We start from the raw sequence: 106,811 nt of genomic DNA, 5'->3' as shown, positions 1-106,811 counted from the left end.
ACTAATCCTTCCTCATATCTATCATAAGCTATTGATAAGTAGTTTGTATCCGTTGAGTTAATTATATTCTCTCGGAATGGACCTTCAATCTCACTAAAACAGTTCTCAATATGTTCATCATCACCTTCCTCAAGTTTAGCAAACGAGAACCCATCCATCGTTTCATCCGTCCAATCTTTATTAGAGGCTAGTAAGGGGGAATCAGGTTCACTTAGTTTCCCGACGATTTTGCAGCTGCCAGAAGCATACAATCTCATAAGCGACAGTATCACGTATTCTTCTTTCCTCAACTCAAATTTATCTTCAACAGTCACCTCTCGTGATATTTTTAATGTAGGTGGGTCCCTTGGTAAAATAGTTAATTCAGGGCTAACTCTGGTATCTAGCCTGATCTCGGTCGTCAGGTCTTCTTTTACTGGTTGGGCGATGACGGTGTCATCGCTCAGTTTAGTTTCTTCAAACTCAGCTCCGATACCTAATAACCAAATGGTTAATTTCCAATCCGTAGGAGAATTCCGCAATTCGTTAAATAATGCGGAAATTAGCTCTGTCTTTACCGTATCGGATAGATTTTCATCATCTCCATACGCCTCAATTGTTTCATCAATAGCGATATTCACGAAATTATTTATAAGGAATATGGGCTCTTCCAGTTGTTCCGGAATATCTGCTTCATAGATCTCTTTCTCCTCATCATCTGTGAATTCTTCAATTATTTTTCTATCACAGACTGATTTAACTATGGACTTATACTCGTCAGATTCATGAATAGAAGTGACTATCTCATCATAAACGCCTGCTTCAGTGTATTCTGTCCGCGTCTCTTCATTCCTTGATATTTCGACAGTATTAGAGTTTTTAGCATCAGAAAAAGAGTTTATTAGACCGTCATAGTCGAAGCTGATACATTCATCCACAAGATAAGTGACGTTTTCTTCGGGTAATTCTTCCAAATCCTCTGCAACTTCTATCTCAACTTTATCTATCAAATCATGCAAATCGTCAGTTAACTCCTCAATCATATATCTAATATATACATACAGGAAAAAATAACTTTGGGGATATCAACTAATACTCATATTCCGAGGCTGTCGTTGGTGGTGGCGACGGACTCGGCGGCGTCGGCACTGTCGGTGACCGCGCGAATCGCGTCGACGTTCTCGGGGACGACGTCGGACTCCTGGTGGATGGCCTGGAAGCAGTAGAAGTCGCTGCCCTCCGTCGTGACGGATTCGCCCCAGAGGCAGTTCTCCCAGAGGTCGCCCCGAGGGCGGCCGCGGTCGAGCGCCCACTCCTTGAGCTGGCCGGTGCCCTCGATGCCGAGGTGTTCGTCGACGACCGTGATGCGGGACTGCTCGCCGAGCAGCTCCCGAACTTCCTCGGCGTCGGGTTCGGCGGCGAGCGTGACGTTGATGGCGTGCACGTGCATCAGCGTCGTCGGCACCTTCAGCCCGAGCGTGTCGATGTCGAGGTCGGGGAAGATGGTGTTGACGTCGGGGCCGTGGTGGCTCGGAATCGAGATGGGGTCCGGGAGCGCGTCGTTGATGGGGCCGCGGTTCGGCTGGCTGGGGTCGCCGCCGCGGCGCACGAGCGTCGCGCGCACCTTCTCGACGCCGTAGGCTTCACGGAGCGGCGCGAGGAGCCGGGAGAGCCCGGTCGTGTTACAGGAGACGACGCGCACGTTGTCGGCGTCGATTGCCTCGTCGTAGTTCGAGCGCGCGTTGAACGAGACGTCCGCGACGTCGGCGTCCTCGCCGCCCTGGTAGATGGCGGGCGTGTCGTACTCCTCGTAGAGTGCGCGGTTCTGCGCGCCGATGCCGGAGGGCGTGGCGTCCACGACGACGTCGCTCTGTGCGACGAGGTCGTCGACGAGGCCGGCGGTCTCGATGCCGGCTTCTGCGAATTTGTGCGCGCGGTCCTCGATGGCGGCGTAGAGGTCGTAGCCGCGCTCGATTGCCTGTTCGGCTTCGTAGTTCGGGCTGGTCTTGGCGACGCCGACGACGTCCATGTCGGGCTGGTCGCGGACCGCGTCCGCGACGCGCTTCCCGATGGTGCCGTAGCCGTTGATGCCGACGCGAATCATACCCGGGAGTGTCACGCGACGGCGGTTAACCGTTTCGCAGCACCGATTTACCGGGACGCGAGTGAATCCCCGCGTGGGCGAAAGCAACAAGACCTAACGCGCCGCCGTGAGAACGACCCGGTATGACTGACCTGCGAGCGGCCGCCGAGACCGCCGTCGAACAGTGCCTCGGCCTCGAAGCCGACGAGTCCTGCGTCATCGTCACCGACGACAAGCGCCAGCCCATCGGCGAAGCGCTGTACGACGTCGCCAGCGAGATTACGGACGCGACGCTCCTCCGATATCCGCCGGGCGACCAGCACGGCGAGGAACCGCCCAGTCCCGTCGCCGCGGCGATGCTGGACGCGGACGTGTTCCTCGCGCCGACGACGAAGAGCCTGAGTCACACGCGCGCTCGTGGCGCCGCCAACGACGCCGGCGCTCGCGGTGCGACCCTCCCTGGCATCACGGAGGACGTGTTCACGACCGGCCTCGACGCCGACTACGAGACCATCCGCCAGCACTGCGAGGACGTGCTCGCGCAAGTGGAGGGTGCCGACGAACTCCGCGTCACCACGCCCGCAGGCACGGACATCACGTTCGAGCCGGGCGACCGCGAGTGGCGCGACGACACCGGCATCGTCCACGAGCCCGGCGACTTCTCGAACCTCCCCGCGGGCGAAGTGTTCGTCTCCCCCGAAAATGCGAACGGGACGTACGTCGTGGACGGGACGATGATGCCCCACGGGAAACTGGACGCGGACGAACAGCTCCGCTTCGAGGTCGAGGACGGCTTCGTCACGGAGATTTCCGACCGCGGCGTCCGCGAGCAGGTCGAGGCCGCCAGCGAGCAGGTCGGCCAGGACGCCTACAACCTCGCGGAACTCGGCATCGGCACGAACGTCGCCGTCACCGAACTCGTGGGGAGCGTCCTCCTCGACGAGAAAGCTGCGGGGACGGTCCACATCGCCATCGGCGACGACGCCGGCATCGGCGGCGACACCGACGCGCCACTGCACCTCGACGGCATCATCCGAGAACCCACGGTCTACGCGGACGGCGAGGAAGTCGAACTTCCGAGCCCGTAACTCCGGACTGACCAACCGGTAGCGGGCGGGATTGAAAGGGGCGGCGCGGTCGCGTTTACCTGTTCGCTCGCGACGGAAGCACCGCAGCGGAGCGAGGAGCGCGGCGAGCGAGCGAACGCGACCGCGCCGGGGCTTTCGAGGAAGCGTGGTGAAAGCCAGCGAAGAGGCGAGGTAGTCCTAGTTCCAAAACCCTAACTCCGCGGTCTTTTACGTACGGGGCCGCTATACGCCACCATGAGCGAAAACGTCGGGGAGCACGTCCCCTTCGAGTGTCCGTCGTGTTCGCCGGACCTCGAAACCGTCCACGAGGTACTCACCACTGGTGGCGGGAACGCGACCGTGAAGTGTACCGACTGCGGCCACGTCCACAAGGAACCCGTCGAGGAGGAGACTACCGTCAGCGTCGACGTCATCGTCTCCCAGGACGGCGAATCCTTCACGGGGACCGCGGAGTTCGACCCGGAGGAGACCATCTACGAGGGCGACGAGTTCGTCGTGGAGACCGAGGCAGTCATCGCGCAGGTGCGCGTGACGAGCATCGAAGCCGGGCCGGAAGACCGCACGACGCGCGCCGACGCCGCCGACATCGACACCGTGTGGACGCGCGAGGTCGGGAACGTCAGCGTCGATATCACCATCAACCCCAAGGAGGACAGCGAGGAGGGTAGCCGGAGCATCGAAGTCCACGTCCCCGGGGACTACGAATTCACGGTCGGCGAGACCGAGGAGTTCGGCGAGGAAGCGTTCACCATCACGGGCATCCACGTTCGCGAGAACGCGATTGACAGTTACAAATTCCCGAAGCTCGGCGACGAGGGCGACATGGTGTTCGCGAAGGACGTCAAGCGCGTCTACGGCGATGACGAGACCAGCGGCGCCTGGTCCCCCTGGTAACCCACTGGGTCTGAAGCCATGACCGAGGACGAACCCGACACCGACGAGGAGTTCGAGACTGGTGGTGAGTCCGAGAACGACTTTGAGAGCGAACGCGACGAACTCGCGGACGCGCTCGCCACGCGTCCGAACGTCACCGAGCGCGTCGCGGACGCGATTCGCGCGGTGCCACGCCACGAGTTCGTGCCCGTAGAGCACCGCGACGCCGCCTACGACGACCGCCCGCTCCCAATCGGGGAGGGCCAAACGGTCAGCGCGCCCCACGTGGTCGCGATCATCGCGAGCGAACTCGACCTTCGGGAGGGCGACCGCGTCCTCGAAATCGGGACGGGCTGTGGCTACCACGCTGCGGTCACCGCCGAACTCGTCGGCGCAGAGCACGTTTTCTCCGTCGAGTACCTTGAAGACCTCGCCGAGAAAGCGCGGGAGAACCTCGAGCGCGCGGGCTACGGCGGCGTGTCGGTCCGGCAGGGTGACGGGCACGACGGCTGGCCCGAGCACGCGCCCTACGACGCTGCGTACCTGACGTGTGCTGCGTCCGAGTTCCCGGACACCGTCGTCGAACAGGTACGGGATGGCGGTCGGCTGGTCGGCCCGATTGGCGACGTCAGCCAGCGCCTCGTCCGCGCCGAGAAGAACAAAGACGGGGGGCTCGTTGAGTCGGACGAAGGTCCCGTGCGGTTCGTGCGGATGCAGGGCGGCGAGTAGGGCGCTCCGACCGCTATTCTTGAGGAAATGTAGTTGTGGGCACCTCGAAAGCCCCGACGCGCTCGCTGCCTGCGGCTCACTGCGCGCTTCCCTCTCTCGCTACGCTCGTTCGGTGCAGTGCTTACGTCGCCTCGGCGAGCGACCGCGCCGCCCCTTTCAGTCCACCCGAACAGCAGTTGGGCGAGAAGCCGGCAACTGAATTTATCCCGGCGGGCGCCGAGACGCCGAGTATGGATTACCGCGAGCTGTTGCTATTGCGGGCGGCCCGGGAGACGGGCGTACTTGACGCGCTCGTCTCGAACGCGTACACAGTAGATGACGTCGCACGCGAGGCGGGCGTGACCGAGCGCGCTGCGCGCGTGACCGTGGACGCCCTCCTCGACATGGGCTTGCTGGAGGACGTCGAGGAGGGCGTGGAGCCGACGAATCGAATGCTAGGGTTCGTCACGAAGACCGACGTGCGCTCCATCGGGCGGCTGCCACACGAACTCGATACTGTGGAGGCGCTGGTCGACCTCCCGGAGACGATGCAGACTGGAGCGGTGCCGGAGCGACCGGGGAACTGGACGCGGAACCGCCTCGGCGCACGGGCCGCCGAAGACGATGCCAGCGTCCGCGCAGCCGTCACCGCGGCCGTGCGTGAGCATCCCGATGCGGACGACGTGCTCGTGGTCGCGGACGGCCCGGGCCAGCACGCGGTGGAGTTCGCGCGCCGTGGGTTCGACGCGACGCTACTCGACACGCAAGCGGTCGTGGACGCCGTCGACCCGCTGCTGGAGCGCGAGCGCGTGGACCTCGTCGCCGGCGACCCGCTAGAGGGCGTGGAGGGTGTGGACGGCGAGTTCGACATCGTCTTCCACGCGGGCGTGGCCCGTGAGTACGGCCCGGACGACAACCGCCGGCTGCTGTCCGCGGCCAGCGACGCCGCCGCGGAGAACGCGCTCGCGATTCACGTCGACACGTTCCGGAATGGGACGCCGGACGCCGCGGTTGCTGCGGAGTTGCTCGCGACGACCGAGCACGGCGGCTGCTACGAGGAGGGCGCGGTCGGCGAGTGGTTCGCGGACGCCGGGTTCGCGGACGTCCGCGCGGGCGACGTTCCCGGCACCGACTACCGGTTCGTCGCCGGCCGCAGGCGCGCCACTCAATAAGCTGGGCGGCAATTCTCGAGTATGGAGTTCGCGGCGTTCCGGGCGGAGATGGTCGACAGCCTCGAGCACGACACGAAGGCTGCCGTCCAGGCGAAATCGACCGCGCAAGCGATGCGCGAGGTGCCCCGCCACGAGTTCGTGGACGGCGGGCGGCGCGCGTACACCGACCAGTCGCTGGAGCATCAGGGCACGCGCGTGCTCGCACCCTCTACCGTGGGCCGACTCGTGGACGCACTCGCGCCTGAGGAGGGCGACGACGTGCTCGTTGTCGGTGCGGGCGTCGGGTACACGGCGGCCGTGCTCGCGGAAATCGTCGGTCCGGAGCGCGTTCACGCCGTCGATATCGACCGCCGCGTCGTCTACGATGCGCGCTCGAACCTCGCAGACGCCGGCTACAGTAACGTGCTCGTGGACTGCCGGGACGGCGCGCGCGGCCTCCCCGAGTATGCGCCGTTCGACCGCGTGCTCGTCGAGGCGGCAGCTGTCGACCCGCCCGCGGCGTTGCTCGACCAACTCGCTACCGAAGGCCGGCTCGTCTACCCGGAGGGGACGACGGACCAGCGACTCGTCTCGATAGAGGACCGGGAGACGGTCTCGGTCCACGGCCCCGTTGCGTTCGCGCCGCTGCTCGTCGACGGCGAGCAGACAAGCGCCATCGAGCGCAATCGAACCGTCCGCGAGGACCGCGAGCGCGCGGCCAAGGAAGCCCAATCCCGGAAGGGCTGGGAGCAGGATTGGATCGACTGGGACTAGTGGCGGACGACGAGTATCTCGGTGTTCTTCCGGCGGTCGGCGTAGTCCGACCCCGACGGCGGCTTCACGGAGATTTCGAGCGTGCCGTCGGCCTGGTTCGGGCCGAGCTATGGGTCGACGTCCAGCGTCGCGGTTCCGTCGTTACCCGTGGTTGCGGTCGCGACACCGTCGAGGTCCGCGGCCCCTGCTTTTATCACGACCGTTGCACCCGCGACCGGATTGCCGTCCGCGTCGACCGCGGTCACGTCGACGGACTGGTCGCCGGGCGTGACGACGTCGGGTTCGGGGCTGGCGTCGAGTTCGCTCACGGAGAGCGTGTCGACGCCCGAGACCATGCTGAGCATCACGCTGAGTGTCGCGACGCCGACGACGAACGCGATGACGAGCCGGACGGGCAGCCCCTCAATGGCGCGCTCGTCGCGCGCGAACTGGTCGAGCCGGAGCGGGTTGGAGTCGAACACGCCACGGGTTGGCCGCGCCTCCGCACTTGAACCCTCGCACGGGAGTTTATCCGGGAAGCCGCGGGCAACAGCAGCCATGGACGTGCTTGGACGCGATAGCGGGGAGGACGGCGATGGGGTGCACGGGCGCTTCGGTCGGTATCTCGCCGCGGACCAGAGCCTCGGTGCACGTGTCGACGTGGACTTCGCGGGGCCGTACGCCGGCATCGTCGTGGGCAAGCGCGGGAGTGGGAAGTCGTATACGCTGGGCGTGCTCGCCGAAGGATTGGCGGAAACAACTGGCGTCGCGCCCGTGGTCGTCGACCCGATGGGCGCGTTCGGCGGGCTCGCAGCGGCTGGCGTCCCCGTCGTCGAGCCGCGCGTCCAGGCGAGCGCGCTGCCTCCGCGAGCGTGGTGCGAGTTACTTGACCTCGACCCGGCGGGTTTCGCGGGGACGCTCGTCTGGCGGGCTGCGACGGAAGCGAAGACGCTGGACGCGATGCGGGCGTGGGTCGCGGACGCAGATGCTACGGCTGCTGCGCGGCGGGCGGCCGCAAACCACCTCGAGCTCGCCGACTCGTGGGGGTGTTTCGCGCCAGACGCGCCGACCCCGATGGACTTGCTCGCGGACGGTGCGGTGCTCGACGGGACGGGCTTGGAGACGACTGCGTTGCAGGCGGTCGTCGCGGCGGGGCGGTATCGGGCAGCGGTTGACCGAGCGGGGAACCTACCGTGGCTACTGATAGACGAATCGCACGCGTGCGCGAGCGGCGCGGCCGCAGCTGCTGTTGATACGTTGTATACGCGCGGCCGTGCACCCGGCGCGAGCGTCGTGCTCGCGACCCAGCGCCCGAGCGCGCTGCCGGAGACCGCGATTTCGCAGTCGGATTTGGTGGTCGTGCATCGACTCACGTCGCAGCGGGACGTTGACGCGTTGGCGGCGATGCGGCCGACGTACCTATCGGGAGGGGTCGGTGCGAAGTTGCCGTCGAGGACCGGGGACGCGCTGGTCGTCGACGACGCGACCGAGACGATGTGTGCGGTTCGCATTCGGGAGCGATGGACGGAACACGGGGGGTGGGAGTCGCGTGGCCGAGTGAAGAGAACGGCTAGCCGTGGAAACGTTTACGCGGGATAGAAGCCAATAACAGCGTATATCCGGGGAGGTGACGGTTGACGAAGATACAAAGTCCCGGCTCGAAGAACTCCGAGACGAGATTCGCGCCGGGACGAGGGGCCAGTCACGCAGCAGGAGATACCTCGGAGAGCTCATCGACGACGCCTACGAGGAGACAGATGAAACCGTCGACACGTTCCGAGAATCAACAGTGCCGCTCTCCAAGGCGGAAACGGAAGCGATGAGCCGTGGCCGGCTCTACCCCAACCTCGACACACTCGTCGACAAGGGCTCATCGATAAAGGCCAACTCGACCAGCGCATCAGCCACCACACGCTCACCAGCCGCGGCCGCCGCGAGTGGGAACAGCAGTACGTCGACCTGGAAGAGCAAGTAGAATAAACATCTCGGGTAAGCGATCAGGCTTCAGTCGCCCGGATTAACGGGTCCTTTGTACGCTGAGCTGACGTGCTCGCCGTCCTGCCACTGCCAGTAGTAGTAGCGGTTGTTGATCTCCTTGACCGTGATTGTTGCTTTTGCAGGGGCCTCATCCGGTCGGTTGTCAACTTTGAGTTCCACAGCTGTCTCCGCGGATCCTTTGTCTCGATACGTGGCGAAGTTCTCGGCGTTTCTGGCGACTTGCCGTAACTGTGCAGGCGAACACCCGTCGAGCGAATCAACGATCTCGCCGGGCAGTGCTGTCGGAGAGGTTGATGGCTCTGGCATGGAAAGTTCATTTTATCCAATAGAAACCAGCTTGCGGGGAGTTCTGTTAGTTAAGCTTCGTGTAAGTCCGTTCCGGGAGTTACCCATACGGCCGCAAAACACGATCGGGTTTGATTTCGACGTCAACGCGCCACAGATGCTTGCAACCACCCTCGGGTGTGCGATACTCCCAATCCGGGCAGGTACATGTCTTGGCGACGATATCAACCGCGTGAACATCCTCCTCTGTTCGCTCGACCTCACGCTCACCGCCGGCGAGCGCGTCAAACGCTACTACGGGTCGAAGATGGTCGACTTGATACGGCCGTCGTCAACATCACTCTCGACCTCAGCGAAGCCGCAACCGGCGGCACGGTCGTCATCGGTAACGAAGCAGACGCCGGCTACTAGACTAATGTCCCCTGCAACGACGGTAACGACGACGGCCAGATTAGCGTCCTCTTCAACAGCTACCAGGCCGGCAACGCTGACGCCGAAAACTACAGCGTCGTCACCGCCGCTGGTGACGAGGACTCCGCGTCCCTTATCGACGGGGCTGACAGCGAAACGAACATCTCGCAGCTGTTGGCCGCCGGCGACTACGAACTCGCCGCCAGCACCTCCAGCGTCACCGACACCAGCAGCTACAGTCTGGAGAACAACCGCAGCCTCGCTGACGGTGACGTCTATAACGCGACGTTCAACCTCAACGAGCAGCGTCTCCTCCAGAAGAGCGAGGACGTTCAGTCCGTCTCTGACGAGTGCGAGACGGTCACGCGTGAAGCGAGCTTCACCTACGATGGCGACTAGATCACTGTCGAAGCCGCATCCGGCCAGACCATCTCCGGTGAAACCTCAATCGCACCCGGCACCGAGCTGACGCTCCGCGTCCGCTCGTCCGGCGACACCCAGTCTCGCTTCACCACGGGCCCGACGGTGACCGTCCAGGCTGACGGCACCTTCGCCCACGACTTCGACTTCAGCGAGCGCAACGTGAACGACACGTTCACCGCACGACTCACCGGCGGCAGCTTCGGTGACACCGTCAGCGCTGACGGTGTTGTCGTCGAAGCCACCCAGACCGCAACGGCAACCGTCACCGCTACGGCCACCGAGACCGCTACGGCTACGGAACCGTCCGGCGAGTCCGGCGGCGGCATCCCCGGCTTCGGCATGGGTATCGCGCTCATCGCCGTCCTCGGTGCTGCCTTGCTGGCTCTCCGCCAGAACTAACGAATAACGACTGACCGCTCGTAAGCGGTCACACTACGCGGTACCCCCACACTTTCTTTCACGAACCAAACCTGACAGCGGCAGCGCTACCGAAGCCGCATCAAGTGAACCCGACCGACTACCAACACGCCTATACTCGGGACGCCCGTCCCGTCTGGTAATGGTATCCGCGTTGACCGACACGCTCGCGTGGGTCGTCATCGCGGCGTTCGGAACGAGCGCAATCCTCCAGACCAACCACCGCCAGTACAGCCGGTACGCGGCTGTCGCGGCGTGGACGCTGTTCGCGGCGTTCTGGGGGCTTCTCGTGCCGTACTACTTCTTCGAGCACTTGAGCCTCATTGAGGGCGTGCTGAGCGCGGTCGCTGTACCCGCGTGTCTGTACACCGCGTACCTCGTCGGGACGGGGAAGCGCCAACTGGTGACGCTGACGCGCTCGATTGCGATTATGGGGCTGTTGTTCCTGCCGTTCCAGACCATCGAGCCGGCTCGCCAGTTCGCTATCGAGGCGGTCGCCCAGCAGGCCGAGTGGCTGATGGCGCAGTTCGGCTACTACCCGCCGGTCGTGGAGGGCGACCACGGCTACCTGGCGAAGTTCGTGTTCACCGGCGAGTCCGTCACCGGCGAGTCCGGCCACCGGTACACGACGACCGTTCTGATGGCGTGTACGGGCATCGGGAGCATGTCCATCGTCGGCGGGCTCGCGCTCGCCGTGAAAGCCCCGATGAAGCGCCGCATGCAGGCGCTCGCTGTCGCGCTCCCCGTCATCTACGGGTTGAACGTGATTCGCGTGGTGTTCATCGCCGTCGCGCACGGCAAGCAGTGGTTCCGCGGCGGCATCTACGAGTCGCTCGTGTTCGTGCTGTTCCCGACGAACGACGGCAACATGGTGTCGTACCTGTTCGCCGACCGCGTGCTCGCGCAGTCCGCGTCCGTCGTCGCGCTCGTCGTCCTGACGTTCGCGCTGCTCCGCATCGTCCCGGAGCTCGGCGGCGTCGTCGAGGACGTCGCGTACATCGCGACCGGCAACGAGTACGAGATTACGCGGCGGTTCGCGGAGTAGCGCAGACTGACGGCTGCGCTACGGCTCGTCTCTCTACCTGTGACTACCGACTCGAAGAACCACGAGCATCAGCGATTGGCTACCCGATAACTGGGGTGGACTGAAAGGGGCGACGGGCTCGCGTCCAGTTTAGTCGTCTCGCGGACCACTATCTGTGAGCGCAGCGAACAGATATGTCCGCGAGCGACCGCGAGCCCGTCGGGGCTTTCGAGGACACGTATCTACCTTCGTCGAGACGCCAGGAAACGCAGAGCAATCACTATCGAACGTAACGTCGAAAGGAAAGCGCCCGGAGCGGGATTTGAACCCGCGTCACAACCGTGACAGGGTTGTATGATGGGCCACTACACCATCCGGGCTTGCTGCACTCATTCGTAGCCGGCTTGTATTCTTAAGACTTTCCAAACGGTGGGACGTGTGCGTCGTGGTGGCGCGGGCCTCGACCGGAATCGTAGTTGACAAGACCTAAGTGCGCTGCGGGTGAATTGGCCTGTAGTATCTCGTGAGAGGTAGTTCTCCCCCCATCCAGGCACACCCATGGTAGACGTAAGCCAACACGAACTCGTCCCCGAGCACACAGTTCTCGACGAAGACGAACTCGAGGACGTGCTCGTGGACTACGACATCGACCGGACGGACCTGCCGAAGATTAAACGGAAGGACCCTGCCCTGCCGGACGACGCGGAGGTCGGCGACGTCGTCAAAATCGTGCGGGACTCGCGGACCACGGACAAAGCCATCGTGTACCGACTGGTGATCGAATAAATGCAAATCGAAGACCGACGTGAACTGTCGAGGGCGTATTTCTCGAAAGAACGACTCGCGGAACACCACTTCAGGTCGTTCAACTCGTTCCTGAAGCGCGGCATGCAGGACGTCGTCACCGAGAAGGAGCGCATCGAGACGGACATCGGTGACAAAGAAGACGAGGAGCCGGTGTGGGTCGAACTCGGCGACGTCCGCATCACGACCCCGCGCGTGCGGGAGGCGGACGGCTCCGAGGAGCTGCTGTACCCACAGGAAGCGCGACTGCGCAACATCACGTACTCCGCGCCGGTGTTCATGGAGATGAGCATCGTTCGCGGCGGCGAAGAGGAAGAAGAGCGCGTGCTGGACACGACGGAGACGAAGGTCGGCCGGATGCCGATCATGGTCGGCTCCGACAAGTGCAACATCGCGGGCTTCTCTGAGGAGGAGCTCATCGAAATCGGTGAGGACCCCGCCGACCCCGGTGGCTACTTCATCGTGAACGGCAGCGAGCGCGTGCTGATGACCAGCGAGGACCTCGCGCCGAACAAGATCCTCGCGGAGTACGACTCCAAGTACGGCGACGAGATTCAGGTCGCGAAGACGTTCAGCCAGCGCCGCGGCTACCGCGCGCTGGTGCTCGTCGAGCGCAACCGCGAGGGGCTACTGGAAGTGTCGTTCCCCTCGGTCTCGGGCTCGATCAACTTCGTGACGCTGGTGCGGGCGCTCGGCCTCGAATCCGACGAGGAGATCGTCCACCGGGTCAGCGAGGACCCCGAGATTGTGAAGTTCATGCTGGAGAACCTGGAGGAGGCGGACGTCCAGACCCAGGAGGAGGCCATCGAGGAGCTCGGGCAGCGCGTCGCCTCCGGCCAGGGGAAGAACTACCAGCTGAAGCGCGCGAACTACGTCATCGACCGCTATCTCCTCCCGCACCTCCACGAGGAGGGCATCGAGGACGAGGAGACGCGCATCAACAAGTCCTACTACCTCTGTCGGATGGCTGAGGCGTGTTTCGAGCTCGCGCTCGACCGCCGCGAATCCGACGACAAGGACCACTACGCGAACAAGCGCCTCAAGGTCTCCGGCGACCTGATGAAGGACCTGTTCCGGACGGCGCTGAACAAGCTGGCACGCGACGTGAAGTACCAGCTCGAACGCGCGAACATGCGCAACCGCGAACTCACCGTGAACACGGTGGTTCGCTCCGACGTGCTGACCGAGCGCCTCGAACACCCAATCGCGACCGGGAACTGGGTAGGCGGGCGCTCCGGCGTCAGCCAGCTCGTGGACCGGACGGACTTCATGGGCGTGCTCAGCCACCTGCGCCGGCTGCGCAGCCCGCTGAGCCGCTCCCAGCCGCATTTCGAAGCGCGTGACCTGCACGCCACCCAGTGGGGGCGCATCTGTCCCTCCGAGACCCCCGAGGGGCCGAACTGTGGCCTGGTGAAGAACTTCGCGCAAGCGATGGAGCTCTCCCAGAACGTCGAAGACGAGCGCGAGTTGAAACGCGAACTCTCGTCGATGGGCGTCGAGGGCATCCCCGGAATCAGTACAGAAGCGACGACACCAGCGGACGACTAACATGAGCACGGAACGAGAAGCGAAAGTCTACGTCAACGGCAGTCTCGTCGGGACCCACGAGGACCCCGAGGAGCTGGCAGCACAGATCCGGGAGGCGCGCCGACGGGGAGAGGTCTCCGAGATGGTGAACGTCTCCGTGAAGGACCGCACGAACGAAGTCATCGTCAACGCGGACGCGGGCCGGGCCCGCCGCCCGCTGCTCGTCGTCGAGGACGGCGAGCCCCTCGTCACCGACGAGGAGATGGACGCCGTCGAGAACGGCGACATCGACTTCGAGGACCTCGTTCGCGCGGGGAAAGTGGAGTTCATCGACGCCGAGGAAGAGGAGGACGTCCTCGTCGGCGTCGACCAGGACGAACTCACGGACAACCACACCCACCTCGAAATCGACCCGCAGCTCATCTTCGGCATCGGCGCCGGGATGATTCCGTACCCCGAGCACAACGCGAGCCCACGAATTACGATGGGCGCGGGGATGATGAAACAGAGTCTGGGCCTGCCGGCGGCGAACTACCGCATCCGGCCGGACACCCGCCAGCACCTCCTGCACTACCCGCAGAAGGCGATGGTGAACACCCAGACCACCGAACAGATTGGCTACGACGACCGGCCGGCCGGCCAGAACTTCGTCGTCGCCGTCATGTCCTACGAGGGCTTCAACATCGAGGACGCTCTCGTCATGAACCAGGGCTCAGTGGACCGCGCGCTCTCGCGCTCGCACTTCTTCCGTACGTACGAAGGCGAGGAGCGCCGCTACCCCGGCGGCCAGGAGGACCGCTTCGAGATTCCCTCCGACGACGTGCGCGGCGGTCGCGGCGAGGACGCGTACACGCACCTCGACGACGACGGCCTCGTCAACCCCGAGACCCAGGTCGACGACTCTTCCGTCCTGTTGGGGAAGACGAGTCCGCCGCGGTTCCTCGAAGAACCCGAGGACATGGGCGGGCTCAGCCCGCAGAAGCGCCGCGAGACGAGCGTGACGATGCGCTCGGGCGAAGACGGCGTCGTGGACACAGTCACCCTCATGGAGGGCGAGGACGGCTCGAAGCTCGCGAAGGTCTCCGTACGGGACGAACGAATCCCCGAGCTCGGGGACAAATTCGCGTCCCGCCACGGTCAGAAGGGCGTCGTCGGCCACCTCGCACCCCACGAAGACATGCCGTTCACACAGGAGGGCGTCGTGCCCGACCTCGTGCTGAACCCGCACGCGCTGCCGTCCCGGATGACGGTCGGCCACGTGCTGGAGATGCTCGGCGGGAAAGCCGGCTCCCTCGACGGGCGCTCCGTCGACGGGACGGCGTTCACCGGCGAGGACGAGGACGAGCTACGCTCGACGCTGGAGGACCGCGGCTTCAAGTCCTCCGGCAAGGAAGTGCTGTACTCTGGCGTTTCGGGGGAGAAAATCGAGGCCGAGATTTTCGTCGGCACGATTTTCTACCACAAGCTCTACCACATGGTGTCGAACAAGCTCCACGCCCGCTCGAAGGGGCCGGTCCAGGTCCTCACGCGGCAGCCGACGGAGGGGCGCGCCCGCGAGGGTGGCCTCCGCGTCGGGGAGATGGAGCGCGACACCGTCATCGGCCACGGCGCCGCGATGGTGCTCAAAGAGCGCCTGCTTGACTCCTCGGACCGCGAGGAGATTCACGTCTGTGGCAACTGCGGCATGACGGCCGTGGAGAACTACGAGCAGCGCCGCGTCTACTGTCCGAACTGTGAGGAGGAAACGGACGTGCACAGCCTCGAGATGAGTTACGCGTTCAAACTCCTGCTCGACGAGATGAAAGCGCTCGGCATCGCGCCGCGACTCGAACTGGAGGACGCAGTATGAGCACAGGACAATCACCTATGGAGATCGGCGAAATCAGCTTCGGGCTGATGGACCCGGAGGAGTACCGCGACATGTCCGCGACGAAAGTCATCACCGCGGACACGTACGACGACGACGGCTTCCCCATCGACATGGGCCTGATGGACCCGCGCCTGGGCGTCATCGACCCCGGGCTGGAGTGCAAGACGTGCGGCCAGCGCTCCGGGAGCTGTAACGGCCACTTCGGCCACATCGAGCTCGCCGCGCCCGTCATCCACGTCGGGTTCGCGAAGCTCATCCGCCGGCTGCTACGCGGGACGTGCCGGGACTGCGCGCGCCTCCTGCTCACCGAGGAGGAGAAAGAGGAGTACCGCGAAGACCTCGACCGCACGCGCAGCCTCCACGAGGACGTCTCCGACGTCACGAAGGCCGCCATCCGGGAGGCCCGCAAGAAGGACCACTGCCCGCACTGCGGGGAAGTCCAGTACGACGTCAAACACGAGAAGCCGACGACGTACTACGAAGTCCAGCAGGTCCTCGCGAGCGACTACAGCGAGCGCATCGCCGCCGCGATGCAGCCCGACCCCGACGAGGACGACTCGGGTATCAGCCCGCAGGAGCTCGCCGAGCAGACGGACATCGAGATTAGCCGCATCAACGACATCCTCTCCGGGGAGTTCCGGCCGCGCCGCGAGGACCGCGAGGCCATCGAGGCCGCCATCGGCGCGGACCTCACCACCGAGGACATGAACAAGCTGATGCCCTCGGACATCCGCGACTGGTTCGAGGACATCCCCGGCGAGGACCTCGCCGTGCTCGGCATCGACCCCGAGAAGAGCCGGCCCGAGTGGATGATTCTGACCGTCCTCCCGGTGCCACCGGTGACCGCGCGGCCGTCGATTACGCTCGACAACGGCCAGCGCAGCGAGGACGACCTCACGCACAAACTCGTGGACATCATCCGCATCAACCAGCGGTTCATGGAGAACCGCGAGGCGGGTGCGCCCCAGCTCATCATCGAGGACCTCTGGGAGCTGCTGCAGTACCACGTCACGACGTTCATGGACAACGAGATTTCGGGAACGCCGCCCGCCCGCCACCGTTCGGGCCGCCCGCTGAAGACGCTCAGCCAGCGCCTGAAGGGTAAGGAGGGCCGGTTCCGTGGCTCGCTGTCCGGAAAGCGCGTGAACTTCTCCGCGCGGACCGTCATTTCGCCGGACCCGACGCTGTCGCTGAACGAGGTCGGTGTGCCCGACCGCGTGGCGACCGAGATGACCCAGACGATGGTCGTCAACGACCAGAACGTCGAACGCGCCCGCACGTACGTCCGCAACGGCCCGGAAGGCCACCCGGGCGCGAACTACGTCACGCGACCCGACGGCCGCCGCGTCCGCGTCACCGAGAAGGTCTGCGAGGAGCTCGCCGAGCGCGTCGAGCCCGGCTGGGAGGTCCAGCGCCACCTCATCGACGGCGACATCATCATCTTCAACCGACAGCCGTCGCTGCACCGGATGTCCATCATGGCCCACGAGGTCGTGGTGATGCCGTACAAGACGTTCCGCCTGAACACCGTCGTCTGTCCGCCGTACAACGCCGACTTCGACGGCGACGAGATGAACATGCACGCCCTCCAGAACGAGGAGGCGCGTGCCGAGGCGCGCGTGCTGATGCGCGTCCAGGAGCAGATTCTCTCGCCGCGCTTCGGTGAGAACATCATCGGCGCGATTCAGGACCACATCAGCGGGACGTACCTGCTCACGCACGACAACCCGCGGTTCAACGAGACGCAGGCCTCCGACCTGCTGCGCCAGACCAGCATCGACGAGCTCCCCGAGCCCGCCGGCACCGAGGGCGGCGAGCCCTACTGGGAGGGACGACAGATTTTCAGCGAACTGCTGCCCGACGACCTCAACCTCGACTTCACGGGGACCGTCGGCGAGCCGGTCGTCATCGAGAACGGCCAGCTCCTCGAGGGTACCATCGCCGAGAACGAAATCGGTGGGTTCGGCGGCGAAATCGTCGACACCATCGCGAAAGTCCACGGGAAGACCCGCGCGCGCATCTTCATCAACGAGGTCGCCTCGCTGGCGATGCGCTCGATTATGCACTTCGGGTTCTCCATCGGCATCGACGACGAGACTGTCTCCACGGAAGCCCGCGAACGCATCGACGAGGCCATCGGGTCGGCGTACGACCGCGTGCAGGAACTCATCGAGACCTACGAGAACGGCGACCTCGAATCCCTGCCCGGCCGCACCGTCGACGAGACCCTCGAGATGAAAATCATGCAGACGCTCGGGAAGGCCCGTGACTCCGCCGGCGACGTCGCCGCGGAGAACTTCGACGCGGACAACCCCGCCGTCGTCATGGCCGACTCCGGCGCGCGTGGGTCGATGCTGAACCTCACGCAGATGGCCGGCTGTGTCGGCCAGCAGGCAGTCCGTGGCGAGCGCATCAACCGCGGCTACGAGGACCGCACGCTCAGCCACTTCGAGCCGAACGACCTCTCCAGTGAAGCCCACGGCTTCGTGGAGAACTCCTACACGAGCGGCCTCACCCCGAAAGAGTTCTTCTTCCACGCGATGGGTGGCCGCGAGGGCCTGGTGGACACGGCAGTCCGGACGTCGAAGTCCGGCTACCTCCAGCGCCGCCTCATCAACGCACTCTCCGAGCTGGAGACCCAGTACGACGGGACGGTCCGCGACACCAGCGACACCATCGTCCAGTTCGAATTCGGCGAGGACGGCACGTCGCCCGTCGAGGTGTCCTCCAGCGAGGAGGTCGACGTCGACGTCGAACACATCGCCGACCGCATCATCGAATCCGAATTCGAGAGCACCGAGGAGAAAGAGGAGTTCCTCGGCGTCCAGGAGCCGCCGACGAACCTCTCCGAGCACGGCGCGTCCTGGGAGGTGGAATCCGATGACTGAAATCACACCCGCGATTCGCGACCACGTCGAAGCATCGGAACTCCCGCGACGCCTCAAGGAACGCGTCTACGACACCATCGAGGACCGCGAAGACGTCACCATCCCGGAAGCCAAAGACATCGCGACCGCAGTCGAGTCCCAGTACATCGACACGCGCGTCGACCCCCTCGAACCCGTGGGGACCGTCTCCGCGCAGTCCATCGGGGAGCCGGGGACGCAGATGACGATGAACACGTTCCACTACGCTGGCGTCGCGGAGATGGACGTGACGCAGGGCCTGCCGCGGCTCATCGAGCTCGTGGACGCCCGAAAGACCCCGGACACGCCCATCATGACGGTGTACCTCGAAGACGAGTACGCCGAGGAGCGCGAACGCGCCCACGAGGTCGTGTGGAGCATCGAGGCGACGAAGATTCTCGCGCTCGGTGACATCTCCACGAACGTCGCCGACATGGTCGTCCAGATCGACCTCAACGAGGACACGCTCCAGGAGCGGTGGCCGCTCAAGGACTCCACGAACGAAATCGCGGGCGAAATCGCCGAGACCATCGAAGGCAGCCTCGGCGTCCAGGTCACCCAGCAGGGGACCGTCCTGGAGTTCGGCCCGAGCGAGCCGTCGTACCGCGAACTCCTCCAGCTCGTCGAACAGCTCCGCGACATCGTGTTCAAGGGCATCGAGGACGTCTCCCGCGTCGTCATTCGCCGCGAGGAGACCGAGCGCGGCGAGGAGTTCGTCCTCTACACGGAGGGGTCGGCGTTCAAGAAGGCGCTCAGCATCGAGGGCGTCGACGCCTCCCGCACGTCGTGTAACAACATCCACGAGGTCCACAAGACCCTCGGCATCGAGGCCGCCCGCGAGGCCATCATCGAGGAGACGATGACCACGCTCGAAGAGCAGGGTCTCGACGACGTGAACATCCGCCACCTGATGCTGGTCGCGGACATCATGACCAACGACGGCACCATCCAGTCCATCGGCCGGCACGGCATCTCCGGGAACAAGGACTCCGTGCTCGCCCGCGCAGCGTTCGAGGTCACCGTCAGTCACCTCCTGGACGCCGCCATCTACGGCGAGGCCGACGACCTCGACGGCGTCATCGAGAACGTCATCGTCGGGAAGCCCGTCCAGCTCGGCACCGGCGACGTTGACCTCCGGATGGGCGCCAGCAAGTCCGACTGATGACAGTCAGGCTCTCCGACGAGGCGCGCCGCCTCATCGCCGCGTTCGAGGACGAGACCGACGCCGACGCCGTCGACTGCGTCGTCGACGACGAGGAGGACCGCGTCATCTTCGTCGTCGCCGCCGGCGAGATGGGGTCGGCCATCGGCCCCGGCGGCAGCCGTGTCGAAGAGCTCGAAGAGAAACTCGGCCGCGACGTGATGCTCGTCGAGGACGCACCGACGCCGGAGGGCTTCGTTGCGAACGCGCTCTCCCCGGCGGCCGTCTACAACGTCACCATCAGCGAGAACGACACCACGGTCGCGTACGCTGAAGTCGCCCACGAAGACAAGGGCGTCGCCATCGGTACCGGCGGGAAGAACATCGAAGCCGCCAAACAACTCGCGAAACGGCACTTCGACATCGACGACATCCAGCTCACCTGAGGCGCACTTTTTGCGCTGCGGGGGTCGCTACTGCTCGCTGATGCGCTTTACCCTGCTTCGATCAGTGTCAAGCATCTGGGAACCGAGCGGGACGGTAGGCTCAGTAGGGTCCCGGTTTGCGCTGTGGCCGCAAGGAGCGGGGGCGTCGAGGACTTGCGATAGGGGATTGGACGGCGCTTTTGCCGAGCGAGGCGGCGAAGCCGCCGAGTGCAGAGCGAACGGTCGAAGCGAAAGGCCGAGTTTAAGTGCCTCCGATGGGTAAACGACTGTATGTCGAACGGCAAGTACGCCGCTCGGAAACTGAAGAAGGACCGCCAGAAGCACCGGTGGTCCGACTCGGAGTACGCGCGGCGAGAACGGGGGCTCGGCAAAGAGTCCGACCCCCTCGAGGGTGCACCGCAGGGTCGCGGGATCGTCCTCGAGAAGGTAGGTATCGAAGCAAAACAGCCGAACTCCGCGATTCGGAAGTGCGTGCGAGTTCAGCTCATCAAGAACGGAAAGCAGGTCACCGCGTTCTGTCCCGGTGACGGCGCTATCTCGTTCATCGACGAGCACGACGAAGTCACCATCGCCGGTATCGGCGGTGCGAAGGGTCGTGCGATGGGCGACCTCTCGGGCGTGAATTACAAGGTCGAGAAGGTCAACGGCGTGAGCCTCATCGAACTGGTTCGCGGGAACGCTGAGAAGCCGGTGCGATAATCATGAGTGAGGAAGAAGCCCCCGAACCCGAGGCGCCCGCTGGCACCGACGAGGAAGACGTCAACGCGAAGCTCTTCGGCAAGTGGGACGTCACGGACATCCAGTACCGTGACCCGAGCACGCGCCGCTACCTGTCCGTGACACCCGTCGCACACACGATGGGTCGCCACGCGCAGAAGCAGTTCAAGAAGAGCGAGATCAGCATCGTCGAGCGGCTCGCGAACCGTCTGATGAAGACCGGCGCGAACGCGGGCAAGAAGCAGCAGTCGCTGGGCATCGTCCGCGACGCCTTCGACATCATCCACGAGCGCACCGAGGAGAACCCGATTCAGGTGCTCGTGCGTGCCGTCGAGAACTCCGCGCCCCGCGAGGAGACCGTCCGCCTGAAGTACGGTGGCATCTCCGTCCCGAAGGCCGTCGACGTCGCGCCCCAGCGCCGCGTCGACCAGGCGCTGAAATTCATCGCCGACGGCGCTCACTCGTCGTCGTTCAAGACGCCCGTCGACGCCGCCGAAGCGCTGGCGAACCAGCTCATCGGCGCCGCCGACTACGACGTGCAGACGTACGCGGTCGGGCAGAAAGAAGAGAAGGAACGCGTCGCGGCCGCGGCCCGCTAACGCGGTTCCACTCGGTTCGGTTCTGCGGTTCTTTCTTCAGTTTCGAGCGGCGGCGTTTCGCCGACGCGGATACGATACCTGAAAGCAGTTAACCCTGGATTCCGCAAGCACCGGGTATGCGATACAACCGCCGTTCGTTCCTCGCTTCCCTCGGCTTGACCGGTGTCGCCGGACTCGCCGGCTGTACGTCGCCGGACGAGCCCAGCGACACGACGACCTCCACCGAATCGCCGCCCGTCACGACCGTCGACGACCCCGCCTACGACCTCGGTGTGACCCACGACGTCGAGAACTGGGGCGAGTACGACCCTGACTGGTCGCATCCCGTGGACGCGCCGAACCTCGACGTGACGACCGAAACCGTCATCGAGGGCCTGAAGATTCCGTGGGACCTCTCCTTTGCGCCGAACGGCGACCTCTTCATCAGCGAGCGCGTGGGGCGGATATCGCGGTACGACTCCGACGAACTGGAGACCGTCGCGACCCCCAACGTAATCGACCACGCCGACGCAATCGCTCCGGGCGAAGAGGGTGGCTGGTGGGAGGCAGGCAGCGAGGGCGGACTGATGGGAATCGCAGCCCACCCGAACTATCCGGACGTCCCGCTCGTGTACGCCATCTACACTCGGGAAGACGAACCCGCCGTCTCCGGCGGCGACCCCTTCGTCAATCGCCTCTCGTACTTCGACGTCTCCGCGGACGACCCCAGCGAGGCCGAGACGGTCGTGATCGACGACATCCCCGGCAATGAAATCATCCACAACGGCGCACGCCTCGCCTTCGGCCCGGAGAACTACCTGTGGGTGACCACGGGCGACGCCGCTTCGGTCAACCCGGAGCTCGGGACCAACCAGCCGCTCCCCCAGGACCCCTCCTCACTCGCGGGGAAGGTGCTCCGGGTCGAGCCGGACGGCGGCGCGCCCGCGGGCAACCCCGACATCGACGGCGGCGACCCGCGGGTGTTTACGTACGGCCACCGGAACCCGCAGGGCATTACGTTCCTGCCGGACGCGACACCGGTGGAGAACGAACACGGGCCGTCCGCCCACGACGAGGTGAACGTGCTGGAAGCTGGGGGAAACTACGGGTGGGGGCCCGAGGGCGAGCGCGCGCGCACGGCGGAGACGTACCGCGGCACCGACTACGCGCGGCCGGTCGTGAACACCGACGATACGTGGGCGCCGCCGGGGTCGGTGTTCTACACGGCGGACGCGGTGCCGTCGTGGCAGAACCGCCTCGTCATCGGCGGGCTCGTCTCCCAGCGCATCAACCTCGTCACCATCTACCCGACGGACGGCGAGCCGGCGTCCGCGGCCAACGGCGGCCAGCGCTTCGATGCGGACTGGATGAACTCCGAGTACAGCGCGGTCCACCACACGGCGCTGGAGGACGAACTCGGGCGCATCCGGCACGTCGAGCAGGGACCCAACGGCACGCTGTACGCGGTGACGTCGAACCGTGACGGCCGCGCGCAGGGCGACCAGTTCCCGCGAGAGGGCGACGACCGCCTCGTCCGCATCACGCCGGCCTAATCAGTCTGCGGCAGGGCCGGTCGTGGTCTCCTGTGCGTCGACGTACGTGCGGATGGCGTCGACGAGGCCGCGGCGGCACTCGCTCTCGTCGGGGTCGTCGGCGAGTTCCGCGAAGCGCTCCCGAAACGCTTCGACGTCGATTTCGGGGGCGTCCTCGGCGGCGGCGTGCGCGAGGTCGTAGATGCGGTGGTCGTCGGGGACGGCGTCGTGGCGTTCGAGGAGGGCGAGCGCGAACGCGGCGTTGACGGCGGTCATCGAGGGGTCCGCACCCGCGGTGAGCCGCTGGCCGACCGACGGGCCGACAACCGGCTGGTCGGCGACGGCGGCCGCGAGCTCGGATTCGAGGAACGCAACGAGTTTGTCCGTCGGGCCGACCGAGAGCGTGATGTCGTCGGCGTAGATGTCCTTGACGTGGTTGGCAATCTGGTAGCAGTGCGTGAGCACGCGGCGCTCGACGCTGCGGCCAGTCAACGCCAAGAATAGGACTTCGTCCATCGAGAGGACGTGGCTCGGATGGTCGTGTTCGTGGCGGTGCATGTGGGCGAACTCGTGGAGGGCGAGTTCGCGGGCCATCGCGGAGGTGGCGGCCTGCTGGGAGATGTTGAGGACGTGGTGGTCGTCGTAGTGGCCGGCCCACGTTCGCTCGTCGGGGTTCTCGCGAACGTGCACCTCGACCGGCTGTTCGAGGTCGTGTTCGGTCTCGAAGACGTCGCGGGCCCCGAGAAACGGTGCGGCGGGGCCCCCACCCGTCACGCGCAACTGCATGGTATCTATTCACACGGCACTCGCGGCAAAGACTCTTTCGCCCGCGGTAGCCACCGCAGCCGCCGGGACGAACCAGACGAGTCGGCGGCTACACCTCGTGTTCCGCCGTGCCGTACTCCCGGCAAAACACTATCCTTTTGAACCCGCTAGCAGTATGAATCCCTAATGGGCCGACGCAAGAAGATTGTCGAGAAGTGCGAACGGCTGATGGACAATCCGGAGCAGATCCGGAACATCGCCATCGCCGCGCACGTCGACCACGGTAAAACCACGCTGACCGACAACCTGCTGGCCGGCGCCGGCATGATTTCCGAGGACACCGCCGGCGAGCAGCTCGCGATGGACACCGAGGAGGACGAACAGGAACGCGGCATCACCATCGACGCCGCGAACGTCTCCATGACCCACGAGTACGAGGGCGAAGACCACCTCATCAACCTCATCGACACGCCCGGCCACGTCGACTTCGGCGGCGACGTGACGCGGGCAATGCGCGCCGTCGACGGCGCGCTCGTCGTTGTGGACGCCGTCGAGGGCGCGATGCCCCAGACGGAGACGGTGCTCCGGCAGGCGCTCCGCGAGGGCGTCAAGCCGACGCTGTTCATCAACAAGGTCGACCGCCTCATCTCCGAGCTCCAGGAGGGGCCCGAGGAGATGCAGGAGCGACTCCTGAGCGTCATCCGCGAGGTCAACGAGCTCATCCGCGGGATGACCGAGGAGATGGACGACATCACCGAGGACTGGACGGTCTCCGTCGAAGGCGGCACCGTCGGCTTCGGTTCCGCGCTCTACAAGTGGGGCGTCTCGATGCCCTCGATGCAGCGCACGGGCATGGACTTCGGCGACATCATGGACCTCGAGCGCGCCGACAAGCGCCAGGAGCTCCACGAGCGCACGCCGCTGTCGGACGTCGTCCTCGACATGGTCTGTGAGCACTTCCCGGACCCCATCGACGCCCAGCCCCACCGCATCCCGCGCATCTGGCGGGGCGACCCCGAATCCGAAATCGCGGACACGATGCGGATGGTCAACGAGGACGGCGAAGTCGTCCTGATGGTCACCGACATCGGTATCGACCCGCACGCCGGCGAAATCGCCGCGGGTCGCGTCTTCTCTGGCACGCTGGAGAAGGGCCAGGAGCTGTACGTCTCCGGGACCGCGGGCAAGAACCGCATCCAGAGCGTCGGCATCTACATGGGTGGCGAGCGCGAGGAAGTGGACGAAGTTCCCGCAGGGAACATCGCCGCCGTCACCGGACTCAAGGACGCCATCGCGGGGTCGACGGTGTCCAGCATCGAGATGACGCCGTTCGAGTCCATCGAGCACATCTCGGAGCCGGTCATCACGAAGTCCGTCGAGGCGCAGAACATGGACGACCTGCCGAAGCTCATCGAGACGCTCCAGCAAGTCGCCAAGGAAGACCCGACCATCCAGATCGAGATTAACGAGGACACCGGCGAGCACCTCATCTCCGGGCAGGGTGAACTCCACCTCGAAGTCATCACCCAGCGCATCGAGCGCAACCAGGGCATCCCCGTCAACACTGGGGAGCCCATCGTCGTCTTCCGCGAGTCCCCGACCAGCGACTCCCGCGAGGTCGAGGGCGTCTCCCCGAACCGCCACAACAAGTTCTACATCACCATCGAGCAGCTCGACGACGACGTTCTCGAGCAGCTCCGCCTCGGCAACGTCACGATGGACATGCCCGAACAGGAGCGCCGCGAAGCGCTTCAGGACGCCGGCATGGACAAGGACACCTCGCAGAACGTCGAGAACATCATCGGGAAGAACGTCTTCATCGACGACACGAAGGGTATCCAGCACCTCAACGAGACGATGGAACTCGTCGTCGAGGGCCTCGAGGAAGCCCTCGGAGACGGTCCGCTCGCCGCCGAGCCCGTCGAAGGCGCACTCATCCGCCTCCACGACGCTCGCCTCCACGAGGACGCTATCCACCGTGGTCCCGCACAGGTCATCCCGGCCGTCCGCGACGCCGTCCACCGCGGCCTCATGGACGCCGAGATTCGCCTGCTCGAGCCGATTCAGGATGTCCGCATCGACGTTCCCTCCGAGCACATGGGCGCTGCGTCCGGCGAGATTCAGGGTCGCCGTGGCCGCGTCGACGACATGTACCAGGAAGGCGGCATGATGGTCGTCGAGGGCATCGCGCCCGTCGAGGAGATGATCGGCTTCTCCAGCGACATCCGCTCGGCCACCGAAGGCCGGGCGTCCTGGAACACCGAGAACGCCGGCTTCCGCGTCATGGCCGACAACCTCCAGCCCGAGATCATCAAGCAGATTCGAGAGCGCAAGGGCATGAAGACCGAACTGCCCGCGCAACTCGACTACTTCTAAAGTCGGACCTTTTTGCGGGGCGAGCGACGCTCGCCCCGCAAAAATCTACGCGAAAAAGCCGCAACCGGCTGCGGCATCTCGCGGTTCTCTCTGCGCACACCATCGACGACCAGCACTGCCGCCAACCATCGGTAGGATTTGTGCGGGCCGAAGGCTTATACACCGAACGTCCCCGAGTGAGAGTGTATGCACGCAGGCAGACGCGCCCGGCGTCGTATCGGCACGGAGCGACAGCACTCGCGCTCGCAGCCGACAACAACAGCCGGGGCGTCGCCAGCGGGGGGAGACGATGAGTGAGGCCGACGACCGCGCGCACACGCTCCGCCTGGAGCTCGTCGACGAGCCCGGCGAGCTGTTGCGCGCGCTCTCCCCCATCGCGGACAACGGCGGCAACCTCCTCTCGATATTCCACGAGCGCGGGTCGCTGACGCCGCGCGGCCACATCCCCGTGGAGGTCGACCTTGAGTGTTCGCCCGAGCGCTTCGAGCACATCGTCGACGCGCTCCGGGACGCCGGCGTCACCATCATCCAGGCGGACTCCGAGCGGTACGGCGAAGCGCTCAGCGTCCTGCTGGTCGGCGACCTCGTCGACACCGACCTCTCGGACACGCTCGCCGAACTCGAAGGGTGTGGGAGCGCGACGGTCGCAGACTTTTCGCTGACCACGGAGAAGGGGACGGAGGGCGTCTCCAGCGCTCGCGTCCGGCTGGCCATCGAGGCCGGGAGCACGGAGCGCGCGCTCGAACAGGTCCGGGACGTCGCCGCGCAGAAAGACCTCTCTGTCGTCGAGCCGCTCGTGGGGGAACTATGAAACTGGCAGTGATGGGCGCGGGCGACGTCGGCCGCGCAGTCGTCGACCTCGCCGACGAGTACGGCCACACGGTGTCGGCGTTCGCGGACTCGACGAGCGCCGTCGTCGACCCCGACGGTATCGACGTCGACGCAGCCCTCAAGCACAAAGACAGCGTCGGCAGAGTCGGCGAAGGCGACCCTGCGGACGCGCTCGGCGCCGAGTACGACGCGCTCGTGGAGGCGACGCCGACGACGCTCGGCGACGCCCACCCGGGCTTCGAGCACGTGCGGGCGGCGCTGGAGACCGACCGCCACGTCGTCCTCGCGAACAAGGGCCCGGTTGCCGAGCGCTACGACGACCTCCGCGCGCTGGAAGCGGACAGCGCGGGGTCGATTCGGTTCGAGGCGACCGTCGCGGGCGCAATCCCTGCGCTGTCGACCATCGACGGCATCGGCGCCGAGCGCGTGACGGCCGCCCGCGGCGTGCTCAACGGCACGGCGAACTTCATCCTGACGCGGATGGCGACCGACGGCCTCGACTACGAGCACGTGCTCGCGGAAGCCCAGGACCTCGGCGTCGCAGAAGCCGACCCGACCTTCGACGTGGAGGGGACCGACGCGGCGCTGAAGTGCGCGATTCTCGCGAACGTCATCCACGGCGGCGGCTACTCGCTGGCCGACGTCGACGTCGAGGGCATCACGGACGTCCCGCCGTCGGCGCTGGAGCTCGCTGCCGAGGACGGCCGGACAGTGCGACTCATCGGCGAAGTCACCGAGGACGGCGCCCGCGTGGGGCCGCGGCTCGTCCCCGAGAACCACACGCTCGCGGTGTCCGGGACGATGAACATCGTCCAGCTGGAGACCGAGCACGCCGGCCGCCTGAACCTCTCAGGGCGGGGCGCCGGCGGCCCCGAGACGGCGACCGCGGTGCTGGGCGACGTGAACCGACTGGAGTGAGCGCCGCGCCACGATTCGTGTGGCGTGTTCTCACAAACCCCGGGAAGGCGGCGGGGTCGTGCTGAGTGCGTACCGAAATGGTTTTAGTGCGAACTGACGAATGATTCCCACAGAGCGCGCCTTTCGCGCGATACTAGACAATGAGCGACGAACGACACCAGAACCTGGCCGTTATTGGCCACGTCGACCACGGCAAGAGCACGATGGTCGGGCGCCTCCTCTACGAAACGGGGAGCGTTCCCGAGCACGTCATCGAACAGCACAAAGAAGAAGCCGAGGAGAAGGGCAAGGGCGGCTTCGAGTTCGCCTACGTCATGGACAACCTCGCCGAAGAGCGTGAGCGCGGGGTCACCATCGACATCGCCCACCAGGAATTCAGCACCGACGAGTACGAATTCACTATCGTCGACTGTCCTGGCCACCGCGACTTCGTGAAGAACATGATTACGGGTGCGTCCCAGGCGGACAACGCCGTCCTCGTCGTCGCCGCTGACGACGGTGTCGCGCCCCAGACCCGCGAGCACGTGTTCCTCTCGCGGACGCTCGGCATCGACGAACTCATCGTCGCTGTCAACAAGATGGACATCGTCGACTACGACGAGTCCAAGTACAACCAGGTCGTCTCCGACGTCAAGGACCTGTTCGGTCAGGTCGGCTTCGCGACCGAGGACGCCTCGTTCATCGCGACGTCCGCCTTCGAGGGCGACAACGTCGCCGAGCACTCCGAGAACACTCCCTGGTACGACGGCCCGACCCTGCTGGAGGCCCTCAACGACCTCCCCGCGCCGTCCCCGCCGACGGACACCGACCTCCGTCTCCCCATCCAGGACGTCTACACCATCTCCGGCATCGGTACCGTCCCCGTCGGACGTATCGAAACCGGTGTGATGAACACGGGCGACAACGTCAGCTTCCAGCCGTCTGACGTCGGTGGCGAGGTCAAGACCATCGAAATGCACCACGAAGAGGTGCCCAAGGCCGAGCCCGGTGACAACGTCGGGTTCAACGTGCGCGGCATCGGCAAGGACGACATCCGTCGCGGTGACGTCTGTGGTCCGGCCGACGACCCGCCGAGCGTCGCCGAGACGTTCACGGCCCAGATCGTCGTGATGCAGCACCCGTCCGTGATCACGGCGGGTTACACGCCGGTCTTCCACGCGCACACCGCACAGGTCGCGTGTACCATCGAATCCATCGACAAGAAGATGGACCCCTCCTCGGGCGAGACCCAGGAGGAGAACCCGGACTTCATCCAGTCGGGCGACGCAGCGGTCGTCACCGTGCGCCCGCAAAAGCCCCTCAGCATCGAGCCGTCCTCCGAGATTCCGGAGCTCGGCTCGTTCGCCGTCCGCGACATGGGTCAGACCATCGCCGCCGGCAAAGTCCTGGACGTCAACGAAGCCTAATCCATGCAGCAGGCACGCGTTCGTCTCGCCGGCGTCAATCCCGACGACCTCGACAACATCTGCGACGACGTCAGGGAAATCGCGGACAAGACCGGCGTGAAGCTCAGTGGGCCGGTCCCGCTCCCGACGAAGACCCTCGAAGTCCCCTCGCGAAAGTCCCCCGACGGCGAAGGGACGGCCACGTGGGAGCACTGGGAGATGCGCGTCCACAAGCGTCTCATCGACATCGATGCGGACGAACGCGCGCTCCGCCAGCTGATGCGGATTCAGGTGCCCAACGAAGTCAGCATCGAGATCGTTCTCGAAGACTGACCGCGGGCTGTCACACGCGCCTTTCCTCTCCTTATTCAGCCGCGTAGCGCCGGCTCTACGAGGACCACGGCGTGCGTGAGTGATTCACGGCAGACCCACGAAACAGAAGTCTGAAATACGTCGGTCGACTTCGATTGGGTGCGGGCTCGTAGATCAGTGGTAGATCGCTTCCTTCGCAAGGAAGAGGCCCTGGGTTCAAATCCCAGCGAGTCCACTTCTCTGAACCTCGACCACCAAGCGACGTCTCTGTTGCTTCCCGTCGAAACCTAGCGAGCGCTCGTCGTCGGTCGTCGACCGTGGCCGCTCGGTACGACGTTTTGGCTAGTTGCCTGTTCCAAGTAGGGTCAGGTGACGGCGACGGTCAGATACGCGTCACCAGCCTCGGTTCGGAGTTCAGTAATCGAGACGTGTGAGGCGTTCAGCAGTCGCGTGAGGTCGTCGCTGACCGCCGTCTCCGAGTGAACCCGAACCGTGAGGTGGCCGTTCGCCTCGTCGACGAGCGTGGTCCCGGACGACGCCGCGGCGCACGCCCTGAAGTTGCTCACGCGGACTTCCTGCATCGACCGGTGACCGAGCACCACGTCAAGAAGTCCCATACGGCTGGGGTGGAGCGTCCAATTTTTAATTCTACACGTACCGGCGAGAATCAATACTTCACCGTGCTATCACCGAGCGACAGCAGAAGTCCTGGCCAGTTCCGAAACGAATGGCAGGCCGAGAGCGCACGGCAGCAGTCGTTCTCCGACGACTATCTGTTCGTTGCCCCCATCGCGAAACAGCGCCAGATGTCCGGGAACGCGGTGCCGCTGCTCGGGCGCGCCGTCGCCGAAGCTATCGCCAAGGAGATCCTCCCCGCGTAGCGGCCATTCTCCTGTGTTCCGGCTGCACGGCGTGCATACGAACGATACGTTAATGCGGGGAACGCAACAGGTTCGAGACGATGGCGCGCGTCCTGCCGGTACTCGCGGTGCTCGCGCTCGTCGTCGCGGCGGGCTGTCTGACGGCGGAGCCAGCAGCCGTCGGGCCGGACAGCCCGACGGAACCGACGGCAGACGCGCCGTTCACGGTTCCCGACCGCACGGTCGACCGGACGACGAACCCGTGGGGGCCGGGGCCGATTACGGTCGTCGTGGACGACCACACAGGCGCGACCCGCGACGTTTGGCCGGCAGTCCGGGAGACGCTGACGTTCTGGGAGAACGCGGTCTACCCGGGCAACCGCTATCGGCCGGAGTTCGAACTGGTCGAGGGGAACGAGTCGGCGGACGTCCGCGTAGCAATCGAGGCCGCAATCGAGCGGTGTAGCGTCCACGAGGACGACGTCGCGCTCGGGTGCGCGCCGGTCGTCCCGACGAACGCGACCGTGACCGACGAGGTGACCGTGCAGGTGCGCGCTGGGCACACGCCGGCGACGATGCGCACCATCCTGAAACACGAATTCGGCCACGTGCTCGGCTTCCGCCACGGCGAGGGACCGGGTGACGTGATGGCACCGAACCTCTCGTCGCGCGTGGACAGCGACGTCGCAGACGCGGCGGCGCGGACGTACTCGTGGGCGTCGGACACGCTACAGGTCGCCGTCGTCTCGGACACGACGACGACGGACGCGGCACGGGAACGAGTCCGGAAAGCCGTCGGGTACTACGACCGCGGCGCGGACAGCACCGTCGCGCTCCCACCGGAGTTCGAGGTCGTCGACGACCCCGAGACCGCGGACGTCGTCGTGGCGCTCGAGGAGTCCGTCGACTGTGACGTCCTCGGCGTCGACTCCTCGTGCGCACACTGGGACGGCCCGGACGTCGACGACGACGGGGTTCCCGAGTACTACACGGACGTCCGCGTCACCGTCGCGCCGGACAGCCACGACCGCGCCGGCTGGCACGCGGGCTACTGGCTGGGCAAGTCGCTGTGGACGAACGGCGTTCCAGGGCCGTTCCGGACGAACGAACACCCGCCAGCGAGCACCTGGTGAGCGAGAGAGAAGGAGTTACTCGTCGACTTCGTCGTCTTCCTCGATGACGCCGTCAATCGAAGATTGACGTGCAGTTGACTCGACGAGGCTACGCCTCGTCTTCCTCAACAACCTCGACGCCGCGGTTGTTCACCGCGTCGGGGTCGAGACCAATCTCCTCGAGGAAGTTACGGTACTCGCGTTCGGCGGACTCGCCGGCTTTCTGCTGGTCGCTGGCGTGATCGCACAGTTCCACGAGGTTCTCGGGGACGTCGTTCTGGTAGACGATCCAGTGATTGACGAGGTCGCTCATCCGGCGGATGGGGCTGGTGAAGTGGCCGTAGATTTCGAAGTTGAGCGCGTGGTGGCCGCCGAACGGATCGTTCATGTAGCGGGCGCGGGGCATCACCTTCATCACCGCCCACTGAATCTTCCCGAGTTGGCGCTCGGGCGCCTGCTCTAAAGTGGCGTTGACCGCCTTCCGTGGGTCGTCCCAGGAGTCGCCGGGGATGGAGACGCCGTCGAGTTCCTGAATCTCGCGGAGCGCGTCGTCCCACTCGTCGGGCGACGGCTGCGGGTGGACGCGGTAGACGGCTTCGACGCCGCGGTCCCACATGAGTTCGTGCGTGACCGCCTTGTTCGCCTTCAGCATGCACTCCTCGATGATGGTGTGCGCGCGGTCCCGGCGCGGGTTCAGGACGAGGCTGCCCTCCTCCTTGCGCTGTTCGTGCATCTGGTCGGCGAGTTCGAAGACGAGCGAGATTTCGTCGTGCAGCGGGGCGTCCTCGTCGTCAAGGCGTGCCTCCGTCTCCTTGTACGTCAGGCGCTCGTCGCTGTGGATGACGGACTTGTAAATCTCGATGTTGCGGTAGGAGAGGTCCTCCTTGTCGAGGTGCATCTCGACGGTGTGCGCGAGGCGGTCCTCGTTGGGGACCAGCGAGCAGACCGTCTCCGCGAGCACCGGCGGGAGCATGTGAATCGTGTAGCCGGGGAGGTAGATGGTGTTCCCGCGGTCCATCGCGGCGTCCCACATCTTCGAGCCGGGGTGGACGTAGTGAGTGACGTCGGCGATGTGCACCCAGACGACGTACTCCTCGTCGCGTTCGAGGACGCTGACCGCGTCGTCGAAGTCCTGAGCGTCCACGGGGTCAGTCGTCCACGTGGGCAGCGGACGCATGTCCGCGCGCTCGTCGACCTCGTCCTGAATCTCGGCCTGCACGTCCTCGATGCGCTCCTCCGCCTCCTCGATGACCTCGGGCTCGAAGCCGTCGTGGAGTTCGAACTTCTCCAGGAGGTCGTCGCGCTTGTTCTCAATTTGGCGGTCGAGCTCCGGGGAAATCTCCACGGGCCCCTGGTCCTCGATGGACCCTTGAGCCGCCTCTGCGTCGTTTGACATACTACAGTGTAGCCGGCACCCGCAGTTAGGCGTGTCGCCGTGGTCACTCCCGACCCGGCTGTTCCTCGCCGGCGGCGTCGAGGAATCGCGCGACGAACTCCGCATCGTCGACGCGCCCCGCGCCCGCGGCTTCGAGCGTGGCTTCGAGGCCGCGCCGGGGCTGCTTGGCGAGGTCGCGGAAACACGGCTTGCAGAGGTGTTCGAAGCGCTTGCCGTCGCGGTCCCAGCGGTCGCCGTGCTTGTCGTACTCGCGGGCGTCCTCGCGGGGCACGGACGCCCCGCAGGCGATGCAGGAGACGGAGTCGTCCCCGGAGCCCAGCATACGCGGTCGTTACCTGTGCGCGCACTTAGCGGTTTGGCCGCCGCGAGCCGTGACGGAGCGGCGGTTTTAAGCGTGGAGCCGCCCGAACCCACGGTATGGAAGTGTCCTCTCGTCACCACCTGCGGAGCGACGCCGTGCGCGAGATTGCCGACGCGCTCCGGGAGGGGCTGAGCGTCGAACTGGACGCGGACTCGTTCGAACTCGTGGAAATCGCCGACGAGGACTTCGACGTCGTGCTCGTCGACGGCGACCCGCTGGTGTGGTATCCGGAGGGCGAGCCGTTCGTCACCGTACAGGGCGCCAACGAGTTCGACCCGTCGACGGGCGTCGTCACGGTGGACTCGGGCGCCATCTCGTTCGTCAGCGACGGCGCCGACATCATGCGCCCCGGCATCACCGAGGCCGACGAGGGCATCGAAGCGGGCGACCTCGTCGTCGTCGAGGAGGAGAACCACGGGAAGGCGCTGGCGGTCGGCCGCGCGCTCACGAGCGGCGACGACATGGTCGGGGACTCCGGGAAGGTCGTGGAGAACCTCCACCACGTCGGCGACGAACTCTACGAATTCACGGTCTAGCTACGCGTCGCTCTCTTCCTCGGCGTCTGCGTCCTCGCTCTCTTCGTAGCGTTCGAGCGCGTCCTCGTAGCCCTGCTTGGCGAGCCGGTAGGTCTCCCGGAGGTCGACGATTGGGTCCTCGCTGGCGTCCACGCGAAGGTCGTCGTAGTACGGGCGCTCCTCCTCCCCGGTGTCGACTACCTTGACGGCCGCGCTCTGAATCGTGAGGTCTTCGCGCTTGTCGCCACCAGCTGCCTGCCCCGCACCGAGCGCGTCGACGAGGCGCTTGGCGAGCGGTTCGTCGCCGAACGAGACGTCCTCGTACTTCTCCGCAGTGCGCTCGACGACCGCTTCTCCAGTGAGGAGGTTGCCCGCGACGGTGTAGTTCTCGCCGCTCGTGTGGCCGTACCAGCCGTTGCACTCGTCGCCGGAGAACGTGAACGCGCCGTCCCGAGAGACGCCGTGTAGTTGGCGGCTCGGGCTGCCGTCGTCGGCGTTCAACAGCGCCTGCAGGGCGTCCTCAATGCCGAGGCCGTCCGCGAGATACTCGATACCCTTCGACCCGAGGCGCTCGTTCGTGACGCTCTGCGTGGCGACAGCGCCGTGCTCGTTGACGTGCGGGCACGGCACCCCGACCGCGGGCAGCCTGGTCGTGATGGCGATGCCGAAGCGGTACTGCTGGTCGCCGTCGTCGTCCTCGTAGGGTTCCCGAACACAGATGCTGAAGGTCACACCCAAAGAGTGCGGCCGCAGCGGCAAAACGGTACGCGAACCGGGCCGTCTGACGCAAGAACTATGCACGCGGCGACCCCCTCTTTCCGCCATGGGCTTCATGGACAAGATTCTCGGCGGGAGCGGGAGTTCCACCGAGGATTACGTGGAACTAGACGTCGATGACTTCGACACGAACGGCGGCGAAGCGAGCGTCACCGTCCACATCGCAGAAATCGACGGCCAAGAGGACGTCATCGCCATCAAGGACGCCGTCTACGACGGCGACGTGGTCATCGCGGACATCACGCGCCTCCGCACGGAGGACCGCACGGTCGAACACATCGTCGACGAACTCCGGCAGGTCGCCCAGGAGGTCGGCGGCGACATCGTCCAGAAGGGCGACGACCAGCTCATCGTCGTGCCGAACGGGCTCGCCATCAGCCGGACGAAACTCAACCGGCAGTAAGCGGGCGGCTACCGAGCGTCACATCGTCCGCGAGAAGAACGACAGTACTGTTCTCGAAATCCGGGTTACGAGACGTCGTCGGGAGTGTCGGCGTCGTCTTCGACGGAGCGCTTCATCGAGTCGCGGCGGGACTTGGCGTCACGGCCAGTCGCTTCGAGGAGGAAGTCGTTTTTCGCGTCGACGGCGTCCGCAGCGGCCTCGGCTTCGCCCTCGGCGATGACTTCCTCGGCGGGGCGCTCCTCGAAGTCGACCGCGAGCTTGTCCTTCTTCCCCGAGTACTCGACGGCGCCGGCGGTGATGCGCTCGAAGACCGGGTTGTCGGGGTCTTCGACGACGTAGAGGTCGCTGCCCTTGAACTCCTCCGTGTCCGTGATTTCGCCGAAGTAGTCCTCGATTTCCGACTTGAGGTCGGGCATCCGCTCTTCGAGGTACTCGCCACGTCGCATCTTGTACTCCTTCATGAACGCGAGAAGGACAGCGAGGGGTTTAACGGCTTCGTCACCGGTCTTCGGCCAGGTAGCCGCGCTGGCACTCCGGGCAGATGTCACCGGCGCGCAGGCTGGAGCCGGCGGCGTAGCGCTCGAAGCCACACTCCGGACAGTACAGCGCGAAGTCGAGTTCGTCGGCGGGCTCGTCGTTGTCCAGCGGGCCCGCGCTCGTGAACCCGGTGTCGGCTTCGACGACGCCCTCCTCGGCACCGAATTCGAACGTCGAGTCGTCGGTCTCGGTGGCACTCACTTCCGCGTCGACGTCGGCAGCCTCGGTCGCGTCGAAGCCCTCGTCCTCGCCGTCGGCGTCCGGCCACGCGCCGCGCTCGCGGTCGAGGTCCGTGGACTCCGGCTCCGGCTCCGGCTGGGACTGCGACTGCTCGACGTACTCGGTCTGCGTACCCGACGATTCGGGCTCGCTGGCCGGGCCCGCGTCCACGACTTCCGCGTCGTCCTCGACAGGCTCCGGCTCGGGTTCGGGGTCGGCCTCCGGTTCGGCCGGCTCCTCCCACTGGTCGCTCCCCGGCTCGTCGCCGCCGTCGTCGTCGAGGATGACCGCGTCGTCCTCCTCGGGCTCGCCCGCCAGCGCGTCGTCGGTCTCCATCCCGGCCTCGGCCTGTTCGATGGCGTCAGTCGCCGACGTGAACGCGCCGCTCGCGGAGCCACCCTCGTCGGCGGCCGTCGCGGGTTCGCTGCCCGGTTCCTCGGTCGTCGGCTGTTCGGGCTCCGGGGACGCGTCGGCGCGCTCGCGTCGCTCGGACTGGAGGGACCGAACTTCCGTGTTCTCCGCGGTGACCTTCTCCGAGCCACACCGCGCGCACTCCTTGAGCTCGCGTTCAGTCACGACCACTTCGTCGCCGCGCTCCTCGCGGTCCCGCTCGACGAACGCCTCGCCGTAGTCGTGTCCGAGCAGGGAGCACCTGAGACCCATTAGGACGGCAGTATCCGAGCCAGCGGCAAAAGACTACCGCTCGGGGATACTGCTAAGGCGCCGGCAGCCGTCGGTCGGCGTATGCACGTCAAACCCGAGTACCGCGACCGCCCGGAGACGGAAGTGGCGGTGCTCGACGCGCTCGTCGACCGGCCGAGCGAGGGGATGACGCTGTTCGAGTTGCGCTCGCACGTCGACGCGAGCATCGACGACCTAGAGGACGCGCTCGGCGCGCTGAAGGCCGACGACCTCATCGACGCCGAGGAGACCGACGGCCGGACGGTGTTCATCGCCGACGACCGCGTCTTCCCCGACGGCGACGAGCAGACCGAGCCGTCGATTCTCGACGAACTCCGGCGGCGCATCGGGCTGTAGCGGCGAGCACCGGAACCCGGTGGGTTTACCCGCGCGAGCGCCGACTCTTCGGGTAATGACAGTCGTCAGGGACCTCCACGAGGACCACGGCGCGTCGTTCCGCGAGGTGGCGGGTCGCGCGCTCCCCGAGGAGTACGGCCGCCCCGAGCGCACGCACCGCGCGGTGCGCAATATCGTCGGCGTCACCGAACACGCCTTCGACGTCGTCGTCGTCACGGGCGAGGACCGCCACGAATTCGTCGACGACACCGTCACCAACCACGTCCCCACCGAGGACGGCGAGGGGGCGTACGCGCTCCTGCTGGACCCGCAGGGCCGGATTCGCGTGGACTGCTACGCGTTCGCCACCGGCGACAGCCTGCTCGTGTTCTTCCCGGCCGGCGAGGGCGAGGCCATCGCCGAGGAGTGGAGCGAGCGGACGTTCGTCCAAGACGTCGATATCGAGCACGCGACCGACCACTTCGGCGTCTTCGGTGCGCACGGCCCGAAGGCCACGGAGAAGATAGCGAGCGTGCTCGGCGGCGCGAGCCCGCCCGAGGAGCCGCTGACGTTCGTGCGCGGCGCGATGGAGGAGGGCGTGACGGTCATCCGCGACGACGACCTCGCGGGCGAGGAGGGCTACCTCGTCGTCTGCGCGGCCGCCGACGCCGACCCCGTCTTCGAGACCCTGGTCATCCGTGGGCTGAACGCCACGCCGTTCGGCCGGCAGACGTGGGAGACGCTCACGCTGGAAGCCGGGACGCCGCTGTTCGAGACCGAACTCCAAAACCGAGTCCCGAACGTGCTCGGCCTCGACAACGCCGTCGACTACGAGAAGGGCTGTTTCGTCGGCCAAGAGGTCGTCTCGAAGGTGAAGAACCGCGGCCGACCGAGCACCCGACTGGTCGGGCTCGTCGCCGAGGACCTCCCCGAGGCGGGCGCGACAGTCGCTCAGGACGGCGACGACGTCGGCGAAGTCACGCGCGCCGTCGTCAGCCCACTGCGCGAGGAACCAATCGCGTTCGCCGAAGTGAACTACGACGTCGATAGCGGCAGCGTGACCGTCGCAACCGACGAGGGAGACGTCGCTGCCGAAATTACGGACCTGCCGTTCGTGGAATGCACGGGGCGCTCAGCGCGCATCCCTGTCTACGACGGCGAGTCAGCGGAGTAGCGCGCGCAACTGTTCTGCGGAGAAGAGGCTCGTCGGCTGGTCCATGTGGACGCCGATTTCGCCCTCGAACAGCCGCATTCCCGCGCGCTGAATCGGCTGGGGCGCGGAGTACCCCTTGCGGACGAGGTGGCCCAGTTGGATGTCGCGCCCCAGTTCGTCGCGCCACGCGTCCTCGTAGGCGGTGAGCGTCGTGGGGCGGTCGGGGTCGATTTCGCGCGCGGCGCAGTCCGCGGCCGTCATCCCGTAGAGGATGCCGCCGCCCGTGAACGGCTTCGTCTGCCCCGCGGCGTCCCCGAGCAGGAATCCGCGCGTGCTCGTGACGGTGTCCGGGGGGCCGATTGGGATGACGCCCGAGCAGCGGTGCTCGATTTCGACGCCGTAGTCCTCGACGAACGCGTCGAACAGCGCGGGGACGTCCTCGCCGGGCGCGGCCGCGAGCCCGTACTCGACGCCGCCCTCGCCGCGGGGGATGCGCCACGCGAAGAACTCCGGGACGGTGAGGTGGACGTCCACGAAGTTCTCGTGGTCGGGCTCGGGGTCGAAGGCGAGCGCGCCGTGCAGGAATTCGTCCGGTTCCGGGAGCCCCAGCGCGTCCCGAACGCGGGAGCGCGGGCCGTCGCTCCCTGCGACCATCTTCGCGGTCACGTCGAACGTCTCGTCGGGCCCGCGCACGGTGAGTTCTACGCGGTCGTTGAATTCGGAGACTTCCGTGACAGTGTGTTGCTCGCGGACGTCCGCGCCCGCATCGCGAGCGGCGTCGGCGAGCACCTTGTCCAACTGCACGCGGTCGACGGCGTTCGAGATGGCTTCGTCCTTGTAGAACGGGTACGCCTCGGAGTCCGCGCCGCCGAGGTGGAAGCGCGCGCCCCGAATCTCGTTCTGGAAGAGGTCCTCGCGGGCCGACTCCGGAACGTAGTCCCAGACGTCGAGGCTGACATGGCCCGAGCACGCCAGCGGCTTCCCGAGTTCGCCCTGCTCGAAGGCGACCACGTCGTAGCCGCGTTCGGCCGCGCGGCGCGCGAACCGCGCACCCGCGGGTCCGACGCCGACGACCGCGAAGTCGTACATGAGCGTCACGTACGGCGCGAGAGCGAAAAGAGGCTTCGCTTAGTAGCCGAGCGTCTCCTCGACGAGCACGACGGTCGTGCGGCCCTCGGTGCCTTCCTGCCGGTAGATGAGTTCCTTCGAAGGCGCGCTCTCGACGCCGTAGGCGTCCTGGGCGCGCTGGTTCTCGAATTCGTAGGCGTACTCGTGGAGGCGCTCGCGGGCGGCCTCGACGTCCTCGACGACCTTGTTGACGCCGGCGACGAGCAGGAGGTTCTTCGCGGCGAACGGGTACGCGCCGACGCGACTCCCGGAGAGGTCCGCGGCGACGAGCGCGCCCGTCTGGGCGACGCCGTTCACGCCGCCGAGGAAGTAGTCCGCAGTCTGGGCGTCGCGGCGCGCGGCGTCGCGCTCCTCGTCGTCGTCGATGCTCCAGATTTCCGAAGCGAGGTCCTCCCAGTCGTGGTCGCCCTCGTCGAGGTACTCCGTGAACCCGACTTCTTCGAGCGTCGTCGAGTGGCCGTTCATCACGGACGCGCCCGCGGGAATCTCGTCGACGAGCACGTCGAGGGCTGCCTCGGCGTCCTCGACGACTTCGACGTCGAAGCCGTGGGCTTCGAGATTCTCGACGGCTTCCGCGAGTTCGTCGGCTGTCGGGTGGCTGTCCCAGTCGTCGTCCACGTCGACGTCGTCGACGTAGTCTGCCTTCTGTTGGCTCACACTCGCGTACAATCGCTACCCGGAAAAGAGCCTGCGCCCACCGGCGAGTCGCGCCCAAACGAGTAACCCCGGCGTCACCGGGTTCGTGGCAGGTCACCATCGGCGTGTCACGAGCATCCGCGAGCGCCGTATGGCGCTCGCGGTTCACTCGCGGCGAAGCCGCGAGGCCGACGAGCGACCGCAGGGAGCGAGGAGTGCTTTTTCCGCAAGTTTTTGCAAGTGAGGCGCGCGCAGCGCGCCGAGCGCAGCAAAAAGTGCCTAGTCGTCGACCGCCGGCGCTGCCTGTTCTTCTTTCGCGGGCTTCTTACGGTCGCTGCGGGGGCCTTCGAGGTCGACGCCCGGGAGTTTGTCGCGGAGGTAGCGCCCGGTGTGGCTGTCGTCGTTGCGCGCGACGTCCTCCGGAGTGCCGGCGGCCACGAGGTCGCCGCCGTGTTCGCCGCCCTCCGGACCGAGGTCGACGACGTGGTCGGCGTTCTTCACGAGGTCGAGCTCGTGCTCAATGACGACGACGGTGTTGCCGCGGTCGGTGAGGCGCTGGAGCACCTCGACGAGTTTGCGCTCGTCGGCGCTGTGGAGGCCCGTCGTGGGCTCGTCCAGCAGGTAGAGGGTGTCGCCGGAGTCCTTCTTCCCGAGTTCCTCGGCGAGCTTGACGCGCTGGGCCTCCCCGCCCGACAGGGTGGTCGAGGGCTGGCCGAGTTTCATGTAGTCGAGGCCGACGTCCATCAGGAGTTTGAGGCGGCGGCCCAGGCGGCTGTCCGCCTCGAAGAAGTCGTAGGCCTCCTCGACGCTCATGTCGAGGACGTCCGCGATGGTCGCGTCCTTGAACGTGACGTCCAGCGTCTCGTCGTTGTAGCGCGCGCCACCGCACTCCTCGCAGGGGACGTGGACGTCCGAGAGGAAGTTCATCTCGATCTTCTGGGTGCCCTGCCCGCCGCAGGCCTCACAGCGGCCCCCTTTGACGTTGAACGAGAAGCGCCCCTTCTCGTAGCCGCGCTGCTTGGCGAGCTTCGTCTCGGCGAACTTCTCGCGGATGTAGTCGAAGATGCCCGTGTACGTCGCGGGGTTGGAGCGGGGCGTGCGGCCGATGGGCGACTGGTCGATGAGCCGCACCGTCTCGACGTTGTCGATTCCTTCGATGGCGTCGTGCTCGCCGGGGTCGACGCTGGTGTTGTCGTTCATCTCGCGGGCGAGGCCCTTGTAGAGGATGTCGTGCATCAGCGTCGATTTCCCGGAGCCCGAGACGCCAGTGATGGCGGTGAACGCGCCGATGGGGAGGTCGACGTCGAGGTCGCGGAGGTTGTGCTGGCGCGCGCCCTCGATGGTAAGCGTGTCCTCCCAGTCGCGGCGCTCGTCGGGGACGGGAATCTGCTTGCGGCCCGCGAGGTAATCCCCTGTGATGGAGTCCTCGGCGGCCATGAGGTCCTCGACGTCGCCGTTCGCGACGACGTCGCCGCCGTGGCGGCCCGGCCCGGGGCCCATGTCCACGACGTTGTCCGCGCGCCGCATCGTCTCCTCGTCGTGTTCGACGACGACGAGCGTGTTCCCGAGGTCGCGGAGTTCTTCGAGGGTGTTGAGGAGGCGGTCGTTGTCGCGCTGGTGGAGCCCAATCGAGGGCTCGTCGAGGACGTAGAGGACGCCCACGAGCCCCGAGCCAATCTGGGTGGCGAGGCGGATGCGCTGGCTCTCCCCGCCAGAGAGCGTGGAGGCCTCGCGGTCGAGCGTGAGGTACTCCAGCCCGACCTCGGTCATGAAGCCGAGGCGCGCGCGAATCTCCTTGAGAATCTCCTCGGCGATTTTCCGGTCGCGGTCGTCGAAGCGCGCCTCCATCCCCTCGAAGTGTTCGAGGGCGTCGCCGATGCTCATCCGGTTGACTTCCGTGATGGGGGTGCCGTCGACGAGCACCGCGCGGGATTCGGGCTTGAGGCGGGTGCCGTCACACGCTGGGCACGTCGTGACGGACATGTACTCCTCGATGTGGTCGCGGGTGCTCTCGGAGTCGGTCTCGACGTAGCGGCGCTCAAGATTCGGGATGACGCCCTCGAAGGGCTTCTCCTTGCGGCGGGTGCCGTTCTTCGTCTGCCGTTTGAAGACGACGTCCTCGGTGGTGCCGTAGAGGAACGCCTGCTGGACGTCCTCGTCGAGGTCCTCGAACGGCGTGTCGAGGCTGATGCCGAAGTGCTCGGCCACCGAGTCGAGGCGCGTCTGGTAGTACGAGCGGTTGTAGCTCCAGGCCTCGAAGACGTGCTTGACGGGCTTGCTCTCGTCGACGACGACGAGGTCCTCGCTGACCTCCTTCGTGTTCCCGATGCCCTCACACTCCGGGCACGCGCCGTGCGGGCTGTTGAAGGAGAACGAGCGCGTCTCGATTTCGCTGATGTCGATGCCGCAGTGCGTGCACGCGAGTTCCTCGCTGAACTCCACGACGAAGCGGTCCTCGTCGTCTTCGTCCGCGAGGTCTCCCGTGCTGCGCGCGGTGGCGCCACCGAGTTCGAGGTCCTCGTCGGCGTCGGGGACGATGACCTTCAGGACGCCGTCCGCTTCGTCGAGGGCGGTCTCGACGCTGTCGTTGATGCGTGAACGGGCGTCCTCGCTGACCGCGACGCGGTCGACGACGACGTCGACGGTGTGGTCGTAGTTCTCGTCGAGGTCGGGGCGGTCGTACGCGAGGTCGTAGCTCTCGCCGTCGACCTCCACGCGGGAGTAGCCCTCACTGACGAGGTCGTCGAAGCGGTCCTCGAACGCGCCCTTCTGGTCGCGGACGACGGGCGCTGCGATTTTCGCCTTCGTGCCCTCGGGGAGTTCGAGGATGCGGCGGACCATCTGCTGGGCGGATTGCTCGCCGACTTCGCGACCGCACTCCGGACAGTGCGGGACGCCGACGCGGGCGTACAGCAGGCGCAGGTAGTCGTGGAGTTCGGTGACGGTGCCGACCGTCGACCGGGGGTTGTTCGCGGCGTTCTTCTGGTCGATGCTGATGGCGGGCGAGAGGCCCTCGACGGACTCGACCTGTGGCTTGTCCATCTGCCCGAGGAAGTTCCGGGCGTACGCAGACAGGCTCTCGATGTAGCGGCGCTGGCCCTCCGCGTAGATAGTCTGGAAAGCCAGCGACGACTTCCCGGACCCGGAGAGGCCGGTCACCACGTTCAGCGCCTCGCGTGGAATCTGTACGTCGAGGTCGTCGAGGTTGTTCTCCTCGGCCCCTCGGACCTCGATGTAGTCATCGCTCATTAGGCGTCTATTACCGGACGAGCCAGTGAAGGTCTGTCGGTCCCGGTGACCGTGCGAACCCTTTTACTGGCGCGCGACGCACCCGAACGCATACCGATGCCCTCCACGTACGACATCTCCACGGTCGACCTCGACGACGACCGCTACGAAGTCCGCCAGTCCCTGATTCGGAACAAGTACGCCGTCCGCGACAGCGGCGGCAGTGTTGTCCTGCGCGGCAAGCAGAAGATGTTCAAGATGAAAGAGGAGTTCCCGTTCGTCACCGGCGACGGCGAGGACGCGTTCACGGTGAAGGCCGGCGGCATCATGGACGTCGCGGGCAACTACGCCATCACCGACGCCGGTACCGGCGAGGAAGTCGTCGTGCTCGACGAAGACTTCTCGCTGTTCGTGGAGAACTGGACGGTCCGGGACCCCGAGACGGGCGAGGCGCTGGCGACGATTCGCTCGAAGAGCAAACTCCTCTCGGCGCTCCGACACCTCGTCGGCCTCGCGAACCTGATACCGAATCGCTACGAGATATTCGACGCCGACGGCGACCACGTCGGAAACGTGCGCGGGAAGTTCTCGCTGCGCGACGCCTACACGGTCACCATCGACGACGCCAGCGACGTGCCCAAAGAGGCGGTCGTCGCCGCCGCCTGCATCCTCGACGCGCTCGAAAACGAGTGACTACGCGCCGTCGAACGCCTCGGTGAGGTCGTCGGCGACGTCCGCGACTGCCTCGTGCGCGCGGTCGAGGTCCGGCGAGGACAGCATCGTCGCGAACCCGTGAATCACGTCCTCGTACTCGACGTGGCGCGTCGGCACGCCGTCCGCGACGAGCTGGTCGGCGTACCGTCGGCCGCCGTCCCGGAGCGGGTCGAAGCCAGCCGTGAGCACGGTCGCGGGCGCGACTCCCGATAGGTCGCAGGCGTTCGTCGGGTCGCCGTAGGGGTTGCGCTCGTGAATCTCGGAGCCGTAGTAGCACTCCCGGAACCACCGGAGGTCGTCCTCGCTGAGCACCTTCCCGGCGTGCTCGCGGACGGATTCCTGGTCTTCCTCGATGCCGACGCCCGGGTACAGCAGGTACTGGTAGTCGATTTTGGGGCCGTCGCGCTCGGCGGCCATCAGCGCCGCGACGGCCGCAAGATTCCCGCCCGCAGAATCCCCGACGACTGCGAGGTCGCCCGTGCCGGCGAGCGCGTCGGGGTTGTCGGCTGCCCACGTGAGCGCGGCGTACGCGTCCTCGACGGCCGCCGGGAACGGGTGCTCGGGCGCGAGTCGGTAGTCGACGGACATCACGACGCAGTCGCTCTCGCGCGTGAGGTGCCGGCAGAACAGGTCGTGCGTCTCCAGACTCCCCATCACGAACCCGCCCCCGTGGTAGAAGACGACCGTCGGGAACGGACCGTCGCCCTCGGGACGGTAGAGCCGCACCGGGAGGTCGCCAGCGGGCCCGGGAATCGTGCGGTCGGCGATTCGACCCACTGCCGGGGGATTGCGGTTCTGCCACCAGCTCGTCGCGCGCATCAGCAGCCGCAGCCGCCGGACGCCCAGCGAGCGCAGCGACGTCAACCCGAGTCGCTCGCGGCGCTCCATCGCCACCCGCGCCTCCGGATGCATCTCGTCTTCGTCCATACGTGACAGTCGCGTGACGGCAGCAAAAAGGTCGGGCTGCCGGCAGCGCTCACTCCGCGACGTCGACGGCCTCCGCGTCCGCGAGGTCGCGCAAGCGCTCGGGCTCGATGGGCCAGACCGCGGTCGGCGTGCCGGCTGCCGCCCACACGCCGCCGTGGTCGAGGAGCGTGTCGTCCAGCAAGACGGGGACGTCGGTCGCGTGGCAGATGGGCGGCACGCCGCCGATGCTCCAGCCCGTCGCCTCCTTCACCTCGTCGGCTTCGGCCATCCGCGCGTCGCTGGCGTCCCGGTAGACCGCGACCTTCGAGAGGTCCACGCGGTTCGCGCCGCTGGTCACCACGACGACCGGCTCGTCGTCGGCCACCACGACGATGCTGGACGCGATTTGCGCGACGTCGCAGCCGACCGCGTCGGCCGCGTCCGCCGCCGTCTTCGTCCCCTCGTCGAATTCGTGGACGTCCACGTCGACGTCGTACTCCTCGCGCGCCCGCTCGACGAACTCCGCGGCTCGCTCGTGCATGTACCGGCGTGACTGAGTGCGGGAGCAAAGGCGTACCGTTCCGCGCAATCGACGGCCGGGGAGAGGTGGGTTCTTCCGTGCGAGCGCGGTAGTCGGCGTATGGCAACCGACTCCGTGCTCGCCCGCCTGCTCCCGGTCGTCGGGACGGCGTACCTCGTCTACCTCGCGACGCAGCCGCCGCCCGCGCGCTGGATCGGGCTCGGGTGTCTGGCCGTCGTCGTGCCGTTCCTCGCTGGCTGGGTGCTCGGGAACGTCTTCGGCGTCGGGCCGTGGAGCAGCGATGACGAGTAATCGAGTTCAGACGTCCTCGGGCAGCCACCCGCCGTCCACGTACCTTTTTACTTCGTCGGGTCGCCTCCGGCGACCACTCCTCGCAAAAATCTACGCTAAAAACACCTTCCTCCGCGGGGCTGCGCCCCGCTCCGGCAGCGAACCGCTCGCTTCGCTCGCGGATGCTCGTAGGCGCTGAACAGCGCTACACGTCCTCGGGCAACCACCCGCCATCGACTTCGATATTTTCGCCGGAGATATAGTCGGAGTCCTCGTCGCAGAAGAATCGGACCGCCTGCGCGATGTCGTCAGTCGAGGCCCAGCGGCCGCGCGGAGCCTCCTCGGGGAACTCGTCGGAGGTCTCGACGACGTACGGGGAGACGGCGTTGACCGTGATACCGTCGTCTTGGGTGTCCGCGGCGAGCATCCGCGTGAACATGAGCACGCCCTGTTTGGCGGCGAAGTACGGGAAGTTCTTCGGGGAGACCATGCCCTTCTCGGCGGAGGCGTAGCCGATGTTGACGATGCGACCCCACTGCTGGGCGCGCATGCCGTCGAGCGCGCGCTTCGAGCAGAGATACGTCCCCGTGAGGTTCGTGTGGAGGACGCGGTTCCACGTCTCGAAGTCGACGTCTTCCCAGTGCGCGGGCGCGAAGTCGCCGACGTTGTTCACGAGCACGTCCACGGTGCCAATTTCGGCTTCCGCGGCGTCGAAGATGGCGTCCACGCCCTCCGGGTTCGTCACGTCGCCCTGGACGGGTGCGGCGTCGGGCGCGCCGCGGTCGCGGGCGTCGGCGGCGGTCTCGCTGGCGGCGACGTCGCTGCTGTGGTAGTGGACGGCGACGCTGGCGCCGCAGTCGGCGAGCGACAGACAGAGCGCGCGACCGAGTCCCTTCGCGCCGCCGGTGACGAGCGCGGTGCGGTCGGTCAAGTCGGGAGCGAGCATGCGTCGTACTCCCGCGTGAGCCGGGATATTCTTATGGGGTTGCCGGGACAGGCGGGTGACATGGCTATCGAGAACCTGTTGTTGGCGGTCGGGCCGACGGACGACCAGCGTATCGAACCGCTGGCGCGCACCGCGACGGACATCGCCGGTCCGGCGGGTGCGACGGTGACGCTCGCGCACGTCTTCACGCGCGAGGAGTACGAGGACATCGCCGACAACCTCGGCTTCGACGAGGGCGACGAGGTGACCGCCGACGCCGTAGCGCGCCGCCACGCGACGATTCGCGACCTCGAAGACCACCTGAGCGACGCGGGCGTCGACTACGACGTGCGCGGGCACATCGGCGAGCACGGCGAGAGTATCGTCGCGCTCGCGGACGACGTGAACGCCGACATCGCGGTCGTCGGCGGCCGGAAGCGCTCGCCCGCCGGGAAGGCCGTCTTCGGCAGCACCGCCCAGACGGTGCTGCTGTCGGCGCCATGCCCCGTGACGTTCGTGCGTAGCGACCACTGAAATGGAGGCGACCGCCGAGGACGGCACGGGCGGGCTGCTCGTCGTGGAGTTGGAGGCTGGAGAGTCCCTGCTCGCGGCGTCGGGCGCGCTCGTGGACTACGTCGGGAAACTCCGCGTCGAGCGCGCTCGCGAGGGCGTGCTGCGGTCGGTAGCGAACGCCCGCGAGCGACAGCGCACGCCCGTTCGCGTGGTCGCCGACACGGCGACGACCGTGCGGTTCGCGCCGCCCCACCACGGCAGCCTCGTCGCCGCGGGCCTCGAAGCCGAGGGCGTGGCGGCGACCCGGGAGGCGTTCGTCGCAGCGACCGGCGACGTCCGCGTAGGTGCCGACCGCGTCGGCGACGCACCCGCTCGCGGCAGCGGCCTCTTCCTCACGACCGTCTCCGGCGGCGGGACGGCGTACCTCGCGGGCCGCGGGCGCGTCGACTGCGTGCAGGTGCCCGAGGGCGAGGAGCGCGTCGTCGCAGCCGCGAACGTCGTCGCGTTCGACACGGACGCCGCGGTCTCCGTGGAGCGCGTCGGCGCCGTCGAGGAAGCCGAGCCGGTCTGTCGGATTCGCGGGCCGGCGACCGTCTGGACGGCGACGCGGCCTGTGCCTGGTGCAACGAACTAACGCGGCTGCGAGTGAAAACTGTGCAGTTAAGTGCGATGCCCGGCCTAATCGAGGTAGATGCCGTACTACGTCGGCGTTGACCTCGGCGCGACGAACCTGCGCGCCGCCGTCGCGAACGACGACGCGACCGTCGTCGCCACTGACAAGCGTCCGACGCCCCGCGGGCCGACGGGGATTCACGTCACGGAAGCCGTGCTCGACGCTGTGCGCGCGGCCTGCGAGGACGCCAGCGTCGACCCTGCCGAGGTGCGCGCCGCTGGCATCGGCAGCATCGGCCCGCTGGACCTCGCGGAAGGCACCATCGACGGTCCCGCGAACCTCCCGGACTCCGTGGGGACGGTTCCCCTCGTCGGCCCGATTTCGAACCTCATCGACTCCGAGCGCGTCTACCTCCACAACGACACGGTCGCGGGCGTCATCGGCGAGCGCTTCCACGCCGACAGCAACCCCGACGACATGGCGTACGTCACCATCTCCTCGGGCATCGGCGCGGGCGTCGCCGTCGACGGCAACGTGCTGGAGGGCTGGGACGGCAACGCCGGCGAACTCGGCCACATGCTCGTCGACCCGCAGGGCAGACGGACGTGTGGCTGTGGACGCGACGGCCACTGGGAGGCGTACTGCTCGGGGAACAACATCCCCGAGTACGCACGCATGCTCGCCGAGGAGGACGGCGGCGTCGAGACCGCGCTCCCGCTGGGCGACCCCGAGTTCTCCGCGAAGCACGTCTTCGAGCACGCGGGCACCGACGAGTTCGCCCGCCACGTCGTCGACCAGGTCGGCTTCTGGAACGCGATGGGCATCACGAACCTCGTGCAGTCGTACGCCCCGCTGGTCGTCTACGTCGGCGGCGCCGTCGCGCTCAACAACCCCGACCTCGTCCTCGACCCCATCCGCGAGTACCTCGACGACGGCGTGTTCAACAACGTCCCCGAAGTTCGCCTCACCTCGCTCGGCGACGACGTCGTGCTCCACGGCGCCGTCGCCTCCGCCATCACTGGTGGTACGGGCGAGCGAACGCGATAACCCCCTCTCCGACTTCTCATCTCTCCGTCGCCTGACCGAGTAACCGCGCGATAGTAGCGAACTGACCAACCGACGGCCACGGGGTGGACTGAAAGGGGCGCCGTGGTCGCGTTCACTTGTTCGCTCGCGACGCAAGCACCGCAGGCCGAAGGCCGAGGAGCGCAGCGAGCGAGCGGACGCGACCGCGCCGGGGCTTTCGAGGAAGAAACAACACGAACGAGAGCCCCAAGAACGAGAGAACCTAGAAATCAAGCAGAGCGAATGCCCGCAGGACTTTTCCACGCAACCGCCGGAGGGGGCGTATGCGACGACGAGACGTCCTCCGCGCGACTGCCGCCACGGCCGCCCTCCCGCTCGCGAGCACGACCGTTTCAGCGACCGCACAGCAGTCGGCGTTCGAGCCGCTGGGCGTGCTCGACCTCGACGGAACCAAAGAGGTCGTGGTGGACGACGCCGGGGAGACGGCGTACGTGGCGACGACCGACGGCATCGCGACCGTGGACATCTCGGACCCCGCGAATCCCGAGCAGCTCGCTGGCGTAGCGCCGCTGTTGGACGACTACGAGAACGGGCCGATGCGGATGGTCTACGACGTGAAACTGGAGGGGGACACACTCATCGCGGTCGGGCCGGCGAACCCGACGCAGACCGAGACCGTGCAGGGCGTCGTCGTCTTCGACGTCAGCGACCCCGAAAATCCGGTACAGACCGGCTTCCACGAGACCGGGTTCCCGATTCACAACGCCTACCTGCAGGACGGCGTGGCGTACCTCACGGCGAACGACGGCGCGAAGAACCCCGCCGTCTTCGTCGACGTCTCCGGGGACACAATCGAGGAGGTCGGGCGGTGGTCGAACGTCGACTACGACGAGCGCTGGCAGGAGGTCTACGCGGGAATGCGGGCGTGCCACGACCTCTACGTGCACGGGGACACGCTGTACATCGCGTACTGGGACGCGGGCACGTGGCTAGTGGACGTCAGCGACCCCGCGAATCCCGAGTACATCAACCACTTCGGCCACTACAGCGTCGAGGACTTGCAGGACATTCCAGCGGGAGAGGGCGGCCGCGAGAGCCTCTCCGTTCCCGGGAACGCCCACTACGTCGCCGTGAACGAGGACGCGTCCGTGCTCGCGTCCGGCGCGGAGGCGTGGGACGTCGACACCGACGACTCGGACCCGGGACAGGGCGGCATTGACCTCTGGGACGTCAGCGACCCGCAGAACCCCGAGAAACTGTCGTTCGTCGCGCCGCCGCCGACGCCCGACGGCACCCGACAGGGGACGTGGACGACCAGCCACAACTTCGAGTTCCACGGCGACCGGCTGTACACGTCGTGGTATCAGGGCGGCGTGAAGATACACGACGTGAGCGACCCCGCGAACCCCGAGGAGTTGGCGTGGTGGCGACAGCCCGAGTGAGCACGGTTCTGGACCGCGCAGTACGCCACCGACGAGGCGTTCGTCGCGGGGAACATGGGCGGGCAGACGTACGACGCGGGCGTCTACACGTTCCCGAATCGCGCGGGCGAGCAGCCCGACCCGCCGACGCTCGAAACGACGACGGTGCCGACGAGCACCGCGACGGAGACGGTCACGGCGACCGAGACCGCGACGCCGACGGCGACCGACACCACGACGACCGACGAGTCCGGGGTCGGCGTACCCGGATTTGGCGCGTTCGCCGCGCTCGCGGGCGTCTCGGCGGCCGCACTCGCCGCGTGGCGGCGGGACGACGACGCCTGACACGCGAATTTCGAGAGTCGAGGGGACGACTGTACTTTTCCGCGATTCCAGTCGAAACGGACGGGTTCAACACGAACGTTGCCTAGTGTCTCAACCGAAAGTACATCACCCGTCGAGCCCGAAGACCCGATTATGAGCGAGACAGCGGGAGCGGGGAGTCTCCACGAGCGCGTCGAGACGTGGCTCACCGCGCAGATGCCCATCATCAGGAGCCACGGCGGCACCAGCGCCATCCGGAAGGCCGACCCGTCGGACGGCGAGGTCGTCGTCGAACTCGGCGGCGCGTGCTCGGGCTGTGGCATCAGCCCGCGGACCGCCCAGCGCATCAAGATGGACCTCGCCGCGGAGTTCGACGAGGTCGACGACGTGGTCGTCCGGTTCACGGACGGCGACGGCGGCGGCTGGGGCGGCGACCAGCCCGAGAGCTACATGGGCGTCGACCGCAACGAGGGCGGCCGCGGCGGCCGCGGCGAGGGCAGCCCGGACTCCGACTCCCACTTCTAATCAGTCGTCGTCGCTGACGGCGGCCCGGACGCGTTCGGCGACCGAGAGCGCTTTCTCCGAGAGGTCCTCGCTGACGAGTCCCGCGTCCACGCACTCCTGGAGCTCGTCCTCGTCGACGACTTCGACCGTGCCGTCGGCGTGTTTCACGACGTCGACGTGGAGGTCGACGTAGCGCACCGCGTCCGGGAACACCTCCACGGGCGTGGAGATGTTCAGGTACGTGCCCTTGACGTGGCCGTCCGTGCCCTTGTAGACGGTCGGATACCACCAGTTCCCCTCCGTGAATCGCGTAGTGGCGACGTCGCCGCGCTCGCGTTCGACGCCGAGCGCGTCGTAGGCCCCGCCGGGACTCATCTCGCGGCGGACGGTGACGCGGCCGGCATCGCGGTCGCGGTCCGTGACCTCGCCGCGCCCGATGGTGATGAGGCGGCCGTCGGGCTTGCCGTGCTCGATGGCGACGAGGTCGCCCTCGGTCGGCCCGAACTGGTCGGTGACGGCGCCGAACGGGAAGCCGTCGGTGCTCGCGCCGAGCGCCTCCGCGAAGTCGACGGCGCCGCTGGCGGCCTCGCTGCCGGCCTTGATGCGGTGGTGGCCGTCCATCGTCTCCGTGACGGCGCGGCGCGCGTCGTCGAGCGCGAACCGGGAGTCGCGACCGAACCACGCCCAGACGGTGCGCTCGGGCGCGGCGACCCGGTAGGGCGCGGTGTCGCTGGGCGCGGGCGCGTCCGAAATCGCCTCCTCCAGGCGGTTCGCCAGCGAGACGATGTCGTCGAGCGCGTCGCCGAGTGCATCCATGCTCGCGCCGTCCGCGGCGTAGTGCCACTGGACGCCCCACTGGTCGGGCACGTCGGGCGTGAGCAGTTCGGTGGTGCGCGCGAGTTCGTGGTTCCGCGAACCGTCCGGCGTCCCGGCGACGAGCGCGTCCACGCCGCGCTCGAGGCTCGCGAGCCCGCCGATGGCGCGCAGGTCCGTGCCGACGACCGGGCGGTCGTCGAGCCACCACGGGTTCGGGTCGTGGACCTGCACGCGGACGTGGTCGCCCTCTTCGACGTGCTGGTCGGCGGCGTCGAACGGCAGGTAGCCCTCGTGGTCGTCCGCGAGCACGACGACCGCACCACCGCGGACGGTGCGCTCGACGACGCCGTTGAAGATGGCGCCGCGGGCCGCACGGTCCGGCCAGACGAACGTGTCGATGCCGGTGTCCCCGACCACGTCCAGCACGTCCTCGGCGTGTTCGGGCCGGCCGGAGACACCGACCCCCTGTCTGTCGGGCGTCATCGAGACGTCGACGTCGTACTCGGCCGCTTCGAAGTCGGCGTCGAAGCGCTCGCGAATCGGCGGCGACGCGTCCACCACGTCAAAGCCGGCGTCCAGCAGGCGGCGGGTGAGCGCGGTGCTGTAGATGCCGCGGACGCGAACCCGAGTCATTCGAGTTGGCTCCGTTCACCGGCGAAGCGCACCCGGGCGTCGACGGTCGGCCCGAGCGTCAACTCCACCACCGTCGGCTCGCCGGCCGCTTCCTCCAGCACGCGCGCGCCCTCGACGTACGCGCCCCACGTCTCGAAGCGCACGAACCCGCGGATGTCCTCGCTGTGCGTGAACAGGTCGACGTAGTCGAAGTCGTGCTCGGGGTAGTCAGAGCGCGAGTGCGTGAGGTCCATGTCCGAGTAGACGACCGCGCGGCCCTCGAAGAATGACTCGACGCGGCGGGCGTCCGCCCGCGCCTGCTCGGCCACGCTGTCCTCGATTTCGGCGATGTCGTCCCGCGAGAGTCCGGCGTCCCGGAGCGCCGCCCGGGTCCGCTGGTCGAAGAGCATACCCGTCCTTCGACGCGCGGGGTTTTCAGCGTTGCCGCCCAGGAAAACGAATAGCGGAGAGAACGACGATCGACGTGCGTCTCGAAAGCCCTCGGGCGGCTCGCGCACGCTGCACGACATACCGCTCGCTACGCTCGCGATAGGGGTCGTGCAGCGAGCGAGTGAACGCGAGCCGCCCTCGCCCTTTCATCCACCAGGATGAGAGTATCGTCGGCGCTGTCGCTGCCGGCTGTCGAACTCGCAGTAGAAGTCAGTGCGGCGTCAGTCGTCGGCGGCGGCGGGCGTCGGTTCGGCGCTCGCGTTGGGTTCCTCGGCTTCGGCGTCGTCTCGTCGGTCCGATTCGGGTGCTGGGGGCGCGGAGTACAGCAGGCCGCGACTGGGACTGTATGCCATACTCCTGCGGGAGCCCGCAAGCACGCATAAGGCTGCCCCTTAAGGTACTTGTTAACATACAAGGGGCGAGACCTGGTTCCGCGAACACACTCAAGGGGGAGGCCGAGAAACGGGACGCCCATGTCGGCCGAACGAGACCCAGTCCAGCGCGCGAGTGAGGGCGACGAAGACCTCTACGACGTGGCGACCTGGGAGTCGCGGACGGCGCTCGACCGCTTCTCGTCGTGGCTGTACGGCGGCATCGTGACGAGCGCGCGAGCGGGCGTCGTCGCGCTCGCGGTGCTCATCGTCGTCGCGCAGTTCGCGGCGGCGCTCGGCCTGGTGTTCATCGACAGGCCGGTCGTCGCGCTCTACGTCCTGCTGTCGGTCGTGCCCGCGCTCGCGATGGCGGGGTTCGTCTGGAAGGCGGACGCGACCAAGCGGGAGCCAATCGAGTTGCTCGTGGTGACGTTCGCGTTCGGGTTCCTGTTCGCCGGGTTCGCCGCCATCCTGAACACCGTCTTCTCGGGGCTGTTCCTCGGGTCTGTCACGGCGGACGCGCCGCTGTGGATTGCCGTCCTGGCGCCCGCGCTGTACTACTTCCTCATCGTCGGTCCCGTCGAGGAGACCGTGAAGTGGCTCGCGATTCGGCTGTACGCGTTCCGCAGCGACCGCTTCGACGCGGTCGTCGACGGCGCGGTGTACGGCGCGGTCGCCGGCCTCGGGTTCGCTACTATCGAGAACGCCATCTACATCGGCCGCGAGGTGGTGATGGCCGCCAGCGCCACGGGCGGTACCGCGGCCATCGACGTCGGCCTCCAGACCGCCGCAGTGCGCACGCTCGCAGGCCCCGGCCACGTCATCTACTCGGCGTTCGCGGGCTACTACCTCGGGCTCGCGAAGTTCAACCCGGACGACGCCGGCCCCATCGTCGTGAAGGGGCTGGTCATCGCCGCGGTCATCCACGCGACGTACAACACGGTCGTGACGAACCTCGGCATCCTGACGGACACGCTCGGCGTCGCGCCCGGCCTCGCGTTCATCGGATTCGTCGTTCTCTACGACGGCGCGCTGTTCTACGTGCTCTACCGGAAGCTCGTCGCGTACCGCGCGGCCTACGAGCGCACGGGCGCCAGCATGTTCGAGAAATCTGAACCCGAGCACGAGAAGGAGGACGTCGAGTTCCTCATCAGCGACATCGAATCCGAAGACGACCGTCAGTAGGTGTCGAGGCGTTCGACGTACTTCGCGACGACGTCGACTTCGACGTTCACACGGTCGCCGGGCGCGCGCTCGGAGAGCGTCGTGAGTTCGTAGGTCGTTGGCACGACGGCGACCGAGAACGTTCCATTCTCGTCGTCCACATCGGCGACGGTGAGGCTGATACCGTCGAGCGTAATCGAGCCCTTCTGCGCGACGTACTGCTCGTGACCCTCGGGGAGCGCGAACGTGTACGTCCAGTCCTCGCCGACTTCCTCGACGGCGACGACTTCGGTGGTCGTGTCGACGTGGCCCTGCACGATGTGACCGTCGAGGCGGCCCTCGGCGGGGAGCGCGCGTTCGAGGTTGACCTCGTCGCCCTCGCGGACCGAGTCTAAGGTAGTCGCTTCGAGCGTCTCCGTGGCGGTGAACGCCGTAAACCAGTCCGAACCGAACTCTTCGACGGTGAGGCAGACGCCCCCGACGCTGATGCTGTCGCCGTGGCCGAAGCCGCTCAGGTCGTCGGTCGCGATGCGGATGCGGCGGCCGTCGGGCTCGTCGACGACGCGCTCGACGGTGCCCGTCTCCTCGATGATGCCGGTGAACACGCCAACAGATTCGTGATTCGTAACAAAAACGCTGTGGGTTTCGGCACGGGCGGACGGGCTTATGTGGCCCGAGCGCCCACAGACGAGCATGAGACTCCTCGACGCCATCTCGCTGGCCGTCGCGGTGGCGTTCGCCGCGCCAGCCGCGCTGTTCGGCGTCGAAACGCTGCTCGCGGGCGACTCGACGGGGTGGGTGTTCCTCGGCTTCGCCGCGGGCATCATCGCCTTCGAGCAGTACGTGACGATGCCGACGGACGTGCCGATTCTCGCCGCCCAGAAGGCCACGGACGCGGTCGTCGAAGAGCCCGACGAGGAGAATCAGTAGTCGGGTTTCGGGACGACCGAGCGCGGGAAGTCGCCGATTCGCTGGACGCCGTCTTCGGTGGCGACCGCGAGGTCCGCAACCCACACTGTCTTCTCGGCGTCCAATTCTGCACGCACCGCCAGCACCGCGCCCGGTTCGACGATGTCGTCGCCAACAGGGAGTTCGCGGCGTTCGAGGCCGACGCCGTGAACAGTTCCGGTGCCGGCGGTCGGGGGGAAGCCGTACGAGCCGAGTTCCGCCGTCACTTCGTCGGCAGCGGCGTCGACCGTCGTCTCACCGACGTCCACGATGTCGATGCCGGCGTCGACGGCGTACTCGCCGGCGAGCGTCGCGCGGCGCTCCCAGCCGCCGTCGCTGTCCGCGACGAAGGTACGCGCGAGCCAGCCGTAGTAGCCGTCGACTCGTGGACTGACGCGAATCGGGACTGGGTCGCTGGCGGCAATCGACCCCTCTGTATCGACGACGGTTTCGGGGTCCGCGCCGGCCTGCGCCATCGCGGCGTTCGCGGTGCGGCACACGCGCTCGGCGGTCACGTCGCCAGCGTCGTCTGCGAGCGGGTCGTCAGCGGCGTTCGCGAGGAGTGCGGCGGCAGCCGCCATCCCTTCCTCGGCAGCGGCCTGTGCGTCGCGGAGCGCGGCGAGTTCGCTGTCGGTCTTCCGCTCTCTCGCGCGCAAGTGGGCGTCCGTCGAGGAGACGTCGACGCCGGCGTTGTCGAGGTAGAGCGCGGCGTCGTGCGGGAGCGTCCGCGGCGCTAGCACCGCGTCGCCGACGAGGTCGGGGAGGCGCTCGGCGGGCGTCGCTGTGGGGTCGAGAATCCTCGCGTCGTCGTGGACGGAAACGTAGTCGGGGAGCGGGCGCTCGGGGACGACCGCGACGCGGCCAGCGTAGACGACGGCCGCGCGACACGGCAGAGCGGCACCGCTCAGGGCGCGAACGAGCGGGTCGCCGGCCGGGCCGACGAAAACGAAGGCGTCAGCGCTCGCGTCGGCGAGCGCGCTGTCGAGAGCCGCGGGCCGCATTCACGGGAGGTGAACGGGCGTGTCGGCTTCGAGGGCCTCGTCGAGAGAGCGCTCGGTCTGCTCGCCGTACAGCAACACGTCGATGGGGAGCGTCGGGGCGCCGTTGATGAGGTTCTGGAGGAGCACGAGGCGCTCGCGCGCACGGCTCATGCCGACGTAGAACACGCGGCGCTCGTTGTCCGTCAGAATCGGGACGGGGCTCGTCTTGGAGGTGAACTCCACGCCCTCCGGGATGTCCTCGGGGTCGGCGGTCGCGGCCATCTGCTCGACGACCTTCTCGGTGAGGTCCGTCGAGACGAAGACGTGGTCGGCCTCGCGGCCCTTCGCGGAGTGGATGGTGCCGACGCGCACGCGGTCGGGGTCCATGCCGCGATAGTCGCCCTGGAAGTACGCGTCGATGCTGCGGCGCTGGTAGCGCGTGACCTTCCGGAGCATGTCCGCGGCCGCGGACGGGCCGGGCACGAACGGCACGTAGTCGCGGATGAAGTCCGCGGTGAACGTGAGTTCGGTGAGGTCGGTGTCCTCGCCCTGCGCCTCGTCGATGGCCTCCCGGAGGTCGTTGCGCTCGCGGGTGCCGAACGCCGAGTCCTGGAGCATGTCCATCAGGCGGCGGGCCTGCAGGCCGTCGATGGGGTCGTCGTTCTCGAGGGCTTCCACGGCGGAGATGTACTGCTGGAGGCGGTCCGTCCAGAGGCGCTGGTCGGTCAGCGCCTTGAACGGGATGCCCTCGCCGATGAATTCGTCGACGAAGTCGAACAGCTGGTAGCGCGCACGGAACAGCACCATCACGGTCTCGTCGTCGGAGTCCTCGACGGTCCGGCGGACGTTCCGCACGAGGTCGAGCATCGACGGGCTCTCGACGGCCTCGACGCTGCCGCCCTCCTTGCGGGGTTCGAGGTCCTTCTCCTGGCGGGTCTCGATGTGGCTAATCTCCTGTTGGACGACCTTCAGCACTTCAGAGGGCAGTCGGTAGGAGTTCGGGAGCACGACGTCGTCGGTGACCTTCGTGTTCAGCAGGAGTTCGGGGTCGGCGCCCTGCCACGCGTAGACGACCTGGTCGTCGTCGCCCGCGATGAGCACGCGCTCCATGTGGGGCCGCCACTCCTCGTAGACGTCGTACTGGAGGCTGGTGATGTCCTGAAACTCGTCGATGACGAGGTAGTCGACGTCGGGGAGCAGCGAGCGCTGCTGGACGCGCTCGAGCATGTCCGCGAAGCCGACGAGCTCGTTCTCGCCCTTGTACGCGCGCCAAGCCCGAATCGCCTCGGGGATGTCGTAGCGCTCGTCGCTGGACGGCCACGTCGGCGTGTACTTGTTGCCGACCTGCGCGTTCTCGTCGATTTCCGGCGGCAGTCGCACTTCCTCGTCGTTCCAGCGGAACGGGACGTCGTACCAGTCGGCGACGTCGCGGCTGGTTCGCTGGAGCCACTGGGAGGTCGCGATGACCTTGTTCCCGAGCGTGGTCGAGCGCGCGGTGCGCCGCGACCCCGAGGAGTACTCGTCCTCGAAGGGGATGCCGTACTCCTCGCAGAACTCCTCTTTGTCGTCCTCGCCGACGACGTCGCCACGCGACAGCCCGAGCAGCTCGTAGGCTTTGGCGTGCATCGTGGCGACGTTCCCGCGCAGCGAGCGCGGGTTGACGTCGAGTCGCTCGGCGAGCCGTTCGCGGACCTCGGCCGCTGCGGCACGCGTGTACGAGACGACGAGAATGTCGCGTACGTCTACGTCGTCGTCCTCAAGAATTTCCTCGACGTGGTCGAGGAGCGCGGTCGTCTTCCCGCTCCCCGGACCACCGAACAGCCGCGTGACTTCCGGCTCCGAGTCCGTCATTAGACAACTAGAGGAACCGAAACGGTATAAACCGCTTGAAATTCTCCGCTACACAGACAGGACGGAGGGGCTACGTCCGGCGGGTAGACCTCGCCTCCCGTACTTCCGCGCCGTCGCGAATCTTGTCCTCGCAGTTGGGACACACGCGCGGGGCGCCCTGTTCGTTCGGCGTGAACACTCTCGCGTACGCGTCGGTCACGAACGACCCACAGTTCTGGCACTCCGGCATGACTTCACGCCAACCTTTCTCGGGGTTCGTCTTAGGTGTGCTGGCCGTCGAAGGAAGGAAGGCGCCCGACTACGCGGGCGACCAGCCACACACCGTACAGGTTCGCGCGTTGCCGTCGTGGAGCCCACCGCACTCCGGACACTGCTTCTTGTTATAGCTCTCCTCCCACGTCTGTGTCTCGTGGCCGCGGTCTTCGAGGAACTCGTCCAGAAGCGAGTCGTCGTCCGGAGTCGATGCGCTCGACATGATACGTGGTACGCTATGCCATACCACTACTTGAATCTATCGAGGTGACAGCCATGGACAACGTCAGGGCTTCACGAGCACCTTGATGGCCTCGCGCTCGTCCATCGCGCGGTAGCCCTCGTCCACGTCGTCGAGACCGACGGTCTCCGTGAAGATGGGCGACGGGTCCAGCGTCCCCTGCAGGACGTCGTCCATCAGTTCCTCCGCGTACGCACGGACCGGCGCGACGCCGCCGTTCAACGTGATGTTGTCGCTGAACATCGTGAACACGTCCAAGCCTTCCTCGGTGACGCCGTACGGGACGCCGACGTAGCCGACCGTCCCGCCCGGTCGCGCGATGGCGATGGCCGTGTCCATCGCGGACGCGGCGCCGACGCACTCCATGACGTGGTTCGCACCGCCGTGCGTGAGTTCGGTCGCGCGCTCGATTGCCTCGTCGCCTCGCGCCGCGATAGTGTCCGTCGCACCGAACTCCTCGGCGAGTTCGAGGCGCTCCTCGTGGTGCCCCATCGCGATGATGCGCTCGGCACCGAGGCGCTGGGCGGCGAGCACGCCACACAGCCCGACTGCCCCGTCCCCGATGACGACGGCGGTGTCGCCCTCGCCGACGCCCGCGCTGACCGCGGCGTGGTGGCCCGTCCCCATCACGTCCGTCAGCGGCAGCAGCGCTTCGAGCGTGTCCTCGTCGTCCGCGTAGCGGTCCGGCACCCGGACGAGCGTGCCGTCCGCGTACGGGCACTTCACGTACTCGCCCTGCCCGCCACCGTTCTCGCCGCTCCACGACTCCTCCTCCACACAGGACGTGTACAGGCCCTTCCGACAGAACTCGCACTCCCCACAACTAATCGCGAACGGCGCGAGCACGCGGTCGCCGGGCTCGACAGAGGTCACGTCGTCGCCGACCGCCTCGACGATGCCCATCGGCTCGTGGCCGACGCGCGACCCCTCCTCGCGGTCGCTCTCCCCGCGGTAGAACCAGAGGTCCGACCCGCAGACGGCAGTGTGCGTGACGCGGATGACGGCGTCGCTCGGCGACTCGACTTCGGGCTTCGGGACGTCCTCGACGGTAATCTCGCCGGGACCCTGATAGGTTGCTGCGCGCATGGCTACGACTGGGTGCGGAACGCGGAAAAAGCCACCCGGCCGGCGACGGCCTCGCCGACACCGGAACGCTACGTATCCTCCCACTCCTCGCGGAGCAAGCCGTACGTCAGCATGTCGTGGTAGTAGCCGCGGTAGAACGCCGCCTCCCGGCGCGTCCCCTCGTGGGTGAAGCCGAGCGATTCGAGGAGGCCGATGGAGGCGTCGTTGAACGCGCCGACGTGCGCGGTGACCCGTCGCATGTTCAAGTCCTCGAAGGCGTACTGCACGAGGCGACCGGCGGCCTCGCTGCCGTACCCGCGGCCGTGGTACTCCGGGCTGAGGTGGTACGCGAGTTCGACACTCCGCGCGCGGTCGGTCGCCGTCGGCCCGTACTCGGTGGTGGTCAGCGAGACGACGCCGACCGGCTCCTTGTCCACGCAGACGAGACACTTCACGTCCGTCTCCGAGGTGAGCGAGCGCTCGAAGTACGACTCCGCAGTGTCCTCGTTCGCCGGCAGCGGGTCGAGGGCTGGCCGCCACACCTGCGGGTGGTTCAGCCACTCCCGAATCGCGTCGAGGTCCTCGCGCTCGGGCGGCCGGAGCGTGACCGTGTCGCCGCGCAAGAATATCGGCCCGGGCATACGGCCATCACCCGGGACGCGAAGCATAAGCCTTCGGTGGCCGTGCGGCCGCGAGCCCCGCTACAGGTCGTAGAGGTCGGTGTACTTCTCGGTGACGTAGTCCACGAAGTGGTCGGCGCTGTACGCCTCGCCGGTGGCCTCCTCGACGAGTTCGGGCGTCGTGTACTTCGCGCCGTGCTGGTGGACGTGCTCTTCGAGCCAGTCGGCGATGACGTCGAAGTTCCCGTTGCGGACCTTCTCGTCGACGTCACCGACGTCGGCTTCGAGCGCGTCGTAAATCTGGGCGGCGAGCACGCTCCCCAGGGAGTACGTCGGGAAGTAGCCGAAGGAGCCGTGGCTCCAGTGGATGTCCTGCAGGCAGCCCTCCGCGTCGGTGTCGGGGCGGATGCCGAGGTACTCCTCGTACTTGTCGTTCCAGCGCTCGGGCACGTCCTCGACGTCGAGGTCGCCCTCGATGAGTTCGCGCTCGATTTCGAAGCGCACGATGATGTGCATGTGGTAGGTGAGTTCGTCCGCTTCGACCCGGATGAGGTTGTCCTCGTACACCTCGTTGGCGGCCTCGTACGCCTCCTCGGGGGTCGCGTCCTCGATTTGCGGGAAGCGCTCTTTCATCGCGGGCAGGAACTTCTCCCAGAAGACGCGGGAGCGCCCGACGTGGTTCTCCCAGAGGCGGCTCTGGGACTCGTGGACGGTGAGGTCACGGGACTCGCCGAGCGGGTTCCCGTACTGCTCGCGAGGCAGCCCGAGCGTGTAGCGCGCGTGCCCGAATTCGTGAATCGTGGACATCAGGGCGTCCACGGGGTCGTCCTCGCTGAAGCGCGTAGTGACGCGGGCGTCGAACTGATTTCCGGTGGAGAACGGGTGCGGCGCGGTGTCGAGGCGGCCGTGCTCGAAGTCGTAGCCGAGCGTGTCCAGCACGTCCCGGGCGAGTTCCTCCTGCGTGTCAACGTCGAACTCCCCCTCGAAGGGGTCGGCGAGTTCGACGTCGCTCTCGCGGACGTCCTCGATGAGCGGGACGAGCTCCTCGCGGAGGCGTTCGAGCACGCGCTCGGCGGTGTCGAGGTCGAGGTACGGCTCGTAGTCCGCGAACAGCACCTCGTAGGCGTCCTTGTCGGGGTCGATGTGCTCGGCGTACTCCTTCTTGAGTTCCACGAGGTCCTCGAGAATCGGCGCGAAGACGGAGAAGTCGTCCTCTTCTTTGGCTTCCTTCCACTTCGGGAGCGCCTCGGAGGTGGTCTCAGAGATTTCGGCGACGAGTTCGCTGGGCACGCGGTCGGCGCGCTCGTATTCGCGTCGAATCTCGCGGACGACGGCGGCCTGCTCGTCGTCGAGGTCCGCGTCCTCGAGTTCGTCCAGCCACTCCCCGACCTTGTCCTCGGTGAGGAGGTCGTGGGACAGCGAGGAGAGCGCGGACTTCTGCTTCGAGCGGGCGGGCGTGCCGCCCTCCGGCATCATCACTTCCTGGTCCCAGGAGAGCAGGCTGTTCGCGTCGTTGACGTTCGAAATCTGTTCGTAGTGGTCGAGGAGGTCCGCGTAGGCGTCGGGAGTCTCCTCGGAGGCCTGCGTCGACATACCCTAGGCGTACGCGGCGTGGCCTATCAGGATTGCCCTCCTGGAACTGCGTGGCCTCCCTCAGGTCGGCCACGCTCCTGCAACGTGCTCGTACGCCCGCCGACACCGCGCGAGCACGTCCAGCGAGACGCTCTCGTCGGCCGTGTGCGCCTCGCCCTGCTCGGCCGGCCCGCAGACCAGACAGGTCGTCCCCGCGGCCGCGAGCCAGCCCGCGTCCGTCGCGTGGGGCTTGGCGACGTGCTTGCCAGCGCCGTCCTGTACGTCCTGCACGACGTCGAGCACGCCGTCGGCGAACCTGGGGTCGTCGCAGGCCATCGGCGGGAGGTCCTGGTCGACCGTCCACGAGACGCCGTCGACGGCTTCGACCGCGCCGACGTCCGCACGCTCGCCCGGGACCGTGCGCTCGTCGACCGTGACCTCGCAGGACTCGGGAATCACGTTCCACGCCGTCCCACCCTCGATTTCCGTGACGGCGACACTCCCCGCGAGGTGCTGCCCGAGCACGTCGGCGTCGGGCGCGTCGAGATCGCGGAGCACGTCCACCGCGTCACAGGCACGGTAGACCGCGTTCTCTCCCGATTCGACCTCGCTGGCGTGCGCGGCCTCGCCGGCTGCCGTGACGGTGCTCGCGCGGCGGCCCTTGTGCGCGACGGCGACGTCGAGCACGCCGGCTTCGGAGTATCCCGTCGACCCCTCGCCGACGACGGCGTAGTCGGGTGCGAACCCCTCGTCGATGGCCTGCTGGACGCCCACCCCGCCCAACTCCTCGCCGACGAACGACGCGAACGCGAGCGGGCCGCCGGGCTCGGTGTCCCGGAACGCCAGCAGCATCGCCGCGACCGCGCCCTTCATGTCCGCGGTGCCGCGGCCGTAGAGGCGGCCGTCCTCCTCGTAGACGACGTAGTCGCCGTTTTCTGTCTGTGATTCGTCCGGCGGTACGACGTCGTGGTGGCCGACGAGCGCGAGGCTGTCGCCGTCGGCGTCCGGGTTGCGCCACGCGATGACGTTCCCGGCGTCGTCGCGCCCCACGTCGGCGTCGGTGTGCTCGCGGAGCCACGACGCGATGCCGTCGCCGGCGGCGGTCTCGTCGTCGTGGCTCGGAATCGAGACGAGGCGTTCGGTGAGGTCGCGGAGTTCGCCCATCACGCGGCCCGACGCGTTCGAGGGGTTAGTCGGCTTCGGCGGGCGCGAGATTCCCGAGAGTCACGGCCCGCACGGGGACGGCAGCGGGCCGAGGCAAGTACCCTTATCAGTACGCCGCGACTACGCCGAGGTAACATGAACATCGTGCCCGACACGAGCGTCGTCGTCGACGGCCGCATCTCTCAGCGGGTCGAGGACGGCGAGTACGAAGGCGACACCGTCTACATTCCGGAGGCGGTCGTCGGCGAGGTCGAAGCGCAGGCGAACAGCGGCCGACAGACCGGGTGGGACGCCCTGGAGGAGCTCCAGCGGCTCGTCGAACTCGCGGACGACGGCAAAATCAGCATCAAGTACGTCGGCGAGCGCGCCGGCGAGGAGGACATCCAGCGCGCGGCGGCGGGCGCCATCGACGCCATCATTCGGGACGTGGCGATGGAGCACGACGCGCGCCTGCTCACCAGCGACATCGTGCAGGCGGAGGTCGCGAAGGGGAAGGGCATCGACGTGGAGTACCTCGAACCGCTCGAGCGCGAACTCGGCGAACTCGGCCTGGAGCAGTACTTCGACGAGCTCACGATGAGCGTCCACCTCAAGGAGGGGATGGTGCCGATGGTCAAGCGCGGCGAGGTCGGCGAAATCGAGTACCAGTCCACCGGCGACGAGGAAATCGACCGCGAGACCATCGAGGAGTACGCCAACGAAGTCGTCACGACCGCGAAGCGCGCCGACGACGCGTTCGTCGAGCTCTCCGAGGAGGGGATGACCATCGCGCAGGTGCGGGACATGCGCATCGCCATCTCGCGGCCGCCGTTCTCGGAGGCCGTCGAAATCACCGCCGTGCGCCCCATCGTGAAGACGACGATGGAGGACTACGAGCACGCCGACGAACTCCGCGAGCGGCTGCTCGAACGGGACCGCGGCGTGCTCATCGCGGGCGCGCCGGGCGCCGGGAAGTCGACGTTCGCGCAGGCCGTCGCGGAGTTCCTCTCCGAGCACGACAACGTCGTGAAGACGATGGAGAAGCCCCGCGACCTGCAGGTCGGCAAGGAGGTCACCCAGTACACGGAGCTGGGCGGCGAGATGTCCAAGACCGCCGACTCGCTGCTGATGGTGCGGCCGGACTACACCATCTACGACGAGGTCCGGAAGACCGACGACTTCGAGGTGTTCGCGGACATGCGGCTGGCGGGCGTCGGCATGGTCGGCGTCGTGCACGCGACGCGACCCATCGACGCGCTCCAGCGGCTCGTCGGCCGCGTGGAATTGGGCATGATTCCGCAAATCGTGGACACCGTCGTCTACATCGAGGAGGGCGACGTGGAGACCGTCTACGACGTGACGACGGAGGTGAAGGTGCCCGAGGGCCTCATGGAGGAGGACCTCGCGCGCCCGGTCATCCAGGTCAAGGACTTCGCGACCGGGACGCCCGCCTACGAGATTTACACGTTCAACCGCCAGGTCGTCACGGTCCCCCTCGAGGAGACCGAGGAGACCCCCGAGTCCGGCGTGGACAAACTCGCGAAGCAGGAGGTCGAACGCGAGATTCAGTCCGCGACCCGCGGCCCCGTCGAAGTGGACATCCGCGGGCCGAACGAGGCCGTGGTGTACGTCTCCGAGGACGAAATCAGCCACGTCATCGGGAAGGGCGGCGGCCGCATCTCGGACATCGAGGACCGCCTTGGCATCAACATCGACGTGCGCACGCTCGGCGAGCGCACCACCGAGACCGCGGGCGGCGGGAGCAGCGAGCAGGAAGCCGGCCAAATTGTGACCCCGGAGGTCACGTCCCGGCACATCATCCTGCCGCTGTCCGGCGACCGCGCGGGCGAGACCGTCGAAGTGCAGGCCGACGGCGAGTACCTATTCACGGCGACGGTCGGCCGCGGCGGCGACATCCAGGTCTCGCGAGGGTCGGCCATCGCTGAGGAACTAGAGCGCGCCATCGACCGCGAGCGGACGATTACGGTCGTGCCGAACGAGTAAGGAGTTCAGGCGGCTTCGGCGTCGGCGGACGCGTCCTCGCTTTCCTTCTCGTGAGTCAACTGGTAGAGGCTCTGGCGAGCGTCGGCGAAGTAGATGTCCTCGTCGACGACGCCGCGGTCTTCGAGCCGTTCGAGCGCGTACCGGACGGTGCGCGCGGAGAGCATGGTTTCCTCGACGATTCGCTTCTGGGTGAGGGGGCCGTCGTACTCGAGCACCTTGTAGACGAGCTTGGCGCTCGGCGGGAGGTCCTCCAGCACACTGTCGTCTTCAGCCATCATTACGTTTCGAAACACTCCACGCGCTTAAAAGTGCGGGAGGCGCTCCCACGGACCACTGACGGCGGAACCGGCCGTGCTGCAAGCGAACACCTTTTGACCGCGGCTCCCGGACGTGTGGGTATGACAGAAACCGTGGACCCGACGGCTGCTCACCGGCGCAGCCTGAAGGTGACCACAATCGCCACCCTCGGCGGCGTCGCTGCGGCGTTCGCCTCGGAGGCGGTCGTCGCCGACGCGACCAGCCGCACGGGGCTGCTCGTGTTGCTCGCCGTGGTCGCCGTCGAACTCGGGCTGATGCGCGTCGCCGGCGTCGACGTCACCGACTTCTCGGCGAAAGACCACCTCTACGTCGGCTTCATGTCGTTCGCCCTCTGGTTCATCACGTGGGGCGTACTGCTCTCCGAAGGCATCACCTTCTAACGATGGCCGAGGACAGCATCGCGGTCGTGGACCTGGACAGGTGCCAGCCCGACCGTTGTAACTACGAGTGTTCGAACTACTGCCCGCCGAACCGGACGGGCAAGGAGTGCATCACCCTCCGCGGGGAGGAGGCCGAGGACGGCGACCCCGACCAGATTCGCATCTCCGAGGAAATCTGTCTCGGGGAGACCTGCGGCATCTGCGTCGAGAAGTGCCCCTTCGACGCCATCGAAATCATCAACCTCCCGCAGGAACTCGAAGACGAGCCAACCCACCGCTACGGCGAGAACGCGTTCTCGCTGTACGGTCTCCCTGTTCCGGAGTCCGGGAAGGTTACGGGCCTGCTCGGCCCGAACGGCATCGGGAAGTCCACCGCGGTGAAGATTCTCGCCGGCGAAATCACGCCGAACCTCGGCCGCCACGAGGACGAACCGTCGTGGGACGAGGTCGTCGACGAGTACCGCGGCACGGAACTCCAGGACTACCTCGAAGCCGTCCGCGCCGGCGACGTCGAAGTCGCGCGCAAACCCCAGTACGTCGACCAGATTCCCGACCAGTTCGACGGCACCACGCGGGAACTTCTCGAACGCACGGACGAGCGCGGCGTCCTCGACGACCTGGTCGACCGGCTCTCGATTCGCCCGGTCATCGACCAGTCCATCGAATCGCTCTCCGGTGGGGAGCTCCAGCGGGTCGCGCTGGCGGCGGCGCTCGCCCGCGACGCGGACTTCTACTTCGTGGACGAACTCACGCCGTACCTCGACATCGGCCAGCGCGTCACCGCGGCGCGCATCGTCCGCGAACTCGCCGAAGAAGAGGACAAGGCCGTGCTCGTCGTCGAACACGATCTCGCCGTGCTCGACCTGCTCGCGGATTCCATCCACGTCGCGTACGGTGAACCCTCCGTGTACGGTGTCGTCACGCCGCCGAAGAGCGTGCGCAACGGCATCAACGAGTACCTGAAAGGGTACCTCGACAACGAGAACATGCGCATCCGGCCGGAGGCCATCACGTTCGAGGAGCACGCACCCCGGGAGGCCTCCCGCGAAGAGACGCTGGTCTCCTACCCGGACCTCACGAAGTCCTACGGCGAGGGCGAATTCACGCTCACCGTGGACGGCGGCGACATCCACAGCAACGAAGTGCTTGGTGTCGTCGGCCCGAACGGCATCGGGAAGTCCACGTTCGCCCAGATTCTCGCGGGCGACCTCGACCCGACGACCGTCGACGGCGAAGAGGGCGCGGACCTCGACGTCGGGCTGGACATCGCGTACAAGCCCCAGTACGTCGAGGCCGACCAGCACATCCGCGTTGACGCGTTCCTCTCCTCGATTACCGACGACTTCGGGACGAGCTACTGGAACACCGAAATCGGCGACCCGCTCCAACTGGACCCGATTCTCGAGCAGAACCTCACGGACCTCTCCGGCGGGGAGCGCCAGCGCGTCGCTATCGCCGCGACGCTCTCGAAGGACGCCGACCTCTACCTGCTGGACGAGCCGAGCGCGCACCTCGACGTCGAGCAGCGCGTGCTCGCGACCCGCGCCATCCGGCGGTTCGCGGAGAACCGCGAGACCACCGTGATGGTCATCGACCACGACATCTACATGATAGACCTCGTGAGCGACCGCCTGATGGTGTTCGACGGCGAGCCCGCCGAACACGGCCGCGCCTCGACCCCGCAGCCGATGCGCTCGGGCATGAACGAGTTCCTCGCGAACCTCGACGTGACCTTCCGCCGCGACGAGAACCTCGGCCGCCCGCGCATCAACAAGCCCGGCAGCCAACTGGACAAACAGCAGAAGCGCGAAGGCGAGTACTACTACACTACCGAGTAGCGCGCCGGCGCACCACTTGCGGTTTTTTGTAGCAGGTCTTTGCGAGAGGCGTCGCCGCGCGCAGTTCTTCCCGGCTAGGTTTCGACGAGCATTCACTCTCCGAGTGGCGTGTTCCGCCCGGACAGCCGCTTAACCCGACTTAATCGGCGTTAATTGTACGGAAGTCGCGTGCACGGTCCCGCGGGTATAAGCCACGGGACGCCCAACGACCGACCGAGATGAAAGCGACCGTACTGCTCGTGACTGCACTCCTCGTCGTCGGCGCCGCTGCGCCGATGGCCGTCGCCGCGTCGACGACCGACGGACCGGCAGCGACCGAGTCCGTGGCGGTGCAGGACGAGGACGCAGCGAACGAGACCGACAACGAAACCGAGACAGCGCCCGGTGCCCAGCTCGCCGGCGTCGTCGACGTACAGGGCGCCGAAGTCGAGGGTGAGGTCGAGCGGCGGTCGTTCGGCCTGCAGGTCGCAGCGGCGAAGTCGAACGCCTCGAAGGCGTCAGTCGTCGCCAACCACACGCAGACCCTCGACCAGCGCCTCGCAGACCTCCGGGAGCGCAAGCAGGAATTGGAGACAGCCCGCGAGAACGGGAACATCTCCACGGGGCGCTACCGCGCCGAGATGGCGGGACTCGCCGCCCGGATTTCGACGCTCCAGTCGATGACCAACGAGACCGCTGAAACCGCGCGTAGCCTGCCCGAGGAGGCGCTCGCCGAACGCGGTGTGAACGTCTCCGCGCTCGAACGCCTCCAGACGTCCGCGAGCAACCTTTCCGGCCCCGAAGTCGCGGCTATCGCCCGGAGCATCGCCGGTGCACCGGGGAACAACAGCACGGGACCGCCGTTCGGGAACGGCATGGCCGGCCCACCGGTCGACACGCCAGCGACCCCCGGTGACGACGAGAACGAAACGGCCGACAACGAGACGAGTCCCGGTGAGGGCGCGCCCGACGACCCCGGGAACGGTCCCGACGCACCCGGTAACGAGGACGGCGACGACGAAAACGAGACAGCCACCAGCCCCGGTGAGGGTGACACACCGGGAAACTCGTTTGGCGCGTCCGGTAACGGACCGGGCGTGAACGAGACCAACGAGACGAGCGACGAACCCGGGCCGCCGAACGACCCCGGGAACGGCAACGGCCCGCTCATCGACCTGAGCGTGCTCACCTCGCTGCTCCCCTGACCAGGTAATACGGTCGCAGTCGGCTCTTCTTCGCGCTATTCACCGAACACGAAGTACGGCAGAGTGAAGCAGCCGACAACGAGCATCCGCGAGCGCCGTATGGCGCGAGCGGTTCACTCGCGGCGAAGCCGCGAGGCCGACGAGCGACCGCAGGGAGCGAGGAGTGGTTTTTCCGCAAGTTTTTGCCAGCGAACGCGCCGCAGGCGCGTGAGCGCAGCAAAAAGTGCGTTCTAGAAAACAGTGCGCTGGCAGCTCCCACAGAGGTGCTGTTCTTTCCGGTCGACTTCCTGAACGGTGGGGGAGAAGTTCATCGCACAGCGGTTGTTGTCGCAGTGTTCGAGGCCGAGCGTGTGCCCGAGCTCGTGGACGACTTCCTTGCGAACGCGGTCCGCGAAGACGTCGCTGGCGGGGCGTTCGGAGAAGCCGCCGTCGCTGGACGTCTGGAGGCGGTACGTGGAGACGACGCAGCCGCGGCCGTCGAGGTAGGCGAGCCCGAAGACGTAGTTGCGGCGGCGGTAGTAGAGGTCTTCGGGGGTGATGGCGATGGTCTTGTCGCCGCTGCCGGCGCGGGTGGCGACGTCGATGAATTCGGCGGCGCGGTACTGGCCGCGGGCGTCGTCGTACGCGCTCTCGGGGACGGGTTGTTCTGTCGCGACGACGACGTCGCAGTCGTAGATACTCCGAAGGCTGGCGGAGGCCTCGCGTTTGACGTTCGCGGGAACGTCGCCGACGGGCACGATGTCGACCCGCATCAAGACGAAGTTAAGCGGCGTGAGGCATAAACATCCCGGCATGGGTAACCCACCCGCGGTCGTGGACGCGCTCGCTGGCTACGAGCGACTCGTCGAGGTCGGCGTGGGCCAGCGGCCGGACGTGGCAGCCGAGTTAGCGGCGCGCGGGCGGGATGTGACGGCGACGGACGTCCACGAGCGCGAGGTCCCCGAGGGCGTCGCGTTCGTGCGCGACGACGTGACCGACCCCGATTCCGCGGTGTACGCGGACGCGGACGCCGTGTACGCGCTGAACTGTCCGCCGGAACTCCACAGCGCGCTCGTGGCCGTGGCGGAGGCGGCGGACGCGGCGTGTCTGTTCACGACGCTGGGCGGCGACCAACCCACAGTTCCAGTCGAACGACGGACCGTCGCCTCGGGGACGCTGTACGTCGCACGGGAGCGCGGCGATGCGGCGCGTCCGGGGACGTAACTGTCTTTTCGGCGGGCCGCGTCGGTGGTGGTATGGAAGTGGACGCGGTCGTGCTCGACGTCGACGGCGTGCTCGTGGACGTCGCGGACTCCTACCGGCGCGCCATCGTAGAGTCGGTCCAGTACGTCTACGGGGACACCATCGAGAAGGCCGCGGTCCAGCAATTCAAGGACGCGGGCGGGTTCAACAACGACTGGACGTTGACGGACGCCGCGGCGCTGTTCGTGCTCGCCTCGCGCGAGGGGTACACGGGCGATGTCGTCGAATTCACGGACCAGGTCGCCGCACACGGCGGCGGGCTGGCGGGCGCAGAGGAGGTCGTCGAGTCCCACCTCGACCCGGGCGGCGTCGAGCGCGTGCGCGAGGACTGGCAGCCGGAGCGCCTCCGCGAGGTGTTTCAGCAACTCTACCTCGGCACCGACCTCTACGAGGAACTGGAAGGGAAGGAACCCGACCTCCCCGCAGAGGAGGGGTACATCAACGACGAGCCGGTCATCGTGACGCCCGAGACAGTCGACGCACTCACCAGCCAGTTCCCGGTCTGTGTGCTGACGGGCCGCCCCGAGGCGGAGGCCGAAATCGCGCTGGACCGCGTGGGGCTGGACGTACCGGACGAGTACCGGTTCACGATGGATGACTGGGAGGAGGGGAAGCCGAACCCCCGGGCGCTGATTGCGCTCGCCGAGCGCACGGGCGCGGAGTCGGTCGCGTTCGTCGGGGACACCCTAGACGACGTCGAGACGGTGGTGAACGCGCGAGAGGCCGACCCGGACCGGACGTACTACGCGTTCGGCGTGCTCACGGGCGGGCTGACGGGGCCGGAGGGTCGCCGGAAGTACGACGACGCGGGCGCGGACGGCGTGCTCGACTCCGTCAACGACCTCCCCGAGGTCGTCGACCCGCGGTAGCACGGCCACATGGCATAACACGCTGGCCGTCGCAGCCACCCACATGGACGAACTCGTGACGGTTCTCCGCGAGCAGGAAGCCGGCCCAGTGCACATCGAAGTCGACGACGAGTGGGAGCACGACGTCGAACTCGAGGAAGCGGAAGAAGGCGAACAGGGGTTCTACGCCGAGGGGCGCGACCTAGAGGCGGATAACGTCCTGTTCCGGTTCACGACGCCGAAGACCAGCGACGAGTACGTGACCGTCGAGCGCCGCCACGCCCGCGACGACGAGTGGGAGGAACTCGGGCGGCTCACGGGCGTGGACGTCGAGACCCACATCGGGTAGGCCGCCCACACAATTCTTAACCGCGCGCCGGGAGACAGTGAGGTATGCGAATCGCGTTACTCGGCGGGACTGGCGACATCGGCGAAGGGCTGGCGCTGCGGTGGGCGTACGACACCGACCACGACGTCGTCGTGGGCTCCCGGGACCCCGAGCGGGCCCGCGGGAAGGCCGAGGAGTACGAGACCGAGTTGGACAGCCGCGGCGTCGACGAGAAAATCACGGGGTTCGCCAACGAGATGGCGGCCGACCGCGCGGACGTCGTGGTGCTGGCGGTGCCGCCGTACCACGTCGCCGACCTCGTCGAAGAAATCGCGGACCGCCTCGACGAGGACACGCTCCTGGTGTCGCCCGCCGTCGGCATGAAGAAGCGCGAGGGCGGCTTCGACTACAATCCGCCGAGCGCGGGCAGCGTCACCGAACTCGTCGCCGAGACCGCTCCCGACGAGGTGTCCGTAGTGGGGGCGTTCCAGAATCTCGCGGCCGACCGGCTGGCGAACCTCGACGTCGAGTTAGACCTCGACACGCTTGTTGTCGGCGACGACGGCGACGCCAAGCAGAACGTCGTCGACCTCGCGGCGGGCATCGAGGGCATCCGCGCGCTCGACGCGGGCCCGCTGGCGAACGCCGCCGAGGTGGAGTCGCTGACGCCGCTGCTCGTCGACCTCGCACTCCACAACGAGGGGCTACACGACGTCGGCGTCACGTTCGAGTGACGCAACCTCGCTGAACTTCTCCAGCAGCGCGTCCGCATCTTCCGCAATCACGCGAATCATCGCTTCCTTCCCGATAGCCCCGCGGTCGACGACGGCGTCGGGCGCGCGCACCCTGTCGGCCATCGCCTCGCGCGCGGCCCAGTCCATCGTCCCGTCGGCGTCCGCGGGTTCCTCGGTGCGATCGGTGAGTTCGACGTCCCAGCGCTCGCGTAGTGCCGACTCGCGCGCCCGGCTCCAGCGGACGTTCCCGGCGGCGGAAATCCGGGCGTCGTGCTCGCGGACGCCGAGCAGGAAGCGTGCGATGTGGCTGGACGCGCCCGGCGCGACACCGCCCGCAGCACGCACGCCACGGCTCGTCGCGTGCAAACGACCGTCGACGGCGACCACGTCCTCCGGCGAAGTGACGTCAGCGGGCGCGACGGCGACGTTCGTCCCGACTTCGGGGACGAGTTCGGGCGGCCACTCGCGTTCGAGCGCGGCGACGACGTCGCGAACCGCGTCGATGGCGTCGGTCGTCCCGTCGCTCACCATCGCACGTGCGCCGTCGGCGACGGCACGGCGCCCGTCCGCGATTGCGGCGTGGTCGACGGGGCCAGCGCCCGACCCGAGTGAGAGGTCCGACGCGATGGCGCGTGCGGTGGCATCGACGCCGCGCTCGACGGCCGCTTCGAGGGCGTCGCCGCTGGCGAGGTGCGCGGCGATGGCCGCCGAGAGCGTGCAGCCGGAGCCGTGCGTGTCCTCGGTGTCGACGCGCTCGCGCGAGAACGCACGGGTCGTCTCGCCAGCGTAGACGTCCACGGGGTCGCCGTCGAGATGGCCGCCGGTCAGCAGGACCGCGTTCGGGCCGAGGTCGCGGACGGCGTCGGCGGCTTCGCGGAGGTCGGCCTCGTCCTCGATGGTGACGTCCGCGAGCAGTTCGGCCTCGGGGACGTTCGGCGTGGCGACTGTGGCTTCCGGGAGGAGGCGCTCGCGGACGGCGTCGACGCCGCGCTCGGTGAGCAGGCGGTCGCCGGATTGGGCGACGACGACGGGGTCGACGACGACCGGGAAGTCCGCTTCGCCGAGGGCGTCGGCGACGTCCGCGACGACGTCGGCATTCCCGAGCATCCCGGTCTTCGCGGCGGCGACCTCGAAGTCCGAGACGACGGCGTCGTACTGCGCGCGAACGGCTGCGGGGTCGAGGACGGTGCTGTGGGTGACGCCCGTGGTGTTCTGGGCGGTGGCGGCGGTGAGCGCCGAGGTGCCGAACGCGCCGCAGGCCTCGAACGTCTTCAGGTCGGCCTGTGCGCCCGCGCCGCCGCCGCTGTCCGACCCGGCGACCGTGAGCGCGACGGGACGCATCAGTCGTCGGCGGCGGGCGCGGCCCGCGACGGCAGTTCGACCGCGGGCTCGTCCGAGCCGAGTTCGTCGAGGACGGCGTTCGCGGCGGCCTTCCCGGAGAGCAGCATCGCGCCGAACGTCGGGCCCATGCGCGTGAGTCCGTGGACGGTCGCCGTGGAGAGCCCCGCCGTAATCAGGCCGTCGTGGACCTTGCCGGTCTGCTCGACGACCTTGTCCTCGCTGTCGGCGACCCACATCGAGTCGTGGCCGGGGGAGTCGTGGCCGGGCGCGCCGTACTCGCCGTCCTCGGTCTTGTCCATGCCCGTGTTGTGCTCGTCGGCGTGCTCGATGCCAGCCGCGTCGACGACGCCGCGCTCCTGGAGTTTGGAGACGACGACGGCGTCGTGACCAGTGGCGTCGACGACCACGTCGGACTCGACGGCGATGGGGTCGACGCAGGTGAGTTCGCGGGGGAGCGCGTGGACGGGCGTCCAGTTCATCACGATGCCCGCGACCTCGTGGTCGTCGCGCACGACGACGTCCGTGAATTCGGTCATGTTCTGGATGCGCGCGCCGGCGTCGCAGGCGGCCTTGATGAGCGACGAGCAGGCGTGCGGGCCGTCCGCGACCGCCAACCCCTCGGTCTCGTCGTCGTACTCGTAGGGGACGCCGAGGTCGTCGAGGACGTCGTCGGCGGGCGCGCGGACGGTGAGTTTGTTCATCAGGAACCCGCCGAGCCAGAACCCACCGCCGAGGTAGTTGTTCTTCTCGACGACGGTGACGTCGACGTCGCGTTCGGCGAGTTCCTTGGCGGCCATCAGCCCGGAGGGGCCGCCGCCGACGATGATGACGTCGGTCTCTGTGTCGTCGATGAACTCCTCGGTCCACTGACGGGCGATTGCGCGGGTGACCTGTGCTTCGTCTGCGTCGGCGAACGAGTCGAACGGCATATTCGCTAGTGATACAACCGACTACTTATCGGTTGGGATGTGCAGCCGTGACGGCGAGACGGGGAACGAGATTCGACGCCACGCGGCTTCGACGCGCGGCGCGCACCCGGCGCGGCGACACCATATCCATCGGAATCCCTTTCTCCGTGCGCGCCCTCTGTTCTGGTATCACATTTCTCGTCCAGCGTAGCCCGCTAGCGCCGGGCTACACACGGTCGCGTGACTCGCAACTCACCCACATAGCCAGCGGGAGCGGCGCGTTCGCGTGGCCGGAGGTGAACGCGTGAACCCGAACCGCGTGGACAGCCTCACGGACCTCGCGTACGGCGTGCTCATCTTCGTCTCCGTGGTGCTGTTCTCCATCGTCGGGACCCAGACCGGGCTGGCGTTCGGGCTCGGGGTGTTGGCGTCGTTCGTCATCCACATCGCGTGGAAGATGGCGCGCTTCGACCCCGACTGGATGACGGAGGCGGTCAGCGACACCGTCGAGGAAACCGTCAGCGAGACGGTCGACGAGACGGTCGAGGAGAAAGTCGGCGAAACTGTCGAGCAGACCGTCGAGGAGACGGTCGAAGAAACCGTCGAGAAGTCCGTCGGCGAAACCGTCGACCAGACCGTCGAAGCCAGCGTCGAGGAGACAGTCGGTGAGACGGTCGAGGAGAAAGTCGGCGAAACCGTCGAGAAAACTGTCGAAGAAACCGTCGAGGAGACCGTCGAGGAAACCGTCGGTGAAACGGTCGAAGAGAAGGTCGGCGAGACAGTCGAGAAAACCGTCGAGGAGACGGTGGGCGACACAGTCGAAGAGAAGGTCGGCGAAACCGTCGAAGAGACCGTGGAGAAGACCGTCGAAGAGACCGTAGGGGAGACGGTCGAGGAGAAGGTCGGCGAAACCGTCGAAGAAACTGTCGAGGAGACAGTCGAAGAAACGATGGAGGAGACGGTCGAGAAGACTGTCGAAGAGACCGTCGAGAAGACCGTCGAGCAGACGACCGCCGACGGCGAAGCCGACGACGAGTCGGTCGAGGAGAAGGTCGAAGCCGTCGAAGAGCGGTACGGCGACGAGGAGGGCGAAGACGACACCGAGGACGAGGAGAAGCAGTCGCGAGACGACGTCGAACCCGACGAGGACGAGCCCAAATGAGCGCGCTCGTTACGCGCGCCGACAGCGGGGTGGCGGCGTGATTAGCGTCCTGCTCCTCGTGGGCATCCTGGTGGCGATGTTCGTCGGCTTCAACGTCGGCGGGTCGACGACGGGGCCGGCGTTCGGCCCCGCAGTCGGCGCGGATGCCATCTCGAAGCCCGTCGCGGCGCTGCTGATGACCGTGTTCTTCGCCATCGGCGCGTGGACGCTCGGCCGCCGCGTCGTGGACACGCTCGGCCGCGAACTCGTCACGAACCCCGCGATTTTCACGCTGGAAGCGAGCATCGGCGTGCTGTTCTTCGTGGGGCTGGCGCTGTTCGTCGGGAACTTCTTCGGCGTCCCGGCGTCGACGTCGATGACGGCCGTCGGCGCTATCGCGGGACTGGGCGTCGCCCGCAACGCCCTCGACTGGGCGGTGTTCGGCGAAATCGCTATCTGGTGGCTGGTCGCGCCCGTCATCGGCTTCTGGGTGTCGCTGGTCATCGGCCGGTACTTCTACGCGCGATTGCACCGCCTCATCGCGATGGAGCGCAGCGCCGGCGACCTGCTGCAAGTCGACCGCTCGGGCGTCGTCCCGGTGCCGCGACCCACGGAGACGACGAACCGCCGCGAGCTGTGGGGTGTCACGACGGTCATCGCTATCGGCTGTCTGATGGCGTTCAGTTCGGGGACGAGCAACGTGGCCAACGCCATCGCACCGCTGGTCGGCAGCGGCGTCCTCGAGATGAACCCAGCAATCATCATCGGCTGCGTGGCGGTCGGCATCGGCGCGTTCACCATCGCGCGCCGCACGCTCGAAACGATGGGCAGCGACATCACGGAACTCCCGCTGACGGCGGCCATCGTCGTCGCCGTCGTGAGCGCGACGCTGGTCATCTTCCTGTCGGCCATCGGCATCCCGGCGAGTTTCGTCGTCATCGCCACCATGTCCATCGTCGGCCTCGGCTGGGGGCGCGCGACGCGGCCGGTCTCCGTGCCCGAGGCAGTTCGAGGAGAAGGCGAGGTTCCCGTCTCCGTCGGTGGGCTCGCCGCCGACGAAGACGGCGGCGAGGAGGTCCCGGAAATCGGCGAGGAGGAGCCCGAGGACATCCCGAGCGCGTCGGACCTCTTCGACCCTGGGACGACCGCGCGCGTCGTCCTGATGCAGAACGTCGTTCCGATGCTGGCGACTATCGGCGCTTACCTCACGTTCCGCTTCGTCCCCATCTTCGGCTTCTAACGGGGACGACCGTCACAGCGTCCAGAAGAACGAGATACCCGCGACCGTGACCACCGACAACAGCAACTGCAGCGGCATCCCGACGCGGACGTAGTCACCGAATTTGTAGCCGCCGGGCCCGTAGACGAAGAGGTTCGTCTGGTAGCCGACGGGCGTCATGAACGCCGTCGAGGCCGCGAACGTCACCGCGAGCACGAACGCGAACGGGTTTGCACCGACCTCCAGGGCGGCTTCGACGGCGACGGGAATCATCAACACGACGCTGGCGTTGTTCGAAATGACGCCCGTGATGAGACTCGTCGACACGTAGAACACCCACAGCACGCCGATGGCCGGGAGGAACTCGCCGGTCGCCGCGACGAGCGCGCCGAGCAGTTCCGCACCCCCGGTCTGTTCGAGGGCGATGCCGAGCGGAATCACGCCCGCCAGCAGGAAGATGACGTTCCAGTCCACGGAGTCGTAGATTTCGCCGGGCCGCAGCACGCCGGTGGCGACCATCGCGACGACGCCCGCGAGCGCCGACACGACGATGTTGATGGGGAGCAGCGTCGCCGCGCCGATGACGCCGACGATGGTGGCGACGGCGTACGGAATCTTCTCGGTGCGGTAGTCGGGCTCCTCGGGCTCGTGCGCGAGGATGAAGTCCGGGCTCTGGGAGAGCCGGTCGATGCTGTCCTCGGGCGCCTGAATCAGCAGCGTGTCGCCGACGCGGAGCTTAAGTTCGTCCATGCGCTGGCGGACGGTCTCCCCGCGGGAGCGGTACGCCAGCACGTTCGCGTCGTAGCGCCCGCGGAACGACGACGACTTCAGCGTCTCGCCGACCAGCGACGACCCCGACTGGATGACGAGTTCGACTAGCGTCTGCTCTTCTTCCGTGCTGGGCTCCAACTCGGGGTCAGTCTCGGGCGCGCCCGTCAGCGCGAGGTCGTCGACGTCCGCGATGGCGGCCAGCGTCTGCCGGTCGGTCCGAATCGTGAGCACGTCCCCGGGCTTGATGACTTTCTGCCCGATGGGCTCGATGAAGCGCTCGCCGCCGCGCACGAGCTGGAGCACGTCGGCGTCGAAGCGCTGCTCGTCGATGGCCTCCGAGACGGTCTTCCCGACGAGCGGCGAGGACGCCTGCACGACGACCTCGCTGAGGTAGTCCTGCATGTCGTACTCCGCGAGGTAGTCCTCTTCCGGGGGGACGCGCTCGGGGAGCAACCAGTAGCCAATCGTCATCAGGTACGCGGAGCCGACGACGAGCACGATTGCGCCGAGGTGCGTGAATTCGAACATCGAGAACGCGTGCAGCGCGTCGATGCCGCGCTCGGAGCCGATGCGCTCGGCGGTCTGACTCGCGAGGATGTTCGTCGACGTCCCGATGAGCGTGAGCATCCCGCCGAGCATCGACGCGAACGACAGCGGCATCAGCAGCTTGGAGGGCGACGTGCCGCCCTTGTGCGCGAGGTCGCTGATGACCGGGACGAGGATGGCGACCACGGGCGTGTTGTTGATGAACCCGGACGCGGGGCCGGTCGCGAGAATCGTCGACGCGAGCTGGCGGTGTTTGTTCGTGCCCGCGAACGCCGACATCCACCGGCCGATAATCTGGACGACGCCGGACCGGGAGATGCCGTTGCTCAGGATGAGCATCGCCAGGACGGTGATGGTCGCCGGGTTCGAGAACCCAGACAGGCCCTCGGTGACGGAGATGTTCGTCCAATCCTGCAGGACCATCAGCGTCACCATCACGAGAATCGCCGTGACGTCCAGCGGCAGCGCCTCCGTCACGAACAACACCAGCGTGACCGCGACGAGCACGAAGACGACTGCCATCTCGGGCGTCACGGGGGGGAGGTCCCCGAGCACGGCGAGCGGCAGAGACGCGAACATGGGAGGACTGTCGTCGGTGGGTTACAACAGCCTGACGGTCGCTGTGCTGGCGAGGCGAAAACAACGGGGAGGGAGCGACGCGGCGACGGGCCGCGTCAGAACGGTGGCGCGCTTAGGCGCCGGCTTCTTCGAGCGCGTCCTCGAGCTGGTCGCGCTGCGTGACGCCGACGAAGCGTTCGACGACGCCGTCGTCGTCCTCGATAACGACGGTCGGAATCGAGCGAACCTGGTACTCGTTGGCGACGTCCTCGTTCTCGTCGACGTCGATTTTCTCGAAGGTGACGCGGTCGCCGTAGTCCTCCTCGAGGTCCTCGAGGATGGGGTCCTGCGTCTTGCAGGGGCCACACCAGTCGGCGTAGAAGTCCTTGATGGTGACAGTCATCGGTCTATTTGCCCTTGCCCCGCGCCCCGCATAAGGGTTTCTCACGGGACCACCTTCGCCGCTTCGTCGCGCCCACGAACGGGGGGCCACCGCATCGAGAGCGGCGGTACGGGACGGCTCGCGGGGTTGCAGCGGGCGCGACCGCGTGGACACGAAAGGTTTACGCGGGCTCGGTTCCGAATCGGATACATGAGCAGTGGTGAGAACTCCGGCGGGCTGATGTCCAGCGCAGGGCTGGTCCGTTACTTCGACTCCGAGGACCCGAACGCCATCCGCATCGACCCGCGCTCCGTGGTGGCGACGGGCGCGTTCTTCGGCATCGCCGTACTACTACTGCAGTTCTTCGCGTAGCCCGACCCCGAGAGGCTTTTTCCGTGGCGGTTCGTAAGCGAGCACATGACTGTTAGCGCCGGCGTCGTCGCCGTGCAGGGGGACGTCTCCGAGCACGCCGAGGCCATCCGTCGGGCCGCCGCCGAGCACGGGCTGGACGCCGAGGTCACCGAGATTCGGCGTTCCGGGCTCGTGCCCGACTGTGACATCCTGTTGTTGCCGGGCGGGGAGTCGACCGCGATTTCGCGGCTGCTCGCCCGGGAGGGCATCGACGAGGAAGTGAAGGCGCACGTCGACGCCGGGAAGCCGATGCTGGCGACGTGCGCGGGCCTCATCGTCTCCTCGAACGACGCCAACGACGACCGCGTGCAGACGCTGGACCTCGTGGACGCGACCGTCGACCGGAACGCGTTCGGCCGGCAGAAGGACTCCTTCGAGGCGCCGCTCGACGTCGACGGGCTCGACGAGCCGTTCCCCGCGGTGTTCATCCGCGCGCCGCTGGTCGCCGAAGTGGGTGAGGACGTGGACGTGCTCGCGGACTGGGAGGGGAACCCGGTCGCGATTCGTGACGGCCCGGTCGTCGGCACGTCGTTCCACCCCGAACTCACGAACGACTCCCGCATGCACGACCTCGCATTCTTCCAGAACGAGGAGGCAAGTTTTTGACCGTCCTCGCGAAAACGTGACCATGAACGCTCACATCGACGGCGTCCGCGTGGCGGGGACGCCTGACGGTCCGCTGCCGGTCGTACTCGTCGGCGTCGACGGCGAGGACGACGTGCTCCCCATCTTCGTCGGCTTCGAGGAGGCCACCAGCATCGCGCGCGGGCTGGACGCCACCGACATCGGACGGCCGCTGACCCACGACCTCACGCTCGACCTCGTCGAGGAGCTCGGCGGCCGCATCGACCACGTCGCGGTGTCGGATGTCGAGGAGGGGACGTACTATGCGGACCTCCACGTCGACACGCCGCGCGGCGGCGCGGTCGTGGACGCGCGCCCGAGCGACTCGCTGGCGCTGGCGGCGCGCACCGACGCCCCAATCGAGGTCGCCGAAGCCGTCTTCGAGGACGGCCGCCGCGACCCCGCGGAGTTCGACGACCTCGACGACATCCGCGAGGTGATGGCGGCGTGAGCGACGTGCTCCGCGAACTGTTCGCCGTCATCGAGGACCGCAAGGAGACGCTCCCCGAGGACTCCTACACGGCCGAACTGTTCACGCACGAGAAGGGCGAGAACGCCGCCCTGGAGAAGATCGGGGAGGAAGCCACGGAGTTCCTGCTCGCCGCGAAGGACGGGGACGAGGACGAACTCGCCCACGAGGGCGCGGACATCATCTACCACATGCTCGTCGTGCTCGCCCAGCACGACATGGACGCCGAGGACCTGCTGGACGAACTGGAAGCGCGGCGGTAGCCGACCAGTGTCGCTCAAGTAGCCGGGGGTGAAAGCCCGGCACGTGCATTCTATCACTTCTGCGGACGGCACCGAAGTCGGGTACGAGACGCGCGGCGACGGCCAGCCACTCGTGCTCGTCCACGGGACCAGCGCGCGCAAGGAGAGTTTCCGCGACCTCGTGCCCCACCTCGCCGACGACTTCGAGGTCGTGACCTACGACCGGCGTGGCAGGGGGGTGAGCGGTGACGGCGACGAGTACAGTTTCGAGCGCGAAGTCGAGGACCTCCGAGCGGTCGTCGAAGCGGTTGATGGCGAGCCGGTCGTGCTCGGGCACTCCTTCGGCGGGCTGGTCGCGCTCGAAGCCGCCAACGAGATGGATATCGACCGGCTAGTGCTGTACGAGCCCTCGATTCTGGTGGGCGAGCCACACGGCGGCGACCTCGGCGAGCGGATTCGCGCGCGCCTCGCGGACGGCGACCGCGTCGGCGCCGTCGAAGTGTTCCTCGACGCAGTCGGCGCGGCCGACCTGCTCCCGCAGCCGGCCGTCGAGCAGGCCGCGGGCATCGTGGAGACGGTCGCGCGCGAAATCGAGGTCGTGGAGGACTACGACCTCGAGGACCCGGAGACGGGCGTGCCGACGCTGCTCGTGCTCGGCGAGCAGGGTCCCGAGCACCTCCGCGAGGCGGTGGAGACGCTGGACGGCGCGCTCGCGGAGACGGAGCGCGCGGAGTTAGCGGGTGTCGGGCACCTCGGCATCAACACCGCGCCCGAACAGCTCGCCGACGCGGTCCGCGAGTTCGCACGGGACTAGGCGAGGAAGCCGCCGATGGCGCCCGCGATGGCGCTGTCGATGGCGAGCAGGCCGAAGAAGACGAGCGCTATCGCGCCGATACCGAGTCCGAGCAGTCCGGCGGGCAGGAGGCCAGTCGCGGAGAAGACGACGCCGAGCACGAGGACTAGCACGGCGACGAGGAGGCCGCCGAGCGCGCCCGCGAGGAAACCGTGAACGGCGCCGCCCCAGACGCCGTCGTCGGCCATCCAGCCCGCGACGAAGCCGCCGACGAGGCCGGCGGCCGCGTGACCGATGCCCGGGAGCGCGAACGCGAACACGCCGAGCACGAACTCCACGGCGAAGCCAGTGAGGACCGCACGCCAGTTGACCATACCGGGGGAGCGGCGGGCGACGCCGAAAAGCCTCGCGGGCCGCGTCGGTGCCGATACGTGTGCTTTTACGTCTCGCAGGCCTACTTCGCTGTATGATTTTCGAGAACCTGCCGACGACGCCGACGTCGGAGGAGCTCCTCGACAAGGCGTTCTCGCGGGCAGCCCGGGCGGGCCGCGCGAAGGGCGGCTACGAGGCCCAGGAGTCGATGCTGCAGACGTCGTCGAACATCCTCGGTGACAACCTCCACAACGTCGTGACGGCGTGGCCGGACTTCGACACCGTCGACCCGTTCTACTACGAACTCGCGGACGCCGTGCTCCGACGGGAGTTCGACGACGACCGCGGGATAGACGCGCTCCGCCAGCACCTCTCCGAGATTTCGTGGGCGGCGAACAAGACCCACGACCTCGGCCGGGAGTACATCGGGAAGCTCCCCCGGGGCGACACGGACTCGATGCGGAAGGTCCGCAAGCAGGGGTTCGCGCGCATGGGCTCCGTGATGGACCAAATCGAGGAGGACCTCGACGCCGTGGGCCGCGCCCGCGACGCCCTGAAGGGCCTCCCCGAAATCGACCCCGACGACCCGACCATCGTGGTCGCGGGCTACCCGAACGTCGGCAAGTCGTCGTTCGTCAACGAGGTCTCGACGTCGAACATCGAGACCGCCGAGTACCCGTTCACGACGAAGGGCATCGAGGTCGGCCACCTCGACGTCGAGCGCGTGCGCTGGCAAATCGTGGACACGCCTGGCCTGCTCGACCGGCCGGTCGACGAGCGCAACGAAATCGAGAACCAGGCTGTCTCCGCGCTCGCGCACGCCGGCGACGTCATCCTGTTCTTCCTCGACGCCAGCGAGACGTGCGGGTACATGCTCAAGGACCAGCGCGCGCTTCGCGCGGAAGTCGCCGACCAGTTCGGCGACGTGCCGCTCGTGACGGTCTGCAACAAGGCGGACCTCTCCGAGGACGTGGCTGCGGACTGCTACATGAGCGTCGAGAACGGCGAGGGCGTCCAGGAGACGCTGGACGCAGCGGTCGAGGCCGTCGGCCACGAGCCGACGCTCCCCCACGAGGAGTAGTCAGCCGGGCCGCTGGCGGTAGACGTACCTGACTTCTAGTTCGACGTCGTGGTCCGTGGTCGCGGCGACGCGTTCGTTCAGTCGGTCGTAGAGCTCGGGGTAGTCAGCGCCGGGCGGGACGCCGACGGTGACGACGACGAGCTGTGACTCGCGCTGAATCAACCCCTGTTCGTACTCGTAGCGTGTGTCCAGCAGCGCGGCGTCCTCGTACTGGGGCTGCGAGAGGACGTCACTGAGGGCGTCGTTGATGGCCTGTTCCTCGGTGGCGGACTGGTAGGACGTGTACGTGACGCCGCCGAGGAACGCCGACAGCACGACGATGGCGACGGCGAGCGCGGCGCCACGCTTCAGCAGCGCCGAGCGCGCCTGCCCGATTTCGAAGAAGCGCTGGGGGCGGTAGCCCGAGTACCACAGCACGACGAGCGCGGCGAGGTTGATGGAGAGGACGTTCACCATGACGAGCACGCCGGACCCGACGGCGAGCGTCGGGACGCCCCACGCGATGCCGATGCCGACGCTGGCCGCCGGCGGAATCAACGCGACGGCGATGGCGACGCCGACCAGCGCCGAGGAGACGCCGGTCATCAGACTGAACACGCCCGCGACGCCGGCGCCGAGCGCGACCACCAGCGAGAGGAAGTCCGGACGGAGGCGTTCGCTGACCTCCGACAGCGTCAACACGTCCAACCCCGGCGGGACGACGTTCGTGAACTTCACGAAGAACGCGAACGCCGCCGCGCCGACGACGGCGAGCACGACGCCGACCATCTGGAGGTAGACGCCGCGCCGGAACAGGTCCTCGTCGTCGACGACGGTGCCGACGCTCGCGGACATTGCGGGGCCGAGCAGCGGCGCGATGACCATGGAGCCGACGACCGTCGCCGGCGAGTCCAACAGCAGCCCCGCGGTCGCGATGATGGTGCTGACGAGCGTCATCACGACGTACGTACGCCGAGAGGGCGCGAGGTCCTTGGCGCGCGCGACGAGTTCCTCGCGGGCGATTTTGTCGCCGTTCTCCTCCTTCTCGGTGTAGCGCTCTTCGAGGTCGTCGAAGTGCCGGGAGACGACCGTCTCCGCGCTCAGGACGACGGTGTAGGAGTCCTCGGAGAGCCCCGCCGAGCGGAGCGCCTCCAGCGCGTCCTCAACGCCCTCGGTGGGTATCGGGAAGTGGACGACGGCGTTGTAGTCGCGGCCGCTGGTCTCGTCGCTGACCACGTAGTCGATACCCTCGTCGTCGAGCGCGTCGAGGACGGCCTCGCGTTTGCCCGTCGGAACGGTCGCCTGAACGAGTCGCACGACTGCGCGTTCACGGGGGCAGAAGAAAAGCGTTCAGGGGACGACGCTCAGGCGACGGTCGCGTTGTACGTCACGCGGACGTCTGCAGTGACGGTGACCGGGCCGGACTCCACGGACGTCCCGGACGCCGCGGCACCACCCGAGAGCGCGGCCGTCTCGACCTGGTACGCGCGGTAGTTCGTGTTCGTCGAGACGATGGTGTGGGTGTCGGTCACCGAGAGCCCGCCGGCGTCGGCGAGCGTGGCGGCGCGCGTCTCCGCGTTGCCCATCGCGTTCGTCAGCGCGTCCTGGTAGAGGGACTCGCGCTTCTCGTCGGAGAGCGTGAACGAGACGCCGTCGACGCGGTCGGCGCCGTTGTTCACGGCGGTGTCGACGACCTCGCCGGCCGAATCGGTGTCCTCGACGGTGATTTCGAACGCGTGCGTGCCGACGTACTGGCCGCGCTCAATGCCGTCACCGGTCCGCTCGCGCTCCTGTCGGATGTCGAAGTGCGCCGTACGGATGTTCTCGGAAGGGATGCCGTACGACTCCAGCGCCGACTGCATCTCCCCGGCGCGCGCGGCAATCTCATCGCGGACCGCCGACGAGTCGTTCCCGGTGGCCGTCACCGCGACCCGGACGACCGCCTGGTCGGGCGACGCCTCCACGGTGCCGTCCGCGGAGACCGTAATCGACTGTCCGTCGGGGGCTGCCTGGCCGGCTGTCGCCGACCCGCTCCCGAGAGTGAGGGCGCCGGCGACCCCAGCGGTCACCAGCAGGGCGGTACCGAGGACCGCGAGCAGGAGTGTTTGCTGTCGCATCACACACCACGCTACGACGGGCGACCCCTTCAACCTCGCTCAGAGTGAAACCCGCGTTTGAGCGTGCGCCGGCGGACGCGGGACTTAACCCCGCCGACCGGCTACGAACGGTATGTTCGACACCCGCCCCGACCGAAGCGACGAGGTCGTCCTCGTCGGCCGGTCGAACGTCGGTAAGTCCACGCTCATGCGGGAGATTACCGGCCACAGCGTGGCGACCGGCCAGAAACCCGGCGTCACCCGGAAACCCAACCACTACGACTGGACCAGCGACGACTTCGTCGTCACCGACCTCCCCGGCTTCGGCTTCATGTCCGGCGTCGAGGACGACGTCCGCGAACGCATCAAGACCGACGTCGTCCGCTACCTGGAGGACAACGCCGAGCACATCATGGTCGGTGTGCTCGTCCTCGACGGCAAAGCCGCCGTCGACATCATCGACCGCCACACCAGCGAGGAGGAAATCCCGCACGTCGTCGAACTGTTCTACCTCCTCCAGGACCTCGACATCCAGCCGGTCGTCGCCGTCAACAAGATGGACAAAGTCGACGACCGCGACGAACGCCTCGACGACATCGCCGACCGCCTCGGCCTCCACCCCCCGTGGAAGCAGTGGCAGGACACCATCGCCCCCATCGCCGCCAAACACGGCCGCACCGACGCCTTCGACGACGCCGTCCGTACGCACCTCGAAGCCGAGAAGCGCGACGACCTGAAGAAGTTCTTCTAAGGTACCTTTTGCTGCGGTCGCGGCGCGAAGCGCCGCTCCCCGGCAAAAGCTACGCTAAAAGCCTCCTCCTTCACTTCGCTACGCTTACTCGTGGAGTGAACCGCTTCGCTCGGGTTCTTCGAACCGCTCACTCGCGGATGCTTGCTCGTCGGTTACGTGGGTTCAAGTAGGAGAGTGGAACCAACCCGGCTCGTGACCTGACAGTCGCCGCGGGCCGGCGGACGCGGAACGGCGGCGGACCGGCTCGCGGACTCGAACGCCGTCTGCAAGCCACAGCCGTCACTAGTGCGTTCTGAGACGGGCGACTCGGGAGAAAGGCCTCGTCACAAGGGGCTCGGAGGGGGTAACTCCTCGTCACCGTCGCCCGGGAGTACGGTATGGGCTCCCGGGAGAAGAGCCTTTCACTCCCGTCCAGCGGCTTCAACGTATTTCTTGCTGGCCGTCGAAGCACGGGCTATGCGCCGTCTCGCAGTCGTCAGCGACACGCACGTGCCGTCCCGCGAACCCGAGATTCCGGGGTTCGTCGAACAGGAACTGGAGGACGCGGACGTCGTCGTCCACGCCGGCGACTTCGACAGCGAAGCCGCCTACGAAACTGTCGAATCGCTGGCGAACGGCGACCTCGTAGCCGTCCGCGGGAACATGGACCCCGTCTCGCTGGGGCTGCCCGCAGTGGAGACGCTGTGGGTCGAAGACCGGCAGTTCGTCGTCGTGCACGGCAGCGGCCCGCTGTCCGGCTACGAGGACCGCGTCCTGAAAACCGTTCGCGAAGAGCGCGACGACGAGGACGCTATCGGTATCTCCGGGCACACGCACGAGGTCACCGACGAGACCGTCGACGGCGTCCGCCTCCTGAACCCGGGGAGCGCGACCGGCGTCGAGCCGGCCGAGGAGGCGACGATGCTGACCGTGGACGTAGATGGCAGCGACGTCGACGTCTCCGTGGTGCGAGCGTAGAGTGGCCGTCGTGTCCGGTACCGCCGGGGCTTTTATGAGGGGCGTCGAAGGCCGAGTATGCACGCGTTCGCGGTGCCGGAGTTCCCGGAGGTGCGTTCGGGCGACAGCCTCGCCGACCTCGTCGCCGAGCGCACCGACCTGCAGGACGGCGACGTCGTCTGCGTCGCCAGCACGGTCGTCTCGAAGGCCGAAGGCCGGACGGCGTCGCTGTCGGACTACCCGGCGGGGCCGCGCGCCCGCGAAATCGCCGACCGCCTGAGCGAGATTACGGGCGAGCAGAAGGACCCGCGGTTCGCGCAGGCCGTCCTCGAGGAGTCCGTGGACCTGCTGATGGAAGCGCCGTTCCTGTTGACGGAGACGACGTTCGGCCACGTCGGCGTGAACGCCGGCATCGACCGGTCGAACACGGGCGGCGCCGACTTACTGCTGCTCCCCGAACAGCCGACGGAGAGCGCCGAACGCATCCGCGACGGGCTGGATGCGGACGTCGCGGTGGTCGTGACCGACACGTCCGGGCGGCCGTTCCGGCACGGCCAGCGCGGCGTCGCGCTCGGCTGGGCGGGGATACCCGCATCCCGGGACTGGCGCGGGGAGACCGACCGCGACGGCCACGAACTCGAAGTCACCGTCGAGAGCGTGGTAGACGAACTCGCGGCGACCGCGAACCTCGTCTCCGGGGAGGGCGACGGCGGCACGCCCGTCGTTGTCGTGCGGGAGTTCGATTTCGGCGACCACGACGGCAGCGAGGAGTTGTACCGCGAGGTCGACGGTGATTTCGTGCGGCAGGCGCTCCGGGGGTGGGAGTATGCGCGGGATTGAGCTGACCCCCGAGATTCCCGTCAGCGAGGTCGCCGACCTCGCCTCGCAGGCGGAGGCGGCCGGATTCGACGCGGTGTTCGCGTCGTGTCACTACAACAACCGCGACCCGTTCGTCGCGCTCGACCGCATCGCCGCCAGCACCGAGAGCGTGCAACTCGGCCCGGGAGTGGCGAACCCCTACGACACGCACCCTGTGAAACTCGCGTCGCAGGTCGCGACCGTCGACGAGGTCAGCGACGGGCGAGCAATTCTGGGGCTAGGCGCAGGGGACGCGTCGACGCTCCGTAATCTCGGCGTGGAGCGCGACCGGCCGCTCCGCCGGGTGCTGGAGGCGATGAAAGTCTCGCAGGACCTGTGGGCGGGCGAGCGCGTCGACCACGACGGGACCTTCGTCGCGCGGGACGCGGGCCTGAATTACGATGTCGGCGAGGTCCCGGTGTACGTGGGCGCGCAGGGCCCGCACATGCTCCGGATGGCGGGCAAGCACGCGGACGGCGTGCTGGTGAACGCGAGCCACGAGAAGGACCTCGCGTGGTCGGCCGATCGCGTCGCGGAGGGCGAAGCCGACCGCGTAGTGTCGGGGAACCCGGACGTCGCGGCGTTCGCGTCGGTATCCATCGCGGAGGACGCCGACGCTGCGCTGGAGGCCGCGCGGCCGCCGGTCGCCTTCATCGCAGCGGGCGCAGCACCGCCCGTGCTGGAGCGCCACGGCATCGAGGCCGAGCGCGCGAGCGACATCGGCGACGCCCTCGAAGCCGGCGAGTTCTCGGCGGCGTTCGAGAAGGTGTCCGAGCGGATGCTGGCAGCGTTCTGCATCGCGGGCGACCCCGAGGACGTCGCCGAGCAGTTGGCTGCAGTCGGCGAGCACGTCGACAGCGTGGTAGCGGCGTCGCCGCTCGGGCCGAATCGGGAGAAAGCGGTGTCGTTGCTCGCGGACGCGTTCGACGCTGCGGGCGTGTAACTACTGGGTGCGGCGCTGGCGCTGCGTGGCAGTGTCGGGAACGAGCGATTCGGCGAGCGCGCCGAGGGTGAGCGCGCCGAAGCCGCCGGCGGCGAGCGTGACGAGGGCACCGCCGGCGAGGACGAGCGCGGCCGAAATCGGGTCCGTGCTGGCGGCGGTGACGATGTTCTCGGCGAGCGAGACGGCGTTGTCGATGAACCAGACCATGTGCGGCCGTGTGTGAGCCGGTGCCTTAGATGCTCCGGGACGGTTATGTCGGTCGCCGCCGAATCTGGGGGTGTGTCCGACGATGCCACGCTCGACGCGTTCGCGCCCGAGGAGACCGAGCACGAGCACGAGGAATCCGACAGTGCTAATGCAACCGACGCCGCGCCCGTGACGAGTTCCTGGAGCGACGCATCGGTCTGCGAGGCCTGCGGTGAGGCCGCGGGCCGCCGTTGGCTGGACGACGGCGAGCGCGTGTGTGCGGCCTGCAAGCGCTGGTCGTGAACCGGCACTGTCGTGTGTGACCGAGAAACATACAAGTGACTGCTCTCCTACCGTTCGACAACTGACGACGGCCGCCCGGCGCTCGCACACCATGACAGACGCACACGATACACACACCGTCGCCGATTCGCGGGGCGGCGCGACAACCGCGATGTCGATACCGGACGCCGGCGACCTCGCGGGCCGCGTCGTCGAGAACATCGAGACCGTCGTCGTGGACCAGCACGACACCATCGAGCACGTCCTGACGGCCGTCCTCGGCGGCGGCCACGTCCTCCTCGAAGACGTCCCGGGCGTCGGGAAGACGATGCTCGCGCGGTCGGTCGCGCGCTCGTTCGACGGCGACTTCCGGCGCGTCCAATTCACGCCCGACCTGCTGCCGACGGACGTCACGGGCGTGAACGTGTTCAACGAGAAGACCCGCGAGTTCGAGTTCCAGCCCGGGCCGGTGTTCGCGAACGTGCTGCTGGCGGACGAAATCAATCGCGCGCCGCCGAAGACCCAGTCGTCGCTGCTGGAGGCGATGGAGGAGGCGCAGGTGACTGCGGACGGCGAGACGCGCGCACTCCCGGACCCGTTCGTGGTGGTTGCGACCCAGAACGCCATCGAGCGCGACCGCGCGTACGAACTCCCGGTCGCGGAACTGGACCGCTTCATGAAGAAGCTCCGACTCGGCTACCCGGGCCGCGAGCAGGAAATCGACGTGCTCGACCGCGCGGTCGGCGGCCACCCAATCGACGACATCGAGGCCGTAGCGTCTGTCGAGGACCTCCGGCGCGCTCGCGCCGCGACCGCGGGCGTGGAGGTCGCCCGTCCCGTCAAGGAGTACGTCACGGAGTTGGCGCGGTACACCCGCGACCACGCCGCGCTCGGCGTCAGTCCCCGTGGCTCGATTTCGCTCCTGCGGGCGTCGCAGGGCCGCGCGGTCCTCGACGGCCGCGACTACGTGGTGCCCGACGACGTGCAGGCGGAAGCCGAGCCAGTACTCGCGCACCGCATCCGCGCGGAGGCCGGCGGGACGCTCGGCGGGGAGCCGGCGCGCACGCTCGTGCAGCGAGCGCTCCAGCGGGTCGCCGTGGAGTAGCATGGCGACGACGAAGCTCACGCGCCGCGGGAAGGTGGTGCTCGCGGTCGCCGTGCTCGGCGTCGTGCTCGGGTACGCGTTCGGCGGCCGCAGCCTGAACGCCGTTGTCGTACCGGCTGCTGCGCTCCTCGGAGTGACGAGACTCTACGTCCACACGTTTCCGGAGCCGAGCGTCGAGCGAACCGCGCCGAGCGAGGGCTATCAGGGCGACCGGCGGACCGTCGAACTGGTCGTCGACGCGGCGCAGCCGTATCCGGCGACGATTCGGGACCGGCTCTCCGACGGGCTGCACGGCGACAGCGAGCGAGACGCCGAGGCGGACGGGCGCACGCTGACCTACGACGTCGAGTTAGCCGAGCGCGGCGTCGGCTCCGTCGGCCCGTGCTCGGTGCGCGCGACCGACCCGTTCGGGCTGTGGAAAGTGGGGTTCGTCGCCGGCACGCAGGAGCGCGTGACGGTGTTCCCGCGCGTCCACGAACTCCGTGACACGGCGGCGCTGCTGTCGGGGTACGTGGGCGTGACCGACGACCGCGAGCAGTTCGCGGGCGTCCGCGAGTACGAGCGCGGCGACCCGCTGCGCGACATCAACTGGAAGGCGTCGGCGAAGCGCCCGAACGACTTCGCCGTCACCGAGTACGCCGGCGAGGGCGCGACCGACCGCGTGACGGTCGCGGCGGAGGCGGTCGGGCCGCGCGCGGACTCCGTCGCGGAGGCCGCCGCGAGCGTCGCCGTCCACCTCCTCGACGCGGGCGTCGCCGTCGGCGTGGCGACCACGCCCGGGAGCGTCGAACCCGCGCACGGCGACCCGCACCGCCGCCGACTGCTCGGTGCGCTCGCGACGTTCGAGCGCGGCCGGCTCCCCCAACACCGACGGGAGGACGCCGACGTCGTCGTGCACGCGCCGGAGAGCGGCGAGCACGTCACCGTGACCGTCGGCGGGACGGACTACCGGTACGCGGAGTTCGTCGGCCGCAGCGCCGGACCGGAACGGACGAATCCTGCGAATCGCGGGGAGGTGTCGGCGTGAGCACCGCGCACGTTCCAGACGCCGCGAGCGACTGGTCGGTTTCGTGGCGGAGCCTCGCAGCGGGCGGCTGCGTCGCCGTCGTCGTCGCGGCGTACCTCTCGGTGTTGTACGACGTCGTCACGGTCGTCGACGACCCGACGCTGTTCGTCGGAGTTGTGGTCGGCGCGGTCGTGCTGGCGGGCGTGCTGCGGGCGCTTCCGTGGACGTACGCGGTCGGACTGGCATCGGCGATACTGGTGGGCGGCCTCGGGCTCTACCTGTCGGCGGTCCCGCCGGCGTACTTCGACGCGCTGTCGCCGCTGCGCGTCCTGCAGGACACGGTCGCGCTGCTGACCGGCTACTCCGTGCTGCGGATGCCCGCCGCGGGCGCGTGGGCGACCGCGGTCGCGCCCGCACCGACGTTCCTCGCGGCGTACCTCGCGTTCCGCGGCCAGCACACGCGAGCCGCCGGGGTCGCAGCGGCCACGCTCGGTTTCTTCGTGTTGACTGGGGACAGCACGACGACTACAACGCTCGTCGGCGTGCTCGCGGCGGCGGGCGCGGTCGGGTTCGGCACGCTCGCTGCACACGCCGCGAGCGCCCGCCAGACGCAGGTGTTGACGGTCGCGCTCGCGGTGATGATAGTCGGGTCCGCGACGGTGACCGCGGTGCCGGGCGGGCAGTCGCCGCTCGTGCCGGCGTCGTCGTCGAACCCGAGCGCGGGCAGCCTCGTGAGCGCGGACGGCTACGTCGACGTCGGCGGCAGTCTCGACCTCGACCCGCGCGTCCAGTTCGTCGTCGAGTCCGAGCGCGCCTCGTACTACCAGGCGGGCGTCTACGACCGCTACACGGGCGACGGCTGGGTGCGGACCGCGGACGTCGGTTCGGCGACGGCCCCAGCGCCGACCGGGGAGCGCGTGCGCCAGCGCATCACCGCCGAGCGCACGCTGGACGTGCTGCCGTCCGCGCCCGTCCCGCTGTCCGTGAGCGGCATCGACGCCGAAGTGGCCGACGGTGGCCTGCTCGTTGACGGACCGACGCTGCGGGCTGGGGATTCCTACGTCGTCGAGAGCCGACGGCCAGTCAACGACTCCGTGGACCTCTCGCGGGAGACGGGTGCAGTCCCCGACCGCGTCGCGGCGACGTACCTCCAGTTGCCGGACAGCACGGACGACCGCGTGGTCGACCTCGCGGCGTCGCTGACCGAGGGCGCGGAGTCGAACTCCGAGCACGCGGCCGCCCTCGAGCGCTGGCTGGAGGCGAACAAGCAGTACTCGCTGGACGCGCCGAAGCCCGACGACGACCTCGTCACCGAGTTCGTGCTCGGGGACGCGCCCGGCTACTGCACGTACTTCGCCAGCGCGATGACCGTCATGTTGCGCTCGCAGGGCGTGCCCGCGCGGTTCGTCACCGGCTTCACGCCCGGCCAGCAGGTCGCCGAGGACGAGTGGGTGGTGCGGGGGCTGGACTCGCACGCGTGGGTCGAGGTGTACGTGCCGGACCGCGGCTGGGTTCGCTTCGACCCGACGCCGAGCGGCGAGCGCACGAGCGTCGAACAGCAGCGCATCACGGCGGCGCGCGCGAGCGGGACCGAGAGCGTCGACGCGGCGGGTAGTCAGGACGGCACGTGGACGCCGACGAACGAGACGACCACGACGACGGCGACTACCGAGACGACGAGCGCCGGCGTCGGCCAGTCGGACGCGCCGACGGAGCAGGCCGCATACGGCGTCGGCAACCTCGAAGGCAGGTATTCGGACCCCGCGAACGTGACTCCGCCAACTGGCCCGGGTGGAGCGACGGGGAGCAGTGGTGGGCCGACGCTGCCGCCAGCGTCGACGCTGCTGGTCTGGGGCGTGCTCGTCGGCGGCGCGGTCGCGGGCGCGCGCTACTCCGGACTCAGCGGGCGCGTCTACCGAGCGGTGTGTCTGCGGTGGTTGCCCCGCGGCGACCCCCGCGAGGAAGTCGAGGAGGCCTTCGAGCGCGTGGAGTACGTCCTCGAACGCCAGCACCGCGAGCGCGAGTCGGGTGAAACAGTTCGCGACTTCGTCGCTGACGTCCACGCTGACGACCGAGCGCGCCGGGTCGCGGCCCTCAGAGAGCGCGCGCGGTACGCGGGTCGCGTCGACAGAGCCGACGCCGCCGAAGCGAGACGGCTCGCGCGGTCGCTGGCCGCCGAAAACAGCCGCCTGCCCGACCCTCGGCGATAGTGTTTAATAGGCGGATTTCGTACGCACACGTGTAATGTCTGAGGTGTGCTCGACGTGCGGGTTGCCCGAGGAACTCTGCGTCTGCGAGGACGTCGCTAAAGAGTCCCAGCAAATCGAAATCCGCATCGACGAGCGACGCTACGGAAAGGAAGTTACCGTCATCGAAGGATTCGACCCCAACGACGTCGACCTCGACAGCCTGTCGTCGGACCTCAAGTCGAAGTTCGCGTGCGGCGGCACTGTCGAGGACGGCGAAATCGAACTCCAAGGCAACCACTCGGGGCGCGTGGAGGACTTCCTCCGCGACAAGGGCTTCAACGTCGCCTAACCCGCGCGTCGACGACCACCACTTCTCTCTCAGTATTCGCGCCGCCGAGCCGCACGGCTCCGCAGTTTAGTTATTCCAGAAGACCAGCGCGGCGTTCAGAACGGGGATTCGGTCGCAGATTCGGTGTCGGGGCCTTCGTCGCGCTCGTTAGCGGCGACCTCGCCGTCCCAGCCGGTGATGCCGCTGGCGAGGCTCTCGACGCGCGCGTCCTCGTCGAGCCCCTCGTAGGACTTGACGAGTCGCGCGGCTTGCTGGCTGGCCTGCCCGTGGGGGCAGACGGTGACGACGCGGTCCGCGCCCTCGAGCTGGTCGACGGACTGGGGGAGGTCGGAGAACGGGATGTTCTCGCTGTTCGGGATGTGACCGCGCTCGAAGGCCGCCCGCGGGCGGATGTCGACGATGCGGACGTCCTCGCCATCGTCGAGGAGTGCTTCGAGTTCGTCGGCGGAAATCTCGCCGTCCATGTGCCGTACCTGGGTCTACGCGGAGTTACGGCTTGCGGTCGGGGAAGGAACGCGACTGCCACAACGACGAAGAGCCTGGCTGTGTTATGTTCCACCATGCCACGTAGAAACGTCCACGTGCCGATGCGAGACCCGCGACGGGAGGAGCGCGAGGACGACCGCGAACACCGCCACCCGGTGCTCGCCGTCGCTGCGGTTCACAGGTAGCCGTCGGCCTGCGCCAGCAGCAAGCCCTCGATGGTGGCGTCGTTGGCGGGCGGCGCGCGCGCCACCGAGAGCGCCTCGTCGACGGGCACGCGCTCGACGGAGAGGAACTCGTTGTCGTCGAGGTCGCGGCCGATTTCTGTGAGTCCCTCCGCGAAGACGATGCCGCGCTGGTGGCGGAGCACGCCCGTCGCCGTCCAGAACGACTCGAGGAAGTGGACGCCGTCGGCCTCGTAGCCCGTCTCCTCTCGGAGTTCGCGGCGGCCCGCCGAGACGTACGACTCGCGGTCCGGGGTGGGTGCGACGTCCGCTGTCTCTTCACTCGATTCTTCCACTATCCCCGCGACGAGTTCCATGCACTGCTCGCGAATCGTCGGTCGGTACTGGTCGACGAACAACACGTCCCCGTCGTCGACGGCGACGACGACGACCGCCGGCGGCAGTTCCGCCCAGTAGTAGTCTTTCAGCGAGCCGTCGGGCTGCTCGACGCGGTCGTAGCCGCCGTCGTACCAGCTCGTCTCGTACTCGGTCACGGCGTCGACGACCGGCCAGTCGTGGTCGCGCATGGCCGGCCGTACGGACTCGCCTACAAAGCCTCCCGGGGACTCGGCGTGGCCGGGAACAGCCTTTTCCCTCCGAGGGGCGGACCAACACGCGAGATGAGTGGGGGAGAGCTCTCGAAGACGGCCGGCCGCTACCTCAGCGCCATCCTGCTGGTGTCCGCACAGGAGGGTCGCCCAGCCAAGACCGGGGAGGTCGCCGACCGGCTCGACGTCGACCCCGCGACCGTCACCGAACGCATGATGGACTTCGCGGAGCGCGGGCTCGTCGACTACGAGCGCTACGAGGGCGCGACGCTCACCGGCGACGGCGAGACGGTCACGCGCGAACTCATGTGGAAGCGGTGTCTCGTCGAGAACTTCACGACCGACGACCTCGGGCTCGACGGCGTCGACTCCGACTCCATCGGCGGCGCGCTCTCCGAGGGGGCTGCTCGCGCGCTGAAACGCCACATCGACCACCCCTGCACGGGGCGGTGTTCGGCGCCCGACGCGGACTTCGCGGAGTGCTGTCCGGACTACCAGGTGTCGCGGTAGTCAGAGAACCGGCTCGTAGAAGTTGCTGAACGCGATGCGGCGCAGCGTCGCGACGGCGGCGTCGGGCTCGTTCTGGAACGTCGTCGCCACCAGCGCGTCCGCGAACGGCACGTAGTGCCACGCGGCGTTGTCCACCTGGTCGCTCCCGTTCTCGTGGACTTCCGCGTCGGGGTGGTCGGCTTTCGCGGCCTCGAACTCTTCGTAGTCGCCGACCTCGACTTCGAGGAGCGAGGCGAACATGGCTTCGCGGGCGGCGCCCACCACGTCGCTGGTGACGCGCTCGTCGTACTCCTCCTTGGAGAGTTCCATCGCGCGTGCGACCTCGCGGGTGACTGTCTGTGCGGCCGGTCCCACGCCCTCGAAGCGCTCGCGAACCTCGGCTTCGGTCGCCGGCGCGAGCACGCCACGCGTCTCTGTCATGCGCGAAAGAACAGTCTGGACGCCCTACTGGGTTTCGGAGTCGTCGTCGCCGTCCTCGGGGTCGGGGCTCGCCAGCGACGACTCGTGGAGCTGCTCGGTGATGTCCTGTGCTTCGTCGAGAATCGCGGCGGCCTCCCCGGAGAGGTCGGCGTCGCCGTGCTGTTCGACGGCCGGCATCTCGTGGCCGTGCGGTTCGGTCACCGTCTCGGTGTCCGTCTCCTCGGCGTGCTCGGTCACGTCGGGGGCCAGCGACTCGGGGTCGCGGTCCTCCCAGTCCGGGACGGTGTCGTCCAGCCACGCCTCGTGGTCGCCACCGCGGACCAGCGCCGTGAACGCGAGGTGGTTCGCGAGGTGTTCGCCGTCCGCCTCGTCGACGCCGCAGACCGGACACTCGTAGCCCATGCGCGAAGGGAGGGGCTACCGCCTAAAACGCGTCACGGTCTTCGAGGTTCGCGACGAGCACGTAGGCGTCCTCGCCGTCCGAGTAGTACTGCGGGAGCGTGCGCAGGTACTCGAAGCCGTGTTTCTCGTAGAGGTTCATCGCGGCGTCGTTGCTCCGCCGGACTTCGAGTTTCACGCTACGGACGCCCTGGCCGGCGAGCGCGGACAGCGAGCGCCGCAACAGCGCCGCACCGATGCCCTCGCCGCGGCTGTCCGGGTGGACCGCGATGTCCTTGACGTGGCCGAGCGGCTGGCGGTGGTTCGGAATCGTGTCCGCGACGACGTAGCCCGTAATCTCGCCGTTCGCGGCGACGGGGCCACCCGTCTCGCTGACGAGGAACGCGGGCGTCCCGACCTGCCGCTCGAACGCCGAGTACGGCCACGGCTGGTCGAACACCTCCTTCTCGATGCCGAACACGTCCAGCAGGTCCGCGCGGGTCGCCTGCCGGATGGCCGTGTCCGACGACGGCGGTGCGACGGTCGTCACGCTCCCCCCTATGGACACCGCGAATAAAGGCGCTGTGGCAGCCGAAGATTGCACGGCGCCGACGCTGTCGGGCCGAGAAAGAAAGGAGAGAAAGTCGAGGCGCTTAGTCGTCGGCGGAGCTCGTCGCGCCACTGTCGCCGTGGCGCTGCTTCGTCAGCGAGAGCTTCCCGCCGGCCGCGAGCGTACGGCGCTCGCGGTCGGACGCGTCGAGGTAGGCGGTCGCCTCCCAGTCGTCGTTCACGCGGATGGTGAACTCCTCCTGGCCGGACTCGACGCCCGCGCGGGCGTCGTCGACGATTTCGATGTCGTCGCCCTGCTCGATGCGCTCGTAGGTCTCCTCGTCGATGGTGAGCGGAATCAGGCCGAAGTTGAACAGGTTGGCCTTGTGGATGCGCGCGAAGCTCTGTGCGAGCACCGCTTCCACGCCGAGGAACATCGGGCACATCGCCGCGTGCTCGCGGGAGGAACCCTGACCGTAGTTCTCGCCCGCGACGAGCACGCTGCTACCGGCGTTCTTCGCGCGCTCGGCGAACGTGTCGTCGATGCGCGAGAGCGTGAACTCCGAGAGCCGCTCGATGTTCGAGCGGTACTTGAGGATGTCGGAGGTCGCCGGGATGATGTGGTCAGTCGTGATGTTGTCGCCCATCTTCAGCAGGGTCTCACCGCCGACGTCCGCGTCGATGGGGTCTTTGACCGGCACGCTGGAGATGTTCGGACCCTTGATGAGTTCGTCGTCGATGGCCTCCTCGGGCGTGATGATGTCGGCGTCGCCTTCGCCGTAGCCCGCGGTGTAGGTCGTCCCCATCTCGAAGCCGGGCGCCTCGAGGTCGCCGAGTTCGTCGGCGAGGTCGCGCGGGTCGACGATTTCGCCGGCGATGGCCGCCGCGGTGGCGACTTCCGGCGAGCAGAGGTACACCGAGTCGTCCTCGATGCCCGAGCGGCCCTCGAAGTTCCGGTTGAACGTCCGCAGCGAGACGGAGTCGGAGGCCGGAACGTGGCCGATACCGATACAGGCACCGCAGGTCGCCTCGGAGAAGTTGACGCCGGCCGCCATCATCTCGGCGGTCCAGCCTTCACGGGCGAGCATCTCGGAGGCCTGCTTGGAGCCGGGCGCGACGATCATCTCGGTGCCGGCGTTGATCTGACGGCCTTCCAGCATCTTCGCCGAGGGCAGGATGTCCTCGTAGGCGCCGTTCGTACAGGAGCCGACGATGACCTGTTCGACCTGTTCGCCCTCGACCTCACGGACGGGGACGACTTCGTCGGGCATCGACGGCTTCGCGACGAGCGGTTCGAGGTCCGAGAGGTCGACGACGATTTCGTCGGCGTACTCGGCGTCCTCGTCGGGGCCGAGGTCGACGAATTCGTCCTCGCGGTCGAACTGCGCGAGCCAGTCCTCGGTCTTCTCGTCGGTCGGGAAGATGGAGGAGGTGGCGCCCAGTTCGGTGCCCATGTTCGTGATGGTGGTGCGTTCGGGCACCGAGAGCGTCTCCACGCCCGGACCCGTGTATTCGAGCACCTTGCCGACGCCGCCCTTCACGGAGAGGCGACGCAGGAGCTCGAGGATGACGTCCTTGGCGGTGGCCCACTCGGGGAGCTCGCCTTCGAGGCGGACGTTGACGACTTCCGGCATCTCGACGTGGTAGGCGCCGCCGCCCATCGCCACGGCGATGTCGATGCCGCCAGCGCCGATGGCGAGCTGACCGAGCCCGCCGGGGGTCGGCGTGTGGCTGTCCGAACCGAGGAGCGTCTTGCCGGGTGCGGCGAAGTTCTCCTTGTGGACGTTGTGGCAGATGCCGTTCCCTGGCCGGGAGAAGTACGCGCCGTACGTACCGGCTGCCGAGCGCAGGAAGCGGTGGTCGTCGGTGTTCTTGAAGTCGAACTGATAGGTCTGGTGGTCGCAGTACTGAGCCGCGAGTTCCGTCTGGACTTCGTCCATTTCGAGGGCTTCGAACTGCAGCCAGACCATCGTCCCAGTGGTGTCCTGGGAGAGCGTCTGATCGATCTCGATCCCGATTTCCTCACCGGGCTCGAGTTCGCCCTCGACGAGGTGGTCGTCGAGGATTTTCTCCGTGAGCGTCTGTCCCATAGCGTCCGAAGATGCCCCTTCGAAGATTATAAATCCCGCGTGTTTCAGGACTGGCGTATTCGCCTAATACGCGGCCTAAGACCTTATTTGATCCGTGTGAACTATCCACACATAGCGGTGGCGTCGACCGACAGAGCATAGGACTGCGAGGGCGACTCCAACGCCATGTACGAGAGCGGCGCATTCGTCGCCGACCACGTCGACCCGGTCACGGAAGCACAGGTCCAGCCCAACGGCGTCGACCTCACCGTCGAAACCGTCCTCGAACAGCGCGAACCCGGCCGCATCGGCACCGAGGGCAAGACCATCGGCGACCGCCAGCCAGTCGAGCCCAGCGACGACGGCACCGAGACGTTCACACTCACCCCGGGCGGCTACATCCTCCAGTACGCCGAGACCATCGCCATCCCCGAGGACCACGTCGGCTTCCTCTACCCGCGGTCGTCGCTGATGCGCAACTCCTGCATGCTCAACACCGCGGTCTGGGACGCCGGCTACACCGGGAAGGGCGAGGGATTGTTGCAGGTCCACCACGAGGTCGAACTCGAACGCGGCGCGCGCGTCGCCCAACTCGTCCTCGCCGACGCCGAGCACGCCGAGACCTACGACGGCAGCTACCAGGGCGAGCGCGTCGAGTAGTCCGGGAGGGGTACTTTTGGTGGCCGGCCGCGAGCACCTGAGCATGCACTGGCTGCGAGCGGCCGGCGTCGCCGTGACTGCCGCCGGTATCGCGGGCTACGTCGTCGGCACCGCCGTCCCGTACCCGGGGCGGGCGTTCAGCATCACCGCGCTCATCGTCGGCATCACGCTGTTGAGCATCACGGCTGGCCAGGAGGTGGCGGCGTGACCACCGACTGCGTCGTCTACGCGGCCGACGGCCTCGCGGAGTGGACCGACCTCGAAGCCGCGCGCGACGCCGAGGGGACGACGTGGGTGCGCGTGACCGACCCGACCGACGAGGAACTCGACAGCGTCGCCGACGCCTACGACATCCACGCACTGGAGGTTGAGGACGTGCGCGGGGACGTGCGCCCGAAGGTCGAGGAGTTCGACGAACACACGTTCGTGCTCGTGAAGGCGGCGACCCTCCAGCGCGGCGACGTCGCGTTCGCCGAGGAGCTCCACGTCCAGCAGGTCGGGCTCTTCCTCGGCGACGACTGGCTCGTCACCGTCGAGCCCGAGCGCATCGAGGCGCTGGACGACGTCTGGGAGCGGGTTCACCGTGAGGAGCCGCGGCTCGCCTCCCGGGGCGCGGACTTCACCGCGTACCGCTGTCTCGACCGCGTCGTCGACGACTACTTCTCGATTCTGGACGACATCGAGGACGACATCGAAGTGGTTGAGGACGAGGTCGTGGACGCCGCCGGCGAGGACGTCCTCGAACGCATCAACGACCTGCGCCGCGACCTACTGTCCGTACGTCGATTGCTGTGGCCGACGCGGGAGGCCGTCGGCGTGCTCGCGCGCGGCGACCCCGAGCAAATCGGCGAGGACGCCGAGAAGTACTACCGGGACGTCTACGACCACCTCGTCCAGCTCGTCGACCTCGTGGAGACGTACCGCGATTTGACGAGCGGCGCGCGCGACATCTACCTGAACGCGCTGTCGATGTCCACCAACGACGCGATGAAGAAGCTCACCGTCGTCGCCACCGTCATCCTCCCGCTGACGTTCGTCGCGGGCGTCTACGGCATGAATTTCGAGTACATGCCCGAATTAGCGTGGCAGTACGGCTACCCGGCGGTGATGGTCGGCATGGGGGCGATGGCGCTGATACTGGTGGCGTACTTCCGCCGCGAGGACTGGGTCTAAGCCTCGCAGACGTCGTCGAACAGTTCCGAGAACGTCGCCGCGACGTGTGCCGGCTGGTCGGCGGTGTCGAGGCCAGCGACGACGTGGGCGTCGTTCGCGGCCGCACACGACGTCAGCGCGTGCGCGAACCGGAACGCGGTCTCGGTGGACGTCTCGCCGAGTAGCACCGAGAAGTCGTCGACGTAGACGGTCGTCTCGCCGTCCCACGTCGACACGTAGTCGTTGACGAGCACGCCGACGCCCGCAACGTCCTCGACCTCGGAGACGGTCTCGACGGCGCCCATTGCCGCAGCGGCGATGTCGGTGGCCGCGCTAGCGCCGGCGTCCGGCGTCGTCGCGGCGGCCGCCCGCGAGTGCTCCCCAACACTCACGACGGCGGCGCGCTCCGGACCGGTCTGGAACTCTCCGAGCCACGCTTCCGCGGCAGTCTCGTAGGTGACGCCGAGAACGTTCGACGACGGCGGGACGCCCGCGTCGGCGGCCGTCGCGTCAGCCCCAGTGACGAGAACGTGTGTCGAGTCATCGGTAGGCCCCTCCCCTCGCATTCGTGTTCGGCTGATAATCTTACCCCACCGACATAAACTTTGACATGTGGTCTCTGTGGTGACACGAACGCACCCCACCGCCACACTTTTCTCCGCAGCGCGCCCGTTCGGGATATGCGGCTCAAGGAATCTCTGAAGAGCAGTTTTCTGGCGGGAGTGGTGCTGGTGGCGCCGCTGGTCGCGACGCTCGTCATCCTCCGGTTCGTCACGAACCTGCTGGCCGGCCAGATGCAGCCAATCGTCGAGGGGACCCGACTCGCCAGGTACACCGCCGACAACTACCTGCTGGCGCAGCTGGTCGCGCTCGCGGTGTTGCTCGTCGCGGTCACCGTGCTCGGTGCGTTCGCCAAGCGACCCGTGGGACGGCGCGTGTTCGGGCGAACCGGCCGCCTCGTCAACTTCGTCCCGGTCTTCCGCACCATCTACGGCAGCGTCAAGCAGATGGCGAACTCTGTCTCGACGCGGAGTTCGGACTTCGAGTCCGCGGTGTACGTCGAGTACGAGCGCGACGGCCTCTACCGGCTCGGCCTGAAGACCGGCGAGAGCCCGGGCGGCGTCGGCGACGTGGCCGGCGAACCCGCGCACAACGTCTTCGTGCCGGGCAGCCCTAACCCCACGCAGGGCGCGCTCCTGATGGTCCCGGAGAGCCGCGTCTACGACGCCGACCTCAGCGTCCGCGCGGCCATCCGCATCCTCATGACGACAGGGATGGCCGACGGCTCGGGGAACGACGCCATCGAACTGGACGACGACGAACTCGCCGCGATGGGCGTCGCCCCGGCCGACGACGACCGCGACGAGACCGCGGACCAGCCGTGAGTCGGCACGCCACGGCCTCGCGCTCGGCGAAACCTTCACAAGCCACCTCCCGGAAATCAGTAAACTAACCCACATGCCGGTCTCGAACGCCCCGGGGCTCACCTCGCTGGACGCCGAAGCGATGCAGCGCGCAGTCGAAGACACCGTCGACGGGACGCTGCGGTCGTTCGTCGAATTCACCGCCGACGACTTCGCGCTACTGTACGTCGACGACGTCACGCTCTCGTTCTACGACGACGAAACCCACATGCTGGACCACTTCGAGGAGATTCACTCCTACGTCCACATCGACTTCACCGAGACCGACTTCTTCACCGACCGGCTGTTCCCGCTCGCCAGCGACGTCCGCTACCACGCCACAAGTCTCGACGCCTTCACGCTCGTCCGCATCTACTTCGACGACGAAGGCCTCTTCGTCGCGCTCGACCGCGACGAGCCAATCGAACCCGTCGTCGGGGCCGTCGAGGACGTGTACGCGGGCTGACGAGGGACCAGATACCGCGCATCGAAGGAGGGTAGCAGTGCACCTCACAGTGTAGGCGTCGGACGCCGCACGGGTCGGATTGTGTCGACGGAACTCCCATCCCGACAGCCCTCGTAGGCGTTTTCGTATGTCGACGGCAACCGACGCCAGCGTGCAGTTGATTCGCAACGCCACCGCCCTCGTGGACGTCGGTGACACGACGTTCCTCGTCGACCCGATGTTCGCGTCACCCGGTGAGAATCCGCCCGTGCCGAACTCGCCGAACGACCGCCGGAACCCGCTCGTCCCGCTGCCCGACGTCAACCTGTCCTACGACGCCGTCGTCGTCACTCACCGCCACCCCGACCACTGGGGCGAGGCGGCCAGCGACGAAGTCGACGCCGATGTGCCGCTGTTCTGTCAGCCCGAAGAGGCAGACGCCTTCGCCGACGAAGGCTTCACCGACGTTCGCCCCGTCGACGACGAAACCGCCTTCGAGGGCGTCACCATTCACCGGACGCCCGGCCGCCACGGGCACGGTGAACTAGCCGAGGAGATGGCTCCCGTTTCCGGGTTCGTGTTCGAGGGCGACGAGACGGTGTACGTCGCTGGCGACACGATTTGGTACGAGCCAGTCGAGGAAACGCTCGACCGCTTCGACCCGGATATGGTCGTGCTGAACGGCGGTGAAGCACAGTTCGAACAGGGCGACCCCATCACGATGGGCGTCGAGGGCATCGCCGCCGTCCGCGAGGCGACCGACGCTACGGTCGTCGTCGTTCACATGGAGGCAATCAACCACTGCTTGCTCACCCGTGACGAACTCCGGTCGGCGACGGAGGACGTTCACGTTCCCGAAGATGGGGAGCAGGTCAGCGCGTAAGGCGAGAAAGGTCCTATCGAGCACGCCGCAAGTCGTCGCTATTCGTCGGTTCGTGGCCAGCGACACGCGCGTCGCTGGCCGGTGAGAGTCCTCTGAGAAGCGGGCGCGAAGGGATTTGAACCCCTGACATCTTGGTCCGGAACCAAGTGCTCTGTCCGCTGAGCTACGCGCCCTCGGCGTGTGGTAGCGGGGGCGACGGTATAACGGTTGTGAGTCCGAGTAGGTCAGGCGGTCTCGGACTCGTCGGCGTCGACGAGCGTGCGTTTCCACGTGCCACGCGTGAACCACGCGGCGGCGACGATTGCGCCGGTGATGTTCCCGAAGGCCATCCCGACCCAGATGCCGGTGGCACCCCACGCGAGCACGAACGCGAAGAGGTAGACCGTGAGGACGCGGCCGATCCACAGCGTCACCATCGAAATCACCATCGCGGTCTTCGTGTTGCCGGCACCGCGGAACGCGCCGAGCAGGACCTGGACGACGCCGACGAAGACGAACTCGATGGCACGGATGCGGACGTACGTCGACCCGTACTCGACGATGGCAGCGGCGTTCTCCGCGCCGGGGCTGAGGAACACCGCGACGATTGGCCGCGGGAAGATGGCGGCGACGATGGCGACCGCGAAGAGGACGCCGGCGGCGACTTTCGCGGCGAGCCAGACGGCGCGTTCGGCCCGCTCGGGCTGTTTCGCACCGAGGTTCTGGCCGACCATCGTGTTGGTGGCGCGCCCGAGGCCCATCGCGGGCAGGAACACCAGCGAGATGAGGCGGTTACCGAGGCCGAACGCGCCGACGACGGCGGGCGCGAACGACGCCACCATCGCGGTGAGCGTAATCATCGCGAGCGCGCTCGTGGACTGCTCGGCGGCGCTGGGCGTGCCGACGCGGACGATGCGGGAAATCATCGAGACGTCGGGCGCGAACTGCGACAGCGAGATGTCGGGGCCGGCATCCGTGAAGAAGAGCACGTAGACACCGATGATGGCGGCGACGAGGCGCGCGAAGATGGTGGCGACGGCGGCGCCCGCGATGCCCATCTCGGGGAACACCCACCAGCCGAAGATGAGGAACGGGTCGAGGACGACGTTGAGGGCGACGCTGACGAACATCACGCGCATCGGCGTGCGGGTGTTGCCGTAGCCGCGCATCAGCGCGGAGAACACGAAGAAGCCGAACAGCGCGGGCATCCCGAGGAAGAACACCTCCATGTAGTCGCCGGCCAGCGGCACGACGACCCGGGCGGTCTCCGCCTGCGCCGGCAGCAACGCGAGCATGTCCCGCGTGACGAAGTGGCCGATAATGCCGAGAACCGTCGAGATGGCGACGACGAAACCCATCGTCTGGGCGGCGACCTTCCCCGCGGAGCCTTCGCTGTCGGCGCCCGTGTACTGCGCGACGAGAATCGAGCCGGCGGTCGTGAACCCGCCGCCGACGGAGATGAGGAAGAAGACGAGCGGGAACGCGAGGCTGATGGCAGCGACGGCGTTCCCGGACAGCCGGCCGAGCCAGAACGTGTCCGCGAGGTTGTACGTCACCTGGAGGAGCTGGATGACGACCATCGGCCAGGCGAGCCGAATCATCGGGCCGACGAGGTCGCCTTCGGTGATGCTGCTCGTCGAGCGGGTTTCGGGCACTACGGACCCTCACGAAGCGGCCCGTTTTGAAAACTCCGGCTCGAAGAAAGCCGGCAAACCGCACGAGTTGCCGGCTTACGTGGAACGCGAGAAGAACGGCGACCGACAGTTACGGCGTCTCGTCGGTCTCGATGGAGAACTCCGCGGTCGGGTAGGCGGTACACGTCAGCATGTACCCCTTCTCCATCTCGTCGTCGCTGAGCGTCTCGTTGTTCGTGTGCCGGACGAGGTCGTGGGAGTCCTCGCCACTGGCGACGCGGCCACCACACGACAGACACTGACCCTGACGGCAGGCGTACGGGAGGTCCCAGCCCTCCTCTTCGCCGGCGTCGAGGATGCTCTCGTTGTTCGCGACCTCGATGGTCTCGCCCTCCTTGACGAACTCGATTTCGTAGTACTCAACCTCGTCCTCCGGGATGGATTCGGGGTCGAAGCCTTCCTCTTCCTCGCCTTCCTCCTCGAGTTCGCCTTCCGCAGCGCCGCCCGCGACTGCGCCGGCGCCGCCGCCACCGCCGATGGAGCGGTTGTACGGCTCCGGGAAGTCGGTCTCCGGAACCGTCGAGGCGCGCTGTTCGAGGACCTCGCTGGCGATGTCCTCGGGGACGGGCTTCGGCGTGCCCTTCAGGAAGTGGAGCCCGACGAGCGTGAGCGCCATCCCGAGACCGAGCAGCAGCCCCAGTGTGTTCACCATGTCCGGCGGTACGGAGAGGTCGCTTAACAGTATTGTGATTGCTCACCGCCCCGCTCCGGGCGAGTTTTGAGGGGATGGCGCGAACGCCGCCGCATGGACGTCGCGATACTGCTGTACGAGGGGTTCGACGAGTTGGACGCGGTCGCGCCCTACGAGGTGTTCCGGACGGCTGCCGACTTCGGCGCGGACCTCGACGCGAGCCTGCAGACGCTCGTCCCGAGCGACCGCGTGACTGCGAGCCACGGCCTCCGCGTCGAACCCGACGACGTGCTCATCGGCACGCCCGACCTCGTGCTCGTTCCCGGCGGCGGGTGGAACGACCGCGGCGAGCACGGCGCGTGGGCAGAAGTCCAAGACGGTACGCTCCCCGAACGCCTCGCCACGCTCCACGAGGGCGGCGCGACCATCGCCACGGTCTGCACGGGCGCGCTCGTCGCCGCGGAGGGCGGCCTGCTGGAGGGACGGCCAGCGACCACCCACGAGTCGGCGAAAGACGACCTCGCGGACTACGGCGTCGACGTCCGCGACGAGCGGTGCGTCGACGACGGCGACGTGCTCACTGCTGGTGGTGTCACCGCGGGCATCGACCTCGCGCTTCACCTCGTCGAACGCGAGTTCTCGCCCGAGATTGCCGAGCAAGTGGCAGAAGAAATCGAGTACGAGAACGACTACTGACCGCGTTTATTCGTCTTTTCGAGCGACCTCGTGTCTACCAAACCCGTACCGCAGCCGGTTCGCCAGCCGCCGCGCGAACCGCCCCTCGCCGTCGCCGCTGGCGCGGGAGTCGAAGCGCTCGGCGAGCGCCTGGTAGATAATCGGGAGGGGGACCTCCTGTTCGAGGCTCTCCTGGACCGTCCACGTGCCCGTGGAGCCGCCGGCGACGTGGTCGGCGACGTCGCCGAGGTCGTTGCCCTCCTCGCGGAAGGCTTCCTCGCAGAGTTCGAGTAGCCACGACCGGATGACGGCGCCGTTGTTCCACGTCTTCGAGACGGCTTCGAGGTCAAGGTCGTAGCGGCCCTCGTGGAGGAGTTCGAAGCCCTCGCCGTACGCCTGCATGAGAGCGTACTCGACGCCGTTGTGGACCATCTTCACGTAGTGGCCCGAGCCCTCGGGGCCCATGCGGTCGTGGCCGTCCGGGCCGGTCGCGACGGCGTCGAAGACGGGCGTGAGTTCGTCGTATGCCCACTCGGGGCCGCCGACCATCAGCGAGAAGCCGAGTTCCGCGCCCGCGGGGCCGCCGGAAGTGCCGCAGTCGAGGTACGCGAAGTCGTGTTCGTCGGCGCGCCGCGTCGAGTCCTCGAAGTGGCTGTTCCCGCCGTCCACGACCACGTCGTCACTGTCGAGTTCCGGTGCGAGTTCGTCGAGCGCGGCGTCGACGGGGTCGCCCGCGGGGACCATCAGCCAGATGCGCTTCTCGTCGCCGAGTTCCGCCGCGAGGTCGGGAATCGATTCCGCAGGCGTCGCGCCGGCGTCCGCCGCGTCCGCGCGGACGTCCGCGTCGATGTCGAACGCGACCACGTCGTGGCCCGCGTCCAGACACCGGTCGACGACGATGCGCCCCATGCGACCGAGACCGACAACACCGAGTTCCATACGTCGACCTCCCGGCCGCGGTAGGTAGTGGTTGCGATAAGCCGGCCGCCAACAGCCGACAATACCACAGCGACCCGCGAGGAACGGCCGATTACTCGTCCAACGTGGTTGTCTGGACGTTCCAGAGGTCGGCGTACCGGCCGCCTCGACCAGGAGAACGCGGCGCCCGGCGGCCTCACAGTCGAAGACCTCGCGTCCCACGGCAGGTACCCCCACCGTGGCTTCCTCGACCCACTCACCGACGAGGACCGCGACGCCGTCGAGCGCGCC

Annotated in this window: 119 protein-coding genes, 3 tRNA genes and 5 pseudogenes (1 of these 127 running past the window's edge); 75 read left to right on the top strand and 52 right to left on the bottom strand. The window is 67.4% G+C overall.

The window, feature by feature from the left end:
- Nucleotides 1-1,022 carry the 5' portion of a HEPN domain-containing protein gene (locus LPA46_RS00625; RefSeq protein ID WP_230890935.1) on the bottom strand. It extends 421 nt beyond the left edge of the window, so only the first 1,022 of its 1,443 coding nucleotides appear in the window; its start codon is at nt 1,020-1,022; the stop codon falls past the left edge of the window.
- A gap of 53 nt (nt 1,023-1,075) precedes the next feature.
- Entirely contained in the window at nt 1,076-2,083 is a 1,008-nt protein-coding gene (locus LPA46_RS00620; RefSeq protein ID WP_230890934.1) for a type II glyceraldehyde-3-phosphate dehydrogenase, read from the bottom strand.
- A gap of 122 nt (nt 2,084-2,205) precedes the next feature.
- Between LPA46_RS00620 and LPA46_RS00615 the strand changes: the two genes are divergently transcribed.
- The 5 genes from LPA46_RS00615 (at nt 2,206) to LPA46_RS00595 (ending at nt 6,656) form a co-directional block, all read left to right on the top strand.
- The gene (locus LPA46_RS00615; RefSeq protein ID WP_230890933.1) at nt 2,206-3,150 is read left to right on the top strand and encodes an aminopeptidase; all 945 of its coding nucleotides are present in this window, start codon (nt 2,206-2,208) and stop codon (nt 3,148-3,150) included.
- 234 nt (nt 3,151-3,384) lie between these two features.
- Complete coding sequence (locus tag LPA46_RS00610; RefSeq protein ID WP_230887899.1) at nt 3,385-4,044, top strand: HVO_0476 family zinc finger protein; 660 nt, start codon at nt 3,385-3,387, stop codon at nt 4,042-4,044.
- A gap of 18 nt (nt 4,045-4,062) precedes the next feature.
- Nucleotides 4,063-4,752, top strand: coding sequence for a protein-L-isoaspartate(D-aspartate) O-methyltransferase (locus LPA46_RS00605; RefSeq protein ID WP_230890932.1), 690 nt, complete (start codon nt 4,063-4,065; stop codon nt 4,750-4,752).
- Between the two features lie 230 nt (nt 4,753-4,982).
- Entirely contained in the window at nt 4,983-5,903 is a 921-nt protein-coding gene (locus LPA46_RS00600) for a hypothetical protein (RefSeq protein WP_230890931.1), read from the top strand.
- Between the two features lie 21 nt (nt 5,904-5,924).
- Entirely contained in the window at nt 5,925-6,656 is a 732-nt protein-coding gene (locus LPA46_RS00595) for a protein-L-isoaspartate O-methyltransferase family protein (RefSeq protein ID WP_230887902.1), read from the top strand.
- Here the strand turns inward: LPA46_RS00595 and LPA46_RS00590 are convergent.
- Nucleotides 6,653-7,117, bottom strand: a pseudogene (locus tag LPA46_RS00590) (Ig-like domain-containing protein). The gene LPA46_RS00595 and the pseudogene LPA46_RS00590 overlap by 4 nt on opposite strands.
- A 76-nt stretch (nt 7,118-7,193) precedes the next feature.
- Here LPA46_RS00590 and LPA46_RS00585 point away from each other — a divergent pair.
- Nucleotides 7,194-8,234, top strand: coding sequence for an ATP-binding protein (locus tag LPA46_RS00585; protein WP_230890930.1), 1,041 nt, complete (start codon nt 7,194-7,196; stop codon nt 8,232-8,234).
- A gap of 229 nt (nt 8,235-8,463) precedes the next feature.
- A pseudogene (locus LPA46_RS00580) lies at nt 8,464-8,615 on the top strand (PadR family transcriptional regulator); the annotation flags it as partial.
- A gap of 24 nt (nt 8,616-8,639) precedes the next feature.
- Here LPA46_RS00580 and LPA46_RS00575 read toward each other — a convergent pair.
- A complete protein-coding gene (locus LPA46_RS00575) occupies nt 8,640-8,939 on the bottom strand; it encodes a hypothetical protein (protein ID WP_230890929.1) in 300 nt (99 codons plus the stop codon).
- A gap of 79 nt (nt 8,940-9,018) precedes the next feature.
- On the bottom strand, nt 9,019-9,141 hold the full coding sequence (locus LPA46_RS00570) for an SWIM zinc finger family protein (protein WP_230887947.1): 123 nt from the start codon (nt 9,139-9,141) through the stop codon (nt 9,019-9,021).
- A gap of 203 nt (nt 9,142-9,344) precedes the next feature.
- On the opposite strand from LPA46_RS00570, the pseudogene LPA46_RS19060 reads away from it, so the two are divergent.
- From LPA46_RS19060 to artA, 3 genes and pseudogenes are all read left to right on the top strand, one after another.
- A pseudogene (locus LPA46_RS19060) lies at nt 9,345-9,728 on the top strand (DUF7827 domain-containing protein); the annotation flags it as partial.
- The gene (locus tag LPA46_RS00560; RefSeq protein ID WP_330166319.1) at nt 9,729-10,151 is read left to right on the top strand and encodes a BGTF surface domain-containing protein; all 423 of its coding nucleotides are present in this window, start codon (nt 9,729-9,731) and stop codon (nt 10,149-10,151) included.
- A gap of 160 nt (nt 10,152-10,311) precedes the next feature.
- Nucleotides 10,312-11,214, top strand: coding sequence for an archaeosortase A (gene artA / locus LPA46_RS00555; protein WP_230887907.1), 903 nt, complete (start codon nt 10,312-10,314; stop codon nt 11,212-11,214).
- 286 nt (nt 11,215-11,500) lie between these two features.
- Here the strand turns inward: artA and LPA46_RS00550 are convergent.
- Nucleotides 11,501-11,573: transfer RNA gene (locus LPA46_RS00550), tRNA-Asp, on the bottom strand.
- Between the two features lie 178 nt (nt 11,574-11,751).
- Here LPA46_RS00550 and LPA46_RS00545 point away from each other — a divergent pair.
- From LPA46_RS00545 to LPA46_RS00505, 9 genes are all read left to right on the top strand, one after another.
- A complete protein-coding gene (locus tag LPA46_RS00545) occupies nt 11,752-11,979 on the top strand; it encodes a DNA-directed RNA polymerase subunit H (protein WP_058980873.1) in 228 nt (75 codons plus the stop codon).
- Nucleotides 11,980-13,545, top strand: coding sequence for a DNA-directed RNA polymerase subunit B'' (locus LPA46_RS00540; RefSeq protein WP_230887910.1), 1,566 nt, complete (start codon nt 11,980-11,982; stop codon nt 13,543-13,545).
- Between the two features lies 1 nt (nt 13,546).
- Nucleotides 13,547-15,373, top strand: coding sequence for a DNA-directed RNA polymerase subunit B (gene rpoB / locus LPA46_RS00535; RefSeq protein ID WP_230887911.1), 1,827 nt, complete (start codon nt 13,547-13,549; stop codon nt 15,371-15,373).
- Nucleotides 15,370-18,282: a DNA-directed RNA polymerase subunit A' gene (locus tag LPA46_RS00530; protein ID WP_230890926.1), complete on the top strand. Its 2,913-nt coding sequence runs from the start codon at nt 15,370-15,372 to the stop codon at nt 18,280-18,282. Before rpoB ends, LPA46_RS00530 begins: the two co-directional genes overlap by 4 nt.
- Complete coding sequence (rpoA2, locus tag LPA46_RS00525; protein WP_230887913.1) at nt 18,275-19,462, top strand: DNA-directed RNA polymerase subunit A''; 1,188 nt, start codon at nt 18,275-18,277, stop codon at nt 19,460-19,462. The genes LPA46_RS00530 and rpoA2 overlap by 8 nt, the downstream gene beginning before the upstream one ends.
- A complete protein-coding gene (locus LPA46_RS00520; RefSeq protein ID WP_230887914.1) occupies nt 19,462-19,887 on the top strand; it encodes a NusA-like transcription termination signal-binding factor in 426 nt (141 codons plus the stop codon). Before rpoA2 ends, LPA46_RS00520 begins: the two co-directional genes overlap by 1 nt.
- Before the next feature lie 270 nt (nt 19,888-20,157).
- Nucleotides 20,158-20,586, top strand: coding sequence for a 30S ribosomal protein S12 (locus tag LPA46_RS00515; RefSeq protein ID WP_157500124.1), 429 nt, complete (start codon nt 20,158-20,160; stop codon nt 20,584-20,586).
- Between the two features lie 2 nt (nt 20,587-20,588).
- Entirely contained in the window at nt 20,589-21,203 is a 615-nt protein-coding gene (locus LPA46_RS00510) for a 30S ribosomal protein S7 (RefSeq protein WP_230887915.1), read from the top strand.
- A 116-nt stretch (nt 21,204-21,319) separates the two neighbouring features.
- Nucleotides 21,320-22,735: a PQQ-dependent sugar dehydrogenase gene (locus LPA46_RS00505; RefSeq protein ID WP_230887916.1), complete on the top strand. Its 1,416-nt coding sequence runs from the start codon at nt 21,320-21,322 to the stop codon at nt 22,733-22,735.
- On the opposite strand, the gene LPA46_RS00500 is transcribed toward LPA46_RS00505, so the two are convergent.
- The gene (locus LPA46_RS00500; protein WP_230887917.1) at nt 22,736-23,500 is read right to left on the bottom strand and encodes a DUF5781 family protein; all 765 of its coding nucleotides are present in this window, start codon (nt 23,498-23,500) and stop codon (nt 22,736-22,738) included.
- 165 nt (nt 23,501-23,665) lie between these two features.
- Between LPA46_RS00500 and LPA46_RS00495 the strand changes: the two genes are divergently transcribed.
- The 6 genes and pseudogenes from LPA46_RS00495 (at nt 23,666) to LPA46_RS00470 (ending at nt 29,536) form a co-directional block, all read left to right on the top strand.
- Nucleotides 23,666-25,855, top strand: coding sequence for an elongation factor EF-2 (locus LPA46_RS00495; protein WP_230887918.1), 2,190 nt, complete (start codon nt 23,666-23,668; stop codon nt 25,853-25,855).
- Nucleotides 25,856-26,144: 289 nt separating this feature from the next.
- Entirely contained in the window at nt 26,145-26,666 is a 522-nt protein-coding gene (locus LPA46_RS00490) for an amino acid-binding protein (protein ID WP_230887919.1), read from the top strand.
- Nucleotides 26,660-27,604: pseudogene (locus LPA46_RS00485) on the top strand (homoserine dehydrogenase); the annotation flags it as partial. The gene LPA46_RS00490 and the pseudogene LPA46_RS00485, both read left to right, overlap by 7 nt.
- Nucleotides 27,605-27,744: 140 nt before the next feature.
- Entirely contained in the window at nt 27,745-29,010 is a 1,266-nt protein-coding gene (gene tuf, locus LPA46_RS00480) for a translation elongation factor EF-1 subunit alpha (protein ID WP_230887920.1), read from the top strand.
- A 3-nt stretch (nt 29,011-29,013) separates the two neighbouring features.
- Entirely contained in the window at nt 29,014-29,322 is a 309-nt protein-coding gene (rpsJ, locus tag LPA46_RS00475) for a 30S ribosomal protein S10 (protein WP_058980897.1), read from the top strand.
- Between the two features lie 142 nt (nt 29,323-29,464).
- A tRNA-Ala gene (locus LPA46_RS00470) sits at nt 29,465-29,536 on the top strand.
- 130 nt (nt 29,537-29,666) lie between these two features.
- On the opposite strand, the gene LPA46_RS00465 is transcribed toward LPA46_RS00470, so the two are convergent.
- The gene (locus LPA46_RS00465; RefSeq protein WP_230890925.1) at nt 29,667-29,918 is read right to left on the bottom strand and encodes a hypothetical protein; all 252 of its coding nucleotides are present in this window, start codon (nt 29,916-29,918) and stop codon (nt 29,667-29,669) included.
- A 63-nt stretch (nt 29,919-29,981) separates the two neighbouring features.
- Between LPA46_RS00465 and LPA46_RS00460 the strand changes: the two genes are divergently transcribed.
- Together LPA46_RS00460 and LPA46_RS00455 are read left to right on the top strand one after the other, a co-directional pair.
- Nucleotides 29,982-30,182, top strand: a complete 201-nt coding sequence (locus tag LPA46_RS00460) for a DNA cytosine methyltransferase (protein WP_230890924.1) — start codon at nt 29,982-29,984, stop codon at nt 30,180-30,182.
- Between the two features lie 80 nt (nt 30,183-30,262).
- Nucleotides 30,263-31,294, top strand: coding sequence for a matrixin family metalloprotease (locus LPA46_RS00455; protein WP_230890923.1), 1,032 nt, complete (start codon nt 30,263-30,265; stop codon nt 31,292-31,294).
- Nucleotides 31,295-31,382: 88 nt separating this feature from the next.
- Here the strand turns inward: LPA46_RS00455 and LPA46_RS00450 are convergent, their stop codons facing one another.
- Together LPA46_RS00450 and LPA46_RS00445 are read right to left on the bottom strand one after the other, a co-directional pair.
- Nucleotides 31,383-32,669, bottom strand: coding sequence for a ribonuclease catalytic domain-containing protein (locus LPA46_RS00450; RefSeq protein WP_230890922.1), 1,287 nt, complete (start codon nt 32,667-32,669; stop codon nt 31,383-31,385).
- A 43-nt stretch (nt 32,670-32,712) separates the two neighbouring features.
- On the bottom strand, nt 32,713-32,991 hold the full coding sequence (locus LPA46_RS00445) for a DUF7562 family protein (RefSeq protein ID WP_230890921.1): 279 nt from the start codon (nt 32,989-32,991) through the stop codon (nt 32,713-32,715).
- Between the two features lie 95 nt (nt 32,992-33,086).
- On the opposite strand from LPA46_RS00445, the gene LPA46_RS00440 reads away from it, so the two are divergent.
- Nucleotides 33,087-33,566 (top strand): RNA-binding protein, encoded by a 480-nt coding sequence (locus tag LPA46_RS00440; protein WP_230887926.1) that lies wholly within the window; start codon nt 33,087-33,089, stop codon nt 33,564-33,566.
- Here LPA46_RS00440 and LPA46_RS00435 read toward each other — a convergent pair whose 3' ends face one another.
- Nucleotides 33,567-34,277, bottom strand: a complete 711-nt coding sequence (locus tag LPA46_RS00435; RefSeq protein WP_230890920.1) for a DUF1028 domain-containing protein — start codon at nt 34,275-34,277, stop codon at nt 33,567-33,569.
- Nucleotides 34,278-34,368: 91 nt separating this feature from the next.
- Here LPA46_RS00435 and LPA46_RS00430 point away from each other — a divergent pair, with 91 nt between their 5' ends.
- On the top strand, nt 34,369-34,725 hold the full coding sequence (locus tag LPA46_RS00430; protein WP_230887928.1) for a cell division protein SepF: 357 nt from the start codon (nt 34,369-34,371) through the stop codon (nt 34,723-34,725).
- A 65-nt stretch (nt 34,726-34,790) separates the two neighbouring features.
- Here the strand turns inward: LPA46_RS00430 and LPA46_RS00425 are convergent, their stop codons facing one another.
- Both LPA46_RS00425 and LPA46_RS00420 read right to left on the bottom strand, forming a co-directional pair.
- On the bottom strand, nt 34,791-35,186 hold the full coding sequence (locus LPA46_RS00425; RefSeq protein WP_230887929.1) for a DUF5611 family protein: 396 nt from the start codon (nt 35,184-35,186) through the stop codon (nt 34,791-34,793).
- 37 nt (nt 35,187-35,223) lie between these two features.
- A complete protein-coding gene (locus LPA46_RS00420) occupies nt 35,224-36,144 on the bottom strand; it encodes a DUF7093 family protein (RefSeq protein ID WP_230890919.1) in 921 nt (306 codons plus the stop codon).
- An 81-nt stretch (nt 36,145-36,225) separates the two neighbouring features.
- On the opposite strand from LPA46_RS00420, the gene LPA46_RS00415 reads away from it, so the two are divergent.
- The gene (locus LPA46_RS00415) at nt 36,226-36,519 is read left to right on the top strand and encodes a DUF6432 family protein (RefSeq protein ID WP_230890918.1); all 294 of its coding nucleotides are present in this window, start codon (nt 36,226-36,228) and stop codon (nt 36,517-36,519) included.
- Nucleotides 36,520-36,574: 55 nt separating this feature from the next.
- Complete coding sequence (ygfZ, locus tag LPA46_RS00410) at nt 36,575-37,672, top strand: CAF17-like 4Fe-4S cluster assembly/insertion protein YgfZ (protein ID WP_230890917.1); 1,098 nt, start codon at nt 36,575-36,577, stop codon at nt 37,670-37,672.
- Here ygfZ and LPA46_RS00405 read toward each other — a convergent pair.
- The 3 genes from LPA46_RS00405 to uvrA all read right to left on the bottom strand — a co-directional run bounded on the left by LPA46_RS00405 (nt 37,661) and on the right by uvrA (nt 42,664).
- A complete protein-coding gene (locus LPA46_RS00405) occupies nt 37,661-38,740 on the bottom strand; it encodes a geranylgeranyl reductase family protein (RefSeq protein WP_230890916.1) in 1,080 nt (359 codons plus the stop codon). The genes ygfZ and LPA46_RS00405 overlap by 12 nt on opposite strands.
- A 39-nt stretch (nt 38,741-38,779) precedes the next feature.
- Nucleotides 38,780-39,436 carry a lactate utilization protein gene (locus LPA46_RS00400; protein WP_230890915.1) on the bottom strand — a complete coding sequence of 219 codons (657 nt, stop codon included), beginning with the start codon at nt 39,434-39,436 and terminating at the stop codon, nt 38,780-38,782.
- Between the two features lie 258 nt (nt 39,437-39,694).
- Nucleotides 39,695-42,664, bottom strand: a complete 2,970-nt coding sequence (gene uvrA, locus LPA46_RS00395; protein ID WP_230890914.1) for an excinuclease ABC subunit UvrA — start codon at nt 42,662-42,664, stop codon at nt 39,695-39,697.
- Between the two features lie 96 nt (nt 42,665-42,760).
- Between uvrA and LPA46_RS00390 the strand changes: the two genes are divergently transcribed.
- The gene (locus LPA46_RS00390; protein ID WP_230890913.1) at nt 42,761-43,336 is read left to right on the top strand and encodes an LURP-one-related/scramblase family protein; all 576 of its coding nucleotides are present in this window, start codon (nt 42,761-42,763) and stop codon (nt 43,334-43,336) included.
- Here LPA46_RS00390 and LPA46_RS00385 read toward each other — a convergent pair whose 3' ends face one another.
- Entirely contained in the window at nt 43,337-44,284 is a 948-nt protein-coding gene (locus LPA46_RS00385; RefSeq protein WP_230890912.1) for an alpha/beta hydrolase, read from the bottom strand. It abuts the gene before it with no gap.
- A gap of 49 nt (nt 44,285-44,333) precedes the next feature.
- Entirely contained in the window at nt 44,334-44,804 is a 471-nt protein-coding gene (locus tag LPA46_RS00380; RefSeq protein WP_230890911.1) for a YbaK/EbsC family protein, read from the bottom strand.
- A 99-nt stretch (nt 44,805-44,903) separates the two neighbouring features.
- On the opposite strand from LPA46_RS00380, the gene LPA46_RS00375 reads away from it, so the two are divergent.
- Nucleotides 44,904-45,095, top strand: coding sequence for a hypothetical protein (locus tag LPA46_RS00375; protein ID WP_230890910.1), 192 nt, complete (start codon nt 44,904-44,906; stop codon nt 45,093-45,095).
- 184 nt (nt 45,096-45,279) lie between these two features.
- Here LPA46_RS00375 and LPA46_RS00370 read toward each other — a convergent pair whose 3' ends face one another.
- Nucleotides 45,280-46,020, bottom strand: a complete 741-nt coding sequence (locus tag LPA46_RS00370) for an SDR family NAD(P)-dependent oxidoreductase (protein WP_230890909.1) — start codon at nt 46,018-46,020, stop codon at nt 45,280-45,282.
- A gap of 60 nt (nt 46,021-46,080) precedes the next feature.
- Here LPA46_RS00370 and LPA46_RS00365 point away from each other — a divergent pair, with 60 nt between their 5' ends.
- The 6 genes from LPA46_RS00365 to LPA46_RS00340 all read left to right on the top strand — a co-directional run bounded on the left by LPA46_RS00365 (nt 46,081) and on the right by LPA46_RS00340 (nt 50,421).
- Entirely contained in the window at nt 46,081-46,533 is a 453-nt protein-coding gene (locus LPA46_RS00365; RefSeq protein WP_230890908.1) for a universal stress protein, read from the top strand.
- Nucleotide 46,534: 1 nt separating this feature from the next.
- A complete protein-coding gene (locus LPA46_RS00360) occupies nt 46,535-47,146 on the top strand; it encodes an AIM24 family protein (RefSeq protein ID WP_230890907.1) in 612 nt (203 codons plus the stop codon).
- A 57-nt stretch (nt 47,147-47,203) separates the two neighbouring features.
- Complete coding sequence (locus LPA46_RS00355; protein ID WP_230890906.1) at nt 47,204-48,172, top strand: ROK family protein; 969 nt, start codon at nt 47,204-47,206, stop codon at nt 48,170-48,172.
- A gap of 302 nt (nt 48,173-48,474) precedes the next feature.
- On the top strand, nt 48,475-49,593 hold the full coding sequence (locus LPA46_RS00350) for an LVIVD repeat-containing protein (RefSeq protein WP_230890905.1): 1,119 nt from the start codon (nt 48,475-48,477) through the stop codon (nt 49,591-49,593).
- 54 nt (nt 49,594-49,647) lie between these two features.
- Nucleotides 49,648-49,917: a PGF-CTERM sorting domain-containing protein gene (locus LPA46_RS00345; RefSeq protein WP_230890904.1), complete on the top strand. Its 270-nt coding sequence runs from the start codon at nt 49,648-49,650 to the stop codon at nt 49,915-49,917.
- 132 nt (nt 49,918-50,049) lie between these two features.
- Entirely contained in the window at nt 50,050-50,421 is a 372-nt protein-coding gene (locus tag LPA46_RS00340; RefSeq protein ID WP_230890625.1) for a NifU family protein, read from the top strand.
- Here the strand turns inward: LPA46_RS00340 and LPA46_RS00335 are convergent, their stop codons facing one another.
- From LPA46_RS00335 to LPA46_RS18735, 3 genes are all read right to left on the bottom strand, one after another.
- Complete coding sequence (locus tag LPA46_RS00335) at nt 50,422-51,849, bottom strand: DUF402 domain-containing protein (RefSeq protein WP_230890903.1); 1,428 nt, start codon at nt 51,847-51,849, stop codon at nt 50,422-50,424.
- On the bottom strand, nt 51,846-52,238 hold the full coding sequence (locus LPA46_RS00330; RefSeq protein ID WP_230890902.1) for a DUF7532 family protein: 393 nt from the start codon (nt 52,236-52,238) through the stop codon (nt 51,846-51,848). The genes LPA46_RS00335 and LPA46_RS00330 overlap by 4 nt, the downstream gene beginning before the upstream one ends.
- Nucleotides 52,239-52,499: 261 nt before the next feature.
- The gene (locus LPA46_RS18735; protein WP_269073533.1) at nt 52,500-52,631 is read right to left on the bottom strand and encodes a hypothetical protein; all 132 of its coding nucleotides are present in this window, start codon (nt 52,629-52,631) and stop codon (nt 52,500-52,502) included.
- A 120-nt stretch (nt 52,632-52,751) separates the two neighbouring features.
- On the opposite strand from LPA46_RS18735, the gene LPA46_RS00325 reads away from it, so the two are divergent.
- Nucleotides 52,752-53,834 (top strand): PrsW family intramembrane metalloprotease, encoded by a 1,083-nt coding sequence (locus LPA46_RS00325; protein ID WP_230890901.1) that lies wholly within the window; start codon nt 52,752-52,754, stop codon nt 53,832-53,834.
- Here LPA46_RS00325 and LPA46_RS00320 read toward each other — a convergent pair.
- A complete protein-coding gene (locus LPA46_RS00320) occupies nt 53,828-54,418 on the bottom strand; it encodes a riboflavin synthase (protein WP_230890900.1) in 591 nt (196 codons plus the stop codon). The genes LPA46_RS00325 and LPA46_RS00320 overlap by 7 nt on opposite strands.
- Nucleotides 54,419-54,506: 88 nt before the next feature.
- Here LPA46_RS00320 and LPA46_RS00315 point away from each other — a divergent pair, with 88 nt between their 5' ends.
- A complete protein-coding gene (locus tag LPA46_RS00315) occupies nt 54,507-54,743 on the top strand; it encodes a DUF7533 family protein (protein WP_230890899.1) in 237 nt (78 codons plus the stop codon).
- Here LPA46_RS00315 and LPA46_RS00310 read toward each other — a convergent pair.
- The 8 genes from LPA46_RS00310 to LPA46_RS00275 form a co-directional block, all read right to left on the bottom strand.
- Complete coding sequence (locus LPA46_RS00310; protein ID WP_230890898.1) at nt 54,737-55,762, bottom strand: M24 family metallopeptidase; 1,026 nt, start codon at nt 55,760-55,762, stop codon at nt 54,737-54,739. The genes LPA46_RS00315 and LPA46_RS00310 overlap by 7 nt on opposite strands.
- Complete coding sequence (locus LPA46_RS00305) at nt 55,763-57,592, bottom strand: UvrD-helicase domain-containing protein (RefSeq protein WP_230890897.1); 1,830 nt, start codon at nt 57,590-57,592, stop codon at nt 55,763-55,765. It abuts the gene before it with no gap.
- A 70-nt stretch (nt 57,593-57,662) separates the two neighbouring features.
- Nucleotides 57,663-57,821 (bottom strand): DUF7563 family protein, encoded by a 159-nt coding sequence (locus tag LPA46_RS00300; RefSeq protein ID WP_169793378.1) that lies wholly within the window; start codon nt 57,819-57,821, stop codon nt 57,663-57,665.
- A 69-nt stretch (nt 57,822-57,890) separates the two neighbouring features.
- Nucleotides 57,891-58,067, bottom strand: a complete 177-nt coding sequence (locus LPA46_RS00295) for an HVO_0416 family zinc finger protein (RefSeq protein WP_169793377.1) — start codon at nt 58,065-58,067, stop codon at nt 57,891-57,893.
- Nucleotides 58,068-58,130: 63 nt separating this feature from the next.
- Complete coding sequence (locus LPA46_RS00290) at nt 58,131-59,171, bottom strand: zinc-dependent alcohol dehydrogenase family protein (RefSeq protein WP_230890896.1); 1,041 nt, start codon at nt 59,169-59,171, stop codon at nt 58,131-58,133.
- A 68-nt stretch (nt 59,172-59,239) separates the two neighbouring features.
- A complete protein-coding gene (locus LPA46_RS00285) occupies nt 59,240-59,791 on the bottom strand; it encodes a GNAT family N-acetyltransferase (protein ID WP_230890895.1) in 552 nt (183 codons plus the stop codon).
- Between the two features lie 60 nt (nt 59,792-59,851).
- Nucleotides 59,852-61,363 carry a carboxypeptidase M32 gene (locus tag LPA46_RS00280; protein WP_230890894.1) on the bottom strand — a complete coding sequence of 504 codons (1,512 nt, stop codon included), beginning with the start codon at nt 61,361-61,363 and terminating at the stop codon, nt 59,852-59,854.
- Between the two features lie 60 nt (nt 61,364-61,423).
- Complete coding sequence (locus LPA46_RS00275) at nt 61,424-62,506, bottom strand: M20 family metallopeptidase (protein WP_230890893.1); 1,083 nt, start codon at nt 62,504-62,506, stop codon at nt 61,424-61,426.
- 135 nt (nt 62,507-62,641) lie between these two features.
- Here LPA46_RS00275 and LPA46_RS00270 point away from each other — a divergent pair, with 135 nt between their 5' ends.
- Complete coding sequence (locus tag LPA46_RS00270; RefSeq protein WP_230890892.1) at nt 62,642-64,489, top strand: PINc/VapC family ATPase; 1,848 nt, start codon at nt 62,642-62,644, stop codon at nt 64,487-64,489.
- A gap of 5 nt (nt 64,490-64,494) precedes the next feature.
- Here LPA46_RS00270 and LPA46_RS00265 read toward each other — a convergent pair whose 3' ends face one another.
- Complete coding sequence (locus LPA46_RS00265; RefSeq protein WP_442908202.1) at nt 64,495-64,764, bottom strand: winged helix-turn-helix transcriptional regulator; 270 nt, start codon at nt 64,762-64,764, stop codon at nt 64,495-64,497.
- A gap of 123 nt (nt 64,765-64,887) precedes the next feature.
- Here LPA46_RS00265 and LPA46_RS00260 point away from each other — a divergent pair, with 123 nt between their 5' ends.
- The 3 genes from LPA46_RS00260 (at nt 64,888) to LPA46_RS00250 (ending at nt 68,209) form a co-directional block, all read left to right on the top strand.
- On the top strand, nt 64,888-65,187 hold the full coding sequence (locus LPA46_RS00260; RefSeq protein ID WP_230890612.1) for an EMC6-like membrane protein: 300 nt from the start codon (nt 64,888-64,890) through the stop codon (nt 65,185-65,187).
- A 2-nt stretch (nt 65,188-65,189) separates the two neighbouring features.
- Nucleotides 65,190-67,025: a ribosome biogenesis/translation initiation ATPase RLI gene (locus LPA46_RS00255; protein WP_230890890.1), complete on the top strand. Its 1,836-nt coding sequence runs from the start codon at nt 65,190-65,192 to the stop codon at nt 67,023-67,025.
- Between the two features lie 218 nt (nt 67,026-67,243).
- Nucleotides 67,244-68,209, top strand: coding sequence for a hypothetical protein (locus tag LPA46_RS00250; protein WP_230890889.1), 966 nt, complete (start codon nt 67,244-67,246; stop codon nt 68,207-68,209).
- Nucleotides 68,210-68,439: 230 nt separating this feature from the next.
- Here LPA46_RS00250 and LPA46_RS00245 read toward each other — a convergent pair whose 3' ends face one another.
- Nucleotides 68,440-68,961, bottom strand: coding sequence for an archaemetzincin family Zn-dependent metalloprotease (locus LPA46_RS00245; RefSeq protein WP_230889349.1), 522 nt, complete (start codon nt 68,959-68,961; stop codon nt 68,440-68,442).
- A gap of 40 nt (nt 68,962-69,001) precedes the next feature.
- Here LPA46_RS00245 and LPA46_RS00240 point away from each other — a divergent pair, with 40 nt between their 5' ends.
- Genes LPA46_RS00240 through npdG form a run of 4 tightly spaced genes read left to right on the top strand, consistent with a single transcriptional unit; the run spans nt 69,002 to nt 71,361 of the window.
- A complete protein-coding gene (locus LPA46_RS00240; protein ID WP_230890888.1) occupies nt 69,002-69,412 on the top strand; it encodes a UPF0146 family protein in 411 nt (136 codons plus the stop codon).
- 32 nt (nt 69,413-69,444) lie between these two features.
- Nucleotides 69,445-70,320: a TIGR01548 family HAD-type hydrolase gene (locus tag LPA46_RS00235; RefSeq protein ID WP_230890887.1), complete on the top strand. Its 876-nt coding sequence runs from the start codon at nt 69,445-69,447 to the stop codon at nt 70,318-70,320.
- Nucleotides 70,321-70,363: 43 nt separating this feature from the next.
- On the top strand, nt 70,364-70,648 hold the full coding sequence (locus tag LPA46_RS00230; RefSeq protein ID WP_230890886.1) for a hypothetical protein: 285 nt from the start codon (nt 70,364-70,366) through the stop codon (nt 70,646-70,648).
- Nucleotides 70,649-70,692: 44 nt separating this feature from the next.
- Nucleotides 70,693-71,361 (top strand): NADPH-dependent F420 reductase, encoded by a 669-nt coding sequence (gene npdG, locus LPA46_RS00225; protein WP_230890885.1) that lies wholly within the window; start codon nt 70,693-70,695, stop codon nt 71,359-71,361.
- Here npdG and thiD read toward each other — a convergent pair.
- Complete coding sequence (thiD, locus tag LPA46_RS00220) at nt 71,332-72,702, bottom strand: bifunctional hydroxymethylpyrimidine kinase/phosphomethylpyrimidine kinase (RefSeq protein ID WP_230890884.1); 1,371 nt, start codon at nt 72,700-72,702, stop codon at nt 71,332-71,334. The genes npdG and thiD overlap by 30 nt on opposite strands.
- Nucleotides 72,702-73,631, bottom strand: a complete 930-nt coding sequence (locus LPA46_RS00215; RefSeq protein ID WP_230890883.1) for a sulfide-dependent adenosine diphosphate thiazole synthase — start codon at nt 73,629-73,631, stop codon at nt 72,702-72,704. Before LPA46_RS00215 ends, thiD begins: the two co-directional genes overlap by 1 nt.
- A gap of 283 nt (nt 73,632-73,914) precedes the next feature.
- Here LPA46_RS00215 and LPA46_RS00210 point away from each other — a divergent pair, with 283 nt between their 5' ends.
- Nucleotides 73,915-74,772, top strand: coding sequence for a hypothetical protein (locus LPA46_RS00210; RefSeq protein ID WP_230890882.1), 858 nt, complete (start codon nt 73,915-73,917; stop codon nt 74,770-74,772).
- A gap of 37 nt (nt 74,773-74,809) precedes the next feature.
- Complete coding sequence (locus tag LPA46_RS00205) at nt 74,810-75,991, top strand: inorganic phosphate transporter (RefSeq protein WP_230890881.1); 1,182 nt, start codon at nt 74,810-74,812, stop codon at nt 75,989-75,991.
- A 12-nt stretch (nt 75,992-76,003) separates the two neighbouring features.
- On the opposite strand, the gene LPA46_RS00200 is transcribed toward LPA46_RS00205, so the two are convergent.
- Both LPA46_RS00200 and trxA read right to left on the bottom strand, forming a co-directional pair.
- A complete protein-coding gene (locus tag LPA46_RS00200) occupies nt 76,004-77,866 on the bottom strand; it encodes an SLC13 family permease (RefSeq protein WP_442908182.1) in 1,863 nt (620 codons plus the stop codon).
- Nucleotides 77,867-77,978: 112 nt separating this feature from the next.
- Nucleotides 77,979-78,248, bottom strand: coding sequence for a thioredoxin (trxA, locus tag LPA46_RS00195; RefSeq protein ID WP_059055243.1), 270 nt, complete (start codon nt 78,246-78,248; stop codon nt 77,979-77,981).
- A gap of 189 nt (nt 78,249-78,437) precedes the next feature.
- Here trxA and LPA46_RS00190 point away from each other — a divergent pair, with 189 nt between their 5' ends.
- Genes LPA46_RS00190 through LPA46_RS00170 form a run of 5 tightly spaced genes read left to right on the top strand, consistent with a single transcriptional unit; the run spans nt 78,438 to nt 80,787 of the window.
- Complete coding sequence (locus LPA46_RS00190; protein ID WP_058980779.1) at nt 78,438-78,599, top strand: preprotein translocase subunit Sec61beta; 162 nt, start codon at nt 78,438-78,440, stop codon at nt 78,597-78,599.
- Between the two features lie 45 nt (nt 78,600-78,644).
- Nucleotides 78,645-79,244, top strand: coding sequence for a pyridoxal 5'-phosphate synthase glutaminase subunit PdxT (gene pdxT, locus LPA46_RS00185; RefSeq protein WP_230890880.1), 600 nt, complete (start codon nt 78,645-78,647; stop codon nt 79,242-79,244).
- Nucleotides 79,245-79,266: 22 nt separating this feature from the next.
- Nucleotides 79,267-79,713 (top strand): bifunctional nuclease family protein, encoded by a 447-nt coding sequence (locus tag LPA46_RS00180; RefSeq protein ID WP_230890601.1) that lies wholly within the window; start codon nt 79,267-79,269, stop codon nt 79,711-79,713.
- The gene (locus LPA46_RS00175) at nt 79,710-79,994 is read left to right on the top strand and encodes a phosphoribosyl-ATP diphosphatase (protein ID WP_230890879.1); all 285 of its coding nucleotides are present in this window, start codon (nt 79,710-79,712) and stop codon (nt 79,992-79,994) included. Before LPA46_RS00180 ends, LPA46_RS00175 begins: the two co-directional genes overlap by 4 nt.
- Before the next feature lie 43 nt (nt 79,995-80,037).
- Nucleotides 80,038-80,787, top strand: coding sequence for an alpha/beta fold hydrolase (locus tag LPA46_RS00170; protein WP_230890878.1), 750 nt, complete (start codon nt 80,038-80,040; stop codon nt 80,785-80,787).
- Here LPA46_RS00170 and LPA46_RS00165 read toward each other — a convergent pair.
- Nucleotides 80,784-81,140, bottom strand: a complete 357-nt coding sequence (locus tag LPA46_RS00165) for a DUF5518 domain-containing protein (protein WP_230890877.1) — start codon at nt 81,138-81,140, stop codon at nt 80,784-80,786. The genes LPA46_RS00170 and LPA46_RS00165 overlap by 4 nt on opposite strands.
- A 92-nt stretch (nt 81,141-81,232) precedes the next feature.
- Between LPA46_RS00165 and LPA46_RS00160 the strand changes: the two genes are divergently transcribed.
- Entirely contained in the window at nt 81,233-82,219 is a 987-nt protein-coding gene (locus tag LPA46_RS00160) for an NOG1 family protein (protein ID WP_230890876.1), read from the top strand.
- Here the strand turns inward: LPA46_RS00160 and LPA46_RS00155 are convergent, their stop codons facing one another.
- Nucleotides 82,220-83,515, bottom strand: coding sequence for a TIGR00341 family protein (locus LPA46_RS00155; protein WP_230890875.1), 1,296 nt, complete (start codon nt 83,513-83,515; stop codon nt 82,220-82,222).
- A 47-nt stretch (nt 83,516-83,562) separates the two neighbouring features.
- A complete protein-coding gene (locus LPA46_RS00150) occupies nt 83,563-84,315 on the bottom strand; it encodes an SIMPL domain-containing protein (protein ID WP_230890874.1) in 753 nt (250 codons plus the stop codon).
- 112 nt (nt 84,316-84,427) lie between these two features.
- On the opposite strand from LPA46_RS00150, the gene engB reads away from it, so the two are divergent.
- The 4 genes from engB (at nt 84,428) to LPA46_RS00130 (ending at nt 87,782) form a co-directional block, all read left to right on the top strand.
- Nucleotides 84,428-85,045: a GTP-binding protein EngB gene (gene engB, locus LPA46_RS00145; protein ID WP_230890608.1), complete on the top strand. Its 618-nt coding sequence runs from the start codon at nt 84,428-84,430 to the stop codon at nt 85,043-85,045.
- 456 nt (nt 85,046-85,501) lie between these two features.
- Nucleotides 85,502-86,002: a metallophosphoesterase family protein gene (locus LPA46_RS00140; protein WP_230890873.1), complete on the top strand. Its 501-nt coding sequence runs from the start codon at nt 85,502-85,504 to the stop codon at nt 86,000-86,002.
- Between the two features lie 57 nt (nt 86,003-86,059).
- Nucleotides 86,060-86,821 carry a coenzyme F420-0:L-glutamate ligase gene (locus LPA46_RS00135; protein WP_230890872.1) on the top strand — a complete coding sequence of 254 codons (762 nt, stop codon included), beginning with the start codon at nt 86,060-86,062 and terminating at the stop codon, nt 86,819-86,821.
- A complete protein-coding gene (locus LPA46_RS00130; protein WP_230890871.1) occupies nt 86,808-87,782 on the top strand; it encodes a 5,10-methylenetetrahydromethanopterin reductase in 975 nt (324 codons plus the stop codon). The genes LPA46_RS00135 and LPA46_RS00130 overlap by 14 nt, the downstream gene beginning before the upstream one ends.
- Here the strand turns inward: LPA46_RS00130 and LPA46_RS00125 are convergent, their stop codons facing one another.
- Entirely contained in the window at nt 87,783-87,989 is a 207-nt protein-coding gene (locus LPA46_RS00125; RefSeq protein ID WP_230890870.1) for a hypothetical protein, read from the bottom strand.
- Nucleotides 87,990-88,061: 72 nt separating this feature from the next.
- Between LPA46_RS00125 and LPA46_RS00120 the strand changes: the two genes are divergently transcribed.
- The 5 genes from LPA46_RS00120 to yciH all read left to right on the top strand — a co-directional run bounded on the left by LPA46_RS00120 (nt 88,062) and on the right by yciH (nt 92,899).
- Nucleotides 88,062-88,271 carry a DUF7573 domain-containing protein gene (locus LPA46_RS00120; protein ID WP_230890869.1) on the top strand — a complete coding sequence of 70 codons (210 nt, stop codon included), beginning with the start codon at nt 88,062-88,064 and terminating at the stop codon, nt 88,269-88,271.
- Nucleotides 88,272-88,362: 91 nt separating this feature from the next.
- The gene (locus LPA46_RS00115) at nt 88,363-89,355 is read left to right on the top strand and encodes an AAA family ATPase (protein WP_442908180.1); all 993 of its coding nucleotides are present in this window, start codon (nt 88,363-88,365) and stop codon (nt 89,353-89,355) included.
- Nucleotide 89,356: 1 nt separating this feature from the next.
- Nucleotides 89,357-90,382 (top strand): DUF58 domain-containing protein, encoded by a 1,026-nt coding sequence (locus LPA46_RS00110; RefSeq protein WP_230890868.1) that lies wholly within the window; start codon nt 89,357-89,359, stop codon nt 90,380-90,382.
- Nucleotides 90,379-92,571 (top strand): transglutaminase TgpA family protein, encoded by a 2,193-nt coding sequence (locus tag LPA46_RS00105; RefSeq protein ID WP_230890867.1) that lies wholly within the window; start codon nt 90,379-90,381, stop codon nt 92,569-92,571. Before LPA46_RS00110 ends, LPA46_RS00105 begins: the two co-directional genes overlap by 4 nt.
- A gap of 34 nt (nt 92,572-92,605) precedes the next feature.
- A complete protein-coding gene (gene yciH / locus LPA46_RS00100; protein ID WP_058980746.1) occupies nt 92,606-92,899 on the top strand; it encodes a stress response translation initiation inhibitor YciH in 294 nt (97 codons plus the stop codon).
- A gap of 95 nt (nt 92,900-92,994) precedes the next feature.
- On the opposite strand, the gene LPA46_RS00095 is transcribed toward yciH, so the two are convergent.
- Nucleotides 92,995-93,363: a rhodanese-like domain-containing protein gene (locus LPA46_RS00095; RefSeq protein WP_230890866.1), complete on the bottom strand. Its 369-nt coding sequence runs from the start codon at nt 93,361-93,363 to the stop codon at nt 92,995-92,997.
- 197 nt (nt 93,364-93,560) lie between these two features.
- Entirely contained in the window at nt 93,561-94,133 is a 573-nt protein-coding gene (locus LPA46_RS00090) for an NUDIX hydrolase (protein WP_230890865.1), read from the bottom strand.
- Nucleotides 94,134-94,226: 93 nt separating this feature from the next.
- Between LPA46_RS00090 and LPA46_RS00085 the strand changes: the two genes are divergently transcribed.
- Entirely contained in the window at nt 94,227-94,664 is a 438-nt protein-coding gene (locus LPA46_RS00085) for a metal-dependent transcriptional regulator (protein WP_230890864.1), read from the top strand.
- Here LPA46_RS00085 and LPA46_RS00080 read toward each other — a convergent pair whose 3' ends face one another.
- The 4 genes from LPA46_RS00080 to LPA46_RS00065 all read right to left on the bottom strand — a co-directional run bounded on the left by LPA46_RS00080 (nt 94,665) and on the right by LPA46_RS00065 (nt 98,101).
- A complete protein-coding gene (locus LPA46_RS00080; RefSeq protein ID WP_230890863.1) occupies nt 94,665-95,084 on the bottom strand; it encodes a DUF5809 family protein in 420 nt (139 codons plus the stop codon).
- A 24-nt stretch (nt 95,085-95,108) separates the two neighbouring features.
- Entirely contained in the window at nt 95,109-95,486 is a 378-nt protein-coding gene (locus tag LPA46_RS00075; RefSeq protein WP_230889361.1) for a DUF5810 domain-containing protein, read from the bottom strand.
- Between the two features lie 22 nt (nt 95,487-95,508).
- A complete protein-coding gene (rimI, locus tag LPA46_RS00070) occupies nt 95,509-96,012 on the bottom strand; it encodes a ribosomal protein S18-alanine N-acetyltransferase (RefSeq protein ID WP_230889362.1) in 504 nt (167 codons plus the stop codon).
- Between the two features lie 103 nt (nt 96,013-96,115).
- Entirely contained in the window at nt 96,116-98,101 is a 1,986-nt protein-coding gene (locus LPA46_RS00065; protein ID WP_230890862.1) for an aconitate hydratase, read from the bottom strand.
- Between the two features lie 165 nt (nt 98,102-98,266).
- Here LPA46_RS00065 and LPA46_RS00060 point away from each other — a divergent pair, with 165 nt between their 5' ends.
- Genes LPA46_RS00060 through corA form a run of 3 tightly spaced genes read left to right on the top strand, consistent with a single transcriptional unit; the run spans nt 98,267 to nt 99,913 of the window.
- A complete protein-coding gene (locus LPA46_RS00060; RefSeq protein ID WP_230890861.1) occupies nt 98,267-98,740 on the top strand; it encodes a deoxyuridine 5'-triphosphate nucleotidohydrolase in 474 nt (157 codons plus the stop codon).
- 19 nt (nt 98,741-98,759) lie between these two features.
- Nucleotides 98,760-98,948, top strand: a complete 189-nt coding sequence (locus LPA46_RS00055; protein WP_230891639.1) for a hypothetical protein — start codon at nt 98,760-98,762, stop codon at nt 98,946-98,948.
- Nucleotides 98,945-99,913, top strand: a complete 969-nt coding sequence (gene corA, locus LPA46_RS00050) for a magnesium/cobalt transporter CorA (RefSeq protein ID WP_230890860.1) — start codon at nt 98,945-98,947, stop codon at nt 99,911-99,913. Before LPA46_RS00055 ends, corA begins: the two co-directional genes overlap by 4 nt.
- On the opposite strand, the gene LPA46_RS00045 is transcribed toward corA, so the two are convergent.
- Nucleotides 99,910-100,458 (bottom strand): DUF7504 family protein, encoded by a 549-nt coding sequence (locus tag LPA46_RS00045; RefSeq protein WP_230890859.1) that lies wholly within the window; start codon nt 100,456-100,458, stop codon nt 99,910-99,912. The genes corA and LPA46_RS00045 overlap by 4 nt on opposite strands.
- A gap of 114 nt (nt 100,459-100,572) precedes the next feature.
- Between LPA46_RS00045 and LPA46_RS00040 the strand changes: the two genes are divergently transcribed.
- From LPA46_RS00040 to LPA46_RS00030, 3 genes are all read left to right on the top strand, one after another.
- Entirely contained in the window at nt 100,573-101,277 is a 705-nt protein-coding gene (locus tag LPA46_RS00040) for a DUF502 domain-containing protein (RefSeq protein ID WP_230890858.1), read from the top strand.
- A gap of 73 nt (nt 101,278-101,350) precedes the next feature.
- Nucleotides 101,351-101,761, top strand: a complete 411-nt coding sequence (locus tag LPA46_RS00035; protein WP_230890857.1) for a hypothetical protein — start codon at nt 101,351-101,353, stop codon at nt 101,759-101,761.
- Between the two features lie 127 nt (nt 101,762-101,888).
- A complete protein-coding gene (locus tag LPA46_RS00030) occupies nt 101,889-102,623 on the top strand; it encodes an MBL fold metallo-hydrolase (protein ID WP_230890856.1) in 735 nt (244 codons plus the stop codon).
- Between the two features lie 100 nt (nt 102,624-102,723).
- Here LPA46_RS00030 and LPA46_RS00025 read toward each other — a convergent pair.
- The 3 genes from LPA46_RS00025 to LPA46_RS00015 all read right to left on the bottom strand — a co-directional run bounded on the left by LPA46_RS00025 (nt 102,724) and on the right by LPA46_RS00015 (nt 104,948).
- Nucleotides 102,724-102,796 (bottom strand) — tRNA-Arg (locus LPA46_RS00025).
- Nucleotides 102,797-102,847: 51 nt separating this feature from the next.
- A complete protein-coding gene (locus tag LPA46_RS00020) occupies nt 102,848-104,203 on the bottom strand; it encodes an MATE family efflux transporter (RefSeq protein WP_230891621.1) in 1,356 nt (451 codons plus the stop codon).
- 163 nt (nt 104,204-104,366) lie between these two features.
- The gene (locus tag LPA46_RS00015) at nt 104,367-104,948 is read right to left on the bottom strand and encodes a 2Fe-2S iron-sulfur cluster-binding protein (RefSeq protein WP_230889388.1); all 582 of its coding nucleotides are present in this window, start codon (nt 104,946-104,948) and stop codon (nt 104,367-104,369) included.
- A gap of 93 nt (nt 104,949-105,041) precedes the next feature.
- Between LPA46_RS00015 and LPA46_RS00010 the strand changes: the two genes are divergently transcribed.
- Nucleotides 105,042-105,623 carry a DJ-1/PfpI family protein gene (locus LPA46_RS00010; RefSeq protein WP_230890855.1) on the top strand — a complete coding sequence of 194 codons (582 nt, stop codon included), beginning with the start codon at nt 105,042-105,044 and terminating at the stop codon, nt 105,621-105,623.
- A gap of 6 nt (nt 105,624-105,629) precedes the next feature.
- On the opposite strand, the gene LPA46_RS00005 is transcribed toward LPA46_RS00010, so the two are convergent.
- Nucleotides 105,630-106,541 (bottom strand): decarboxylating 6-phosphogluconate dehydrogenase, encoded by a 912-nt coding sequence (locus tag LPA46_RS00005; protein WP_230890854.1) that lies wholly within the window; start codon nt 106,539-106,541, stop codon nt 105,630-105,632.
- 135 nt (nt 106,542-106,676) lie between these two features.
- Here LPA46_RS00005 and LPA46_RS19055 point away from each other — a divergent pair.
- A pseudogene (locus LPA46_RS19055) lies at nt 106,677-106,811 on the top strand (ABC transporter ATP-binding protein); the annotation flags it as partial.

This window comes from Halobacterium sp. KA-6 (assembly GCF_021029015.1).
Taxonomy (GTDB): Archaea; Halobacteriota; Halobacteria; order Halobacteriales; family Halobacteriaceae; genus Halobacterium.
The sequence above is the reverse complement of the archived record's forward strand: the minus strand, read 5'-3'. Positions and strand labels throughout refer to the sequence as shown.

What these genes read in the sequence shown, in the direction of transcription:
- ygfZ (WP_230890917.1), top strand. Translation starts at nt 36,575, where the DNA reads ATGACAGTCGTCAGGGACCTCCACGAGGACCACGGCGCGTCGTTCCGC.
- LPA46_RS00345 (WP_230890904.1), top strand. Translation starts at nt 49,648, where the DNA reads ATGGGCGGGCAGACGTACGACGCGGGCGTCTACACGTTCCCGAATCGC.
- LPA46_RS00300 (WP_169793378.1), bottom strand. Translation starts at nt 57,821, where the DNA reads ATGCCGGAGTGCCAGAACTGTGGGTCGTTCGTGACCGACGCGTACGCG.
- LPA46_RS00385 (WP_230890912.1), bottom strand. Translation starts at nt 44,284, where the DNA reads ATGGACGAAGACGAGATGCATCCGGAGGCGCGGGTGGCGATGGAGCGC.
- LPA46_RS00265 (WP_442908202.1), bottom strand. Translation starts at nt 64,764, where the DNA reads ATGGCTGAAGACGACAGTGTGCTGGAGGACCTCCCGCCGAGCGCCAAG.
- LPA46_RS00290 (WP_230890896.1), bottom strand. Translation starts at nt 59,171, where the DNA reads ATGCGCGCAGCAACCTATCAGGGTCCCGGCGAGATTACCGTCGAGGAC.
- rpsJ (WP_058980897.1), top strand. Translation starts at nt 29,014, where the DNA reads ATGCAGCAGGCACGCGTTCGTCTCGCCGGCGTCAATCCCGACGACCTC.
- LPA46_RS00585 (WP_230890930.1), top strand. Translation starts at nt 7,194, where the DNA reads ATGGACGTGCTTGGACGCGATAGCGGGGAGGACGGCGATGGGGTGCAC.
- LPA46_RS00405 (WP_230890916.1), bottom strand. Translation starts at nt 38,740, where the DNA reads ATGTACGACTTCGCGGTCGTCGGCGTCGGACCCGCGGGTGCGCGGTTC.
- LPA46_RS00620 (WP_230890934.1), bottom strand. Translation starts at nt 2,083, where the DNA reads ATGATTCGCGTCGGCATCAACGGCTACGGCACCATCGGGAAGCGCGTC.
- rpoA2 (WP_230887913.1), top strand. Translation starts at nt 18,275, where the DNA reads ATGACTGAAATCACACCCGCGATTCGCGACCACGTCGAAGCATCGGAA.
- LPA46_RS00305 (WP_230890897.1), bottom strand. Translation starts at nt 57,592, where the DNA reads ATGACGGACTCGGAGCCGGAAGTCACGCGGCTGTTCGGTGGTCCGGGG.
- LPA46_RS00160 (WP_230890876.1), top strand. Translation starts at nt 81,233, where the DNA reads ATGATTTTCGAGAACCTGCCGACGACGCCGACGTCGGAGGAGCTCCTC.
- LPA46_RS00335 (WP_230890903.1), bottom strand. Translation starts at nt 51,849, where the DNA reads ATGACTCGGGTTCGCGTCCGCGGCATCTACAGCACCGCGCTCACCCGC.
- LPA46_RS00215 (WP_230890883.1), bottom strand. Translation starts at nt 73,631, where the DNA reads ATGCCGTTCGACTCGTTCGCCGACGCAGACGAAGCACAGGTCACCCGC.
- LPA46_RS00285 (WP_230890895.1), bottom strand. Translation starts at nt 59,791, where the DNA reads ATGCCCGGGCCGATATTCTTGCGCGGCGACACGGTCACGCTCCGGCCG.
- LPA46_RS00450 (WP_230890922.1), bottom strand. Translation starts at nt 32,669, where the DNA reads ATGTCAAACGACGCAGAGGCGGCTCAAGGGTCCATCGAGGACCAGGGG.
- uvrA (WP_230890914.1), bottom strand. Translation starts at nt 42,664, where the DNA reads ATGAGCGATGACTACATCGAGGTCCGAGGGGCCGAGGAGAACAACCTC.
- LPA46_RS00295 (WP_169793377.1), bottom strand. Translation starts at nt 58,067, where the DNA reads ATGTCGAGCGCATCGACTCCGGACGACGACTCGCTTCTGGACGAGTTC.
- LPA46_RS00610 (WP_230887899.1), top strand. Translation starts at nt 3,385, where the DNA reads ATGAGCGAAAACGTCGGGGAGCACGTCCCCTTCGAGTGTCCGTCGTGT.
- npdG (WP_230890885.1), top strand. Translation starts at nt 70,693, where the DNA reads ATGCGAATCGCGTTACTCGGCGGGACTGGCGACATCGGCGAAGGGCTG.
- LPA46_RS00340 (WP_230890625.1), top strand. Translation starts at nt 50,050, where the DNA reads ATGAGCGAGACAGCGGGAGCGGGGAGTCTCCACGAGCGCGTCGAGACG.
- LPA46_RS00545 (WP_058980873.1), top strand. Translation starts at nt 11,752, where the DNA reads ATGGTAGACGTAAGCCAACACGAACTCGTCCCCGAGCACACAGTTCTC.
- trxA (WP_059055243.1), bottom strand. Translation starts at nt 78,248, where the DNA reads ATGACTGTCACCATCAAGGACTTCTACGCCGACTGGTGTGGCCCCTGC.
- LPA46_RS00020 (WP_230891621.1), bottom strand. Translation starts at nt 104,203, where the DNA reads ATGATTCGGCTCGCCTGGCCGATGGTCGTCATCCAGCTCCTCCAGGTG.
- engB (WP_230890608.1), top strand. Translation starts at nt 84,428, where the DNA reads ATGTTCGACACCCGCCCCGACCGAAGCGACGAGGTCGTCCTCGTCGGC.
- LPA46_RS00445 (WP_230890921.1), bottom strand. Translation starts at nt 32,991, where the DNA reads ATGCTGGGCTCCGGGGACGACTCCGTCTCCTGCATCGCCTGCGGGGCG.
- LPA46_RS00390 (WP_230890913.1), top strand. Translation starts at nt 42,761, where the DNA reads ATGCCCTCCACGTACGACATCTCCACGGTCGACCTCGACGACGACCGC.
- LPA46_RS00350 (WP_230890905.1), top strand. Translation starts at nt 48,475, where the DNA reads ATGCGACGACGAGACGTCCTCCGCGCGACTGCCGCCACGGCCGCCCTC.
- LPA46_RS00315 (WP_230890899.1), top strand. Translation starts at nt 54,507, where the DNA reads ATGAGACTCCTCGACGCCATCTCGCTGGCCGTCGCGGTGGCGTTCGCC.
- LPA46_RS00180 (WP_230890601.1), top strand. Translation starts at nt 79,267, where the DNA reads ATGAACGCTCACATCGACGGCGTCCGCGTGGCGGGGACGCCTGACGGT.
- LPA46_RS00325 (WP_230890901.1), top strand. Translation starts at nt 52,752, where the DNA reads ATGTCGGCCGAACGAGACCCAGTCCAGCGCGCGAGTGAGGGCGACGAA.
- LPA46_RS00380 (WP_230890911.1), bottom strand. Translation starts at nt 44,804, where the DNA reads ATGCACGAGCGAGCCGCGGAGTTCGTCGAGCGGGCGCGCGAGGAGTAC.
- thiD (WP_230890884.1), bottom strand. Translation starts at nt 72,702, where the DNA reads ATGCGTCCCGTCGCGCTCACGGTCGCCGGGTCGGACAGCGGCGGCGGC.
- LPA46_RS00510 (WP_230887915.1), top strand. Translation starts at nt 20,589, where the DNA reads ATGAGTGAGGAAGAAGCCCCCGAACCCGAGGCGCCCGCTGGCACCGAC.
- LPA46_RS00540 (WP_230887910.1), top strand. Translation starts at nt 11,980, where the DNA reads ATGCAAATCGAAGACCGACGTGAACTGTCGAGGGCGTATTTCTCGAAA.
- LPA46_RS00240 (WP_230890888.1), top strand. Translation starts at nt 69,002, where the DNA reads ATGGGTAACCCACCCGCGGTCGTGGACGCGCTCGCTGGCTACGAGCGA.
- LPA46_RS00520 (WP_230887914.1), top strand. Translation starts at nt 19,462, where the DNA reads ATGACAGTCAGGCTCTCCGACGAGGCGCGCCGCCTCATCGCCGCGTTC.
- LPA46_RS00110 (WP_230890868.1), top strand. Translation starts at nt 89,357, where the DNA reads ATGGCGACGACGAAGCTCACGCGCCGCGGGAAGGTGGTGCTCGCGGTC.
- LPA46_RS00490 (WP_230887919.1), top strand. Translation starts at nt 26,145, where the DNA reads ATGAGTGAGGCCGACGACCGCGCGCACACGCTCCGCCTGGAGCTCGTC.
- LPA46_RS00230 (WP_230890886.1), top strand. Translation starts at nt 70,364, where the DNA reads ATGGACGAACTCGTGACGGTTCTCCGCGAGCAGGAAGCCGGCCCAGTG.
- LPA46_RS00115 (WP_442908180.1), top strand. Translation starts at nt 88,363, where the DNA reads ATGACAGACGCACACGATACACACACCGTCGCCGATTCGCGGGGCGGC.
- LPA46_RS00505 (WP_230887916.1), top strand. Translation starts at nt 21,320, where the DNA reads ATGCGATACAACCGCCGTTCGTTCCTCGCTTCCCTCGGCTTGACCGGT.
- LPA46_RS00095 (WP_230890866.1), bottom strand. Translation starts at nt 93,363, where the DNA reads ATGGACGGCGAGATTTCCGCCGACGAACTCGAAGCACTCCTCGACGAT.
- LPA46_RS00045 (WP_230890859.1), bottom strand. Translation starts at nt 100,458, where the DNA reads ATGCGAGGGGAGGGGCCTACCGATGACTCGACACACGTTCTCGTCACT.
- tuf (WP_230887920.1), top strand. Translation starts at nt 27,745, where the DNA reads ATGAGCGACGAACGACACCAGAACCTGGCCGTTATTGGCCACGTCGAC.
- LPA46_RS00425 (WP_230887929.1), bottom strand. Translation starts at nt 35,186, where the DNA reads ATGAAGGAGTACAAGATGCGACGTGGCGAGTACCTCGAAGAGCGGATG.
- LPA46_RS00035 (WP_230890857.1), top strand. Translation starts at nt 101,351, where the DNA reads ATGCCGGTCTCGAACGCCCCGGGGCTCACCTCGCTGGACGCCGAAGCG.
- LPA46_RS00140 (WP_230890873.1), top strand. Translation starts at nt 85,502, where the DNA reads ATGCGCCGTCTCGCAGTCGTCAGCGACACGCACGTGCCGTCCCGCGAA.
- LPA46_RS00515 (WP_157500124.1), top strand. Translation starts at nt 20,158, where the DNA reads ATGTCGAACGGCAAGTACGCCGCTCGGAAACTGAAGAAGGACCGCCAG.
- rpoB (WP_230887911.1), top strand. Translation starts at nt 13,547, where the DNA reads ATGAGCACGGAACGAGAAGCGAAAGTCTACGTCAACGGCAGTCTCGTC.
- LPA46_RS00260 (WP_230890612.1), top strand. Translation starts at nt 64,888, where the DNA reads ATGACAGAAACCGTGGACCCGACGGCTGCTCACCGGCGCAGCCTGAAG.
- LPA46_RS00250 (WP_230890889.1), top strand. Translation starts at nt 67,244, where the DNA reads ATGAAAGCGACCGTACTGCTCGTGACTGCACTCCTCGTCGTCGGCGCC.
- LPA46_RS00075 (WP_230889361.1), bottom strand. Translation starts at nt 95,486, where the DNA reads ATGGGCTACGAGTGTCCGGTCTGCGGCGTCGACGAGGCGGACGGCGAA.
- LPA46_RS00125 (WP_230890870.1), bottom strand. Translation starts at nt 87,989, where the DNA reads ATGGTCTGGTTCATCGACAACGCCGTCTCGCTCGCCGAGAACATCGTC.
- yciH (WP_058980746.1), top strand. Translation starts at nt 92,606, where the DNA reads ATGTCTGAGGTGTGCTCGACGTGCGGGTTGCCCGAGGAACTCTGCGTC.
- LPA46_RS00090 (WP_230890865.1), bottom strand. Translation starts at nt 94,133, where the DNA reads ATGCGCGACCACGACTGGCCGGTCGTCGACGCCGTGACCGAGTACGAG.
- LPA46_RS00065 (WP_230890862.1), bottom strand. Translation starts at nt 98,101, where the DNA reads ATGGGACAGACGCTCACGGAGAAAATCCTCGACGACCACCTCGTCGAG.
- LPA46_RS00615 (WP_230890933.1), top strand. Translation starts at nt 2,206, where the DNA reads ATGACTGACCTGCGAGCGGCCGCCGAGACCGCCGTCGAACAGTGCCTC.
- LPA46_RS00235 (WP_230890887.1), top strand. Translation starts at nt 69,445, where the DNA reads ATGGAAGTGGACGCGGTCGTGCTCGACGTCGACGGCGTGCTCGTGGAC.
- LPA46_RS00330 (WP_230890902.1), bottom strand. Translation starts at nt 52,238, where the DNA reads ATGCTCTTCGACCAGCGGACCCGGGCGGCGCTCCGGGACGCCGGACTC.
- LPA46_RS00355 (WP_230890906.1), top strand. Translation starts at nt 47,204, where the DNA reads ATGCCGTACTACGTCGGCGTTGACCTCGGCGCGACGAACCTGCGCGCC.
- LPA46_RS00575 (WP_230890929.1), bottom strand. Translation starts at nt 8,939, where the DNA reads ATGCCAGAGCCATCAACCTCTCCGACAGCACTGCCCGGCGAGATCGTT.
- LPA46_RS00085 (WP_230890864.1), top strand. Translation starts at nt 94,227, where the DNA reads ATGAGTGGGGGAGAGCTCTCGAAGACGGCCGGCCGCTACCTCAGCGCC.
- LPA46_RS00010 (WP_230890855.1), top strand. Translation starts at nt 105,042, where the DNA reads ATGGACGTCGCGATACTGCTGTACGAGGGGTTCGACGAGTTGGACGCG.
- LPA46_RS00270 (WP_230890892.1), top strand. Translation starts at nt 62,642, where the DNA reads ATGAACATCGTGCCCGACACGAGCGTCGTCGTCGACGGCCGCATCTCT.
- LPA46_RS00280 (WP_230890894.1), bottom strand. Translation starts at nt 61,363, where the DNA reads ATGTCGACGCAGGCCTCCGAGGAGACTCCCGACGCCTACGCGGACCTC.
- LPA46_RS00080 (WP_230890863.1), bottom strand. Translation starts at nt 95,084, where the DNA reads ATGACAGAGACGCGTGGCGTGCTCGCGCCGGCGACCGAAGCCGAGGTT.
- LPA46_RS00370 (WP_230890909.1), bottom strand. Translation starts at nt 46,020, where the DNA reads ATGCTCGCTCCCGACTTGACCGACCGCACCGCGCTCGTCACCGGCGGC.
- LPA46_RS00530 (WP_230890926.1), top strand. Translation starts at nt 15,370, where the DNA reads ATGAGCACAGGACAATCACCTATGGAGATCGGCGAAATCAGCTTCGGG.
- LPA46_RS00200 (WP_442908182.1), bottom strand. Translation starts at nt 77,866, where the DNA reads ATGTTCGCGTCTCTGCCGCTCGCCGTGCTCGGGGACCTCCCCCCCGTG.
- LPA46_RS00595 (WP_230887902.1), top strand. Translation starts at nt 5,925, where the DNA reads ATGGAGTTCGCGGCGTTCCGGGCGGAGATGGTCGACAGCCTCGAGCAC.
- LPA46_RS00440 (WP_230887926.1), top strand. Translation starts at nt 33,087, where the DNA reads ATGGAAGTGTCCTCTCGTCACCACCTGCGGAGCGACGCCGTGCGCGAG.
- LPA46_RS00150 (WP_230890874.1), bottom strand. Translation starts at nt 84,315, where the DNA reads ATGCGACAGCAAACACTCCTGCTCGCGGTCCTCGGTACCGCCCTGCTG.
- LPA46_RS00375 (WP_230890910.1), top strand. Translation starts at nt 44,904, where the DNA reads ATGGCAACCGACTCCGTGCTCGCCCGCCTGCTCCCGGTCGTCGGGACG.
- LPA46_RS00605 (WP_230890932.1), top strand. Translation starts at nt 4,063, where the DNA reads ATGACCGAGGACGAACCCGACACCGACGAGGAGTTCGAGACTGGTGGT.
- artA (WP_230887907.1), top strand. Translation starts at nt 10,312, where the DNA reads ATGGTATCCGCGTTGACCGACACGCTCGCGTGGGTCGTCATCGCGGCG.
- LPA46_RS00245 (WP_230889349.1), bottom strand. Translation starts at nt 68,961, where the DNA reads ATGCGGGTCGACATCGTGCCCGTCGGCGACGTTCCCGCGAACGTCAAA.
- LPA46_RS00600 (WP_230890931.1), top strand. Translation starts at nt 4,983, where the DNA reads ATGGATTACCGCGAGCTGTTGCTATTGCGGGCGGCCCGGGAGACGGGC.
- LPA46_RS00275 (WP_230890893.1), bottom strand. Translation starts at nt 62,506, where the DNA reads ATGGGCGAACTCCGCGACCTCACCGAACGCCTCGTCTCGATTCCGAGC.
- LPA46_RS00465 (WP_230890925.1), bottom strand. Translation starts at nt 29,918, where the DNA reads ATGGGACTTCTTGACGTGGTGCTCGGTCACCGGTCGATGCAGGAAGTC.
- LPA46_RS18735 (WP_269073533.1), bottom strand. Translation starts at nt 52,631, where the DNA reads ATGGCATACAGTCCCAGTCGCGGCCTGCTGTACTCCGCGCCCCCAGCA.
- LPA46_RS00005 (WP_230890854.1), bottom strand. Translation starts at nt 106,541, where the DNA reads ATGGAACTCGGTGTTGTCGGTCTCGGTCGCATGGGGCGCATCGTCGTC.
- LPA46_RS00165 (WP_230890877.1), bottom strand. Translation starts at nt 81,140, where the DNA reads ATGGTCAACTGGCGTGCGGTCCTCACTGGCTTCGCCGTGGAGTTCGTG.
- LPA46_RS00190 (WP_058980779.1), top strand. Translation starts at nt 78,438, where the DNA reads ATGAGCAGTGGTGAGAACTCCGGCGGGCTGATGTCCAGCGCAGGGCTG.
- LPA46_RS00130 (WP_230890871.1), top strand. Translation starts at nt 86,808, where the DNA reads ATGCGCGGGATTGAGCTGACCCCCGAGATTCCCGTCAGCGAGGTCGCC.
- pdxT (WP_230890880.1), top strand. Translation starts at nt 78,645, where the DNA reads ATGACTGTTAGCGCCGGCGTCGTCGCCGTGCAGGGGGACGTCTCCGAG.
- LPA46_RS00455 (WP_230890923.1), top strand. Translation starts at nt 30,263, where the DNA reads ATGGCGCGCGTCCTGCCGGTACTCGCGGTGCTCGCGCTCGTCGTCGCG.
- LPA46_RS00495 (WP_230887918.1), top strand. Translation starts at nt 23,666, where the DNA reads ATGGGCCGACGCAAGAAGATTGTCGAGAAGTGCGAACGGCTGATGGAC.
- LPA46_RS00365 (WP_230890908.1), top strand. Translation starts at nt 46,081, where the DNA reads ATGGCTATCGAGAACCTGTTGTTGGCGGTCGGGCCGACGGACGACCAG.
- LPA46_RS00420 (WP_230890919.1), bottom strand. Translation starts at nt 36,144, where the DNA reads ATGGGTCTCAGGTGCTCCCTGCTCGGACACGACTACGGCGAGGCGTTC.
- LPA46_RS00310 (WP_230890898.1), bottom strand. Translation starts at nt 55,762, where the DNA reads ATGCGGCCCGCGGCTCTCGACAGCGCGCTCGCCGACGCGAGCGCTGAC.
- LPA46_RS00360 (WP_230890907.1), top strand. Translation starts at nt 46,535, where the DNA reads ATGGAGGCGACCGCCGAGGACGGCACGGGCGGGCTGCTCGTCGTGGAG.
- LPA46_RS00415 (WP_230890918.1), top strand. Translation starts at nt 36,226, where the DNA reads ATGCACGTCAAACCCGAGTACCGCGACCGCCCGGAGACGGAAGTGGCG.
- LPA46_RS00060 (WP_230890861.1), top strand. Translation starts at nt 98,267, where the DNA reads ATGTACGAGAGCGGCGCATTCGTCGCCGACCACGTCGACCCGGTCACG.
- LPA46_RS00040 (WP_230890858.1), top strand. Translation starts at nt 100,573, where the DNA reads ATGCGGCTCAAGGAATCTCTGAAGAGCAGTTTTCTGGCGGGAGTGGTG.
- LPA46_RS00015 (WP_230889388.1), bottom strand. Translation starts at nt 104,948, where the DNA reads ATGGTGAACACACTGGGGCTGCTGCTCGGTCTCGGGATGGCGCTCACG.
- LPA46_RS00135 (WP_230890872.1), top strand. Translation starts at nt 86,060, where the DNA reads ATGCACGCGTTCGCGGTGCCGGAGTTCCCGGAGGTGCGTTCGGGCGAC.
- LPA46_RS00430 (WP_230887928.1), top strand. Translation starts at nt 34,369, where the DNA reads ATGGGCTTCATGGACAAGATTCTCGGCGGGAGCGGGAGTTCCACCGAG.
- LPA46_RS00500 (WP_230887917.1), bottom strand. Translation starts at nt 23,500, where the DNA reads ATGCAGTTGCGCGTGACGGGTGGGGGCCCCGCCGCACCGTTTCTCGGG.
- LPA46_RS00255 (WP_230890890.1), top strand. Translation starts at nt 65,190, where the DNA reads ATGGCCGAGGACAGCATCGCGGTCGTGGACCTGGACAGGTGCCAGCCC.
- LPA46_RS00030 (WP_230890856.1), top strand. Translation starts at nt 101,889, where the DNA reads ATGTCGACGGCAACCGACGCCAGCGTGCAGTTGATTCGCAACGCCACC.